Origin of the sequence: Kribbella sp. NBC_01245, from assembly GCF_036226525.1 — a bacterium.
Taxonomy (GTDB): Bacteria; Actinomycetota; Actinomycetes; order Propionibacteriales; family Kribbellaceae; genus Kribbella.
The window spans coordinates 7,662,867-7,772,513 of sequence record NZ_CP108487.1; the positions used below are offsets into that span (position 1 = coordinate 7,662,867).

Sequence of the window (109,647 nt, forward strand, 5' to 3'; positions counted from 1 at the left end):
CAGGGTGGCTGAGGGTGCGTTCGCGCCTGGTCATCTGGGCGAGTTGACCCAGTTCATTCCGTTCGAGATGGTCGATGAGGCTCTCGCCCAGACTGGCAGGACGCAGGCCCGGGTGCGTGATCTGCCGGCCCGGGTGGTGGTGTATCTGGTCTTGGCGGGGTGCCTGTTCAGCGATCGTGGCTATGGCCAGGTGTGGCACCGGCTGGTGGCCGGGCTGCACGGCCTGACCGTCGCGACACCCACCGCGGCCGCGTTGACCCATGCCCGGCGGCGACTCGGTGCTGCACCGTTGAAGGCCTTGTTCGACCTGCTCCGTGGCCCGTCCGCGCCGATCGCCGCTGCCGGGGTGCGGTGGCGGGGACTGCTGGTCACCGCGATCGACGGCACCACGATGACCGTGCCGGACACCGCCACCAATCTGGGCGTGTTCACCAAACAGACCGGCAGCCACGGCGGATCGGGCTATCCGCTGTTACGGCTGATGGTCGTAGTGTGTTGCGGCACCCGCACCATCATCGACGCGGCCTTCGGGTCAGCTCTGATCGGGGAAACCCGCTATGCGCCGCCGCTACTGGCCCGCAGCCTGCGCCGCGGGATGATCGTGCTGGCCGACCGGAACTTCGCCGCCCGGCAGGTCATCACCGCGATCACAGACGCCGGCGCCGACCTGCTGATCCGCTGCAAAGACAACCGCAAACTCCCTGTTCTGCAGCGCCACCGCGATGGCTCCTACCTGTCGATGTGGGATACGACTCCAGTCCGTGTGATCGAGGCCGAGGTCACCATCGCCACCAGCAACGGCCGACGCACCGGCACCTACCGGCTCGTCACCACCCTGCTCGACCCCGGCAACCACCCGGCCATCGACCTGGTCAAGCTCTACCACCAGCGCTGGGAAATCGAGTCGGCCTACCTGGCGATCAAATCGACCATCCTCGGCGGACACGTCCTGCGCGCCCGCACCCCTGAAGGCATCACCCAAGAGGTCTACGCACTCCTGATCACCTACCAGGTCCTGCGCCAAGCCATGACCGACGCCACCGACACCCAACCCGGCACCGACCCCGACCGGGCCAGCTTCACCATCGCCCTCAACGCCGCCCGCGACCAACTCATCCAAGCCACCGGCGTCATCGCCGGCACCGTAATCGACCTCGTCGGCCACATCGGCCGACTCGTCCTGGCCAACCTGCTACCCCCACGCCGAACCCGCCTCGGCCCCCGCACCGTCAAACGATCCACCTCCAAATACCCCGCCAAAGGACCCAACACCAACCGCACCACCTACCAAGCCACCATCAACATCGACATCCTCACTCCACCGCCCTGACAGCCCACCAACCCGCCTAACTAACCGGCCTTGGGGTCGACCCGGCAAGTTTGGCGAGTCCACCCCCTATTCCGCAGGTCGACCCTCGGAATAGGGCGGTAACCGGTCGCCTCGGCGGGAGCACTGGGTGCCGTCAGACAGCCCACTCCACTCGGAGGACCTCGCCTCGTCCAGCACCGACTCGCCGTCGTGTCGCGGTGTGAAGGGCGCGCGCCAACGCAGAGGGGGAGGGGCGCCGCGTCGTGGTGGGAAGGGGCGCGCCGCGATTGAGTGGGGTTAGAGGGGTTTGCAGAGGGTGCGGTCGGGGGTGGCGCGGTAGGAGTCGGTGAGGAGTTTGGCCAAGGGACCGGAGAGTGGTTTTACGCGGGGGTCTTCGAGGCGGGCGATGCCGCCGTGGGCGGAGACGGCGACGATCATGTCGTCGGGGTGTTCGACCGTTGGGGGCTTGGGGTTCAGCGATGACCAGTCGACTTTGGCGGCGGCCGTTTTGATGGTGGCGAGGAGGCCGGCTTCGACGCGGCAGCGGGATTTGCCGCGGCGGGTGGTTACGTCGGCGATGCCGTCCTGGCCGATCACGATGCGGTCCGCGAAGCCGGCGAATCCGCCATCCCGGGTGAGCACCAGCGGCAGCGCACCGCTCGTCGGCGATGGGCTGGTCGAGGTGGTCGGCGTGGGCGCCGAAGACGACGGACCAGGCGTCGTACCCGTCGACGGAATCCCCGTCGTGGGGCTACCCGTCGAGGTGGTCGGCGTGGGTGGCGTTGATGCTGATGGGCCGGCCGGGTCGGTCTCGTCGCCGCACGCGGTCAGGGTTAGGCCGGCGAGCAGGACCAAGGTGGTGAGGCGGTGGATCTTCACACCCCATGCATACCCGCTTTCGGGGCCCCGGCAGACTGCGCGGCATGGGCTGGTACACGAATGTCATCCGCAAGCTAGGACATACCCGCTGGTTCGCCGCGCTCGGCCGGGCCGTCGTACCGGTTGATCGCTGGGTGCAACGTCGTACGAAGGGACGCGTCACCATCGTCGGCATGTCCGCCCTGCCGCATTTGCTGCTCACCACGACCGGCCGGAAGACGGGCCAGCCGCGGACGATTCCGCTGCTCTATGCGCCCGACGGCGACAACTTCGTCGTGACCGCCTCGAACTGGGGACAAACCCACCACCCGGCCTGGTCCGGCAATCTCCTCGCCGATCCAGCAGCGGTCGTCGCCGCGCACGGCCGGGAGATCCCCGTGCACGCCACGCTCGCCGAAGGCGCCGAGCGGGAACGGGTGTGGGCCTTGGTGACCGGGGTCTGGCCCGCCTACGAGACGTACGTCGACCGCGCGGGCGACCGTACGATCCGCGTCTTCGTACTAACCCCAACCGAACGCTGACCCTGGCCGACCACGCTTATACGAGGGTGCGGGTTAGGTCGATTAGGGTGCGGGTTAGGCGGATTCGGTGGGCGAAGAGGCCTACCAGGGCGGCCGATTCGGGCTGGGCGAGGCATTCCAGTGGTAGTGCGGTGAAGGTGGCGCGGGCGAGCAACGAACCGAGGTAGCCGTACTCCACATCGCGAGCGGATACGGTCAGCCCCTCGTCGTCGAGGCCTTCGCAGAACGCGCGCAGGATGACGCGATGCACTGCAGGCAAGGCTTCCGGCGCGAGCTCACCCGCATGCGCCAGACCGACCAACAACTGGCCAAGGTCGAACCCAACAGCCTGCGGGCAGTCGAACCCCCAGTCGATCGCGACGAACTCGTCTGGCGCGTCCACCGGTACCAGCAGATTCTGCGGACTCGCATCCCCATGCTGGTAGCACTGCGGCAACCGGTCCAACCCGTCCATCACGGCAGGGAGCTGTTCGGCCAGCGCAAGCAGATCGGCCCGCATGGCGCTTTCGCCGCACGCCTCCACGGCCGCCTTGACGACCGGGTGCTGCCAAGTCGCGCCATCGGCGATGGCCGGAACGGTCCCGAACAACACGCGGCCGTTCACGTAATAGCGCAGACCAACGCCCGGCGTCGTCACAGCCTCGCGCGGCAACAGCGGTTCGACCAAGTGCATCTGGCGCCGGGCGGACAACCGGCCGAGCAGATTGGCCGCGTGTTCGAATCGCTCGAGCCCCCACGGACCGGGCGCCGGTTCGACGTACTCCATCCACAACGTCGCACGCTCATCGTCGTACTCGTCGATCCGGTACGACGTGGTCAGGCGCAGGCCGTCCGGTAGCAGCGCGGCGAGGGACGGGGAGGTCAGCACGGCGATCTCGAGCCGCCAGGGGATCTCCCGGATGAACTGCGCGCGCATCGGCGGCGGCAGCATCTCGATCCCGGTCCACCACTTGGCCGACTGGATCTGCTTCACGAAACAAGACCAGTCGCGCGTCTCGCCGCCGGGCAGCAGGGCCTTACCGCGCACCTGCAGAAGCGCTTCCGTGGTCGGAGTGCCGATCACGTAGGGCACGGGCTGGACCCGCGTGGCCTCGAAAACGGGCCGAGCGGCGGGGTCGCCGGTGATCGTGCGGACCAGTTCGCTGAAGGCCGCGTCGTCGAGCGCTGCCCGGCCCAGTGGCGCCAGCGCCTCGTTGGCGCTGGTCGGCGTCGTCATGGTCATGGTCCCCCCGGATCCACTGAAAGAAGTAAAGCAGACTTACTACCCAGATAGTAAAGTGGCCTTATGACTTCCGTCAATGGAGTGCCGGTGCTGCATCTGGCCGGGCTGCTCGGGTTGCTGATGAAACGGTTGCGGGCGGATATGGCCGAGACCACCGAGGCGGCCTTCCCGGATCTGCGCGTGTCGCATCTTCGACTGCTCGAGTTGATCCCGGTCGAGGGCGCGCGGATCACGGACCTGGCCGAGGTCGCGGGGATGACGAAGCAGGGGCTCGGGCAGCACGTGGACTACCTGGAAAGACACGGGTACGTCGTCTCGGAACGGCTTGCCGAGGACAAGCGCGTGCGCCTCGTCGTACGGACTGCGCGAGGTGACGAGGCGGTGCAAGTCAGCACGACGGCGATCGCGCGTGTGGAGGGGCGCTGGCGCGACGAGCTGGGCACCGAGCGGTTCGAGGAGTTCGTCGCGATCGCGAAAACGCTAGGTCTGAGTGACGCTGGCCTGACCGATCAGCCGGCGCGGTAGGTCGCGAGGCTGACCGCGATGTAGTGGCAGATGAAGGCGGCCACCGTGCAGGCGTGGAAGATCTCGTGGAAGCCGAACCAGCGCGGGCTCGGGTCGGGCTTCTTCAGGGCGTAGATGACGGCGCCGACCGAGTACAGTCCGCCGCCGACGGCGAGCAGGGCCACGACCGCGGCGCCGCCGTACGTGTAGAAGTCCTTCATCCAGAAGATCGCGACCCAGCCGAGCGCCAGGTAGATCGGCGTGTAGAGCCAGCGCGGGGCGCCGACCCAGAAGATCCGGAACAGGATGCCGATCAGCGCGCCGCCCCAGGCCAGGCTCAGCAGCAGGATCCGGTCGTTGCCCTCGAGCAGGACCACGCCGAGCGGGGTGTAGGTACCGGCGATCAGCAGGAAGATGTTGCTGTGGTCCAGCCGGCGCAGAATCGCCTCGCCGAGCGGGCTCCAGTAGAACCGGTGGTACAGCGCGGAGATGCCGAACAGCAGCATGGAGCCCAGCGTGTAGACCGCCGCGGCCCAGCGGGCGGAGGTGGTCGGCGCGAGGCAGATCAGCACGATGCCGGCGGCCGTCGCGAGCGGGAACGTGCCCGCATGCAACCAGCCGCGCAGCTTGGGCTTGAGCGGCGCCAATGCGCCGGACAGGCGCTCGCCGAGGTCGCGGTGCTCGGTGCCGGTCGGGCTGGTGGTCTTCGTCATCGATTGTCCGGCGCGGAAACCCCGTCCGTCATGGCGGGGAGGAAGCGCCGGTCCCTCCTTTCAGGGTTTGTCGGAGGCGGCGGGTACGTTTTGTGGTGCTGGCCTGCGATAACCAAGCGACCAGCATCATCACCACAGTTCGACCTTGTAGTGACTGCGGCCGGGCGGGCCGTGGCAGCGCGGTGAGCCTTCTTGCGCAGTAGGGCACGGCTGCGATCCGCGAACCTCATCTCGCTACCTCCGGGTGGCGGGCTGGAATCCCCCGCCTTCAGGCGGGTGGAGGACGTCAACGCATCCTCTCGGGGTTTCGCGCCGGGTCTGAGCAGTGGGCCGCAATACAGACCCTGAGCAGTTACCTACGCAACCGTAACCTACGCAACCGTAGGTTCCGGTTGCGTGCGTGTGAAATGTAGGCGATATCACCGCGACGCGCCCAACGCCGGCCGCCCAACGATCTGCGCTGATTGACAACTCAACAGCCCCTGCGTGCATCGAACATCTGGACTAGCCTCATCTCAACAAACGAGGAGAAGACTTCTGCCCATGCGGATCCCAGGCAAGCAGCAAGTGCGCAACGCGGTCTACGGCCTGTACGAGCGACGGGTGGCCCGGTCGTTCACCGCCGACCAGATCCCGCGGCACATCGGCGTGATCATCGACGGCAACCGGCGCTGGGCTCGCGCGGCCGGCGACCCGGTGTCCTCCGGGCACAAGGCCGGTGCCAGCAAGATCACCGACTTCCTGGAGTGGTGCGACGAGGTCGGCGTCAAGGTGGTCACGGTTTGGATGCTGTCGACCGACAACCTGACCCGCCCGGCCGAAGAGCTCGAGCCGCTGCTGCGCATCATCGAGCAGACGGTCGAGGAGCTGACCACTATCGGCCGCTGGCAGATCCACCCGGTCGGCGCGCTCGACCTGTTGCCGGCGCCGACAGCCGAGGCGCTCAAGGCCGCGGACGCCGCCACGCACAAGATCGACGGCATGCTCGTCAACGTCGCCGTGGGGTACGGCGGCCGCCGCGAGCTGGCCGACGCCGTCCGCTCTCTGCTGCTCGAAGAGGCAGCCAAGGGCATCTCGATCGAGGAGCTGGCCGAGCGGGTCGACGTCGAGCACATCGCCGAGCACCTCTACACCAAGGGTCAGCCGGATCCCGATCTCGTCATTCGTACGTCGGGGGAGCAGCGGCTGGGCGGTTTCCTGCTCTGGCAGAGCGCGCTGAGCGAGTTCTACTTCTGCGAGGCGCTATGGCCGGACTTCCGGCACGTCGATTTCCTCCGCGCAATTCGTAGCTACGCCCAACGTGAGCGCCGCTTCGGCACGTAGCACAGCCCGTCCGGCGTCGCAGGTGATAGGCGTACGTCGCGACGCCCAGCGCCAAACCCCACACGGTCCACAGCACGCCCGGGCCGTTCACGCCCCACAGGCCCGGCTCGAACGGCAGACGCAGGTTCATCAGGCCGGCCGGCACCAGCGCCACGGCGACGACCGCCGCCGGGATGATCGCCAGCCTCGGTGGCACCGGCCGCCCGGCCCGGAACCAGATCCACCGGGGATAGACCTCACCCCACCGCTGGACCAGGCCGTGCGTGAGCAAGCTGCCGCCGATGCTGGCGAGCGCCATCGCGAGGCCGATCTCGAGCATGCCCGGCGTGTCCACCATCATCTGGTGGAACTCGTCGGTGATCCCGAGCGGCCAGCCGAAGTACCAGGCCACGCGAGTCAGCTCGTACGGGATGGTCGACAGTACGGCGATCCCGACGGCCCATCGTCCCCAGCGCAAGGCCTTGGCCGGGTCGACCTGGTTCGAGCCACAGGTCAGGCACGCCCCGCGGGTCCTGCGCTGGTAGGCCAGGGTGGTGAAGGCCCAGAGCACGCCGCCGACGAAGACGATCAGCAGGTTCAGCCGATGCCAGTACAGGATGTCGCCGAGTTCCTGCGGTCCAGGCACACCCGTGAAGGCGAACACCAGGATCGCCGGGGAGAACGCGACCATCGCGAGCAGGGTGTAATCCGGGATGAGCAGGGCCAACGTGACGGCCAGACTCCAGCCGAACACCTGCAAAGCGCGCCGGCCCCGGCCTTGGAAGGTCATCAGGAGGGCGGCGGCGCTGCCGAGTACGCCGAGCCCGAAGAGGAAGGGCCCGACAACGTGAACGGGGCTGCCTTCGAGCAGGGACAGCGTGGCGCGGTCCTCGTCGACCACGGCGAAGGGATAGCCCGGCGCGCCGAGTGCCCAAGCGAGGCCGGCGGCGCCGTACAAGAGGGACCACAGGGCGGTCAGGATGCCGGTGACGACCGGCCAGCGGGGGCTCATGGCACCCAGTTTTCGGTCCGGCGAGGTGCTCCCGGATCACCCCGGCGACGGAGTTCGTTCACTCCTGGGGATGAACGTTTACATGGCGTTAACCGGGTGGGCTGGCGTGTCGACCTGCGCGACTTGAACGCCGGTTCTACATTCATAGTGACGGTCGGAGGGGAAGCCGGTCGTCCGGGAGGCCCGATCAGATGAGAAGAGTCGACCACCACCCGGTGGCCCCATGAGCGGCAGATCGGTCTGCCGGAGACCTCGTTCGTTCTCGCTGGTTTCTGCTGTTGCCCAGAGGGGGTCTGCACCAGATCCCCGGGCCCTGCCCCGGTCCATCACCTGACACTGGTGGGCCGGGCGTGGTGTGCGTCGCGGCCCGAGAGGACGAACGACATGGCTGCCACCGCCAGGACGTCTAGCACCTCATCCACTTCCACCGGCTCCGGCCAGCGCACTTTTGTGCTGGACACCTCGGTCCTGCTGTCCGACCCGCACGCGTTACTGCGGTTCGACGAGCATGAGGTCGTGATCCCCGTGGTTGTGATCACTGAACTGGAGGGCAAACGGCATCACCCCGAACTCGGATACTTCGCCCGGACCGCCTTGCGGCTGATGGACGAACTCCGGATCCAGCACGGCCGCCTCGACGCGCCGCTGCCGATAGGGGAGAACGGTGGCACGATCCGGGTGGAGCTCAACCACACCGACCCGGAAAGCCTGCCGGCCGGATTCCGGCTCGGCGACAACGACAGCCGCATCCTCGCGGTGGCCTGTAACTTCCAGGCCGAGGGGCGGCAGGTCACGCTGGTCTCCAAGGACCTCCCGATGCGGGTCAAGGCCTCTGCCTGCGGCCTGTACGCCGAGGAGTACCGGGCGGAACTCGCCCTGGAGTCCGGCTGGACCGGAATGAGTGAGCTGGAAGTCCCGACTGCCGATGTGGACTCGCTCTACGAGGACGGTGTGCTGGACATTCCCGAGGGCCGCGACTACCCGACCCACACGGGTCTGGTGCTGCTGTCGGAGCGGGGCAGTGCGCTCGGCCGGGTGATGCCGGACAAGCGCATCCGCCTGGTTCGCGGTGATCGGGAGGCCTTCGGTATCCGGGGTCGTTCCGCCGAGCAGCGGGTGGCACTGGATCTGCTGCTGGATCCGGATGTCGGCATCATCTCGCTGGGCGGCCGGGCCGGTACCGGTAAGTCGGCGCTGGCGTTGTGTGCGGGCCTGGAGGCGGTGATGGAGCGACGGCAGCACAAGAAGGTGGTCGTGTTCCGGCCGCTGTTCGCCGTCGGTGGTCAGGAACTGGGCTATCTCCCCGGCTCGGAGTCGGAGAAGATGCAGCCGTGGGCCCAGGCCGTCTACGACACGCTCGGCGCGCTGACCAGCAGTGATGTGATCGACGAGGTGATGGATCGCGGCATGCTCGAGGTGATGCCGCTGACGCACATCCGCGGCCGCTCGCTACACGACGCGTTCGTGATCGTGGATGAGGCGCAGTCGCTGGAACGCAATGTGCTGCTGACCGTGCTGTCCCGGGTCGGCGCCAACTCGCGGGTGGTGCTCACCCACGACGTGGCGCAGCGCGACAACCTGCGGGTCGGACGGCATGACGGCGTGGTCGCGGTGGTGGAGAAGCTCAAGGGCCATCCGCTGTTCGCCCACGTCACGCTGACCCGGTCGGAGCGTTCGCCGATCGCCGCCCTGGTGACCGAAATGCTGGAAGACGTACAGCTGTAGAACCAATTGACGACTGGTTCGAAGGCCCCGCCGAAGTTGGCGGGGCCTTTACCATGCCCGCCTTGTGATCACGCTAGGTTTACGCCAGAGTATGTTCTCGTTGCATCCGTCGGGGTCGTTTTCGGAAGGACAGATGAAGGCGAAGCGTTCCCTCGCGATGGCCGCAATCGGCAGCATCGCCGCAGTATCTGTTGTGGCCGGCGTCGACATGTTCCGCACTGACGACGGTGTCACCGCCTCCGATCCGGTCTCGGGTCGTGCCCAGATGGCGGTGAACAGCCAGCGCGCCAAGGACAAGACCAGCCGGACGCCGCTGACCCCCGAAGAGCAGGCGGCCGAGGTGACCCGGCTGCGCAACCAGATCACGGCGATCGAGGCGGCCAAGCGCCGCAGCCAGGACCTGGCCACCATTCGCGGCAAGGCCCGTCGCGCCGCCGTCAAGCGCTACGCCGCCCTCTCGAACGCGCAGGACGACTCCCGCCGCGAGCGCGCCAGCCGCGACGCCGAGCGCAGGAAGTACGAGGGCACTCCGAAGGAGGTCGCCCGCAACCTGCTCGCCGATCACGGCTGGGCGCTGTCGCAGTTCCGCTGCCTCGACAAGTTGTGGACCCGCGAGTCCCGCTGGCGCGTCGACGCCGACAACCCGACCTCCAGCGCGTACGGCATCCCGCAGGCGCTGCCGGGCCGCCGCATGGCCGAGTACGGCAGCGACTGGCGAACGAACCCCATCACCCAGATCAAGTGGGGCCTCGACTACATCCAGGACGCCCACGGCAGCCCCTGCGAGGCTTGGGCCCACTCCGAGCGCAAGGGCTGGTACTAACTCACCAGTTCCTCGGCTATGTAGGAGACCTCATAGCCGGTCGGAGCCGTCGGGATGCGCCAGGACGGATCCGGGCGCCAGGCGAGCCATTCGCCGTCGAAGGGTGCGCGCCAGCGGGCGATCTCGGCTTCCGCCTGCTCGGCCCAGGACTCGACCCGCGCGACGGCCTCAGCGTCGTACGTGCCGAGCTTGAGGGCGGCGGCCAGCTCGTCGGTGTCCTTGCGGGTGATCCGGTGGTCGGGGGTGACGACCAGATCGAGTACGGCGTCCTCGGTGGTGAGCGTATTGCCCGAACGCTCGTGCGGGTGTTCGAGATTGACGTACCAGTTCGCGAACGAGCCGTCCTCGTCCCAGAAATGCCAGATCGACCACGGCACACCCGTCGGGGCGTACTTGAGAATGCCCGCTCCGCGCCAGACGTCGAGTTTGGCCACGCGTTGTGAGCCGAAGGCCGGATCGCTGTCCCAGTCGCGGATGTCCCGGCCGTCCGGCAGCACTGGACGCAGTATCGGCGTACCGGGTGCCAACCAGGCCGCGAGGCCGTCGGCATCGTCGCGGACGACCGTCATCGGGCGCACGTACTGCACGCCGTGTTTGCGGCCGTGGCCATGGTAGATCCAGTTGATCGTCGAGCCGGGCTCCCAATAGCTCATGGGCGAGTCATGGAGAGTACGTCGAGCGCAGCGTCGAGTTGTTCCTCGGTGAGATCGCCGTTGGCGACGTGGCCGTTCTCGATCACGACCTCGCGAATGGTCTTGCCCTGCTTGAGCGCGGACTTCGCGACGGCGGCGGCGTTCTCGTAGCCGATGTACTTGTTCAGCGGGGTGACGATCGACGGGGACGACTCGGCGAGGGCGCGCGCGTGCTCGACGTTCGCGGTGATGCCGTCGACACAGCGGTCGGCCAGCAGACGGGAGGTGTTGCTGAGCAGCTGGATCGACTCGAGCAGGTTGCGCGCGATGACCGGCAGCATCACGTTGAGCTCGAAGTTGCCGCCGGCACCCGCGACGGTGATGGTGGTGTCGTTGCCGATCACCTGGGCCGCGACCATCAGCGTGGCCTCGCAAATCACCGGGTTGACCTTGCCCGGCATGATGCTCGACCCGGGTTGCAGATCGGGCAGCGCGATCTCGCCGAGGCCGGCGCGCGGGCCTGAACCCATCCAGCGCAGGTCGTTGCAGATCTTGGTGAGGCTGACCGCGACCGTCTTGAGCTGACCCGACAGCTCGACCAATCCGTCCCGCGCGCCCTGCGCCTCGAAGTGGTCCGCGGCCTCGGTGAGCTCCAGGCCGGTGCGGCTGTTCAGCTCGGTGATGACCTTGGCGGCGAATCCCGGTGGCGTGTTGATCCCGGTCCCGACGGCCGTGCCGCCGAGGGGCAGCTCCGAGACACGGGGGAGGGTGGCGGTGACTCGGTCGAGGCCGCGCCGGATCTGGGCCGCGTAGCCGGCGAACTCCTGGCCGAGGGTGACGGGCGTGGCGTCCATCAGGTGGGTGCGGCCCGACTTCACCACCTCGGCGAACTCGGTGGCCTTGCGCTCGAGCGACTCCGCGAGATGGGTCAAGGCCGGCAGCAGGTCCTGCGTGACGCCCGCGGTAGCCGCGACGTGGATGGCCGAGGGGAAGGTGTCGTTGCTGGACTGGCTGGCGTTGACGTGATCGTTCGGGTGGACCTCGGTGCCTGCGCGGGTGGCGATGGTGGCGAGGACCTCGTTGACGTTCATGTTCGTCGACGTACCGGAACCCGTCTGGAAGACGTCGATGGGGAACTCCGCGTCGAACTCGCCCTTGCTGACCCGATCCGCGGCGGCGACGATCGCGTCCGCCTTGGCCCTGTCGATCACGTCGAGCTCGGCGTTCACCAGCGCCGCCGAGGCCTTGATCTGGGCCAGCGCGTGGATCAGGGCCGGGCTGAGCGGCTGACCCGAGATCGGGAAGTTCTCCACCGCACGCTGGGTCTGGGCCCGCCACAAGGCGTCCCGCGGCACCTTGACCTCGCCCATCGTGTCGTGTTCGATCCGGAACTCTTCGCTGTCGGCCATATCTGCAGCGTACGTCGACTCGCATTGTCGGAGGGCCCTGATACAACCGTTGTGAGCAACAAGACGCGAGGAGATTCGATGCAGTTCACCCAGGCTTTCGAGATCAGCAAGTGGGACCAGTCGACGTATGACGAGAGCGACGACGTGGTCCTCGGGCGGGCCATCGTCGGCAAGATCTTCAGTGGCACGCTGGAGGGCACCAGCTCGGCCGAACTGCTCATGGTCAGTACGCCGGCAGGTCCCGCGGCGTACACCGCGGTAGAGCGCTTCGAGGGCTCCCTCGACGGCCGGTCCGGCTCGTTCGTGATGCTGCACGGCGCCACGGCCGAGCAGACCACGTCACCGGGCCAGGTCCTGGCGAACACCGGCACGGGCGAGCTGGCCGGAATGACCGGCACGGTGACCTACGAGCACGACGAGGAGGGGCCGCGGATCACGCTGGATTACGAGCTGCCCTGATAGACGTAGTAGGTCTCGTCCCGGCCCTGCAGTTCGACCGGGACGGGTCTCACCCTGCTCTCGTCGTACGTCGTTGCCATCGCCCGCGCGAGGTGGTCCGAGTGGGATGACGACCAGACGGTGAGTACGCCGCTGCTTGGCTTTAGCGCGCTCCGGCAGGTGGCGAGGAATTCGCTTTCGTAGATGGCCGAATTCCCTTCGTACACAAGGAAATCGGGTCCGTTGTCGACGTCGAGCAGGATGCCGTCGAGGCTCTGCCCAGGTTGTTGGCCGACGATGTCCCGCACGTCACCTGGTTGGACCTCGACGCGCTCGTCGTCCAGGACGGAGGGGATCAAGCCGTCGCGCATCCACTGCACCAGGTCCGGCTCGATCTCGGCGACGATGATCCGTTGAACGCGCGGGTCTTTCAGCAGTGCCCGCACGGTGTAGCCGAGGCCGAGACCACCTACGAGAACGGTCAGACCCGTCGCCGTGTACGCCTCGAGGGCAGCCGTGGCGAGTAGTTCCTCGCTGCGCGTCTCCCGGTCGTCCATCACGAAGACGCCGTTGACCCGCAGTTCCAGCGCGCCATCGGAGCGCCGCCCGAGCCAGATCTCTCCTCGGTCCGACGTGGACCGTGCGATCTCCACCATCCGGTCATTCTTGCGGACGTGCCACCCGCACCGACTCGATGGTCAGCCTCGTATCGCCCGGCGCCCAGGCGAACCGCACCAGGTCCGCGGCAGCGCCGACCTCCAGCTTTCCCCGGCCACCAACGAAGCGGCCGGGATTCACCGTCGCGAGGCGGAGTGCGTCGCCAAGGCTCAACCGGGCGGCGCGGATGGCCTGAGCGACGCCGTCGGCCAGACCGCGTGCGGCTCCTGCCAGGTACGGCGTACCGGTGCGGGCGAGTCGGCCGTCCGGAGTCAGATCGACGCTGCCGCCGACTGGTACGTCGTACCGGCCGGGCGGCATCCCCGCCAGCGACACCGCGTCGGAAACCAGCAGCGAACGGTCCAGACCTTTCGCCCGGATCATCGCGGTCAACGTGTCATCCGGCAGATGGTGACCGTCGGCAATGAACCCGGCGGTCAACCGGTCATCGGCCAACTGGGTCCACAGGTAGTTCGGATGCCTGGGCAGCACGGCGTGCGCGCCGTTGCCGAGGTGGGTGCACAACCGCGCACCCGCGTCGACCACGGCGGTGAGCTCGGCCGGCGCGGCATGCGTATGCCCGATCGCCACGTGCACGCCACGATCGGCCAGCCAGGCGGTGTAGGCGGGAGCCTCTGCGTAGTGCGGCGACAGCGTCACCATGCCGATCAGGTCATCGCAGGCTGCCTGCCAAGCCTTGAACTCGCGCTCCGAAGGCGGGCGGATGTGCTCAGGATCGTGTACGCCGCGCGGTCCTTCCGCTGGGGAGATGTGCGGGCCTTCGAGATGGACGTACGGAATGGCATGCCGGACCGCCGGGTCGAACCGTCGAGCCGCGGCGAGCTGGGCCAGGGCGTGCGCGATGCGATCGTGGGCGGCGGTGATGATCGTCGGCACGAAGGTGGTCACGCCGTGGGCCCGCAAGGCGTGCGTCAGGTCGATGACCGTGCGTGGGCTGACGTCGTCGGCGTTGAGGTCGTGCCCGCCGAAGCCGTTGACCTGCAGGTCGATCAGGCCGGGCGTCAGCCAGCAGGGATCTTCCGTTGCGGTGGCCGGGTCGATGGCGACGATGCGGCCGCCATCGATCGTGACCGTGATGGTTCGGCCGGTGCCCGGATCGCGGCCGGTGACGGTACTGCTCATGTGTCCTCCAGGCCGGCGGCCGATTCCTGGTCCAGGAAGAGTCTGCAGGATGGGTGCGTCCGCAGCGCGGTCGCCGGGCAGGCGGCGCTGATCGGATCGGTCAGGGCCCGGCGTACGCTCTCGCGCTTGCGGGCTCCGGGCGCCACGCAGAACAGCTGCTCCGCCGCCATCAGCCGCGGCACGGTGAGCGTGATCGCCCGCGTCGGTACCTCGGCCAGAGTGGCGAAACAACCGTCGTTCACCTGCTGTCGACGGCAGGCGTCGTCCAACTCGACCACCTTGACTTCCTGCGGGTCATTGAGATCCGCGACCGGTGGATCGTTGAAGGCCAGGTGGCCGTTGTCGCCGATACCCAGGCAGACGAGGTCGATCGGCGCGGTGGCCAGCTCGGCGGCGTACCTGCGGGCCGCTCGCCAAGGGTCCTCGCCGGGCTCGATGAGGTGAACCGCGCCGAACGGCAATTGGTCGAAGAGGGTCGCGCGGAGCCAGTTGCCGAAGCGTTGCGGCGAGTCCTCGGGCACGTCGAGGTACTCGTCCATGTGGAAGGCGGTGATCCGGCTCCAGTCCACTCCGGGTGTTGCCGCGAGCGCGGTCAGCGTCTCCAGTTGACTCGGCGCGGCCGCGAACACCATGCGCAGTTGGGATTGCAGCGCGAGGCGGGTCTGGATGGCGGTCGCGATGGCACCGGCGGCGGCGCGGCCCATCGCGCCACGATCGGCCTCGACCTGGACCCGCAACGGCAGCGTCGTCGTCATAGCGGCCATCCTCCGATGCAACCGGTTGCACGTCAATCGGATGAATTCCTTTTAGTGCCCTGCGCCGGGCACTAGGCTGCGGGCATGGCTACGCGTACGCCGGGAGACGGCGTTCCGACGATCGGCACGGTCGCGGCCGAGGCAGGCGTCTCCAGGGCGACCGTGTCCCGGGCTTTCAGCCAGCCGCACCGGTTGCGCCCGGAGACGGTCGAGCGAGTGCTCGAGGTGGCCCGGCGGCTCGGCTATGCGGTCAATCCGATGGCGAAAGCCCTGTCCACCGGGCGATCCGGCAACCTGGCGCTGGTGGTGCCCGATATCGCCAACCCGTTCTTTCCGCCGATGATCCGCGCGGTCGAACGCCGTGCCGACCAGGCCGGGTATGCGGTCTTCCTCGGGCACACGGACGAGGATCCGGCCCGCGAGGACCTGCTGCTGACGCGATTCGCCAAGCAGGTGGACGGATTTGTCATCGCCTCCAGCCGGATGACCGAGGCCGACATCCGTGCGCACGCGGAGCGCCATCCGGTGGTGCTGATCAATCGCGACGTCTCGCGCATCGCCCGCGTCCTGATTGACACCACTCAGGGCGTCACGCAGGCCGTCGAGCATTTGGCGGAGCTCGGGCATCGCCAGATCGCGTATCTCGGTGGGCCCGGCCGATCCTGGTCGAACGGCGAGCGCCGTCGTACGGTCAAACGAGTCGGGCAGAAGGCCGGGCTGTCCGTGGCGATGGTGCCGGCGCGCCGATCGTCGTACGAGCTGGGTCGCGAGGCGGTGCCGGCGATTCTCGCGACGGGGGTCACCGCGGTGATCGCGTTCGACGATCTGCTGGCGCATGGAGTCCTTACGGGGTTGGCCGAACGGGGGATCGACGTGCCGGGGGAGTTCAGCGTCATCGGGTGCGACGACGTGCTCGCGGCGCAGACGTATCCGCCGCTCACGACCGTCTCGTCCCGCGCGGCCGAGGCTGGTGCGGCAGCGGTGGAGATGCTGGCAGGCCGCCTCAGTAGTGACGTGGCCGGCGTGGACAACCGGCTTCTGCTGGACACCTCGCTGGTCGTCAGGGCCACCACCGCCTCTGCACTCTAGAAACCGGTTGCACTGGCCAGCGATGTCCTGATTCGGCCGGTCCATCGGGCGTCTTCGTTCCCCCTGTTGCTGTTGGGTCTGTTCAGGTGGCAGGGGAAGGAATTCATGTCTTGACGTGCAACCGGTTGCACGATTGACTGCTGGAATGCCGACTTTGCGGAAGTCCTGCCGGCTTGCCGTGATCGGCGCGGCCCACGCCCATGTGAGCTACGCGCTGGATGAGCTGGCGTATCGCGACGAGCTCGTCCTGGTCGGCATCGCTGATCCCGACTCGCAGATCGCCGAGCGATTCGGCGTAGCGGCGTACAGCGAGCACCGGCGTTTGCTCGATGAGCAGAAGCCGGATGTCGTCATGATCGCGGGCATCTATGCGGAGAGGGCCGCAGCGATCGTCGACGCGCTGTACGCCGGTGCGCACGTGCTGGCCGACAAGCCGCTCTGTACGACGTTGGCCGGGCTCGAGGCGATCGAGAATGCCCAGCGGGAGACCGGGCGGATCGTCTCGCTGCTGCTGGAGAAGCGGAACTACCCCGAAACCCTGGCGGCACGTGCACTCCTTGCGGATGGCGCCTTGGGCGAGTTGGTCCAGGTCGCGTCGAGTGGTCCGCACAAGCTCAACCGCGCCACCCGGCCGGACTGGTTCCTCCAGAGGCAGACGTACGGCGGGATCCTGGGTGATCTCGCCGTACACGACATCGATCTCGTCCTGCTGTTGTCGGGAGCGACCGAAGGAACCGTGACGGGGCTCAGCGACGCCACGGATTTCGCGCTTTACGGATCGCTCCTGCTCAGGGCAGGGCCGGTCGCGGCGTCGATCGAGGTCAACTGGCTCACGCCCGCCGCGGCGCCGTACCACGGTGACTATCGGATGCGCCTGAGCGGGACCGAGGGCACCGCCGAGTTGTTCTGGGCGCAGGGTCGCCTGATCGCGGCGACCAGCGAGCGTCCGCCTTGGGAGGTGGACCTTCCGCCCGGTCGCCGTCCGGCCGCTGACGCGCTGGAGGCGTTGGCGGCAGGTCGCGAGCCGGAGTGCGGTACGGCGGCCGCCTTCGCGGCAACGCGGATCGCCTTGCTCGCCCAGCAGAGTGCCGATGCTGGTGGCCCTGTTCTGCCGTGGACGATCGAGAAGGAGTGACGATGAGGTTCGCAGTGGTGGGCGCGGGAGTGATCGGGGAGGTCCATGCCCGATTGATCGCGTCCCTGCCCGACGAGGCCGAGCTGGTCGCCGTGGTCGACCTGGATCAGTCCCGGGCGGCAGCGATCGCCGCCACGTCCGGCGGCGAGGCGATGAACGAGCTGGAGAAGGCCTGTGCCCGGGAGGACGTCGACGCGGTCAGCATCTGCCTGCCCAGTGGTGCGCACGCCGCCGCGGCGATCACCGCGCTGCGGGCGGGCAAACACGTCGTGGTGGAGAAGCCGCTCGACGTGACCCTTGCGGCGGCCGACCGGCTCATCGACGTCGAGCGGGAGACCGGGCTGACCGTTGCGGTGATCAGCCAGCGCAGGTTCCAGCACGCCTCGGCCTTTGTGCATCAGGCCATCGCGGACGGCAAGCTCGGGCGGATCACCGCCGGCATCGCGGAGTCGGCCTTCTGGCGCTCCCAGGAGTACTACGACTCCGGCGGCTGGCGTGGCACTCGCGCCCTCGATGGCGGCGGTGCCCTGATGAACCAGGGCATCCACGTGGTTGACCTGCTGCTGTGGATGATGGGCGAACCCGTCGAGGTGCAGGCGTACGCCGATCGGCTGGCCCACGAGCGGATCGACGTCGAGGACACCGTGGCGGCGACCGTCCGGTTCCGTAGTGGCGCGATCGGGTCCATCCTCGCCACCACCTCGGCGTACCCGGGTCGACCGGTGCGGCTGTCCGTGTACGGCGATCGTGGCAGCGCGGTCATCGAACACGAGGACCTCGCGTACTTCCACACGGCGGACGGTGATCCGGCTTTCGGCCCTTCTGACTCGCTGTCGGTCGATGACGCACACCGCGAGCAGTACCTCGACTTCATCCACGCCGTCCGCGATGCCCGGCGGCCGCTGATCGGTACCCAGGACGCCCGCCGCGCTCTCGAAGTGGTGCTCGGCGTCTACGAATCCGCGCGGACCGGGCGTCCGGTCCAACTCACCGGGAGAGAGTGAAAGTGCGCATCGGGATCATCGGCACGGAGAACTCCCATGCCGACCACATCATCGATTACCTGAACGTCGAAGGCCGCTTTGGCGAGACTCGCGTGGTCGCGCTGAGCGGAGGCGAGAGCGAGCGCAACCAAAAGCTCCGCGCGTTGGGGCAGCTCGAGCGGCTTGTCGACGAGCCGACGGAGCTGCTGGATCTTGTCGACGCCGTCATCATCACGGATCGCCACGGCGCCCTGCACCGGGCGCACGCCGTACCGTTCCTGGCCGCCGGTCTGCCGGTGTTCGTGGACAAACCGCTGGCCTGCAACGAGACCGACGCGCGGGCGATCATCGCGGCGGCTCGCGAGTACGACGCGCCGTTGACGTCGTCCTCGGCCGTGCGCTGGGTGCCGGACACGGACTTCTTGGCGACGGCGTCGGTTGGGCCCGTTCAGGTGGTGACCACGACCGGCCCGGCGGATCCGGCCAGCGAGTACGCCGGGATCTACTTCTACGGCATCCACTCGGTCGACGTCGCCCTTCGGCTGGCACCCGGCGAGCTCGGCGACGTACGCGTCGAGCGGACCGCCGACACGATCGTGGCCACCGTCGAAGCCGGTCCGACTCGCGTCGTGGTGAACCTGGTGCTGCCCGGAGCCGACGGCCAGGTCCCGTTCCACGGAATGGTCGTCGGCCGGCACGGCATCGCCGCCCGCGAGCTCACCCTCGGCCCGTCGTACGTCGAACCGGGGCTGAGGGCGTTCCTCGAGATGGCCCACACGCGGCGCCCACCGATCTCGTACGACGATCTGGTCCGTCCCATCCAGCTGCTCGACGCCATCGCCGCGAATATCTAGCGCTCGCCGTAGAGACACGGGTCGGTCACAGCTGGTGGCGGCCCTGTTCCTATCGTCCGGACCGGATCTACATTCGAAGTATGTACACAATCGAACTTGATGATGAGGAGCTGCGGTTACTGCGATCCGCCGTTGGGTCGTACCTCCAGGCCTTTGGACATGACGAGGCCGACGTCCTGCGTGCCGCCAAGTCGCTCTTGGCCAAGATGCCCGACCCGATGAGCGCCGCCAGCTGACTCTTCGCTAGCTGCGTGGCCGGACCGTCAGCGGGACGGGCTTGGCGGTGGAGGTGAAGAAGTCGTTGCCCTTGTCGTCGACAACGACGAAGGCCGGGAAGTCCTCGACCTCGATCTTCCAGACGGCCTCCATGCCGAGCTCTGCGTACTCCAGCACGTCGACCGATTTGATGCAGTCCTGCGCCAGCCGGGCCGCGGGACCACCGATCGAGCCCAGGTAGAACCCGCCGTGTGCCTTGCAGGCCTGCGTGACCTGGGCCGAACGGTTGCCCTTGGCAAGCATCACCATCGAACCACCGGCCGCCTGGAACTGGTCGACGTACGCGTCCATCCGGCCGGCCGTGGTCGGCCCGAACGAGCCGGACGCGTAACCCTCCGGAGTCTTGGCCGGCCCCGCGTAATAGACCGCGTGGTCCTTCAGGTACGACGGCATCGGCTCGCCCGCGTCGAGGCGTTCCTTGATCTTGGCGTGCGCGATATCGCGAGCGACGACGAGTGGCCCGGTCAGGGACAGCCGGGTCTTGACCGGCAGCTTCGACAGCTCGGACCGGATCTCGCTCATCGGGCGGTTCAGGTCGATCCGGACCACCTCGTCGGACTCGGCCAGGTGCTCGTCGGTGGTGTCGGGCAGGAACCGGGCCGGATCGCGCTCGAGCTGTTCGAGGAAGACGCCTTCGGGCGTGATCTTCGCGAGCGCCTGGCGGTCGGCCGAGCAGGAGACTGCGATCGCGACGGGCAGCGATGCGCCGTGCCGGGGGAGACGGATGACGCGGACGTCGTGGCAGAAGTACTTGCCGCCGAACTGGGCCCCGATCCCGAACTGCTGAGTCAGCTCGAAGACCTGCTTCTCCAGCTCGTGGTCGCGGAACCCATGCCCGACGGGCGAGCCGGTCGACGGCAGCGCGTCCAGGTAGTGCGCCGACGCGTACTTGGCGGTCTTCAGCGCGAACTCCGCGGACGTCCCACCGACCACGATCGCCAGGTGGTACGGCGGGCACGCGGCCGTGCCGAGCGAGCGGATCTTCTCGTCGAGGAACTTCATCATCCCGGCCGGGTTGAGCACGGCCTTGGTCTCCTGGAAGAGGAACGACTTGTTCGCTGAACCGCCGCCCTTGGCCATGAAGAGCAGCTTGTACGCCGGGTCCTTAGTGCCTGGCGTCGAGTAGAGCTCGATCTGCGCGGGGAGGTTGGAGCCGGTGTTCTTCTCGTCCCACATGTTCAGCGGGGCCATCTGCGAGTAGCGCAGGTTCAACTTGGTGTACGCGTCGTACACACCGCGGCTGATCCACTCCTCGTCGACCGCGCCGGTGAGCACGCCCTCGGACTTCTTGCCCATCACGATCGCCGTACCGGTGTCCTGGCACATCGGCAGCACGCCACCGGCAGAGATGTTCGCGTTCTTCAGCAGGTCGAGCGCGACGAACCGGTCGTTACCGCTGGCTTCGGGGTCGTCGATGATCCGCCGCAGCTGAGCCAAGTGCGCCGAGCGGAGGTAGTGCGAGATGTCGTGCATCGCCTCGGCGGTGAGGTCCCGCAGCACCGACGGCTCCACCTGGAGGAACGTCCTGCCGTTGGCGGTGAACGTGCTGACGCCCTCGGTCGTGAGGAGCCGGTACTCCGTGTCATCGGCCCCCAATGGGAGCAGGTCGGAGTAGTTGAAGTCGGCGGACACCGGGCATACCTCCAGCAGACTGGTTCTCTCAGGGTTGCCACCAGGGTAGAGCCGGGGAGATATCTCATCCACGACGGGCCTGTTATGGACGTAAAGTCGTGCCGTGGACCCAGACAAGCTCCCGGAACCGACCGACGATCCCGCCCTGCGCCGCCGGGTGTCCGACCTCGAACGCGAAGAGGTCGCCGACGTCGTCCGCGAGGCCGCCAGTGAAGGCCGTCTGACCTTCACCGAGATGGAGGAGCGGCTCGAGTCGGTCTATGCGTCGCGAACGTACGGCGAGCTGGTCGAGGTGACGGCGGATCTGCCGGGCGGGCCGTCTGCATCTGTGTCGGCCTGGTCTGAGTCGCCCTCGTCGGGGGTGGTCGCGTCGGCGCCGTCGGGGTATGTCGAGCAGTCGAACCCGACCATCAACGTCTTCCTGTCCGACCATAAGCGCACCGGGAACTGGCTCGCGCCACAGCGCCAGGACGTGCACGCGGTGCTCGGTGACGTCACGCTCGACTACACCGAGGCCCAGGTGCCGTACGAGGAGATCTTCCTCGACATCAAGTCGATCCTCGCCGACGTGAAGATCCGCGTCCCGCAGAACGCGATCGTGCACCTCGACGGCCAGCCCATCCTCGGCTCGGTTACCGAACAAGGCAGCTACGACCCCAACGCCCAGACCGCCGGCAAGCCCAAGGTCTTCCACATCAAGGGCACCGCCATCCTCGGCGAGATCAAGGTCAAACGAGGCCCACGCCTCAGCAAACGCCTCGGCCTCACCTGACCCTGGCGCGCTCCAGCACCGTTTGCAACCACCATGCGAGCGCATGGGGGTCAGCGGTGTGCTCAGCGTCGATCCGCAATGGCCAGCGGTCGGTTCGCAGCCTGACCGGCCCACCGAGACGGTGATCGATTCGGCGGACCTGGCTCCAGCTGACACTCCGCCGACCCTTTTGGACACCGTGCCGGCTGATCGTGACGGCCGGGAGACGCCGGATCATCTTCCTGAGCGGAACCAGCGCGAATAACGGGGCCCAGACGAGAAGAAGAAACAGACAGCTGATCACCCAGAAGTTCCAGTGCCAGGTCCACGTCCACGTCGAGAAGTCGGTGACCTCGATGATGAGTAGGAACGCCTGCATTCCGGCCAAAAGGACAATCGAGGCGAGCGGCAAGATCTGGCTACGCGGTCGCAACGGCAGCACGACTTGTCCGTCGCGGTTGAACTCGGCTTCCCATACGTCGGGTGTCATCCCCAGCCCCCCATTCGCTCGGCCGCGATCGGCGGCGCGGATGCACGTAATCCCAGCCGTGGTCTCACTTGATCTTGTACCGCTCGACCAGCGATTGCAGCCAGTAGGCGAGCCCACTGGCGTTGTCCGTGTGCTTCCCGTCGATGCGCAGCGGCTTGTCGTCGGTGGTCAGCACCACCGCACCGCCCATCTTGAACTCGACAAGGCCAACCTGGTTCCAGGTGACATTCTGGTCGCCCTTGGCGATGCCGCGACGGTCGATCGTGACCACTGGCTTCCGCCGGACCAAGGTCGACACCACCACGATCAAGGACGACCCGAAGACCGCGAACAGGATGACATTCGCGTACTCCCAGAGACCCCAGTCGCGCCCATCGCGGATCGCAGCCAGGGTCCGCGAGCCGTTCGTGAAGGTCAGGAAGCCGGCGAGCAGCAGATGCACGACGTAAGCGCGTCGCCGAGGCAGTAGGACGACTCGGCTATCGCGTTCGAACTCGGCTTCCCAAACCTCGGGCGTCATTCCCGGACCTCCAGGTGTTGGGCAGCGGTCGATGGACCGGCGCGGTACAAGTGTCGCAGCGGCCTCACCTGATCCGCTTCCGCTCTACCAGTGACCGCAGCCAGGCAGTGAGCGCGTCCGGCTCCGCAACGTGCATCTTGCCGATCCGAATCGGCTTCCCGTCGGAGACCAGTGTCGCGCTGGCACCGAGTTGGCGCTCCACGGTGTGAACGTCGACCCAGCTGACGCTCCGCCGCCCGCTGCGCACACCAGTAGCGTCGATCGTCACCGCCGGCACGCGCCTAAAGACACACCAGCCCATCACAAGCAGCGCTGATCCGACGAGTATGAGCACCGCGATGTCGAAGGAGCCGCCCATTCCCCAGGCGCTTTCGCTGCGGATAGTGCTGATGAGGTCCATCGTCTTGGCGACGCAGAGAAGGCCAAGAATGCACAGGGGAAAGATGAAGGGGCGTCGCCTGAGTGGCAGCACCGCCTTGCCCTCCCGCTCCAACTCCGCCGCCCAGATCTCGGGCGTCATCCCCAAGTCTCCGTGTGCTCGGCCGCCGTCGGCGGGTCGGCGCCATGCCGGGTGCAAGTGATCGCGGCGGCCTTGACCGCGTAGTCGATCACTGCCGCCAGCGTCGTCTCGTCGAGCCCTTCGAGCCGCTGCTCGCCGAGCAGATCCTTCGCGTGCAGCCCGGCGATGAGCGCCGACATGAACGAGTCGCCCGCACCAACCGTGTCGACCACGTCGATCTTCGGCGCCTCCACCTGAACCCGAGCCGTCCGGCTCACCCCGATCGCGCCCGCGCCGCCAAGCGTGATCACCACACACCGCGTCCGATCAACGGCCAGCAGCTCGGCCGCCACTTCATCCGGCTTGAGGCCGGGCCGGAGGAACTCGCAGTCCTCATCACTCAACTTGACCAAATCAGCCTGCGCGGCGAGCGCTTTCACCGCCGCCCAGGTCTGGTCGGGATCGGGCGTGATCGTCGGACGCGCGTTTGGATCGAGGGTCACTGTGACGGGTTGATCCGCCAGCTCCGCGAGGAAGGCCCGGATCGCCGTGGCACCGGGCTCGAGCACGGTCGCGATCGACCCGGTGTGTACGGCCGGGCAGTCAACAGGCAAGACGAGGGCCGGAGGCTCCCAGTGGATGTCGAACTCGTACGACGCGACGCCCTCGGTATCGAGCGTGGCCGTCGCCGTGCTGGTCGGAAAGCCCGGCTCGACCGTATGCCCGGACAACCCGACGCCATTGCCGGTCAGATGGTCCGCCACCTGTACGCCGTACGGGTCGGTGCCAATGCGTGTGACCAGCTCGGTCGGCACGCCCAACCGGGCGAGGCCGACCGCGACGTTCGCGGGGGAGCCGCCGGGCGTGGCCTGACCTTGCACGATGTCGACCAGAGCCTCACCGACGACCAGCACAGGCGGGATCAGTGCTGCCATCAGCGCGCGTGCTCGAAGTCGATCGCGGAGTAGGCGCGCAGCTTGGACAGCTGGTGCTCGCTGTCGATGCTGCGGATCGTGCCGCTACGGGAGCGCATCACCAGCGAGTGGGTCCGGGCGATCGAGCCGCGGTAGCGCACGCCGCGCAGCAGCTCGCCATCGGTGATACCGGTGGCGACGAAGAAGCAGTCGTCACCGCTGACCAGGTCGTCGGTGGTGAGCACCCGGTCCAGGTCGTGCCCGGCGTCGATCGCCTTCTGCCGCTCGTCGTCGTCGCGCGGCCAGAGCCGGCCCTGGATCAAGCCGCCCATGCACTTCATCGCGCAGGCCGAGATGATGCCCTCCGGCGTACCCCCGATGCCGATCAGCATGTCGATACCGGTATCCGGCCGGGCCGCCTCGACCGCACCCGCGACATCGCCGTCACTGATGAACTTGATCCGCGCGCCGGTGGCCCGGATCTGGGCGGCCAGGTCGTCGTGCCGCGGGCGGTCGAGCAGGACCACGGTGACGTCGTCGACGGACGAGTTCTTCGCCTTGGCGACGCGCTTGATGTTCTCCGCGACGGGCAGGCGGATGTCCACCACGTCGGCCGCCTCGGGACCGACGGCCAGCTTCTCCATGTAGAAGACGGCAGACGGGTCGTACATCGTGTGGCGCGGCGCGACCGCCATCACCGCGATGCCATTGGCCATGCCTTTCGCCACCAGCGTCGTACCGTCGACGGGGTCGACCGCGACGTCACACTCGGCGCCGTCGCCCGAGCCGACCTCTTCGCCGTTGTAGAGCATCGGGGCGTTGTCCTTCTCGCCCTCGCCGATCACGACGACGCCGCGCATCCCGACGGTGCCGATCAGGGTTCGCATCGCGTTGACCGCGGCGCCGTCGGCGCCGTTCTTGTCGCCGCGGCCGACCCAGCGGCCGGCCGCCATCGCGGCGGCCTCGGTGACCCGGACCAACTCGAGGGCCAGGTTGCGGTCGGGGGCATGCTCATCGACCTCGAGATGGGCAGGAGGCGTGGTGGGGTCGCTCATGCCGGGATCGTAACGAACGCCACCGACAGCCCCCGCGCTTTGGCCAAACGGGGACGAGAGAGACTTGTCTCATGACCAGTACCGACAACGAAGCCGCGCGGGTCCGGGCCGAGGCCCTCGCCGCGCGAGCGCAGTCCAAGGCGGACCGGGCGAAGTTCCGCACGGTCCGGAACATGGTCTGGTCCCTGCTGGCCTGTCTTGCCGTCGTCGGCTTCATCGCCGCGGTGACCTGGCGTCCGCACGAAGAGAAGATCACGGCGGTCGACTACAGCAACCACGTCGCCGAAGGCCGCAAACTCGCGACCTGGCTGAAGGCGCCCGAGCCGATGCCCGCCGGCTGGACGGCGACGAGTGCCCAGCTGCGCGCCCCCGAGAACAGCCCGATCACCTGGCACCTCGGCATCATCACGGACGGCAAGAGGTACGTCGGGCTCGAGCAGTCGGACATGGCCGCGCGCAAATTCCTCAGCGACGAGCTCGGCAAAACCACTGACGATGGCACCTCGACCATCAACGGTGTGACCTGGCAGCGCAAGGCCCTCACCGAGCGGGAGAACGAGCACGCCCTCGTCCTGGCCGGCGCCGGCGTCACCACCATCGTCGTCGGCAACGCCGGCTATCCCGCCCTGGAAACCCTCGCCACCACTCTCCGCTGACGCTCGCCCTTTGTCGGCTTGCTCAGTCGGCGCCGGCCAGGCGGAGGCCGACGACGCCCGCGACGATCAGGCCTACGCAGAGCACGCGGGTGAGCGTGATCGGCTCGTTGAAGTAGACGATGCCGAGGGTGACGACGCCGAGTGAGCCGAGGCCGGTCCAGACGGCGTACGCCGTACCGACGGGCAGGCGATCCAGCGTTTTCGAGAGCAGCACCACCGAGATCACGCCGAAGACCAGGACGCCGGCCGTCGGCCAGAGCCGCGTGAATCCCTCACTGGGCTTGAGGCTCAAGGCGAACGCGATCTCGAACGCGGCCGCCGCGAGCAACATCAACCACGCCATTCGCTAGGCCGCGTCGCTCTCGACTCGAGGTGCTGTCGCGCCGCGAAGATGGCGAAGCGTGACCGTGGCGACTCGCGCGCCAAGGGCCTCCGCCGTACGCAGATCGGTCGCGGGCGGAGCCTGCTCGGCGGACAGATCCGAGTCGGACTGCGCCATCGCGCCGAGCCAGCTGCCCAGGCGGTTCAGGTCCTCGATACTCGCGGTCGACGAGGACCAGCCGGGATAGAGGTCGAGGCCGACCCAGATCATGCCGTGCTGGGCCGCCAGCATGGTGAAGTCGACCAGGCTGTTCAGCTTGTCGCCGGACATCGCCTTCGAATTGGTGAAGCCGGCGGCGATCTTGTCGCGCCAGCCCAGGTCGTCGGCCCAGACCTTGGCGCTGGCCTCCGCGAACGTCTTGAAGACGGCACTCGGACTGCCCATGTACGTCGGTGCGCCGAAGACGATCGCGTCGGCCGCATCGAGTTCTGCCCAGACGTCATCGGTCAGCTCGTCCAGCGGGACCAGCCTGGCCTCGACTTCCAAGCCGGCCTCGACGTTCGAGACGGCGGCGGCGCCACGGGCGACGGCCTGCGCCTGCTTCGCGGTGTGGCCGTAGCCGGAGTGATAGGCGACCGCGATTCGGGCGGTGGTACTGCTCATGTCGGGTTCCTCCTGAGGTCTTAACGGACTACAGTCCGTCTTGTGAACGACCGTACCGGACCACAGTCCGTTTCTCAACGCCCTTCACAGGACCCCTCACAGCGCCCTCCGCAGGGCCCTTCGCAGCGCCGGGATCTGCCGTTGGTCGATGAGGCACGTCCCGAACGCGCCGACGCGCGCCGAAACCGCCTCAAGGTCCTCGAAGCCGCCGACCGCCTCTTCACCCAGTACGGCGTGAAAAACGTGTCGCTGGACGCCATCGCCGCCGAGGCCGGAGTCGGCAAGGGAACGGTCTTCCGCCGCTTCGGCGACCGAGCCGGGCTAGCCGTCGCGCTACTAGACGAACGCGAGCAGGAACTCCAAGCCAAAATGCTGACCGGCCCGCCTCCACTAGGCCCGGGCGCTCCGCCGGCCGAACGCGCCGTCGCCTTCCTGGAGGCCTACCTGGACCTGCTCGACCGCCACGCAGAGCTATTCGCAGACAGCGAAAACGCCTCCGAAGGCGCCCGCTACCGCATCGGCTCCTACCACCTCTGGCACCGCCACCTAGTCCTCCTCATCGAGGAAGCCAAGCCGTCCCTCGACGCCGCCTACACCGCCCACGCCCTCCTGGCCCCCCTGGCCGCCGACCTCCACCAGGCCCTCCGCTCAGACGCCTACGACCTGAACCGCCTAAAAGCCGGCCTCCGCACCCTCACCACAACCGTCCTCACCTAGCCCGTGTGAGTGCGCGTCTGGACCTAGCCCGGACGGTATGAGCGCGCGTCTAGACCTAGCCCGGACGGGTGAGGGTGCCCCTCGGTCGAACCGGCCGACTTGGGCAGGGCAATCGTGGTTCGGTAGGCGCTAGTTGCTGGGTTTTTCGTGGGCGGCTTGGGCCTCGGCGAGGCGTTTGCGGGCGCCGTCGAGCCACTGCTGGCAGGTGGCGGCCAGCTCTTCGCCGCGTTCCCAGAGGGCAAGGGATTCCTCCAGCGTCGTACCCCCTGCTTCGAGCCTGCGCACAACGTCGACCAGCTCCTCGCGGGCCTGCTCGTACGAGAGCTCAGGCCGCGCCGGAGTGCCCGCCGCCGAGCCCGCACCGCTCGCCTTCGAGTCCGCACCGCCTGCCTTCGGGCCAGTGCTGGCTGATCCGGCCTCGGCCGCTGCGTCCGCGCCTGCCTGCTTGCTCACTTGCTCTCCTCGATCGAACTCACCTGGACGTCGAACCGTCCGTCACTGACCCGTGCCTGCAGCGTCTCGCCCGCGCTGACCTGTCCGACCTCCCGAACGGCACTTCCGTCCGCACGCTGAAGCACCGAGTACCCCCGGTCCAACGTGGCCTTCGGCGACAGGGCTCGCACGCTGGCCAACCTGTGGGACAGATCGTCTCCGGCTCGGTCCAGCCGATGTGTCAACGTACGACGGCTCCGCTCCACCAGCGCGACAACCTCATCGGAACGCCGTTGCAGGTCGGACGTCGGCGCCGCGAGCGAAGGTCTGCTCCGGATCGCCGCCAACGCGTGCGCCTCGCGATCCAGCCAGGCGCGGATGGCCCGGTTACCGCGGTCCCGCAGCTGCCGTACGCCATCGAGCTCCTCGCGCACGTCCGGCACGATCCGCTTGGCCGCGTCTGTCGGGGTGGAGGCGCGTAGGTCCGCCACCAGGTCCAGCAGGGGCGAATCCGGCTCGTGCCCGATCGCGCTCACCACCGGCTTCTTGCAGGCCGACACGGCGCGGATCAGGCCCTCGTCCGAGAACGGCAGCAGGTCTTCCAGCGAACCACCGCCGCGCGCGATCACGATCACCTCGACCGAGGCGTCCGCCTCCAGCCGGCGCAACGCGAGCATCACCTCGCCCGCAGCGGACGGCCCCTGAACCGACGCGTACTCCACCCGGAAAGCGACCGCCGGCCATCGGCGCTTCGCGTTCTCCAGGACGTCGCGCTCGGCCGCGGAATCGCGTCCACAAACCAGACCGATCGTGTGCGGCAGGAACGGCAGGGCGCGTTTGCGATGAGCCGCGAACAGGCCCTCCGCCGCGAGCAGCTGTTTGAGCCGCTCGATCCGGGCCAGCAGCTCGCCGATGCCGACATGCCGGATCTCGCTCACGGCCAGCGCGAGAGTGCCACGCCGGGCGAAGAAGTTGGGCTTGGCGTTGACCAGCACCCGCGACCCGTCGGTCACCGGTGGATCGACCGCCTCGAAGATCCGCCGGTTGCAGGTGAAGCGCAGCGAGATATCGGCGTCGGTATCCCGCAGCGTGCCGAACACGGTGCTGGTGCCACGCCCGATCGACACGTCGGTCAGCTGCCCCTCGACCCAGACCGCGCCGAGCTGGTTGATCCAGCTGGCAATACCGTTCGCAATCGTGCGAACGGCTGCTGGTGCGTCCGGTGAGGTCTCCAATGCCACGCCGAGACTCTACGGCGCCCCACCGACATTCCCCGACCACGCCACGACCCCGCCCCCGCCGCGCCCCTCCTCCACCCCGAACCGGCACCCAATCAAGGGACGCGCAATCAAAGGAACACCCGGCCGTCGCCGAGGCGACCGTGGTGCCGTCGCCCGACCCGACCCGATCCGACCCGGTCCGTGGCCACATATACCCGCTACGAGCGGACACGCGCCGTGAGGCGCCGCGTCCGCAGACGACTCGGCCGGGAACTGGGGGGTGGTGGTGGCGATGATCCACAAGGGTTTCCGGGCAGTGCTGGTTGTGTTGATCCTGCTCGGGCCGCCGGCCTGTAGTGGATCTGGAAGCGGGCCGGTATGCGAGGCAACCACGCTGGGTGCCGCAACACCGGCGCCGACCAGTGACGCTGACTGCTGACCTGCGACGCGATCACGACCGCTCCTCCGGGGGCGACCCCGCCCCTGGAGACTGCCCCGCCTGAGACCGCCCCGCCGCCGGGGTCCGTTCCGCTGCCGGGGTCCGGTCTGACGGGTTGGTGGAGTCTGACTGGCCGATGACGTGGCGCACGACGGTTCCGATCAGTTCGTCGATCGGCTCATCGTCGAGGACGTCGGGCAGGGTGAGGTGCTCGACCATCAAGCCGCCGATGGCCAGGTAGAGGACCAGGGCGGTGGTGCGGTCGCCGGGTAGGCCGGCTGCTTGGTGGAGATCGAGATTCTCCTGCAGGTTGGCCCGGACCCGGCGGGTCAATGACTGTTGCAGCTCGGGTCTTCGGGTCGCCTCCAAGCGCAGCTCGAGCAGGGCGAGATAGCCGGTGCGATCCTCGGTCAGGCGGCGCCGCAGGAACCGAATCAGCTTGGTCAGGAACTCCCGGGAAGGCGGCTGGTCCAGATGGGCCGGATCGGGCCCGAGGCGATCGTGGATCCGCAAACTCGCCTGGCCGAGCAGGTCGTCCCGATTCGCGAAGTAGTTCGTCGCCGTTCCGATCGGCACCCCGGCCGCCTCATCGACGGCGCGATACGTCAGACCGCGAGCGCCGTCGCGGGCCAGCACCTCGATCGCCGCGTCCACCAGGGCGACGCGTCGTTCGGGATTGCTCCTCATCGGAACCTCCTTGGGTAACCACTGAGCTCAGAGTACTCTGCTCGTAGTGGTTTACTAAGGAGGCGAGCTTCATGCGAGAACTGACTTACTTCACCGCGTCGACACTCGACGGTTTCGTGGCCGATCCCTCGGGCGGGGATCCAACCGATACGAGCCCGGGCGGGTTCTTCCTCAGTCAGGGTGATCACTCCGAGCCGCTGATCACCGCCTACCCGGAGACGTTGCCGGGCGTCGTCCGGGAGCATCTCGGTCTCGACGCGGAGAACAAGGTTTTCGACACGGTCCTGATGGGCCGCAAGACCTGGGAGCTCGGCGTGCGGATGGGCTCGGCGAATCCCTATCCCCGGTTGCGAACCGTCGTTTTCTCCCGGCAGGGCAGGCAAAGTCCGGAGGTCGAGTTCGTTGCGCGCGATCCAGTGGAGGCCGTGCGAGAGCTCAAGCAGGGCAGCGGTCTGGGCATCTGGTTATGCGGCGGCGGCGGTTTGGCTGAGTCACTGTGGTCCGAGATCGACGTGCTGGTGGTGAAAGTGAATCCGGTGCTGATCGGTGCCGGGATCAAGCTTTTCGATGGCGGCGGGTTCGACATTCGCCGGCTGCACTTGATCGACCATCAGGTGTACGACAGCGGAGTGGCGGTGATGACCTATCGCAAGGCGTGAAAACCCTTTGTCGACAAGGGAATCGGCCTGTCACTCTGGGGTTGTGATCACCTCCTGAGAGGTCGCTCGGACAGGGCGGGCGACCTCTCGTCCATGCCACGGAGTGCTCGGCGGGCGTGACCTCGCTCACGCCTGCCGAGCGTGCTCGCAGCTTGGTCAGCAGCGCAGACCGCAATGTGGGAACGACGCGGACCGCAGTCTGGCAACAGCGTGGACCGCAGTGTGGCAACAGCGTGGACCGCAGTGGCAACAGCGTGGACTGCAGTGCGGCAACAGGGTGGAGTGCAGCGTGGACGACGGATGCGGCGCGGGTTTCACCGCCACGTAGGATGGGGGTCGTGACTGCCCAGCCTGAGACCACCGTTTCGACGACGACCGCGCCTACGGGGAAGCGGGTTCTGCTCGCGGCTCCGCGTGGATACTGCGCCGGCGTCGACCGGGCCGTGGTGGCGGTCGAGAAGGCCCTGGATCTGTACGGTCCGCCGGTCTACGTGCGCAAGGAGATCGTGCACAACAAGCATGTCGTGCAGACACTCGAGCGTCGCGGCGCGATCTTCGTCGAGGAGACCGACGAGGTGCCCGAGGGCGAGACCGTGATCTTCTCCGCCCATGGTGTCGCCCCGGTGGTGCACCAGGAGGCGGCGGCCCGGCAGCTCAAGACGATCGACGCGACCTGCCCGCTGGTGACCAAGGTTCACATCGAGGCGAAGCGGTTCGCGGCCGACGACTTCGACATCCTGCTGATCGGTCACGACGGCCACGAAGAGGTCATCGGGACCAGCGGCGAGGCCCCGGAGCACGTCACGCTCGTCGACGGCCCGGCCGACGTGCCGAATGTGGTGGTGCGCGATCCGGAGAAGGTCGTCTGGCTGTCGCAGACCACCCTGTCGGTCGACGAGACGATGGAGACGGTGCGACGCCTGCGCGAGCGCTTCCCGTCGCTGCAGGACCCGCCCAGCGACGACATCTGCTACGCCACCCAGAACCGGCAGGTCGCAGTCAAGAAGCTCGCGCCGGAGGTCGAGCTGATGCTCGTCGTCGGCTCGCGCAACTCGTCGAACTCGGTCCGCCTGGTCGAGGTCGCCATCGAGCACGGCGCGAACGCCGGCTACCTGGTCGACTACGCCGACGAGATCGACGAAGCCTGGCTCGAGGGCGTTCAGTCGGTCGGCCTGACCAGTGGCGCGAGCGTTCCCGAGGTGCTGGTCCGCGACGTGCTGAGCTGGCTGGCCGAGCGCGGCTACGGCGAGGTGCAAGAGGTCACCACCGCCGAGGAGAGCCTGGTCTTCTCCCTCCCTCGCGAACTCCGCTCCGAACTCAAAGCCCGCGGCCTAGCCACCACCGGCGTCTCCGACCGCGCCTAACCCCAACCGCGCCTGACGGCCTCCACCCTGGGCCGCCTGACGGACCTGACCCAGCCCGCCTGCGGGCGTAAGCGGCACCGCCCAACCCGGGCCGGCCGGCCGCCTCAGGGACCTGCCCCGGCTGCCCGCGGGTGTAATGAGGCGGCCTGAGGGGCCCAACCCGCCCGCCTGATGTACCGAACCCGGGTTTGCCTGCGCGGTCCAATCCGGCCGCCCGATGGACCTGACGCGGCTGTCTGCGTGGGTGAGTCCGCAGCCCGCCGGGCTTAACCCGGCAGCCCGACCGGCCAATCCGGCGGTCTGACGGGCCAATCCGGCGGTCTGACGGGCCAAACCTGGCTGTCCGACGGGTCGACCCGGTTGTCTGTTGGCATTGGGTGGCCGCATGGCGGGGGTGTCCGGTCTAGGGGGCGTGCACGGTGGTTGTTTGGGTTGCGGTGACGGGGTTGTCGTTTGGGCCGCAGAAGGTTGCCTTGTAGGTGATCGTGTAGGTCCCGGGCCTGGCGTAGGTGTGGGCGGGCAGGCTGTAGGTCTGCGATCCGGTGATCTGTTGCTTGGCGCCTTTGCAGATGATGGCGCCGGCGTCCGAGCCGCTGTCCTCTTCGATCTTGTCGCCGAAGTGGTACTCCGTGCCGCCGGTGGCGAAGTTCAGGAATTCGTCCTTCCTGGACAAGGGATTCCCCACCTCGTCCAACGGCAGCATCACCGTGCCGGCCACCTTGATCGTCAGGGTCATCGTGCGCCCGGTCAGCTTTGGCGTCAGTGTCGCGGTCACCCCGATCTTGGGCGGTGCCGGCGTCGGCGTCGAACTCTGTACGGAACTAGGCGGTGGTCCGATCAACGGCGGCTCCGAGCGGATGTCGGTAACGTTGCTTAGGGCAACCACTGCCGCGACCGCGACGGCGGCCGCCACTGCGGACACTCCCGCCGTACGGCGTCGCTTGGCCTTCCGGATTCGGCCGAAGACCGCGTCCCGGGGCGTCGTACTCGGGGGCGGCGGGTCCGCGATCAGCTGCTGGAACCGGTGCTTCAGCTCGTCGGTCATCGGTCAGCCCTCCTGTCGGCGGTCAGTGGCAACGGCTCATCGGTGAGCAGATCGAGTTCGCGCAGTTTCGCCAGACCGCGCGAGATCGTGCTCTTCACCGTGCTGGCCGAACAGCCCATCACCGCGGCGATTTCGGCATCCGGCAGATCCTCGAAGTAGCGCAACACGAGCGCGGCGCGGGTCCGCCGTGGCAGGGTCGCGAGCGCCCGCAGCAGGCGGTCTCGCTCATCCACCGAGCTGTACGCCGAGGAGGTACTCGCCTCCGGGAGCGTCTCGGTCGGAGTCTCGCCCTTCCACTTGCGGCGCCACCATTGCGTACTGGTGTTGACCATCACAGTGCGGGTATAGCTCTCCAGCGCGTTCCCGTCGCGCAGAGATCGCCGGTGGAACCACACCTTGGTCAACGAGGTCTGCACCAGGTCCTCGGCCAGATGCCATTCGCCGGTCAGCAGATAGCCGAACCGCTGCAACGCGCCGAACCGCCCATCCACGAACTCGGCGAACTCCTCATCCAGCCCCGGGTCCATTCCGCTCCCTCTCGGTCACCACACGCTCCTGCCCACAAGCACTCGCTCGGCAATGTTCAGCAGTGTGATGACCCAGAGGGCCCAAAAGGTTGAGCGTGATCCACCCGAAACTCAACCGAGCCACTCACCCACAAGTCGACGACTCCCGCGCGGCCAGCGCGTGAAGCGGTTGGGCCGACGTCCCAGCCCTGGTCGTGTCCGGGGGCCAGCCGTCGCAGTACGTCATCGCTGGGCCGGGAGAGGACCCACCGCGTGGTGAGCGAACTCCACCTGTACTCCGGTCGACGCGTCAGGCTGACCGAACCGGGCGAGACCGGGTACGTGGTGCCGTGACGGTGAGGTCCGCCGAGTACCCGCGTCAGGTCCGTACGTCGTCGCCGACGGCCTCACGGTGCTGCAGGTCGACCACTCAGCAGACACCGGCACGTGCCAAGAACCCAACAGCGAACAGTCGACGGGAGTACGACAACCCGCCGCATTGGATGGTGCTGGATGCGCCACAGATGGCCGTCTTGGGTCTGTGTGCCGGCTGCGCTGGGTGGCCGTACCAGTACTCGAATGGTCTTGTATCACTAGCGATTCCCGTGCACAGTCCTTCAGTAAGGGTCGCGGGCAATGGTGCCCGCGAGGGGGAGGGGAAACACCATGAACGGTTTGCTTCGCCGTGCGCTCGTGACAGGAGTCGGCTCGATCGCGATCGTGGGAGTCGCCGCGCTACCGGCCAACGCGCACTTCTGCTTCAAGACTCACCTGAACGCCATGGCGGCACAGGGAATGGCCGGTTCGTCGAACTGGGTGTCGTTCGGTGATCTGGCAGCTCAGTTCATGCCGGATCTGTGTTCGGCGGGAATCGAGCACCTCGCCACGGCAGCCGGCGTGACGACGTCCACGCTGATCAACACCCACGGCACGATGGCCGGAGGCACGTTGAAGAAGGGCGCGGACGCGGGTACGAAGTCGATCTCGTACCTCAACTTCGAAGCACTCGACGCCGCGGTCCCGGCCGCGGAAGCACTCTGCGCCGGCTGATCTCCAGCAATACGCACGCAGCCCCGGCCCGTTGTCCACGAGCCGGGGCTTTCGTGGCTCAGAACAGAGGGCGAAGACTGGCAGAGCGACGTCCCGGCCGTGGTCGTGTCGGCGCGTGAAGCGGCCGAGATGGCATCGCGGGCGGAGTGTTGGGGAGAACGGCGGAGACGGGCGGCGTGGGTGGGTGGTCTTACGGGGTGAAGCGGGCAAGGACCATGTCCCAGCCGCGGTCGTAGCCCTTACGCGCGCGAGGTCCGTCGGGGCGGCGTTCCCAGCCGGTGTGGGTGAGCTCGACCTCGGTGCCATCGTCGACCTTGGAGAAGCGGACGGTGACCTGGGTCGCCTGGGTCGGATCGCTGCCGGGGTGCCAGGTGAAGCTGACCAGCGACGGCGGGTCCCAATCGGAGACGGTGCCCCAAGTGGCGATCGGACCGTCCTCGCCGTACTCGACGATCTTGCCGCCGACGGCGCCCTCGAACCGCACCTCGCGGGCCGCTTCGGCACCGACCGAGTGCGTGTCGAGCGGCCACCACACGGACATCTCGTCGGTGAATGCCCGAAAGGCCCAATCCGGCGCCGCCGCGACGACTACGGTCTTCACGAGCGGCGCGAGCTGCTGGTTGACGGTCATGGCTGCTCTCCTTCACGAACCCGGCCGGTTTCCGGCCCGGGGGAGGTGCGGCGGACGTGGTCGGCGAACGCGTCCAGGGCGTCGGTCCAGAACTGGTCGAGCCACAACCGCAGACTCTCCAGACCGTCCTGGTCGACGCGGTAGATGTTGCGGGTGCCCTGCGGTTCGTGGTCCACCAGGCCCGCGGCGCCGAGCACCTTCAGGTGTTGCGAGATGGCAGGGCGGCTGACAGCGACGTACTCGGTCAGGTCGGTGACCGAACGAGGTCCACGGCGCAGCGTCTCGAGGATCGCCCGCCGGGTCGGATCCCCGAGCGCGTCCAGCACTGCTTCGTAAGTGGCCACGAACGGTAAGTTGCCACTAACCAATCTGCGTGTCAAGGCCTGGCCAGCCGGTTTCGGGCTCCTCGGCGTCACCCCCAGCCCCTGAATCCGCGTCAGTGAGCGACTGGTTGAGCCAACGGCGGGTGTCGACCTCGCCTTCGGCCGCGAGCAGCTCGGCCGCGGTGATCGGACGGACGGACGCCTCGATCACCTCCATCGCGGCCAGCTCGGACTCCGTGACGTGCAGATCGCGCAGTTTGCGGGCGGTGACGAAGACCCGGCTCTCCAGCGAACCGACGGACCGGTTGTACGCGTCGACGGCCGACGTGAGCGAACGGCCGACCCGGTCGAAGTGCTCGCCCATCACCCCGAGCCGCTCGTACAGCTCGCGGCCGAGTTGGAAGACCTGCTGGGCCGATTCGGTCAGGGCCGACTGGTTCCACGCGTAGGCGGCCGCGCGCAGCGTCGCGATCAACGTCGTCGGGGTGGCGAGGATGACCCGGCGCTCAGCGGCGTACTCCAGAAGGGTGGGCTCGACGTCGAGCGCGGCCGACAGGAACGACTCGCCCGGCACGAACAGGATCACGAACTCGGGTGTCGAGGGCAGCCGGGACCAGTAGGCCTTTGCGGAGAGCTGGTCGACGTGCGTCCGCAAGTGGCGCGCGTGGGCGCGGAGGCGCTCGGCCTGGAACTCCTCATCCTGGCTCTCGGCCGCTTCGAGGAAGGCGGCGAGTGGCACCTTCGAGTCGACGATCAGGCTCTTGCCCTCCGCGAGGCGGACCACCATGTCCGGCCGGAGCAGGCCGTCATCGGTCACGGTCGAGGTCTGCTCGGTGAAATCGCAATGCGCGACCATGCCGGCCAGCTCGACCGTACGGCGCAGGTGCATCTCGCCCCAGCGGCCACGGACCTGGGGTTTTCGCAGCGCCATCGACAGCGAGGCGGTCTCCCGGCGCAGCGCCTCGCCGCTCAGACGCACCTCGTTGACCTGTTGGTGGAGCTGGCTCTGCCAGGCGGCCCGGCTCTGCTCCAGCTGCCGGAGCTGGGCGTGCAGCCGGTCCAGGCTCTCCTTGACGACGGCCTGGCCACCAGCCTGCTCGTTCATCGAGCGTTTCTCCTGGGTGATCTCGAGCAGCCGGTCCTCGGCCGAGTCACGCTCGGCGGTGGTCCGGGCCAGCTCGGCCCCATCCCGCCCGCGAGCCCACAGCACGCCGACTCCCGCCCCGAGCGCGAGCCCGATCAGGAGCACCACGAGCAACATCAGAAACGTCGTACCGGTCATGACACGAATGGTGACGGACGCCACCGACAGTTTCCGGCAACCGGGACAAAACGAGCGAAAACAGGAGTGACCCCGAGCCGGGCTCCCCTCCGGCCGGGGTCACTCGATTCCTCGCCGATAGTTGCCACCAACAACTTTTGGTCGGTCAGCAGTTCATGGCGAGGAAGCCGTAGCCCTTGGCCTTGAGCTTCTGCAGCATCGTGTCCAAGGCGGCGACGGTCTCGCTCCGGTTGCCGCCACCGTCGTGCATCAGGATGACCGCGCCCGGGTGGACGTTGTTCATCACGTTCTGCACGATGGCCGACTTGCCTGGCTTGGCCCAGTCGCGGGGGTCGATGTCCCAGAGGATCTGCTTCATACCCGCGGCCCGGATGTCGGCGCGCACCTTCGAATTCGTCGCGCCGTACGGCGGGCGGAAGCAGCGGGACTTCGGTCCGTCGAAGATCTCGTGGTGCCGTTTCTGCGCCCCGACCGCGGTCAGTTGAGCGTGCGAGATCGAGTGGTTGCCGATCGCGTGGCCCGCCGCGCGGATCTGCTCCTGCAGACCCGGGTGCTGCGCGACCATGCTGCCGAGCTGGAAGAAGGTTGCCTTGGCGTCGTATTTCGCCAACGTGGCAAGGACTTCCGGCGTCCAGGTCGGGTCCGGTCCGTCGTCGAAGGTGAGATACACGACCTTGCCGGCACCGGCAATGGTGCCCGCGGCACCGATCGGCGTACTCGGGGTGTTCGATGGTGTCGGTTCCGTCGGCGGCGGCGTTCCGACCGGGGTCGTGGCCGAGGCGGAGGTGGTGCGGGGCGATTTCGCACTCGACTGATGCACCAGGGCGAACGCGCCGATCGCGCCGACGACAAGTATGGCGGCGACAGCCGTGGTGATGAGTGTGACCAACTTGCGGGGCATGATGCTCCCTTGCGGATCGGGCGGTTTGTCCTCGGTAGATTGACGCGGCGCAACCGGATTGGGTTGGCGGCGGAGCATTGCGGGCACGTTGCAGATCTGCCTCGGCCTTGCGTACAAGGCTTTGGCGGCTCAGCGAAGAGGTGTCAGCAGCTCAGCGAACGGAAGACGTAGCCGCGGGCCTTCAGCGTGCGGATGACCTTGTCGAGCGCGATGACGGTCTGGGCGCGGTTACCGCCGGCGTCGTGCATGAGGACGACGGCGCCGGGCCGCACGTTCGCCAGCACGCGCTGGGCGATCTTGGTGGCACCCGGCCGGGCCCAGTCCTGCGGGTCGACCGACCACAGCACCTGACGCATCCCGGCGGCCTTGATCTCGGCACGGACTCGCGCGTTCGTCGCGCCGTACGGCGGGCGGAAGCACTTCGAGCGGACGCCACCGCGGATCTCCTGGCGCAACCGCGTGCGGGAGAGCCTGGTGAGGTTCGGATGCGAGACGGAGTGGTTGCCGATGGTGTGACCGGCGGCCCGCTCCTTGCGCAACAACGTGGGCTGCGCCTTCGCGTTGCGCCCGAGCACGAAGAACGTGCCCTTCACCTTGTGCTTGGCGAGCACGCCGAGGATCTTCGGCGTCCAGGTCTTGTCCGGCCCGTCGTCGAAGGTCAGATAAACCACCTTTGGCGCGGACGCGGACGCCGGTGCTGCAACGGGTGGCGGAGCTGCGGTCGCCTTGGTCTTCGACGCCGAATCGGCGGCCGCGGTAAGTCCCCCGAAGGCAACGGCGGCCGTGGCGGTCAGTGCGATCAGACCGACTAGTGCTTTCCTCATACTGCTCTCCCCCAAGAGTTTGCGTTCTACTCAGTGGTGGACGCCGTCCGGGCGGACTTTGTTGGTGGGCAGCGATGACGAATCGATCACGGTGGCAGCCGGAGTCGTGACCGACGCCGCCGTACCACGATGGTAGAGCTTTCCCTCCAGGGCCTTGACGCTCGCGACGAGCACGAAACTCATGCTCACCAGCAGGGCCCACGCGCCGAACTTCGCCGGGTGCACGAGCCGCCAGACGTTGACCTGGTCCGGGTAGTTCCAGGCGTCCAGGAAGGTGCCCGCGTTCTCCGCGATCCAGAGGAAGAACCCGATCAGCACGAACGACAGCGCCAGCGGCATCCGGTAGCGCTTCGGCCCGACCGTGTAGAAGACCCAGGCCTTACGCAGTACGACGAGCAGCAGTACGGCGATGGGGATGCGTAGATCCACGATCCAGTGGTGGGTGAAGAAGTTCGCGTAGATCGCCACCGCGAGCAGCGTCGTCGCTATCGGCCGGTAACCGCTGACGCGCAGGTCGAACCGCCGCCAGGCCTGACAGATATAGCTGCCGACAGCGGCGTACATGAAGCCGGCGAACAACGGCACGCCCGCCACCTTCGTGTACGCATCCCCCGGGTACGTCCACGAGCCGACTTTCACCTTGTACAACTCGAGGCCCAGACCGACCAGGTGGAACCCGAAGATGACGGCGACCTCGCGCCACGTCTCCAGCCCGATCGCCCAGAAACCGAGGGTCAGCGCGATACAGAAGACCAGCAGCGCGTCGTACCGGGGGATGGGCAACGGCGCCACCTGGGACAGTGCGAGCGCCGCGAACAACAGGATCGGGAACAGGCACGCGACCGCCTCGTTCCACCCGAACCGCAGCAGCTGCCTCATCGAAAGCACCCTAATCGGCAGGACAGATCATCGGCGTACCGGCGTGGAAATCCCGTCCTTCTGGGCGGGGAGGAAACGCCGGTCCCTCCCTTCAGGAAAGTGTCGGTGGCAGCCGCCACCATTGGTGGGGTGTCCCGGTACCGGCTTGTCCCAACCCCCGCGCAGGAGACCGCGCTGCTGGGACACTGCGGCCACGCCCGGTACGTGTGGAACCTCGGACTCGAACAACGGCTGATGTGGCGACCCGGACGGCCACCCACGCCAGGCCGACGTGGCGCAGGGCCGGCCAGCATGAGGGGTTCCGGATCGTCGGGCCACAAGCCCAACGGGTCGAGCGGCTGAACCGCAAGTGGGGCCGGGTGCTGGTGCCGAAAGCCGGCTGGATCAAATTCCGCTGGTCGCGCAAGATACCCGACGCCAAGTCGTACCGGATCACCCGCGACTCGGCGGCGCGGTGGCACATCGCCTTCGCCGCCATCCCCGACCCGATCCCGGCGCCCGGGACCGGTGAGGTGGTCGGGATTGACCGGGGTGTTGCCGTATCGGCGGCACTGTCCACGGGCGTGCTGCTCGCGTGTCCCGGGCTGCGTGCCAACGAACAGGCCCGGCTGAAGCGCCTCCAACGCCAACTCGCGCGGTGCCGACCAGGGTCGAACCGGCGCACCCGGATCAAGACAGCCATCGCCCGACTGAAGGCCCGGGAGACGGCTCGGCGCAAGGACTGGATCGAAAAGATCAGCACCTACATCGCTGAACGGTTCGATGTGATCCGGGTCGAGGCCCTCCGCATTCGGAACATGACCCGCTCGGCGCGCGGCACAAGCGAACTACCCGGCCGCAACGTGCGGCAGAAGGCCGGGTTGAACCGGGGCATCCTCGCTCAGGGCTGGGGACTGCTCGTCACTCGGTTGGAGCAGAAAGCACCCGGCAGGGTCGAGAAGGTCAACCCGGCTACACGAGTCAGACGTGCGCAGAATGCGGGCATTGCGCGTCGGAGAACCGCGAGAACCAAGCGGTGTTCCGATGCCACGCCTGCGGCCACACCGCAAACGCCGACGTCAACGCAGCACGCAACATCGCGGCCGGACGGGCCGTGACCGCACGCCGAGGCACGAGGTCTGTGCCGCTGAAGCGTGAACCACATCTCGCTACCTCCGCGTAGTGGGCTGGAATCCCCGTCGTTCACGGCGGGGAGGACGTCAACACAGGTTGGCCGAATCGCTTGCCCCGGGGTGATTCGGGCGGATAGACATCGTGCAGGGAGGAACGTGTGATGGTGGCGAAGGTGATGTACGAGACAGAGCGGCTGGTCGTTCGTGACTGGCTGGAATCCGACGGTGACCGGGTGTTCGACATCTACCGGCGCTGGGAGGTGTCACGCTGGCTCGGCGCCGAACCGCGCGTGATGACCGACCGCGAAAGCGCCTCCCGCTCGATCGAACGCTGGAACCAGCGCAACACCGATCCGACGTACGGCGTCTGGGCCGTCGAGGAACAGGCGAGTGGTGTGGTCGCCGGGACCGTACTGCTGGTGCCGTTGCCGGGGGAGTCGGGCGAGATCGAGGTCGGCTGGCACTTCCACCCGGACGCCTGGGGCCGCGGCCTGGCCACCGAGGCAGCATTCGGGGCGATCGTGCACGGCCGCAAGGCGGGTCTGGCCGATATCTACGCGGTGGTCCGGCCGGACAACACCGCCTCGATCGCGGTCTGCGGCCGGCTCGGGATGAAACCGCTCGGACTGACCAATCGCTGGTACGACGCGGAGCTGGAGCACTTCGTCATTTAGGGTCTGGCGGGGTGGCCGCGTAGGCTTGTCGCCCGTGGCACTCACCATCGGAATCGTCGGGCTCCCCAATGCGGGCAAGTCCACGCTCTTCAACGCGCTGACCAAGAACAACGTGCTCGCGGCGAACTACCCGTTCGCGACGATCGAGCCCAACGTCGGCGTGGTCGGTGTGCCCGATGCCCGGCTCGGGAAGCTGGCCGAGTTGTTCGGCTCCCAGAAGCAGCTGCCGGCGACGGTCCAGTTCGTCGACATCGCCGGCATCGTCCGCGGCGCCTCGGAGGGTGAGGGCCTCGGCAACAAGTTCCTCAGCCACATCCGCGAGTCCGACGCGATCTGCCAGGTCACCCGGGTCTTTGTGGACGACGACGTCACGCACGTCGACGGCAAGGTCTCGCCCGCCGACGACATCTCCACGATCCAGACCGAGCTGATCCTGGCCGACCTGCAGACCGTCGAGAAGGCGATCCCGCGGCTGGAGAAGGAGGCGCGGCTGAAGAAGGAGAACGCCGTCATCCTCGAAGCCACCCGCGAGGCGCAGAAGCACCTCGAGGCCGGTACGCCGATCATCGCCACCTCGGTCGACCGGGACGCGATCCGCGAGCTGATGCTGATGACGGCCAAGCCGTACATCTTCGTCTTCAACTGCGACGCCGACGAGCTGGCCGACGACGACCTCAAGAACCGGATGCGCGAGCTGGTCGCACCGGCCGAGGCGATCTTCCTGGACGCCAAGTTCGAGGCGGAGCTGGTCGAGCTCGGCGACGAGGACGAGGCCCGCGAGATGCTCGCCGAGATGGGTGTCACCGAGCCCGGCCTGGACGTACTGGCCCGCGTCGGTTTCGAGACCCTCGGCCTGCAGACCTACCTCACGGCCGGCCCGAAGGAATCCCGCGCCTGGACGATCAAGAAGGGCGCCACCGCCCCCGAGGCCGCCGGCGTCATCCACACCGACTTCCAGCGCGGCTTCATCAAGGCCGAGATCGTCTCCTTCGACGACCTGGTCGAAGCCGGCTCCATGAACGCCGCCAAATCCGCCGGCAAGGTCCGCATGGAAGGCAAGGACTACATCATGACCGACGGCGACGTAGTCGAATTCCGCTTCAATGTGTAGCCGATTCCCATCGAACCTCTAGGCCTCTCTGTATGCGCTGAGTGGTGGAGGGGTGGGCAGCGCTGGGACCATGTCAGGCGTGGACGACATCTACCCCTGCCCCTGTTGTGGATACCTCGTGTTCTTAGAGCCCACCGGGTCGCACGAGATCTGCTCGATCTGCCACTGGGAAGACGACGCAGTACAACTTCGCTGGCCTGACTGGGCCGGCGGCGCCAATCGCCCGTCCCTCCGAGAATCTCAGCGAAACTTCGTGCGGTTCGGAGCGAAGGAGGAGCGCTGCGTTAGCCACATGCGTAGTCCTGAGGTTGGCGTTCGTGTCGACGAGGGTTGGCGTCCGATCGACATGGAACGGGATCACTTCGAATCGCGAGGTGTTCAGGAGCGCCCATGGCCGGACGACCGCACGGTCCTCTATTGGTGGCGATCAACGTTCTGGAGACACAAATAACCGCCTGAGGCGAGGCCGCGCGGACGCGCCGGTCGGGCCGACCACACGCCGACACGACGGTCGCGAGGCGTTCATACGTTGTTCCAGCGCGCAACCTGGTCGAGTTCCGCTTCAACGTCTGACGGCGGCCGCCCTGCTTATCTCGTCGCTGGACCGTGGGGCTCGGAGGCGGGAGGATGAGCCGGGGAGACGAGGCGCTAGGAGAGGCGGATGCTCAACGGGGACAAGATCGTTTTGCGTCCGGTCCGAGAGCGCGACCTCACGGCCTTCATCGACGCTCATGTGGAAGTTGCCAACCGGGGAGAGTTCTTCCCGCTAGGGGTCCTGCCTGAGCCGGTTCTTCGGCGGCGGTACGCCGAGAATGGTTTCTGGGAGCGCGACGAGGGCACCCTCCTGATCTGGAGCCGGGACGACGCCATGGTCGGGCACATCGAGTTCTTCCGGCCGATCAACTACTGGGACGCCTACGAGCTCTCTTACCAGTTGTACGACCAAACGCACGCCGGCCACGGCTACACGACCGAAGCGGTCTGCCTGCTAGTGGACTACCTGTTCGGCGCGAAGAAGGTCAACCGCATTCAGCTGGTGATCGTGCCTGAGAACACCGCGAGCCTGCGAGTCGCCGATAAGTGTGGATTCCAACTCGAGGGCACAGCGCGCGGCGCGTTCTTCAATGGCGGCCGCAGCGTCGACGTACACATCTACTCACTGCTCCGCGACGACCCCCGCCCTTGGCACAGCCCCGCCTGACACGCCGATCCAGGGGGCTCGACCATTCTCCTCGTGATCACCCGCCAGTCGTTGCTTGGCTCCTCGAGTTCAGCTTCAACGTCTGACGGCTGGCCCTGCCAAGTTGCTGTGGCGGAGAGATGTCTCAGGCAGGCATGTCGACGGTCAGTCCGGCTGCCTGGGCGGCATCGGCTAGTCGTTTGTCGTAGGTGACGAATGAGGTGAGCTGCGAGCGGATGCGGAGAGCCGTTGCCAGGTGAATGGCGTCCAGGCTCCGCACGGTCGCTGGTTTCACGGTCTGGGCCAGAATGCGAATGCCGGCATCCAGTTCCACCAACTCGATCAGGTCGAGGACTGGGTGAAGTCGGGCAATGGCTTCTGGGGCGTGACGTGCCAGCGCCCGCGATGACTCGATCTCCGCCAGAACCGAACTCGTCCACCCGGTCTCCGCGCGTTCGTCGAGCCAGTCGCGCAATGCCTGCGTCTCGGCCTCGGCGTGGACGAGTTTCACCACGGCGGCCGATTCGAGATAGATCATCGGCCGTCGTCCTCGCGGTTGCGGGCGATCTCAGCGGCGATGTCGATGCCATCCGGTTCGCCGAGCGGCATCCGCAGAACAGCGCGACGCATCGCCGCGGCCCGCTCCTTGCGCAGTGCGGCTTCAAGTACGGCTTGGCGGATGGCCGCCGAGCGGGAGCTGCCGTCCTGGGTCAGAACATCCAGGGCGTGCTCGGTCTCCGCATCGCTGCGGATCGTGATGGTGTCAGCCATGCAGCCAACGTAAGACGTTGTGTCTTACGCGACAAGTCCTGCGGCAGGCACGATGGAGGCATTGGGCCACCATCCACGTCGGAGGCGGACTGTCGGTGTTGATCGACCACCTCATTTACGCGCAACCTGACCTCGACGCTGCAGTCGCCGAGATCGAGGACAGCTTCGGCGTGCGGGCTGCCGGGGGTGGCCAGCATCCAGGCAGAGGTACCCACAACAAGGTGCTCGGGCTGGGGCCGCGCACTTACCTCGAAATCATCGCGCCCGATCCACGGCAACCCGAGCCCTCGGGGCCACGTCCGTATGGCGTTGAGGGCATCACTCGTGGGCAGCTGGTGGGCTGGGCAGTCGCCTGTGACGACATCGAGGGTGCGGTGGAACGCGCCCGCTCCATGGGATTCGACCCCGGAGAGGTCGTGGACGGCCAGAGAGTCAGCGCCACGGGGACGTTGTTGCGCTGGCGGGTGACCCGCAATGCGAATACCGCCGGCCTGGTTCCGTTCCTGATCAACTGGGGCGACACCCCTCACCCTGCGGTCGATGCAACTCCCGGCCTCGTCCTGTCCTCCGTGCACGTGGAGCATCCTGAACCACGATCGCTCGCCACAGCCCTGGCCGCCGTGGGCGCGGATGTCGAGGTGCGCCAGGCACCGGAACCCGCGCTGGTTGCCCGCATCAATGGACCGCACGGCGAGCAGGAACTGCGGTAACTGGCCGGCATGTCGCCTGTCGACCACCCAGTGTCCGCAGCCACCTGCTCGACCAGTCGGATCCCGGGCGACGTTGAGGGCTTTGGAGGTGGTTAGGTGGTGAGTTGGCGCATTAGGGAGGCGTCGTCGCGGACGGCCCAGTGTTCTACGCCTTTGCCGTCGTCGAGGCGGATCATGTGCATCTGGTTGTACGAGAACGGACGTCCCGTGGCCGGCAGGCCGAAGAAGGTGCCGGTGTGGCGGCCGCTGTGGGTGCATCGCAGGGCGACCATGTCGCCATCGGCGACCACGTCGTGGATCTCCCACCTCTGGTCGCTGAACGCCTCGTTGAGAAGCCGCATGAACATCGTGATCCCGCCGAGACCAGGAGGCGTGCCGGGAGGAGCCTCGTGGTTGACGAACTGGTCGCTGACCACCTCGCGCAAGGCGGCCTCGTCGTTCGCCGGAAAGATCTCCTCCAGCACTTTGCGAGCGATCGCCTCGTTGTCGGTTCCAGTCATGGTCTCCACTCCTTCCGGCGTGTTATCCCGCTCTCACATATTGATGGTAGTAGCATTCTACTTAATGTCTGAGAGCGCAAGACCCCGACGCAAGTACGACGGAGCGAGGCGACGCCAGCAAGCGCAGGAGACGCGAGCGCGGATCGTCGCGGCAGCGACGCGGGTGTTCCTCGAGCACGGCTACACCGGCGCGACCATCCCGCTGATCGCGACCGAGGCCGGAGTCGCGCTGCAGACCGTCTACCGCGCGGCTCCGAGCAAGGCCGACCTACTCCAAGCAGCCGTCCTCGCGGCCGTCGCCGGTGGCTCGGGTCGGTCGGAGGTGCCTGTGGAGGACCGGCCTGCCGTCCGTGCGGTCATCGACGAGCCGGACCCACGTCGCCAACTCGCGCTCTACGCTCGTACGCAGCCCGGCATCTGGTCTCGCGTGGGGGCGCTGATGCGGGTGCTCGACGCGGCGGCTTCCTCCGAGCCCGCGCTCGCGCAGTTCAGGGACGCCCAAGACGAGCAGCGACTCGCCGGTCTAAGCCGGTTCGCCGGCCTGCTGGAGGAGCGCGGCGTCCTGAAGGAGGGACTAACGCCGCACCATGCGGCCGACATCATCTGGACGGTCTGCTCGCGCGGGACCTACGACAGCCTTGTCCTGGCTCGCGGATGGTCGCACGAGGAGTACGAACGGTGGGTGCGGGAGACGCTCCAGGCGGCGCTGCTCCCGTGACAAGTTCAGGTGGTTAGATGCCGGCGGCAAGGCGGGCGGTGTAGCCGACCATGACGGCCCAGAAGAGGCCGGTGTAGCCGCGTTCGCCGATGAGTCGGTTGAGTCGTCGGCCGAGCATCGTGGCGGCGAACATCAGTGGGACGCAGACAAGCGCGAGCAGGTATCCGTCCGAGGAGATGAGCGAGGCCTCGGTCCAGATCGCTGTTTTCGTGGCGTCGCCGACCAGTGAGATCAGCGCGAGCGCGCCGACGAGGTGGAGACGGTCGAGCTCGAGGTTCCGTACCGCGAGTCCTTTGAGTGGTCCCGAAGTGCCGCTGAAACCCGAGGTGCCGCCGGCTCCGAGCGCAAGTACGGGCGCACCGACTCGACGCAATCGGCTGAGGTCGAACCGTTCGGCGAGGAATGCGGCCACGAAGCTGACGATGACGGCGATAGCGACAACCTTTTCGGAGGCGGCGACGAAGAAGATCGCGCCAATCGCCGTACCAATCGCCACCAAGACGATGACCAGTGCAGCCTTCTTGAACGGCAGCGTCTTACGGTAGGCCCAGACCTTGAAGATGTTGTTCCCAGCCAGGATGAGAGCGGCCAGCGCCGTACCGGTCTTCGCGCCAAGCAACAACGCCAGCGCTGGTACCAGGATGAGACTGCCGCCATACCCCGCAGACGCCGACACCAGGCACGCCACGGCAACGGCGATGAGCACAAGCGGCACAACAGCTGGATCCATGGACTTCCCCCCACTACTTGTGAAGCAGGGCCCGGCTCGGAACACTGCGACATCGCCCCTGCCCCCAAACCAGCCCGGACCTGCCACTGTGCCACCGCCAGTAAGAACCGGCCACACGAAGGCGTGGCCGGACGTTGTGGGCACAGAGTTGTTCGGGAGGTGCGAGCACGCGCCCTGGACTGCGGGGAAGGCATGTCTACAGTCGTCGAATGGATGCATTGAGGGGCGCTATCAGCCTGCGGCTGGCGATGAGTCTGGACGGCTATATCGCTGACGATAAGGGTGGCTACGACTGGATCGAGCCGGTGCCGAGCCCGAGCTTGGACACAGCTCACCAGTTGCCTTTCGACGAGTTCCTCGATGATGTCGATGTCGTCGTCATGGGTCGACGCTGCTACGACCAGGGGCAGCACCGCGACTACGGTCCACTCGGCAAACGGGTCATCGTTGCTACGTCGAGGCCACCGCTAAGCGTGGATGGTGAGGAGTACGTCGAGTTCAGCCGAGACGTGGTCGGTGTGGTGCGAGCCGCGCGGGACCAGGGGCAGCACTGCTTCCTGTTCGGAGGCGGCCTTCTCGTCAGGTCCTTCCTCGAGGCGGACGCTGTTGACCGGCTCACCGTCGGAGTCGTGCCCATCTTGCTGGGCGGCGGCCGACGGTTGTTCGACGGCCGGCACCCCCGGCTGGGCCTCCGGCTCGTCGACTACGCCGTCCTGGATGGCAAGGCCCGCCTCGTCTACGAACGCCGCTGAAGCTAGATTCCGTGCGTGAGTGATCTAGGCATGGCAGTGGCTTGCCGGCGGTGTGGGCGAGAGGTCGCCAATCAGGCGGATTTCGAGATGTTCGAGCGGATGCACTACGTGTGTTTCCACTACGAGTTCGAGCATCAGGCTGACGCCGATGTCACTTGTGGTCTGGGCGGCTGCCCGTCGGCCGCGGCCGAGACGCATCGGGACCAATTGGTGGCGGTGATTCGAGAACTCGCCGTCGACTGGCAGGTCGGTACGCCCGCCAACTGGGGAAACACCGACCTCGGTGACTATCTGAGCGCGGTTGCCGAGCATCTTGAGCGAGGTGTTGGCGAGTTCGGTCTAGGCGACGGACGACCATGGAGCAGTTGGCAGCAGATGGCCGACGCCCTTCGACGCGCCGCAGCCGTACAGTTCTGAACTGGAATCCGAAAGAGTCGACGCTGACGGGGTGCTACTTCGGGTTCGTGAGGTACTTCTCGCACTTCTTGACCCGGGCTAACACCAGGTCAGTCATGCGCCCCGGAAGTGAGCTCTCGAGACTCTGTACCGCTGGATCTGCGGCGGCGGTCGCAAATGCGTCGGGCGTGGCGGCGAGGACGCCGGCCGCGCGAGATCGGACTTCGTCTTCAGGCAGATCCAGATCGGCTGCGAGGCGCTGCCAGGGGCTGCTGCCTGGATTGCTCCTGTAGTCGCTCCCGAATTTCATCGCGAGGCGCATCTTCTGCTGTGGAATGCCGTACGGCAGCGCGGATGCGACGTCATAGAAGGGCGCGAGCCTGACCTGTCTGTCCAGTAGCAGCAGTGAATAGTTCTTGGCGTGTGCGTCGGTGCCGGCGATCGCCCAGTTCCAGACGAGTGCATCCAGGAAGGCGCAAATGGCATCGTGCGATGCGGCGCGAGACATCGCCAGGCGGAACAAGCCGGCGACATCGGACGGCCCAGGACCACCTTCATTCTGGTACTTCCGCGCTGGGTGGATCCCGAGCGCCTGGCACAGGTCCTCCTGGTGCAGGCGACGCTGGTGTCCATCCCGCAGAGCACGGTCATAGCGGGCGACCACGATCGCGGTCTGGTCCTCGAACCGTTCGATGCTGGTGTGTACAGCCCGCAGTCCGGCGGCACGCATCGCCGACAGGCATAGGTGTTCATTCAAGTCGTGGTTGTCGAAGCCCTCGATGGCCGGCTTCAGAATGTGCGAGGTGGCCGCGCTCCCGTGCGGTTCACCCCACCGATCGCCGTCGCGCAGAAGCGCGGTCTTCGCCTGAGCTCCGGCCAGACTGAAGCGCCCGCTGTGGTTTGCCCCTAGCCATGCGGTGCTGTCCTCTTTGAGGTCGCGCAGGCGCTGCGCCACCATGGCCTCGGTTAGCCACTCGACCCCGGCCGGATCGGAGGTTGTCTTGATGGCTGCTGCGCGATCTGGTGAAAGGAGCCGAACGGCGCCTGGGCAGTCTTCGCCCAGGGGGGTGGATAGCAGTGAGAACGGCGATCCGGGGGAGACGTGGAAATCTCGTGACCATCGACTCAACACGGCATCGTTGTCCGGGAGAAGTCCCCACAGCCACGGTGTGATCTGAGCGTCGGCGTGCTGGCGGATCTGAGTCGGCATGGACACCGACACCGGTGTTGCCGAGTAGGCCGAGTCATATTCGAAGGCCAGTTTTCCGCCAGCCAGCCGAGTCACTGTCCCGGCGATGTCATCGCCCATCAGCAGGATGAGTTCCTTCGTGCTCATGGCTGTCCCCGGTCGTACTCCTCGATCAGAGCATCCAGGTCGACGACTGGCCCTGTGTCAGGTTTGGGACTCGGCGCCGATCCCGTGTCGGGAGATGCCAGGTCCAGGACGAGGCCGAGGGCTTCGAGGACAGACAGGACGCGCCCCACCTCAACCGTGGGTTTGCCTGCTTCGAAGTCGGCGAGCCACTGTCGGGAAACGCCTGCCCTTTTGCCGACGGAGGTCTGCGACAGTTTGAGCCTCTGGCGGCGGCCACGCGCTGTCGCACCTAGATCATGCGTGGTGTGGATCTGCATCTGCGTCCGCCCTCCATGTCGCCGTACGGCAACATTTGTCACATGTAAGCGTACGCGTACAAATGACGATTGTCACCGTACGTTTACATATGGCGGATGTAACCGTACGGCGACATTCGGAGGGCTAGGGGAGGGCGGTGGCGCGGGTGCGGTCGGTGGCTAGTTTTAGGGCGAAGGTGGTTAGGGCGGTGGCGGTTAGGTAGCGGTGGATGCGGGACCAGGTGGGGCGGGCGGCTAGGAAGGTGGCGAGGGAGCCGGCGGTGAGGACGAAGACGGCGTTCATGGTGATGCCGACGGCGATCTGGGCCAGGCCGAGGAGGAAGCTCTGCAGGCCGACGTGTCCGCGGGGCGGGTCGACGAACTGGGGGAGTAGCGAGACGTAGAGGATCGCGATCTTCGGGTTGAGCAGGCAGGTCAACAGGCCCATTCCGAACAGCTTGCGCGGGCCGTCTGGCGCCATCGGCAGTGGGGTGAAGAGGGTCGAGCCCGGGCGGAGGGCGGTCCAGGCGAGCCAGAGCAGGTACGCCGCCCCCGCGAGCTTCAGGGCGAGGTAGATCTGGGGGACCAGCGCGAAGACTGTGGCGATTCCGGCGGCCGCTGCCAGCAGGTAGATGAGGAAGCCGACGCTGACGCCCATGAGCGAGATGAGGCCGGCGCGGCGGCCCTGGGAGATCGAGCGGCTGACCAGGTAGATCATGTTCGGCCCAGGGGTGACCACCATGCCGAAGGCGATGATGGCGATCGCCGCAAGGGCACTGAAGCTGACCAGCACGTTTGCTCCTCAAGTCGGTGTCGTCGACGCTAGGCGGTCTACGGCTGGGCAGTCGGCATTTATCTAGGAGTGAGACAGCATGGTCGAGCGAGTGGTGGTGATCGGCAACAGTGGCGCCGGGAAGACTCGGTTCAGCCGACTACTGGCGCAGAGGTTCGACCTGCCGGTTGTGCATCTGGATACGCACTTCTGGCGCCCAGGATGGGTGCAGCCGGGTAGAGACGAGTGGCGGGCTCAGGTCGCGGAACTCGTCAAGAGTGACCGATGGATCCTGGACGGGAACTACACCAGCAGTCTGGATCTCAGGCTCCCACGGGCCGATCTGGTCGTGTGGTTGGACCTAGACCGCGTCACGTGCGAGTACCAGGCTGTACGACGTTGGTGGACCAATAGAGGCAAGGAGCGGGTCGACCGCGCCGAAGGTTGTCATGAGGCCATTGACTGGGAGTTCCTGACGTATGTGTGGCGCTTCCGGCGAGACGTGGTGCCGCGGATTGAGGTGGCTCTTGGCGACTTCCGGCCGGTGGTGCGGCTTAGGAGCCGCAGGGAGGTTCGGCAGTACCTGGCTAGGCTGTGAGTACCCCGGGGATATTGGCTGGCGCTAGGCCGGTCACACTTGGTTAAGTAGACCCGAGTTTTCGTACGCCGAGCGGTTTGTGAAGGAGACGGTATGAGCGACAAGCCCAGCAAGCCGGCAGCGGAAGACGATCTGCAGAAGAAGTTCCGCGAGGCCCTCGCCAAGAAGAACGCGCACCACGAGTCGCGACCCGGCAACGGGCCCCGGCACGAGGGTGTCGGCGAGGCGCACAACGACAAGCAGACCCGTCAGTTCCGGCGCAAGTCCGGCGGCTGATCCGCCACCTCGCCCACGAGCCCCGGGCCGCCCGCACCACGGCGGCCTCGGGGCTCGCTTATTGTCGGCGGGTGACTATTGTCGGCGAGTGACCGAAAAGCCCGGGCCCGCCGCCGTACCGCTGCACTTCGTGGTCAAGACGCGGCTGATCGAACTGCTGGACCGCCTCGGCGAGGGTGCCGCGCTGCCGCCCGAGCGGTCGCTGGCCAAGGACTTCGGCGTATCCCGCTGGACCATGCGCCAGGCCATCCGCGAACTCACCGCCGACGGCCGCCTGCGCGCGCGGCAGGGGCAGGGCACGTTCGTCGCGACGCCGAAGCTGATCCAGCCGCTCGCGCTGGTGAGTTATACCGAGGCGCTGCGGGCGCAGGGGCATGAGCCGAGCCGCGAGGTGGTCGGTTTCGACCAGATCCCCGCGGACGCCGTACTCGCGAGCCAACTCGGTATCGCCGAGGGTGACGCCATCCACCGGCTCGAGCGCGTTCTGCTCGCCGATGGCCAGCCGATCGGGTTGGAGACGACGTACCTGGCGGTGGCGCGATTCCCCACGCTCAAGCAGGTGCTGCGGCCGACGGGATCGCTGTACCGGTGCCTGACGGATGACCTGGGCGTGCGGTTCGGGGAGGGGGAGGAGGTCGTGGAGACGGTCATCGCGACACCCCGCGAGGCCGAGTTGCTCAAGGCCACTCAGTCGCTGCCGATGCTGTTGCTCAACCGGATCAGCCGCGATACCGACGGCCAGACGATCGAGGCGGTCCGCTCCCTCTTCCGCGGCGACCGCGTCGGCTTCAGGGCCACGCTCCGACCCTGAAGGCAGCCGCGCTTCGACCGTTAGCAGCCACGCTCCGACCGCAAAGTTCGGCCGCCATTCACCCGTACGTCACGCGCCGACCCGCAGAATGACATTGGTCCGGACCAATCTGAGGTCCAGAGCGATGGGAGATGCGGATGCGGGTGGTTGTGGTCGGCGGCGGCGTGCTCGGCACGTGGCATGCCTGGGAGGCGGTACGGCGCGGCCATCAGGTGGTCCAGCTGGAACGCGAACAAGAAGGCCGAGGCGCCAGCGTGCGCAACTTCGGCCTCGTCTGGGTCAGCGGCCGTTCATCCGGCCCTGAGCTGGACGCCGCGCTGAGAGCACGCCAACGATGGGGCCAACTCGACGTCCCTGGTATCGGCTTCCGCCCGGACGGCTCGCTCACGGTCTGCCGTACCGACGAGGAGCTCGCCGTCGCCAAAGAGGCGGCCAACCACGCAGACGCCACGAAGCGCGGTTTCGAGCTCCTCGACGCCGAGCAGACGCGACAGAAAAACCCTGCCCTGCAAGGCGATCTCCTCGGTTCGCTATGGTGCGAGCGCGACGCGATCGTCGAACCGCGCAAGGTCCTGCCAGCGCTCCGAGCCCAACTAGACCAGGCCAACTACCGCTTCCTCAGCGGCCGTGAAGTACGAGAAGTTGCCGAGGGCAAGGTTCGCGACGACCACGGTGATACGCACGAGGCCGACGCCGTCTTCGTCTGCACCGGCGCCTGGCACAGCGGCTTGATCCGCGAGCTCGTGCCGAACCTGCCCGCCCGCCGCGTTCGCCTGCAGATGATGCAGACGGCCCCACTCGACTTACGCCTCACAACGGCCGTCGCGGACGCCGACAGCTTCCGCTACTACCCGGCCTACCAGGGCTGGCAGTGGCAAACCCCGCAGGCCGCAACAGCGCGGGACCACGCGATGCAGCTGCTGATGGTCCAGCGCGAGGATGGCGGTCTGACCATCGGGGACACCCACGAGTACGTCGAGCCGTTCGGATTCGACGTGCAGACCGAGCCGTACGACTACCTCCGGCAGGTCGTCGAGCAACTACTGGGCCGTCCGATGCCTCCAGTGGTACGACGCTGGGCCGGCGTCTACTCGCAGGCCGCCAACCCCGACGACCTGGTCGTACGACGTGAGGTGCTGCCCGGCGTGCGAGTGGTGACCGGTCCTGGTGGTCGGGGGATGACGTTGTCGCCCGCCATCGCGGAGACGAGTATCGAGGAGGCGGGCCTGTGAGGATCCAGCTGGCGGTACTCGACATGGCGGGTACAACCGTCGCGGATGACGGCCTGGTCGAGAAGGCCTTCACGTCGGCGATTGTTGCCCAAGGCATGGACGCAGAACCAATGCTCGATCACGTTCGCAAGACCATGGGCGAGTCGAAGATCACCGTCTTCCGGCATTTGCTGCCCAGCGAAACCCAAGCCCAGCAAGCGAATCAGGCCTTCGAGGTGGCGTACGCGCGGCTTGTCGACGAGGGGCATTGCCGGCCGATCGACGGCGCCGAGAAGGCGATTCGCCGGCTGAAGGACGAAGGCGTCAAGGTGTGCCTCACCACTGGGTTCGCCGAGATCACCCAGCGCCGGATCCTCGACGCGCTGGGGTGGGGCGACCTCGCGAATCTCACCCTCTGCCCGGCGCAGGCGGGGCGCGGCCGACCGTACCCGGATCTGGTTCTGACCGCGTTGTTGCGGCTCGGCGCCGATGACGTCCGGGCCGTGGCCGTCGCGGGTGACACCGCGTCCGATATCGCCGCGGGGACGAGTGCCGGTGCGGCCATCGTGGCCGGCGTCCTGACCGGTGCCCATAGCAACGATCAACTCGTCGCCGCCGGAGCGACGCACGTTCTCTCCTCGGTCCGGGATCTGCCGGACCTGGTCCTCAACCAGGAGTAATGATGTTCCGAAAGCTCGTTCTGCCCGTCGTTCTGCTTGCGATTCTGGCCGCCTGTGGCGGTACCAGTGCCGCCTCGCCGACCACCGTCACCGTCTACAGCGCGGACGGCCTGGCCGATTGGTATCAGGCCCGCTTCGAGGCCTTCACGAAACAGACCGGGATCAAGGTCCAGCTGGTCGAGGCCGGCTCGGGTGAGGTGGTCTCCCGCTTGCAGAAGGAGAAGTCGAACCCGCAGGCCGATGTCGTCGTCACCCTGCCGCCGTTCATCCAGAAGGCGGCCGCGGAGGGGCTGCTCACGCCGTACCAGGTGGCCGGGCGGGATCAGGTCAAGGGGCTCAAGGATGCCGAGGGCAACTATGTCGCGGTGGTCGAGAACTACCTCAGCTTCATCGTGAATCCGGCCCGTGCCGGGCAGGTGCCGAAGAGCTTCGACGATCTGCTCGACCCGCGCTACAAGGGCAAGATCCAGTACTCGACCCCGGGGCAGGCCGGCGACGGCACCGCCGTACTCCTCCTGCTGCAACTCCAACGAGGCAAGCAAGGCGCGCTGGACTACCTGAGCAAGCTGGAGGCGAACAACGTCGGCCCGTCGGCGTCGACTGGGAAGCTCCAGCCGAAGGTGAGCAAGGGCGAGATCTGGGTCGCGAATGGCGATGTCCAGATGAACCTGGCCTCGATCGCGAACGACAAGTCGGCCTTCCGCCTGTTCTTCCCGGCGCAGCCCGACGGCAAGCGCTCGACCCTGTCGATCCCGTACACGATGGGCCTTGGCGCCGACGCTCCGAACTCCGAGGGCGGTCGTAAGTTGATGGACTATCTGCTTTCGAACGAAGCCCAGCAGACCGTCTCGGCCGAGGCGTTCGGGCTGCCGGCAAGGGCTGACGTCACCCCGAGCGACGCGAACTTCACAGCGGTGCGCGAGGCCACCAAGGGTGTCGAGGTGATCCAGGCCGACTGGACCAAGGTGCTCGCGGACCTCGACGCGGACGTCGAGGCGTATAACAAAGCGGTCGCCGGATGACAGTCGAGCTCGAGGGCGTCACTGTCGACTTCGGTCGGACCCGCGCGCTGGACGCGTTCGACCTGACCGTGGCCGCGGGGGAGACCGTCGCGCTGCTCGGGCCGTCCGGCTCGGGCAAGTCGACCGCGCTGAAGGCCGTCGCCGGGTTCGTCCGGCCGAGCGCCGGCCGGATCCGGTTGGCGGGCAAGGACGTGACCGACGTACCGCCGAGCCGCCGGGGGATCGGCGTCGTCGTCCAGCAGTACGCGCTGTTCCCGCACATGCGCGTCGAGGACAACGTCGCCTTCGGCCTCAAAGCCCAGAAGAGCAAAAACGTCCGCGAGCGAGTCCAAGAGATGCTGACGATGGTCGGCATGACGGCGTACGCCAGGCGCTACCCACGCGAGTTGTCCGGCGGTCAGCAGCAGCGCGTCGCGATCGCGCGAGCACTGGCGATCCGGCCGCCAGTACTCCTATTGGACGAACCACTCGCGGCCCTCGACGCGCAACTGCGGGCAGACATGCTCGGCGAACTCCAGCGGCTGCGCCGGGAGGTGCCCGACGTCGCGATCCTGTACGTCACGCACGACCAATCCGAGGCCCTCGCCCTGGCCGACCGGATCGCCGTCATGCGAGATGCGCGACTTGTCGACATTGCCGCCGCGACCGAGTTGTACGCCGCGCCGCCGTCGGCCTTCACCGCGTCATTCCTGGGTGGCGCGAACCTGCTGCCGGTCTCGATGGTCGATGGCCGAGTCGAACTGGCGGGCCACACCCTGCCAGGCGTCGCCGCGGTTGCCCAGGGCAACCAGTTGCTCTGTATCAGACCGCACACGGTGAGGCTGGCGAGCGACGGCGGGTTGCCGGCGAGGCTGGTCGCGGCGCAGTGGAGAGGCGCGTCGAGTCGGTTGACGTGCGCCCTCGACGGCCTGGACGACGTACCGCTGCAGGTGGATGTGCCCGCGGACGGGGTCCTGCCGGAGGTTGGATCGCGGGTATCGGTGCTGTTCCCGCCCGAGGCCTGCAGGTTGGTGCCCGCCGATGGCCGCTGAGGTGCTGATCAGACCTGTTGCCCTCAGCACGCCAGCGCGCTCCAAAAGAGGCTGGCTTACCGTCCCACTGCTGGTCTTGGCCGGCCTGGTCGTCTACCCACTGTTGCTAGTGGCAACGGAGTCGTTCAGCGACGGCCTGACCACTTGGCGGGAGGTCGTCGGGTCGGTCGAGTTCCGCGACGCGCTGCTGCGGACGATCCAGATCGCGGTGTGCTCGACGATCGGCTGCCTGGTGGTCGGAACGTTCCTGGCCGTCGTGATCAGCTTCGTCCCGTTCCCCGGCGCGCGCTTCGTCTCGGGACTCGTCGACGCGATGCTGGCGTTGCCGTCGTTCCTCGTCGCGTTGTCGTTCACCTTCCTGTACGGCTCCGCCGGCGTGGTCGGGTCGTTGCTCGGGACAACGGGATTTCTAACCGCGCCTTGGGCCGTAGTACTTGCCGAAATCACCTTCTACACGCCGTTCGTGATGCGACCGTTGCTGGGGGCAATGGCCCAGATCCCGCGCGCACAACTCGACATCGCCGCGAGCCTCGGCGCCGGACCCTGGCGAGTGCTTCGGCAGGTGCTGTTGCCCGAGGTCCGACCAGCGCTGGTCGCCGGCGGCAGTCTCACGTTGCTGCTCACGCTGAACGAGTTCGGCATCGTGCTGTTCCTCGGCGCCCGCGATACGACCACCCTGCCGATGCTGGTGCACGCCAAAGGCATCGTCATGTTCGACTACCCGGCCGCGTGCGTGATCGCGATGGTCCAGGTGATGCTGTCGATCGGCCTGCACGTCGTACTGCGCGGGCTGTTCGCGAAAGGCGAGACGAAAGGGGAGAGCCGTGCTCGTCTGGACTAGGCCCGGGCGGTTCGTCGTCTGGTCGATCTTCGCCGTCGTCTTCGCAGTGCTGGTACTCGCGCCCTTCGTGGTCATCGCCGCGGCCGCATTCGCCAGCAGTTGGAACGGCGTACTGCCATCGGATCCGACCGCGGGCCACTTGCGCGAGGCGCTGTCCGGCGACCAACTGGCGAGCCTCGCGGTGAGCCTGCAGACGGCCTTCGTGGGCGGGCTGCTCGCGGTGGGGCTCGGCTCCTGGGCCGCGATCGCCCGGCAGACCGCGCCCGCGCCGCTCGGGCGGTTGGCCGACGCGCTGCACCACCTGCCGATCGCCGTACCGTCGGTGGTGATCGGGCTCGGTCTGCTGGTCGCGTTCAGCCGGCCGCCGCTGGTGCTCAACGGCACCCGATGGATCGTGGTGATCGCGCACTTGGTGCTGATGATCGCCTTCAGCTATGGCACGGTCTCGGCCGCGCTGTCGCGGATCGACGGTTCGTTCGCGCAGGTCGCCGCCTCGCTCGGCGCTTCGCCCGCCCGGGTGCTGCTGAGGGTCCGGCTGCCGATGCTGCTGCCCTCGATCATCTCGGCGGCGAGCCTGTCCATCGCGCTCTCGATGGGTGAGGTCGGCGCGACGATCATGGTCTACCCCGCGTCGTGGCGCACCCTGCCGGTGAGCGTTTTCGCCCTGACCGACCGGGGGCAAACCTTTGTCGCAGCAGCCGAATCGTTTGTCCTGCTGGTCGTGACCGTGGCCCTGGTCGTTGGTCTGGACCGGTCGCGCGGCCGCTCGGTCGAACGCTGAGGGTTGTGGTTCGATCAACAGAGAGTATGGTCACGCGGAGGTAACGATAGACGGGTGGTTCTGAGGTCTCGCGTGTCCCACCCGAACTCGAACCGGCGCCCGTGCGTCAGTAGGTAGGTGGTGGGGCTGATCAGCAAACGCAAAGCAGTGGCCGGTGTCGTTGTCGCGGCCGCGCTGCTGGCCGGGTGCAGTGACGTTGATCCCGACAGCGCGGGTGATCCATCGGCGAAGACGCCGGGCCAGCCGACCGCTGATCCGTCGACCACGCTCACGCCGTCCCAGAAGCCGCCCGCCGCCGCTCCGGTGACGAGGACCTTCCCGGCCCGGCTGAAGAACGGCAAACCGCCGCTGTTCATCGTCGTCTCGTTCGACGGCGCGGGCGATCTGCCGCTATGGACGCACTGGCGCAGCGTGGCCAAGGAGGTCAACGCGCGGATGACGTTCTTCCTGTCCGGGCCGTTCCTCTATCCCGAGTCGCGCCGCAAGGACTACAAGCCGCCGTACAAGAAACTCGGTGCGTCCGACGTAGGCTTCGGCGACGCCGCGAAAGTGGTGCCGCGCGCGGTGGCGCTACGGCAGGCGATCGGCGAGGGCCACGAGATCGGCACGCACGCGAATGGGCACTTCTGCGGGCCCAAGGGCATCAACAAGTGGACCGCGCAGATGTGGGACTACGAGCTGCGCGCGTTCGACCTGATGGTGCGGAACGGGCCGGGCATCGCCGCCGGCAAGCGACTGGCCGCGCCTTTCGATCCGACCACCGTCAAGGGCATGCGAACCCCTTGTCTGGAAGGCAATCGCGCCGCGTACCGCCAGGTGATGCGCAAACGCGGCATGCTGTACGACGCGTCCGACGCCGGGCTGATCGCGTGGCCGAAGCGCGAGGACGGCCTGTGGGACTTCCCGCTGCAGTCGGTCCACCTCGCGGGGACGGGCCGCAATACGCTGACGATGGACTACAACCTGTGGTTCACGCAGAGCAAGGCGAAGCCCGTGCCGATCGCGCACGCGCCGCGGCTCAAGGGCCAGGTCCTCGCGACCTACCGCAACGCGCTGGCCCGGTCGCGAGGCGCGGGGAATCCGCCGCTGTTCCTCGGCAACCACTTCAACCGGTGGAACAACAGCGTGTACTCCGAGGCGCTCACGACGTTCGTCAAGGAGACGTGCAAGCAGCCCGACGTGCGGTGTGTCAGCAACGTCGAGCTGATCCGATGGCTGGAGAAGAACGGCATCCCTAAACCGAAGGCCTAGTGTCCTGAGTCAGAAGTTCGTGCCTCATCTCCGGCGCCCAGGCACGCACCTCGCTGCGTTGTCGTCGGGTCACAATCGAAAAAGATTGCTCCCCTCCTCCGCCTTGCGATGCACGCACCTGGACACCGGAGCTAAGGCACGAACTTCTGACTCAGGACACTAGAGCTTGAGGTAGCCGAGGGCGTTCTGCCAGGTGCCGCCGGCGGCGATGCGGTCGAGGATCAGCCGCTGCAGGGCCGTGTCGCGGGGCAGCTTGTCCAGGTGGTCGAGATCGCGCGTGCGGAAGGTGAAGTACACCGCCGACTCCTGGTTGTCGCGCGGTTCGCCGTACGGCGTGAAGCGGCGGCCGAAGCGGACCATGTTCGACTCGGGCGGCAGCTGATCCAGCAGGTACGGGTCGAGCAGCCAGGAACTGAGGTTCGCCGTACGCACCGGGCGCTCGGGGAAGTGCTTCGCGAAGAACGCCCGGGCCAGGTCGAGGCTCTCGTCGATCGCGGCAGGCATCAGCGGGCCGGACTCCGGGATGTGCACGCCGATGATCCACTCGCCGGGCTCGACACCCGGTACGTCGTGGTCCGGCTGGTGCAGCAGGTACTGCAGGCGTCCGAGCTGGTAGAGCACGCCCGTCCACGAGGTGGTGATCCACCAGTGCGTCTCCAGGCCGAACTCGCCATGGGTCCGGCGGTGGACGTCGAGCTGCCTGCCGAGATCGGCCAGTGATGCCCAGCTCACCTCGTCGCTGATACCCCGGCTGCGGTGGAACGCGCGCACATCGTCGACCGTCGCCAGGTAGGCGGCGATCGAGATGTGCGGGTCGTCGGGCAGCGTCAGCTCGTCGTCGCCCGGGAACGTGCCGATCACCCGGCGCAGATCCGCCGCGAGGGCCTCGACCGCGGCCGGATCCGGATCAAGTCCTTCGATGGCCTCGCGGTCGGCGTCGGTGATGCCCAGCAGGCGGTATTCAGTCACTGCCTCACGTTAGCCGACCGGTCCTGTGCCCCAAGAACGGTTTTAACCCGCCGCGGTGTCGATGTGGCGGGCGAGCACCAGGTCGTTGTCGGTGATTCCGCCGGCCACGTGCGTCCAGACCCGGAAGGTGATCGTGGTCCAGCGGATGTCGATATCCGGGTGGTGATCCATCGACTCAGCGAGCTGGGCGACGGTCGCGACCAGGCGGATGCCGTCCATGAAGGTCGCCTTCTTGACGCTCCGCACCAGCGCCTTGTCCTCGACCTTCCACTGGGGGAGGTGGTCGCGCAGGGCAAGATCGATCTGGTCGTCCGTCAGCAGCTCAGGCATGCTCCCAGCTTAGGCCCTGCCGGACCGCTCGGCTGTGCTCGGCCGCCTAGTTCACCGCAAGGCCGCCTGGTTCACCGCAAGGGGATGGTCGTCGGGCGGAAGATGAGGACCAGGACCCGGAGGGCCAGGACGCCGCAGATGATGAGCAGGTTGTAGCCGAGCAGTTGGAAGAGGCTGACCTGAGGTGTGACGGTCGGCCCGCCGTCGATCCCGATCAGGAGGACCGCCATCACCCCCGCCGTGGCCGCGAGGATGGTGAGCAGGACCTGGTGCAGGAGGGCCGTCACGTGGCGGCGGTCGCGCTCGTCGGCCAAGAGGCGCACGTTCAGACCGAGACGGCCAGTCTCAGCCGCGGCGGCGATGCGGTCGATGCGCCGAGGGAGTCGCCGCAGCATCGGGAGCAACGTCGCGAGCTCCTCGGTCGCCGTACGGCGTAGTGCGTCCGGGGCGAGCCGATCGGTCACATGGGCGGACGCGTACGCCCGCGACGCCGCGACCAGGTCGAACCCGGGGGAGATGCGCGAGATGGTCCCCTCGATCGTGGCCAGTGCGCGGAACACCGCCGCGACCTCAGGTGGTACGCCGAGATCGTGCTGGGTGATGATCCGGAACAAGTCGTTGAACATCGCCGGCCCGAGTGCGGCGCCCGCGCCGAGATGACGCGCCATGAACTGTCCGACAGCGCGTTCGAGAGCCTGCTCGTCGACCGCATCCGGGCGATACACGATCTCGAGCAGCGCGTCGGTCGCCGCCACCGGATCGCCGTGGTCGATGGCCAGCAGGAATCGCTGCAGGGCCTCGCGCGTACTCGGATCGAGGCGCCCGACCGAGCCGAGGTCGAGCATGCCGATCCGGCCGTCGGTCAGCAACAGGAAATTGCCGGGATGCGGGTCCGCGTGGAAGACCCCGTCGATCGCGACCTGCCCGAGCAGGCAATCGAACAACGTTGACGCCAACTCACCGGCGTCCAGCCCTCGCTCGGCGATGGCGCTCGCGGCGCCGCCGAGTGGGATGCCGTCCAGCCTCTCCATCGTCAGGACGCGCCGGGTGCAGAGCTCCTTGTACAGCCGAGGTACGACGACGCTGCCCGCCGCGACCGCTTGCCCGGCCGATACCGCGGTCATGTTGCCGGCCTCGACGGTGAAGTCGAGCTCCTCGCGCATGGCGTCGGAGAAGCCCTCGGCCAAGGCGCTCAGGCCCATCGAACGACCCCAGTCGGTGTTGCGTTCGAGCATCCGGGCGAAGCGCCGCACGATGTCCAGATCGCGCTCGACGATCGGGGCGATACCGGGGCGCTGGACCTTGACGACGACTTCACCGCCTTCGGCCAGCGTGGCGACGTACACCTGGGCGATCGAGGCGGCGGCGAGCGGTTCGGTGGCGATATCGGCAAAGGCGAGAGCACCGAGCTCGTCCGAGAGCACTGCTCTCACTTCGTCCCAGGGCGCCGGGGTGACCTGGTCCTGGAGGCGGCTCAACTCCTCCGCGACGGAGGCCGGAATGACGTCGGATCGCGTCGAGAGGACCTGGCCGAGTTTGACAAAGGTCACACCCGCTTCGTCCAGAGCGAGCCGGAAGGACCGGGCCAGCTCGGCCTGGCTGGCGGCATCCTCCCGGCCCGGGCGACGCCGTCCGCGCAGATAAGGCCCGAGGCCGCGGCGGATGACGATGCGCAGGATCTGCAGATAGCGCCGCGTCCGCGCAATCCGGCCGCCGATGTCCCGGCGAAGATCGCGCACGCGCGGCAACGAACCGGTAGGCACCAGCGCCTCGGACAAGACCAGGAAGACCAGCCCGGCCAGGACCGACAACAACGTGGAGAGGGCAAGGAACCAGAAGGCCGTCGCGTTGCTGTACGGCCAGGGCGGTTCACCGGCAATCGCGCGCAGGATCGGGCTGAAGACGGCCAGCGTGATGATCGTCGCGATCGCGAGCCGGAGCAGCCCGAAGCGCACGCCGAGCAGACGTTGCGAGACCGGGACGAAAAGGACCATGAACAGGGCGAGATTGATCAGCCCCGTGATTCCCACCAACATGCGAACGACCCTAGACGTACCACCGGCCCGATTCGTCCCTCTGCAGGGTGAACCGGGCCGGTGAAAACGGAATCAGGCGCGGCGGCGGATCTTGTTGCCGAGCCAGACGACCGGGTCGTACTTGCGGTCGGCCACGCGCTCCTTCATCGGAATCAGCGCGTTGTCGGTGATCTTGATGTGCTCAGGGCACACCTCGGTGCAGCACTTGGTGATGTTGCAGAAACCGAGGCCGTGCTGGTCCTGGGCCTCCATCTGCCGGTCGGCCGCGTCGAGCGGGTGCATGTCCAGCTCGGCGATGCGCATCAGGAAGCGGGGACCGGAGAACGACTCCTTGTTCTCCTCGTGGTCCCGGATCACGTGACAGGTGTCCTGGCACAGGAAGCACTCGATGCACTTGCGGAACTCCTGCGAGCGCTCCACGTCGATCTGCTGCATCCGGTACTCGCCCGGCTTGAGGTCCACCGGCGGTGCGAAGGCCGGCACCTCCCGCGCCTTCTGGTAGTTGTACGACACGTCGGTGACCAGGTCGCGCATCACCGGGAACGCGCGCAGCGGCGTCACCGAGATGACCTCGTCCTCGGTGAACGTGCTCATCCGGGTCATGCACAGCAGCTTCGGCTTGCCGTTGATCTCGGCGCTGCATGAGCCGCACTTGCCGGCTTTGCAGTTCCACCGGACGGCCAGGTCCGGGGCCTGCGTCGCCTGCAGCCGGTGGATGATGTCCAGCACGACCTCGCCCTCGTTCACCTCGATGGTGAAGTCGTGCAGCTCGCCACCCTCGTCATCCCCACGCCAAACCCGGAACTTCCCTTGATAGGTCATCAGCAACCACGCTTCGCTCTGGTAGCCGATGACGTGACGTCGCTGTATTTATTGGTTTCCACGCTACGCGCGATCACGCCGGCAGCTCCTCTTCCGTGAGGTACTTCTTCAGCTCGTCGACCTCGAACAGCTCGAGCAGGTCCTCGCGCATCGAGGGCTGCTCCTTGCGCTCCACGGTGACCCGGCTCTCAGCGGTATCCAGCGAGCAGACCAGCAGCAGCTTGCGCCACTCCGAGTCCATGCCCGGGTGGTCGTCGCGGGTGTGGCCGCCACGCGACTCGGTCCGCTCCAGCGCCGCCTTGGCCACGCACTCCGACACGGTCAGCATGTTGCGCAGGTCCAGCGCGAGGTGCCAACCCGGGTTGAACTGCCGGTGCCCCTCGACCGTCATCTTCGCGATCCGGGCCCGGAAGTCGGCCAGCCGGCTGAGCGCCTGCTCCATCTCCTCGGCCTTGCGGATGATGCCGACCAGGTCGTTCATCGACTGCTGCAGTTCCTGGTGGATGGTGTACGGGTTCTCACCACCCTCCAGCTCGAACGGCGCCAGCGCCTCGGCGGCCGCGCGGGTCACGTCGGCCTCGTCGATCTTCGGCCGGTTGTTGCCCAGGGCATCGATGTACGACGCGGCGCCCGCGCCCGACCGTCGTCCGAAGACCAGCAGGTCGGACAGCGAGTTACCACCCAGCCGGTTCGAACCGTGCATACCGCCGGCCACCTCGCCGGCGGCGAAGAGACCCGGCACCCGCGACTGCGCGGAGTCCGGATCGACCTCGACACCACCCATCACGTAGTGACAGGTCGGGCCGACCTCCATCGGCTCGGCCGTGATGTCGACATCCGCCAGCTCCTTGAACTGGTGGTACATCGACGGCAGCCGGCGCCTGATCTCCTCGGCGGGCAGCCGGGAGGAGACGTCCAGGAAGACCCCGCCATGCGGCGTACCGCGGCCGGCCTTGACCTCGGAGTTGATCGCGCGGGCGACCTCGTCACGCGGCAGCAGCTCCGGTGGACGCCGGTTGTTGTCCGCGTCCTTGTACCAGCGGTCGGCCTCTTCCTCGGTGTCCGCGTACTGCGCGCGGAACACGTCCGGCACGTAGTCGAACATGAACCGCTTGCCCTCGGAGTTCTTCAGCACACCACCGTCACCACGGACCGACTCGGTGACGAGAATGCCCTTCACCGACGGCGGCCAGACCATACCGGTCGGGTGGAACTGGATGAACTCCATGTTGATCAAAGTCGCGCCGGCCCGCATCGCGAGGGCGTGCCCGTCACCCGTGTACTCCCACGAGTTCGAGGTGACCTTGAACGACTTGCCGACCCCACCGGTGGCCAGGATGACCGCGGGCGCGTCGAACAGGATGAACCGGCCCGACTCACGCCAGTAGCCGAAGGCGCCGGAGATCGCGTCGCCATCTTTCAGCAACTCGGTCACCGTGCACTCGGCGTACACCTTGAGGTTGGCCTCGTAGTCGCCGGTCTCCTTGAAGTCCTCCTGCTGCAGCGAAACGATCTTCTGCTGCAGGGTCCGGATCAGCTCGAGGCCGGTGCGGTCACCGACGTGCGCGAGCCGCGGATAGCTGTGACCGCCGAAGTTGCGCTGGCTGATCCGGCCGTCGGGCGTGCGGTCGAACAGCGCGCCGTACGTCTCCAGCTCCCAAACCCGGTCGGGGGCTTCCTGCGCGTGCAGTTCGGCCATCCGCCAGTTGTTCAGGAACTTGCCGCCGCGCATCGTGTCGCGGAAGTGGACCTGCCAGTTGTCGTTGGAGTTCGCGTTGCCCATGGCCGCGGCGCAACCGCCCTCGGCCATCACGGTGTGCGCCTTGCCGAACAGGGACTTGCACACGATCGCCGTGCGCTTGCCCTGCTCGCGGGCCTCGATCGCCGCGCGCAGACCGGCGCCGCCGGCCCCGATCACGACGACGTCGTAGGAGTGTCGTTCCAGCTCAGTCATTTGAGGTGCGAGTCCTGATTCAGTTGAAGAAGCGCAGATCGGAGAACCAGCCGGCCGAGACCGACATGATGTAGGCGTCGGTCAGGATCACGGTGAACAACGAGATCATCGCGAAGGTGCCGTGCTTGGGATTCAGCTTCGATACGAAAGTCCAGTACCGGTAGCGCAACGGGTGCTTGGAGAAGTTCTTCAGCCGCCCGCCGACGATGTGCCGGCACGCGTGGCAGGACAGCGTGTACAGCCAGAGCATCACCAGGTTGATCCAGATGATCAACGTGCCCAGCCCGATACCGAAGCCGCCGTCCTTGCCGTGGAAGGCCAGCACGCCGTCGTACACGTTGAGCAGACCGAAGACCAGCGCACCGTAGAAGAAGTAGCGGTGCAGGTTCAGCGCGACCAGCGGGAACTTCCGCTCACCGGTGTAGCTCTTGTGCGGCTCCGGCACGGCGCAGGCGGCCGGTGCGAAGAACAGCGAGCGGTAGCCGGCCTTGCGGTAGTAGTAGCAAGTGCCCCGGAAGCCGGCCAGCACCGCGAACGTGATGATGCTCAGCGGCAGGAAGACCGGGAACTTCGGGAACCACGTCCCGAGGTGGCTCGAACCCTCCACACAACTAGCGCTCACACAAGGCGAGTACAGCGGCGTCAGGTATTCGTACTCGTTGACCCAGTACCACTTGTTCATGAAGATCCGGACCGTCGCGTAGACGACGAAGAAGGCCAGGATCACACCGATCCGCAGCGGCGCGAGCCACCAGCGATCCGTGCGCAGCGTTTTCTGCCCGATCGAAGCGCGACCGGGTGCGTCAATACCTGTCGTCATCAGGGTGCGTGCCGGTCCGGTGCGCCGAAGCCTTCATGCTCCGCGTCGGTCCACATGGACGCGTCGTATTCCACGTCGGGGATCTCCTCGAGTTCCTCCGGAACAGGTCCGGGTCTGCGGCGGGGGTCGGGTGGGCCGAGTTCGGCCAAGTCATCGCTCAGCCGGGCCACGTCCGAGACCAGCCGGCGTACGCCGAGGGTGTCGCCGTACTCCTGGCTGAGTTTTCCGACGCTGGTGTGCAGGGCCTCGAGAGCGCGCTGCACAGCTGCCACGGTGGTGTTGCCGTCGCCCATGCCGACTCCAGTAAGGAAAGTGTTGCTGTGAGTATCTGGACACTCTGCCGTGGCCAGGCGTCTTTCGGAAGACTTCTCGGCACGGCGTGTTTCTAGTTAGGTAGACCTAATTTGCGCCATTGCAGTTGGGTGGAGTAATGGCACATATCCAGCCTGTAATACGGCCCGATTAGCGGCCGGCGTCAGTACGTCGACCAGGGTCCCCGCCGCGATCGCCCGAGCCGGGCCGTATCCCTGCCAGGACCAGTCGAGCAGTTCGCCGCCGAGCACCAGCGCGGGCCTGCCGTCGTACCGGACCATAGCCCCGTCCGGAAGTTCACCGACGGTCCCGGTCGTGATGCGCTGCCGCCGGGTACGCCGGTCGACGCGCTCGTCGTGCAGCCGGGCGTCCATCGCGGCGGCCCGTGGTCGCTCGGGAAGACCGGCAGCGGCGGCCCAGCAAGCGCCGTACCGGTTGAAATCGGCGCGCCGGCAGTACGCGCACGGGCGGTGTCCGGCGGCGAGCGCGGTCGCCTCGTCGAGGAAGAACAACGCGGTCCATCGCCCGGGCGGCATGGGGTCTCGCTGGACACCTTTCCATTTCAGGACACAGGTGATCCACGCTTTCGACCGCCAACGCGTCACGCCGAGGGTTCGATCCGGGCCATGCAAGGTGCCGCGATTACCCATCAACAGGCCCCGGCCGGTATCGGCGACGATGTCCTGAGTAGGCAGTACGCGATTCTGCAGCGGCATAGGCGCATTCTGGGCCACGGGGCATTCTGGTGCCACTGACACTTTTCGACCGGGGAAAATCGTGGCGGGAGGCAACTATTTCGTATTCGTCTGGCAGAGTTGCCTTTCGTGAATTCGTCGTACGGCGACCGCGAGGTCGTGGTGGGTGTCGCGCTGTTCCGCGACGGAAGGGTGCTCGCGGCCCATCGCCCGGGCAGTGCCGGTCGCGATGGCGGCTGGGAGTTCCCCGGTGGCAAGGTCGAGAGTGGCGAGAGTGACCAGGCGGCTGCGGTGCGTGAGATCCGCGAGGAGCTCGGAATCGACATCGAGGTAGGTGATCCGCTCGGTGCGGAAGAGCCGATCGATGACCGTTTCGTGCTGCGGATTTATTCCGCCCGGGTGGTGGCCGGGGAACCCGTTTCGACGGAGCATACTGAATTGCGCTGGCTGGCTCCGGAAGAGCTCGATCAGGTGCCTTGGTTACTGCCTGACCAGCCCTTCTTACCGCCCGTGCGCGGAGTGATACTGACTGAAATCTGATCCGTCACGATTCGGCTTCGACAAGGCCGCGAAGTGGCGTCCACAGTGCGAGATACGTAAGGTGCCCGATGGTCCGCTGCGACGAGGCAGAGGCCATTCGAACTGATCCGGAAGGACTGGCGAATCACATGACCTTGGGGGCAACTGAAGCCCAGTCGCCAGATGGTGGTCTGCCGTCTGATCACATCGCGGAGACCGCTGAGGCCAAGCAGATCGAGGGCCGCTCACTCGGCCAGATCGCCTGGGCCCGGCTGAAGAAGGACAAGCTCGCGGTCATCAGCGCGATCATCATCATCGTGGTGATCGCGGTGGCCATCTTCGCGGGCCTGATCGTCAAGCTCAGTGGTTACGGGCCGAACGAGTTCAACCAGTTGGACGCGAACGGCAAGTCACTGCTTGACACCAGGAACGGTGGCATCCCGAACAGCGGCCTCTTCGGCAGCGGGATGAGCCGCGAGCACTGGCTCGGCATCGAGCCGCAGACCGGTCGCGACATCTTCGCCCGGCTGGTCTATGGCACCCGGACCTCGCTGCTGGTGGCCCTCGGTGGCACCGTTCTGGCGGTCCTGATCGGCACCATCATCGGCATGGTCGCCGGTTACTTCCGCGGCTGGGTCGACACCCTGCTCGGCCGGCTGATGGACATCATGCTGAGCTTCCCGTCGCTGCTGCTGATCATGGCGCTGACGCCGGTGGTCGCCGATCGCGCGAAGGAGACGTTCGGCGTCGAGGACACGAACACGCTGCGCATGGGCGTGCTGATGTTCGTGCTCGGATTCTTCGGCTGGGCTTATCTCGCCCGAATCGTCCGAGGGCAGACGCTGTCGATCCGCGAGCGCGAGTTCGTCGATGCGGCGCGCTCGCTCGGTGCGGGCCCTGGGTATGTGATCTTCAAACAGATCCTCCCGAACCTGCTGCCGACGCTGCTGGTCTACACGACGCTGCTCATCCCGTCGTACATCACCGCTGAAGCGGCGCTGTCGTTCCTCGGTGTCGGCGTCAAGGAGCCCACTGCCTCCTGGGGCAAGATGATCGCCGACGCGTCCAACTGGTACGAGCCGGATCCGCTCTACCTCTTCTTCCCCGGCCTGGCGCTGTTCATCGTCGTGCTGGCCTTCAACCTCCTGGGCGACTCGGTTCGTGACGCCCTCGACCCGCGTGCAGGGAGAAGCTGACCGATGTTCCGGTACACCGTTCGGCGGTTACTGCAGATGGTGCTCATCCTCTGGGTGATCAGCGTCATCACGTTCTTCCTCTTCTGGGCCACGCCGGCCAACCCCGCTCTGCTGATCTGTGGCAAGGACTGCACGGTCGAGCGGATCGCCCAGGTCAACAAGGACTACGGCTTCGAAGACCCGCTGGTCGTCCAGTACGGCCGGTACATGGGTGGTCTGGTCAACCCCAACGGCCGCGAGCTCGGTAACGAGGGCTCGCAGATCCACTGCGCGTGGCCGTGCTTCGACCGCTCGCTGCAGAACAGCCTGCCGGTCTGGGATTCCATGAAGCAGTCGCTGGCTCCCACCGTGTGGCTCGCCACCGGGGCCGCCGTCCTGTGGTTGTTCTTCGGCGTGCTGCTCGGACTGATGGCGGCATTACGCAAGGGCAAGTGGCTGGACAAGTTCAGCGTCGGGTTGGCCTTGTTCGGGGTCTCGTTCCCGTCCCTGGTCTTCGGCTATCTGCTCATCTTCATCTTCATCGTGAAGCTGCAGGTCGTGCCGTTCCCCGATAATGCGAACTCCAGCCTGCTGCAGTCGAACCCGATCGACTTCCTGAAGTTCTACATCCTGCCCTGGTGCACGCTGGCGCTGGTTTTCGCGGCGCTGTACACCCGGCTGACGCGGGCGAACATGATCGACACGATGAACGAGGACTTCATCCGCACGGCGCGGGCCAAGGGCCTGACCGAGCGCAAGGTCGTCTTCAAGCACGGCCTGCGCGCGGCGCTGACGCCGATCGTCACCATCTTCGGTCTGGACCTCGGTGGTCTGCTGGGTGGTGCGGTCATCACGGAGCAGATCTTCAGCATCGAGGGACTCGGCAAATTGTCGATCAACGCCGTCCTGGGTAATGACCTGCCGGTGATCATGGGGGTCGTCATGCTCGCCGCCTTCTTCGTCGTCTTCGCCAACATCATCGTCGACCTTCTCTATGCCCTGATCGATCCTCGTGTCCGGCTGTCCTGACCGAGCTCGTCGATATTTCCGTACGGACGGAGCAGAACCACAGTGAGCAACACGGCAGTCGAAGCGGTCCCGCCGAACAAGGCGACCGGGCGCGCGTTCCTGGAGGTGGACAACCTTCAGGTCCGCTTCCCTACCGATGACGGAGTGGTCCGCGCGGTCAACGGGCTGAGCTTCAAGCTCGAGCGCGGTAAGACGATGGGCATCGTGGGTGAGTCGGGCTCGGGTAAGAGCGTGACCAGCCTGGCGATCATGGGCCTGCACAAGGGCACCCGCGCGCAGATCGAGGGCGAGATCTGGCTGGACGGCAACGAGCTGGTCTCGATGCGGGCCGAGGAGATGCGGCGCCTGCGTGGCTCCGAGGTCTCGATGATCTTCCAGGACCCGTTGTCCGCGATGCACCCGTTCTACCGGATCGGCGACCAGCTGGTCGAGGCGTACCTGGTGCACAACGACGTGTCCAAGGCAGTCGCGCGCAAGCGGGCCGTGGACATGCTGGACCGGGTCGGAATTCCCTCGCCGGACAAGCGCTACAGCGATTACCCGCACCAGTTCTCCGGCGGTATGCGCCAGCGCGCGATGATCGCGATGTCGCTGATGTGTGACCCCAAGCTGCTGATCGCCGACGAGCCGACCACGGCCCTCGACGTCACGGTGCAGGCGCAGATCCTGGACCTGATGAACGATCTGCAGAAGGAGTTCAACTCCGCGATCATCATCATCACGCACGACCTCGGCGTGGTGGCCCAGATGGCCGAGGATCTGGTCGTGATGTACGGCGGCCGAGTGGTCGAGTCCGGATCGGTGCGGGACATCTTCTACCGGCCTGAGCACCCCTACACCTGGGGTCTGCTGGGCTCGATCCCGCGGATCACCGGTGGCGGTGGCCGGCTGAAGTCGATCAAGGGGGCGCCGCCCTCACTGATCAACCTGCCGACCGGCTGCTCGTTCCACCCGCGGTGCGACTACCGGGAGTTCGCCACCAACGGCTCCTGCACCGCGGATGTGCCCGAATTGCTCCAGATCGGAGCCGAGGCGCACAGCTCTCGCTGTCACATCGACAGCGAGAAGCGCAAGCAGTTGTTCACCGAGCAGATCAAGCCGAACCTGTGACCTCCGGATCGGAAGCACGAGGAGATGTTGTGAGCACTTCCACGACGGTGGCGACTGAGCGGACCGGGCCCGTCAGGGGCGACGTCCTGCTCGAGGTGAAGGACCTGAAGCGGCACTTCCCGGTGACGCAGGGCATCATCTTCCAGCGCCAGACCGGTGCGGTGAAGGCGGTCGACGGGATCGACTTCACCGTCAACGTCGGTGAGACCCTCGGCCTGGTTGGCGAGTCCGGCTGTGGCAAGTCCACCACCGGACGTTTGGTGACCCGGCTGGACGAGCCCACAGCCGGCACGATCACCTTCCAGGGCACGGATATCACCCACCTGAGCCGGCAGAAGATGCGCCCGTTCCGGCGGGACGTGCAGATCATCTTCCAGGACCCGTTCTCCTCGCTGAACCCGCGTCAGACGATCGGTACGATCATCGCCGCGCCGTTCGACATCCAGGGCATCAAGACCGAGGGCGGCACCAAGAAAGCCGTCCAGGAACTGATGGCCCGCGTCGGTCTGAACCCGGAGCACTACAACCGTTACCCGCACGAGTTCTCCGGCGGTCAGCGGCAGCGCATCGGTATCGCCCGGGCACTCGCGCTCCGGCCGAAGCTGATCATCTGCGACGAGCCGGTATCCGCGCTGGACGTGTCGATCCAGGCCCAGGTGGTGAACCTGCTGGACGACCTGCAGGACGACTTCAACCTGGCCTACCTGTTCGTAGCGCACGACCTCTCGGTGATCCGGCACATCTCGGACCGCGTGGCCGTGATGTACCTCGGCAAGATCGTGGAGATCGCCGAGCGGGACGAGCTGTACAACCATGCCCGGCATCCCTACACGCATGCGCTGCTCTCAGCCGTGCCCGAGCCGGACCCGGACGCGGTCAAGCACCGCGAGCGGATCCGCCTCACCGGGGACGTGCCGAGCCCCCTGAACCCGCCCAGTGGGTGCCGTTTCCGCACCCGTTGCTGGAAAGCGGAGGACATCTGCGCAGAGCAGGAGCCACCGCTGTTGCAGATCGGCGCGCCGGGCCATTTGGCGGCGTGTCATTTCCCGGAAGAACGCGATGTCATCTGACCGCAACAGCGTGTAGCTGCTGAGGTGTAGATGTGACAAGGAAGCGATCACGATCCGGTCACTGGAACCGTACAGTCGTTGATCTGGCTCCCTGAACCGTGAGTAGATGACGGGCGTTCCACTCTCAGGCCGCCGTAATCCGGCGCCCGACGTACCAAGAAAGAAGGACAGGCATGGCTCACGCCAAGCGAGTCGGACCGGCAATTGCCGCTGGTCTCGCGCTTACCCTCACGCTGGCGGCATGCGGCGGGGGAGATAACAACGGTGGCGGTGGCACTGACCCCGGCGCTGCAGGTTTCAAGGGTGGCACGCTGACGATCTACCACGTCAACGACGTCGAACACCTCGACCCGGTCCGCAACTTCGTCACCGACTCGAACGCCATCGGCAAGCTGCTGACCCGCACGCTGACCGAGTTCAAGTACGACGGCAAGGCCAAGAAGACCGTCCTGGTGCCGGACCTGGCCAAGGAGTGGAAGTCGAACGACGCTCTTGACGAGTGGACGTTCACGCTCAAGGACGACCTGAAGTACGAGGACGGCACACCGGTCAAGGCCGCCGACATCAAGTACAACGTCGAGCGCGGTTTCTCCCCGGACCTGTCCGAGGGCTCGCCGTACCCGAAGGAAATGGTTGCCTGCCAGAAGGGCTACGCCGGCCCCTACACGGGCGGCAACAACGGCGGCAAGGGTTGTGAGGCCATCACGGCTCCCGACGACAAGACCATCGTCTTCAAGCTGCAGCGCCCGGTCGCCGAGTTCGACATGGTCGCCTCGATGAAGAACTTCTCGCCGGTGCCGCAGGCCAAGGACACCAAGACCCAGTACGACGCCCACCCGCTTGCGACGGGCCCGTACAAGATCCAGACCTACACCCGTAAGAAGGAACTGGTCCTGGTTCGCAACGACCAGTGGAAGCAGGAGAGCGACGAGCTCCGCACCGCGCGTCCGGACAAGTTCGTCTTCAAGTTCGGTGGCGACGAGTCCGTCGTCGACCAGCGCCTGATCGCGAACGGTGTCGCTGACCAGAGCTCCTTCAGCTTCAGCGGCATTCAGCCGCAGAACCTGCCGAAGACGAACTCGGCCAACGTGAAGGACCGCGTTATCGAGGGTGAAGACATTTGCCGTCGCTACATCGCCTTCAACCAGCAGAAGCCGCTGTTGAAGAACCAGAAGCTGCGTGAGGCTCTCTACTACGGCCTCAACCGTGTCGAGTACCAGACCGCCCGTGGTGGCGAGCGTCTCGCGGCTGTTGTCGACTCGATCGTCCCGGAGACCCTTGACGGCTACGAGGCCGACACCGTCTTCCAGGCCCCGCCGACCGGTGATGCCGCCAAGGCGACGGCTCTCCTGAAGGAGGCCGGCTACAAGGGTGAGAAGCTGACCCTTGGTACCGCAGACTCGGGTCTGGCCACCAAGGCCGCCGAGGCCGCGCAGGCGTCGTGGAAGAAGATCGGCATCAACGTCGACATCCGGAAGATCCCGGGCGACAACTACTACTCGACGCAGCAGAACGACGCGTCGGCGACCGACCTGATCACCGCCGGCTGGTGCTTCGACTACCCGAGCATCGCCTCGGTCGTCGCGCCGGTCCTCGGCCCGGACACCACGTCCGCCACGCCGAAGGCAGCGCAGAACAACTACGGTCGTTCGCTGGTCGCCTACGACAAGTTCAAGGCCAACTCCCTGATCAAGGACAAGGGTGAGGCGACCAAGGCGTGGTCTGCGCTGTACAAGGAGCTCATGCAGACCGCTCCGCTGGTTCCGACCGTGAAGGACCTGAACGTGTACGTCATCGGCGGCAACGTCGACAACGCGATTCCGGACCCGAACACCGGTGGTATCCCGGACCTCACCCAGATCGGCCTTAAGAAGGCCAACTGATCCGAGGTTCTAGCCACTAGCTAGACAAGCAAAGGGCGGTACCGGTTCTCCGGTACCGCCCTTCGCCGTTAGATCGAGGTCGGTAGCTTCTCCAGCTCTTCGGTCTGTGTGTATCCATGGTCGCCGAGTGCGGCACTGAGGTCATGCCAGAGCAGACTGGCGGCCCGCTGATCTGTGCCGATTGGCGCGAGCTCGATGGTCATCGACGTCAGACTGGCCCAGTCGATCCACAGCCGTCGGCGGACGCAATGGCCATTGACGCCAACCACGATCCGGATCGCGAAGTATCGCTCGGACTCCGGGCCGGTGAGGATCTGGCGGATGGTCGACGTGATCGCGAGCGGCTCGGCGTCCAGCCACTCGTGGACGTCCTCCTCGGTCGTCAGATCGGCAGCCTGGTGGTACCAGGCGGGATCCAGCCAGGCTTCGCGAGTCGGGTCCATGAACCCAGTAGCGATCGTTGAGCCGACTTGCCGGGCGGTGAGCTCGGGAAGTTCCAGCAGGCCGAGTAGCGCGAAAGCCTTGGCGGCGAGAACATCCAGGGCGTTGTCGCTCTCGGCCAGTTGGTCGATCGATAGGCCGAGGGAGGCGCGTACGCCGAGATGGCCGAGTTCGAGTCCGTCGAGACGACGATGTACGTCGGCTAGGCGCTCGGCCAGATGGCTGACAGGCCATTGGGGTCGGGAGGCGAGCCTGGCGCCGGCGATGCGGATGGCGAGCGGGAGGCCGCCGCAATAGGTCACGACATCCGACCAGGCGGGATCCGTCGTCAGCGGACGCCTCGAGAGCTGGGCGAGCAGGTCGAGTGACTCGTCGACGGGTGGTACATCGAGCTGGAGTTGCTCCGCGCCGGGGATCGACGTCAGGACCGAACGGCTGGTCAGGATGACCGCGCAGGTGGACGATCCGGGCAGCAACGGAGCGACTTGCGGTGCGTCGGCTCAGTTGTCGAGCAGGACCAACATGTTGCGCTTGGCAAGGATTGACCGATACAGGCCGGTGGCGGCGTCCACCTCATCCGGAAGGCTGGTGTCGGGAATGCCCAAGCTCGTCAGCAACTGCCGCAACCCGTCGAGCGGTTCGGTGGGCTTGGCCGGTCCGTGTCCGCGCAGGTCGACGTACAGCTGGCCATCTGGGAACTGGTCGAGCACCTGATCGGCGCCCTGGATCGCGAGTGCGGTCTTGCCGATTCCGCCCATGCCGGTGATGGCCAGCAAGGTGAGCCCAGGCCTGGCCGCCGATATGGTGAGCCGATCCACTAGCAGCGCCAGCTCGTCTTCGCGGCCGACGAAGTCGCTCGTTGCCAACGGCAACTGCCGAGGTCGCGACGGCCTCGCTCGAGCCCGCTGATCGCCTGCGCACTCATCCCAGCCCGCTCCGCAAGCTCGACCTGCGATAAACCCGCCGCGGTTCGGTATCGGCGTAGCAGGTCGGCGAAGATCATACTTCCGCCATCCCGAGCAGACCTTCGATGCTGCCCGTATCCGTGCCGTGTTCCTGACGGATGGCCAAGGCGGTCCGCCAATGACGCCTCGCCTCGGCGGCGTTGCCTGCCGCGTGGAGTGCATGACCGATATCGACCTCGACCGCCGCCTGGCGAAGCCTGTCGTCCTCGCGCTCAGCCAACTCCAGTGCGCGGCCGAGGCGTTCGCCTGCCTCGCCGAGTCGCCCTTGTTCGATGGCGACGCGGCCAAGCTCGTGCCATGCCTCGCTCTCAAGCAGCACCCGGTCGTAGGTCCGGGAAAGGTCCGCACAAGCTGCCAGGGCGGATTCGGCCGCCTCGTAGTCGCCGATCTCGCGGCTTGCCAGGCCGTGGGTCATATGAATGATGCACCGATACCACCCGTGCTCGGGATCTGCGAGGTGTGCAAGGCCCTCTTCGAATGCCGCTGAACCCAGGTCTTTGCGGCCGGTCTTCAGATGGAGCATGCCCAAGGCCATACACGCGAAGGCGGCCCTGCGAGGGAGCTGAAGTTGGATGGCCATCTCGCGCGCCTTGGCCGCGTAGGGGATTGCCTCTTCGTAGCGGCCGAGCCGTTCCAGCAAATGTCCCAGCGTCAGTAGGCAAAGGGCTTGCATGCCGCCGACACCAGTGATGTCCGCACGGGTGAGTGCTTGCTGCATTGGCGAAACGGCTTCCTCGTACCGTTCGAGTTCGCCTAATGCCGCACCGAGATCGTGCAACACCATTCCCGCTCCGAGGTGGTCTCCCGAAGCGATGGCTATCTCCCTCACTGCAGTCATCGCAAACATCCAGTCGAGCCATCGGCGCCGCCGGGTGTAATAGGCGTTCAGGCCGACGGCCAACCGGATGGCCAGCTGTTGCTCAAAGGCGGTCCCGGTGGCACCCCGCCGCAGCGTCGGCACGATGAGGTCGCGCGCGTCATCGAGCCACTCCATCGCCTCTGGGAGGTTCAACTCCATTGCAGAAGCCCACCAGTCGGGACTCAGCCATGCCTCGCGGCTGTCGCCATGGCCAGCGTGGTCGGAAACCCTCCATGTGACGGCCGACAGGCGTTCTAGCCATCGCACCCGTGCCGCGACTTGCTCGTCTGGGGTCAGGACTTCGTGGACGTGTTCGGCCGCTGCGACCCGGAGGAGGTCATGCAGTCGGTAGCGCTCGGGCGCTGGGCTAGCGAGCAGGTGTACGTCGACCAGTCGTTCCAACGCGGCGGCCGCATCACGCTCTGACCAGTCGGCAAAGGCGGCGATTTGGCGCGCACTGATCACTGGCGATTCGGCCAAGCCCAGCAGGGCGAACGCCTCTGCCGCCCGTACGTCGATCGGGTCGTCGCTCTCGCGGAGGTGGTCGATGGAGAGGTTGAGCGTCGCCCGGACGCCGATGCCGGCATCGACTTCCAGCTCGTCGAGACGGCGGCGTTCGTCCGCCAGCCGGCCGGCGAGGTGCGAGACGGGCCAGTTCGGGCGGGAGGCGAGTCTCGCGCCCGCGATCCGGATCGCCAACGGCAGACCGCCACAGTGCTCGACCACCTGCGTCCAGGCCGGGTCGTCCGACAGCGGCCGGCCGGCGACCGTGGCAAGGAGGCGAAGGGACTCGGCCAGTGGCGGCACTTCGAGAGGGACCCGGATGGTGCCGGCGATGGCGGGCAGATCCAGCCGGCTGGTCACGATGACCGCGCACCTGGCCGAACCGGGCAGCAGCGGCAGCACCTGCTGCGCGTCCGCCGCGTTGTCGAGGATGACCAGCATGCGCCGCTCGGCCAGCAGCGTCCGGTACTTCGCGACCGCCTGGGTCTCGTCGGAGGCCAACTCGTCCGGCTGGACCCCGAAGACCGACAGCACTTCGCGGAGGGCGTCGATCGGAGCCGTAGCCGTACCAGGGCCGAAGCCGCGCAGGTCGACGTACAGCTGGCCATCGGGGAACTGCGCCACCGACTCGTGCGCGGCCTGAACGGCAAGGGCGGTCTTGCCGACGCCGCCCATCCCGGTGATGGTCAGTACGCTCAGCGCGGTCGCCTCAGCGGCACCGACCAGCGCCTGGCGAAGGGTGGCGAGCTCCGACTCTCGACCGATGAAGTCCCGCGTGGCCAAGGGGAGTTGCCGGGGGATCGTCCGTTCCGGGGCAGGCGTTGAGACGGTGCCGGCCGTACGCGCGGACGTGGTGAGCAGGGTCGCCTGGTCGGCGGCGTTGAGGTCGAGCGCGTCGGCCAGGGCCAGCACGGTATCCCGGCGCGGATGACGACGAATGCCCCGCTCCAGTCCGCTGATGGCGGCAACGCTGAGACCCGCCCGCTCGGCGAGTTCGGCCTGTGACAAGCCTGCCGTGGTCCGGTAGCGGCGGAGGAGGTCGGCGAAGGTCATGTGGCGGCCATTCCGAGGAGGGCTTCGATGGTGGTTGTGGGTGCGCCGTTCTCCTGGTGGATGGCCAAGGCGGTGCGCCAGTGGCGGCGGGCTTCGGTGGGCTGGTCGGTGGCATGCAGGGTATGGCCGATGTCGACCTCGATCGCCGCTTGCTGGAGCCAGTTCTTCTCGCGCTCGGCCACGGTCAGGGCGAGGCGGAAGTGATCGAGTGCGGCCGGGTAACGCTCTTGCGCGAGGGCAACGCGGCCCAACTCGTGCTGCGCCTCGCTCGCGATCAGGGCGAGGTCGGTGCCTTCGCAAACCGCGATGCAGGATTCGAGGGCGGTGATCGCCTCGGCGTGGTCGCCGAGCTCGCGGCTGGTCACCGCGAGGTTCAGCAGGATCGAGGCCCGGAACCGCTGGTGTTCGGGATCCGCGAGCCACGCCAGGGCCTGGTCGAACTCCGCCAACCCCAGCTCCTTGCTGCCGACCTTCAGCTGCAAGATGCCCAGGCTCATACAGGCATAGGCGATTCGGCGGGGGAGTTGAAGCCGGAGATTCAGGTCTCGCGCTCTGATCGCATACGGGATCGCCTCTTGGTAGCGACCGACACGTTCCAGCAGGTGCCCCAGCATCAGCAGGCACAGACCCTGCAGACTTTCCTCCTCGCTCAGGTCAGCCTCATCCGCGCCTTGGACTACGAATGGGACGGCTTCCTCATAGCGTTCTTGTTCGCCGAGAGCCGCGCCGAGGTCATGCAGGACCAAGCCGGCCGCGATGTGATCACCGGAGGCGATGGCGATGTCCTTGACCTCGTTCATCGCGAGCGCCCAGTCGAACCAGCGGCGACGCTGCGTGTAATAAGAGTTGAGGCCGACGGCCAGGCGAATCGCCAACTCCTGCTCGAATGCCGTACCGGCGGCGCCTTGGTGGAGAGCCGGCACGATCAACTCCCGCTCATCGTCGAGCCATTCCAACGACTCCTCGTGGCCGAGGTTCATCGCGGAGGCCCACCAGTCGGGGCTCAGCCACGCCTCGCGGGTGGCGCCGTGACCCGCATGCTGAAGGGCTCGCCAAGCCACGGCCGACAGACGTTCCAGCCAACGCACCCGGGCGGCGGTCCGCTCGTCCGGGGTCAGGACGCGGTTGGCGTGTTCGACCGCCGCGACCCGGAGGAGGTCATGCATCCGATAGCGCTCGGGTGCTGGGCTGGCGAGCAGATGCACGTCGACCAGTCGTTCCAACGCGGTGGCGGCGTCCCGCTCCGAGCAGCCGGCGAGGGCCGCGACCTGCCGTGCACTGGCGTCCGGCGATTCCACCAGGCCCAGAAATGCGAACACCGCTGCCGCCCGTACGTCGATCGGGTCGTCGCTTTCGCGGAGATGGTCGATGGACAGATTGAGGGTCGTCCGCACCCCCGTACCGGCGTCGATCTCCAACTCGTCGAGCCGCCGACGTTCATCCGCCAGGCGTTCGGCCAGATGGGAGACCGGCCAGTTCGGCCGCGCGGCGAGCCTCGCGCCAGCGATCCGGATGGCCAGCGGCAGACCGCCACAGTGCTCGACCACCTGCGTCCAGGCGGGGTCGTCCGTCAGCGTTCGGCGGGCCACCGTTGCCAGCAGGCGAAGCGATTCGGCGAGCGGCGGCACTTCCAGCGGCACCCGGATGGTGCCGGCGATCGCGGGCAGGTCCAGCCGGCTGGTCACGATGACCGCGCACCTGGCCGAACCGGGCAGCAGCGGCAGCACCTGCTGCGCATCGGCCGCGTTGTCCAGCACGACCAGCATGCGCCGATCGGCGAGCAGCGTGCGGTACTTGGCCACCGCCTGTGCCTCGTCCGCGGCCAGCTCGTCCGGCTGGATGCCGAAGACCGACAACACCTCACGCAACGCGTCGAGCGGTGCCGTCGCCGTCCCCGGGCCGAAGCCGCGCAGGTCGACGTACACCTGACCGTCGGGGAACTGCGCCACCGACTCATGCGCGGCCTGGATCGCGAGCGCGGTCTTCCCGACCCCACCCATGCCCGTAATGGTCAGCACTCTCAGCGCTTCAGCTGTGCCGGCCAACGCCTGCCGCAGCGTGCCCAGCTCGGCCTCCCGACCGATGAAGTCGCCCGCTGCCAATGGGAGCTGCCGGGGGACTACCGCCGCGGGGAACACCGCGACCTGTGCGCGCCTTTTCGCCGCAGTGAGCAGCTCTGCCTGGTCAGGAGCGTTGAGGTCGAGGACATCGGCCAAGGCCAGCACAGTCTCCCGACGCGGATAACGGCGAACGCCACGCTCCAACCCACTGACAGCGTCCACACTGAGCCCTGCGCGCTCCGCCAAACCAGCTTGCGAAAGGCTGGCAGCACGCCGGTGTTGACGAAGAAGATTCGCGAAGGAAGACGGCATGGGTCAGTGCTCTTCCAGGAGGGCCTTGAGGGTGGGGGTGGGGATGGCGTGGGAGTGGAGGATGGTCTGGGCCAGGCGCCATTCGCGGCGGGCGTCGGACTCGTGGCCTTGGGTCTGGTGGGCGTCGCCGAGGTGGCGGCGGATCGTTGCTTCGCGCAACCAGTCGCCGTGTTGGCCGGCGATGGCGAGGGCTTCGCTGTAGTGCAAGACGGCTTCGGAGTGGTTGCCGAGGGCAAACGCGAGTAGGCCGAGCTCGTCCAGGGCCTCGGCTTCGGCGAGGCTGCCGCCCTCCGCGCGGAAGAGCGCCAGGCTCTGCTCGAGGGCCTCGGCGGCGGTCTGGTATTCGCCGGCCTCGCGATAGGCCACGCCGACGTTCATGGCGATCATGCCCTGGCCGCCACGAGGTCCGGCGGCGGCGCCGAGTGCCAGGGCCTCGTTGAACCGGTCCCGCGCGCGGCCGTTGTCCCCGGTCTTCAGGTAGAGCATGCCGAGTGCGAGACAGGCGTAGGCGGTCCGGCCGGGGTGCCCGACGTGGAGGCCGAGGCGGCGCGCGCGTTCGGCGTACGGGATGCCTTCGGCGTACTGGCCGTTGCGTTCGAGGGCGTGGCTGAGGCTGCTCAGGCAGAGCACCTGGAGGATGCGGTCGTCGGTCCGCTCGGCAGCGGCCACAGCCTGGTGCAGGCGCTCGGCGGCGTGTGCGTACTGCCCGAGCTCGGCCTGGGCAGCGCCGAGATCATGCAGTACGACGGCCTCGGCGATCGGGTCGTCGCCCTTGGCCACGAGGTCGACGACTGCCTGGTTGACGTGGAGCCAGTCGAGCCAGAGCTTCTGCTGCGCGTAGTACGCGTTGAGCCCGATAGCGAGCCGTATCGCGACCGCTGGAGCCGTCGAGGCCGTACGTCGTACCGTCGGGACCAGGGTCTGCCGCTCGGCGTCGAGCCATGCCACTACCTCGGCCTCGGTAGTGAGGTCCTCCGAGGGCTTGAGCCAGGCCGGATCCAGCCAGGCCTGCCGGGTGGCTCCGTGGGTGGCGAACTCGCTTGCGCGCCATACGACGGCCAGTAGTCGCTCTAGCCACCTGTCGCGGGCTGCGGCCTGCTCGGATGGCGTGAGCACTTGCTCGGCGTACTCCATCGCAGAGACACGCAGTAGGTCGTGCAGACGGTACTGGTCGTTGCCCTGGCTAGTGAGCAGGTGTACGTCCACTAGCCGCTCAAGCCCGGTGACGGCCTCACCCTCGCTGGAGTCGGCCAGAGCCGCCACCAACCGCACACTTAGGTCAGTGCCGTCGGCTAGCCCCAGGAGTGCGAAATACGCCGCAGCCTGTACGTCGAGGGGGTCGTCGCTACTGGCGAGCTGCTCGATCGACAGGGTCAGCGTGGCCCGCACGCCCGCGTGGTCGATCTCCAGCTCGTCTAGGCGCCGGCGCTCGTCAGCCAGGCGGTCTGCGAGGTGACTGACCGGCCAGTTCGGGCGGGAGGCCAACCGAGCCCCGGCCATCCGGACCGCGAGCGGCAGGCCACCGCACTGGTCGACCACGTCGGCCGCGGCCGGGTCATCGCCCAGCTTCCGGCCCGCCACCGTGCCGAGGAGCTCGATCGACTCCGCGACCGGCGGTACGCCGAGCTCAAGATGACTGGCGGTGAGACCGGTCAGGGAACGCCTGCTCGTCGCGATCACGGCACAACCCGGCGCCTGCGGCAGCAGCGGGAGGACCTGGTCGGCGTCTACAGCGTTGTCCACGAGCAGCAGGAGCCGTCGGCCCTCGACGAGGCTGCGGAAGCGCGAGGCGGCCGTTGGGAGGTCGGACGGGAGACCGTCTGTGGGCACACCGAGGGTGCTGAGGATGCTGGTCAGCGCGTCGAGCGGCTCCAGCGGGGGTCCGGGGCCGAATCCGCGCAGGTCGAGGTAGAGCTGGCCGTCGGCGAACAACCCGGCCACCTGGTGTGCCGCGTGGACTGCCAGCGTGGTCTTGCCGATCCCGCCCATCCCGGTCATGGCGATGACCGGCGCCCGCTCCGGCGTCTTGAGCTCCGAGGGCGCGTGCTCCGGCGTCGTACGGCTTAGGTGGTCGACCAGCTGGCGTAGCTCTGCGTCACGCCCGGTGAAGTCGCCGGCCGCGAGCGGGAGCTGCCGAGGCGGCACGAAGGCCGTCGGCGCGGTCGTGGCGGCTGGACGGCCGCGGCGGGAGGCGGCGGCTTCGAGGGCTGCGCGCTGGTCGGCGTCCAGGCCGAGGGCGTCGGCGAGGGCCGTCAAGGTGCTGCGCTGGGGGTAACGGCGGAAGCCGCGCTCGAGGGTGCTGATGGCCTCTGGGCTCAAACCGGAGCGCGTTGCCAGCTCGTCCTGGGTGAGGCCGCCGGCCTGCCGATGACGCCGCAACAGGGCCGCGAACTGGGAATCCATCCGCTCCCCTCCGCAAAAGCCGCAATTGTATGGGTGAACTGTACGAGTTGTACCTGTTACATCCCCTCCCGCTCTTCGAGACTTGTCCAGTCTGCTGACCGACTGGGGAGGAGAAGCGGATGACACTGCACCAGATCGAGGTGCTCGACCGGCATCAGGGGAAGCAGCATCAGGCGAGACCGGCGGAGGACGGCATGCTCACGATGACGCCACGGGTTGCGACGGACGATCTGCTCGGGCTGGTCCGTCCGACCGCGGGGGAGCCGGTCAACGGCATCCGCTGGCTGGATGGACGGGCCGAGATCCGGGCCGAGCTGGACCTGCTGGACGCGGGTTGTGGCATCGAGCGGATGGCGATGGTCGCCGACCTGCCGCCGGTTCGGTCACACTCCGTGGTCGCCTGGCGGACCCGGGGTGTCCGGGCCCGGACGATCCACCAAGTCGCGCCGCTGTCCGGCCGCGTGCTCGGGACGGATCCGGCCGAGGAGGAGGCCCGGGCGTTCCTGGCCGTCTCGGCGACGATGGTGATCGCGGACCGTTCGGCCGCGCTGGTCATCCAGCCGCCGGTGGAGACCGACGGCGCGCTGGCCTGGCGCGGGCTGATGATCCATGACGTCCGGCTGGTCGACCTGCTCTGCGAGATGTACGACGGAGTCTGGGAGTGCAGCCTGCCGATCGGGCTGGACGAGGGTGCCGAGCCGCGGTCGGAGGAGCTGACCGAGCGGCAGGAGTGCATCGGCCGCCTGCTCGCCACCGGCGCCAAGGACGAGGCGATCGCCCGCCGAATGGGGCTCTCGCTGCGGACGGTCCGCTCGGAGATCAGCAGGCTGACCGAGGCGCTGGGCGCGCGCTCGCGGTTCCAGGCGGGTGTGCAGCTGGCCCGTCGCTACGGCTGAAAAATACTGTCGGAGCAGGGACGTACGCTGGCGATATGACTGCACTCCCTGACCGCAGGCTCCTGCTGGTACATGCCCATCCGGACGACGAGACCATCAACAACGGTGTGACGATGGCGCGCTACGTGGCCGAAGGCGCGCACGTCACGCTGGTCACCTGCACCCTCGGCGAGGAGGGCGAGGTGCTGGTGCCGGAGCTGGCGCACCTCGCCGCCGACCAGACCGATGGCCTCGGGCAGCACCGGATCGGCGAGCTGGACGCCGCGATGAAGGAGCTGGGCGTCACCGACCACCGGTTCCTCGGCGGGCCCGGCCGCTACCGCGACACCGGGATGATCTACGACGACGAGGGCAACGCGGCCGTGCCGCTCGAGACCCGCGAGGACAGCTTCTGGCGGGCCGATCTGCTGACCGCGGCCGATGACCTGGTGAAGGTCATCCGGGAGGTCCAGCCGCAGGTTCTGCTGGCGTACGACGAATTCGGTGGTTACGGCCATCCCGACCACGTCCAGGCACACCGCGTCGCCATGTACGCCGCGGCGCTGGCCGCTGTCCCGTCGTACCGCGAGGATCTCGGGCCCGCCTGGGACATCGCGAAGATCTACTGGAACGCGATGGGTGAGAGCGGTCTGCGCGAGAGCCTGCGCAAGCTGCGCGAGTCCGGCGACACCACCACCTTCGAGGGTATGGATCCGGACGGGCCGCTGCCGCGTTTCGTCACGCCGGACCGGTTCATCTCCTGCGTGATCTCCGGCGGGGCGTACGTCGACCAGAAGATGAGCGCGATGAAGGCGCACGCCACGCAGATCACGCTGGACGGGCCATTCTTCGCGTTGTCCAACAACAACGGCAACGAGGTCTGGGGCGACGAGGCGTATGTGCTGGCCAAGGGCACCGCGTCTCCCGGGCCGGACGGTTTGGAGCGTGACCTCTTCGCGGGCCTCTAAACTGCTTGGGTGACGGCACCCGGAGGTCTCGACCCCAAGGCATTCAAGTCGGTGCTTGGGCGATTCGCCACCGGGATCACGATCATGAGCACGCTGCAGGACGGTGTCGCGCATGCGATGACGGCCAACGCCTTCACGTCGGTATCGCTGGATCCGCCGTTGGTGCTGGTGTGCGTCGACAAAGGTGTGCGGATGCACGACGCCGTACTGGCCTGCGGTTCCTGGGCCGTCTCGATGCTCAGCGTAGGCCAATGCGAGCTGGCCGAGCGGTTCGCGCACTCAGGGCGCGATCTGTACAGCCAGTTCGATGGTGTGCCGACTGTGCCCGGGCCGGCGACGGGCTGCCCGCTGATCGAAGGCGCGCTGTCCTGGCTCGAGTGCCGGACCTGGGCGACATATGAGGGCGGCGACCATACGATCGTGGTCGGCGAGGTGATCGCGCTGGGCGAGGGTGCTCAAGAGAGCGCGCTCACCTACTTCTCGGGCAAGTACCGGTCGGTGACCTGAGCAGACCCCTCGCTACCGTACGATGGGGCGTTGCATCTATCACGTTCGAGCAGGAGGACTCTGTCCGGTGGGGAGAAAGCAGCTCGCGGGCATTATCGCCGCGGCGGGGCTGGGAGTTCTTGCGGTCGGCTATGGGGCGGCCTTCGCCTTCACCGGAGACAAGGTGCCAGGGGACACAACCGTTCTCGGTGTGTCTCTGGGTGGCCTGTCCGAGGCTGAGGCCAAGGCCAAGCTGACCGAAGCAGTCAAGGACAAACTGGACACGCCTCTCAAACTCAAGGCAGGCGAGAAGACGGTCACACTCAAACCGTCCGACGCAGGCTTACATCTAGACGTCGACGCCACGGTCGAGGCGGCCGGCGCGGGCCGCAGCGCGAACCCGGCACGAATGTGGCAGGTGATGACCGGCGGTGAGGCGGTCGCGCCAGTGGTCACCGCCGACAAGGCCAAGCTCGACGCCGCCGTCGCCCGGGTCGCCAAGCTGATCGACCAGCCGGCCACGGAGGGGTCGATCACGTTCGACGACCTCAAGCCGGTGCAGCACGAGCCGGCGCCTGGCATCACGGTCGACCGCGAAGGCGCCGGTGACGCGATCACGAAGGGTTACCCGTTCGCGGGCGAGCCCGTCGCGCTGCCCGCCGACGTGACCGAGCCGGGCGCGGGGAACCCGGCCATCGCCAAGGCCCTCAAGGAGTACGCCGAGCCCGCCATGTCGGGCCCGATCCGGCTCACTGTCGGGGACAAGTTCGTCGACCTGAAGCCGGCCGAGTTGGCGCCCGCGCTGAAGCTCACCGGGACCAAGGACGGCCAGGTCACGCCCACGCTGGATGCGGCCAAGCTCGAGCCGTTGTTCAAGGAGCGCTTCAAGAACCTCGAGACCGAGGCGAAGGACGCGACCTTCAAGATCGTCGGCGGCAAGCCTCAGGTGGAGCCCGCGGTCGACGGCCAGATCGTTGCCCGGGACAAGGTTGTGCCGGCCATCCTGGCGACGCTGCCGAAGCCGCCGGGTGAGCGCAAGGTCTCGATCGGCCTGGGCAAGAGCAAGGCCAAGCTCACCACCGAGCAGGCCGAGGCGCTGGGTGTGAAGGAAGTGATGGGTGCTTTCACCACCTATTTCCCGTACGCCGAGTACCGCAACGTCAACATCGGCACGGCTGCCCGCAAGATCAACGGCACCCTGCTCAAGCCGAACGAGATGTTCAGCCTGAACAAGATCGTTGGTGAGCGCACCCGGGAGAACGGCTTCACCGAGGGCAACATCATCAACGGCGGCAAGTTCGTGCTCGACCTCGGTGGCGGTGTCTCGCAGTCGGCCACGACGACCTTCAACGCGGCGTTCTTCGCCGGTCTGAAGGACGTCGAGCACAAGGCCCACAGCGTCTACATCAGCCGCTACCCGGTCGGCCGCGAGGCGACCGTGGCCTGGCCGTCGGTGGACCTGCGCTTCCTGAACGACTCCGGTAACGGCATCTTCGTGGAGACGATCTTCAGGAAGTCGACGCCCGGCAACCAGGGCATGCTGACGGTGAAGATCTGGGGCACCAAGGTCTGGGACATCACCGCCGGCGCCTCCGAGCGGTACAACGGCCGTGCGCCCAAGACCGTCTACAACACCGAGCCGGGCTGCCGTCCGCAGGCGCCGACGGCCGGTTTCGACATCAAGATCTACCGCTACTTCGCGAAGAACGGCGCCCGGGTCAAGACCGAGTCGTTCACCACGAACTACAACGCGGCAGACCTGATCAAGTGCGAGCCGAAACCGACTCCGACGAAGCCGCCGACAACACCCGGCCCACCGAACAACCGCAAGCCGGGCGGTTCGGACCGCTAGACAGCACTGAGGCCGTAGTCCCTGGGACTACGGCCTCAGTCGGTTCGCGTGCGGTCCGCTAGTGGGGCGGCCGCAGGGCCTGCAGGCCTTCGGCCACTGCCCCGTACGTCGCCTCGTCGATGACCGCGCCTTCGCGACGGACGTCGTTCGCGTCGATCCGTAGCACCCGGTCCAGGCGCACCTCGCTCGGCCGGCCCTCCCGATCCCAGGCACCACTGCCGATGTCCTGCCAGACGCGCCCATGGCGGGCCTCGTCGGCGGCATCCCGGTCGTGGTCCTGACTGGTGAGGATCAGCGCGAGCAGCCAGTGACCGTCATGCCCGACCACCAGCACCGGCCGATCCTTACCCCGGCTGTGGTCATCCTCGAATGGCACCCAGGTCCAAACCACCTCACCCGGATCCGCCACCCCGTCATCCGGATGCGGCGCATACTCGAGCTTGACCCGACCCTCGAAATCCCCCACATACGAATCCGTCATACGCCCGACCCTAACGGCGGCGTCCGCTTTTCCTTTGCATTCATTCGTCGGAAACCGTCCTCTTGGCCCTAGCCGGATCAGCACAGGTCGGCGGCGGGAGAGGACGGCTTCCGACGAATGAATGCAAAGGAGGGTCAGGGGAGCGTGCGGTAGCGGTAGCGGTAGGCCTCGGTGAAGCTCAGGGTGGTGTAGGTGGTTAGGGCGGGGGTGTTTTCCTCGACCACCTCCAGGTAGGTGCGGCGTGCGCCCAGCGAACCGGCCCAGCGGGCGAGGCCGCGGAGTACGGCGGTGCCGAGGCCGCGGCGGCGGTAGGCGTCGCGGACGTGGACGGTGTCGATGCCGAGCCAGTGCCCGGTCATGGCACCACGCCCAACGGCAGCGATCTGGCCGTCGATGCGGATCGAGGCGAACCCCACCGGCCCGGTAGGACCTTCGAGCATCTGGCGACCGATAGCGGGCACCACCTCGGCGGTCGCGTCGTACCACTCGTCGTCGGGTCTGTCGGTCACCTGGACCTCATAGCCCGGATCGGCGTTCACCAGGTCTATCGAGGTGTGCAGGATCAGTACGTCGGACTGGTGCGGACGCGCGTCCACCCAGCCCTCGTCGCGTAGTACCTCCTCCAACGGGCTCCCGAGCACGGTCAGCGCCAAGGGCGGCAGCCGCCGGGTGCGGTAGAAGTCGGCCACCTCCGCGAGGGCTTTCTCCACCGGCATACCTGGATCGCCGTACGGCAGCAGGGAGTTCCCTCGGCCGGTCCAGCCGCCGGAGGCGCGGAGTAGCCAGTCACCGAGCTGGATCGTCTCGGCCGCTGGACGGTTCAGGCCCGTCGCGAGCAGGAGCTGGTCCCGGTCGACCCGGCGCAGGGGGATGGCCTGGATGGGCTTGGCCGCTTCCACCCGGTCGAGCGGAACGGCCTCCAGCGAGGCGTCAGCGCGCCGTACGACCAAGCCCTGACCGTCAAGCGCCTGCAGTACGCCGAGGACGTCCGTGCGGGTGTGGCCGTCTACGGGCTCCGGCAGGCGGTACCGGACCACGACACGGTGGCCGATATCACGGGCGGACAAGCCTGACACGATGCGGACTCCTGGCAGAGTGGGGCGAGTATTACCGTGATACTAAGACTGTCAGCACCACCCCAGTGACAGCTGTACCTGCGATCGCCGCCCGAACCCCGTGCGATCGCCGGCCATAGGAGGAGTACCAGTGACCTACGTCATCGCGCAGCCGTGTGTTGACCTCAAGGACCTCGCCTGCGTCGAGGAGTGTCCTGTCGACTGCATCTACGAAGGCAACCGGATGCTCTACATCCACCCGGACGAGTGTGTCGACTGCGGTGCGTGCGAGCCGGTCTGTCCGGTGGAGGCCATCTACTACGAGGACGACACCCCGGAGCAGTGGAAGGACTTCTACACCGCGAACGTCGATTTCTTCAACGATCTCGGCAGCCCGGGCGGCGCGTCCAAGATGGGCAAGATCGACAAGGACCACCCGTTCGTCGCGGCCCTGCCCCCGCAGGAGCACGACGAGTAAGCAGTCCTCAGTCTTCGGCCACGTCCACATGGACGTGGTCCAAATGCCGCAGCGTGTCGTTGTTTCCGGCACGCTGCGGCGCTTTGTATTCCCGCCAGCCGGAGCTCGAGCGCGTGCCCGACGTCCAGATCTTGTCGCTGAAGATCACCGTGGTGATGCCCAGCTTCTCGGCATGCGCGACCAGGTAGTTCGCATAGACCCAGCCCTTGCGGGTGTTCGCCTTCGAGATCGGCCGCACGAACACGTCCACCGCCCGGCCGTCGTAATGCGCCGAGCCCTCCATGTGCCCGGACCGCACGCCACCGGCCGCATAACCACCGGTCGGCAGCTTGCCGAAGGTCTCGATCAGGTTCTTCCGCACGGCGTCCGCGCGCGGCGTCAGTCCGTTGGCGCCGAGCTGCTCCGGGGCGTAACCGCCATGCCGGACCACACACGTGAACGCCGCTGCCACCTGCCCGGTCAGCGATGACGCGATCACGGCCGCGTCGTCCGCATGATCGGCATACGCGTCCGGGAAGGCACTGCGCTGGACCTTGTCCGCCGCGACCGTGACGGCCAGCTTCTCGTAGCCCTTGATCTTCACGAGCGCGTCGTAGAACTTGCCCGCGGCGTAATGCGGATCGCGGACCTGCGTCGCCGTACCCCAGCCCTGCGAAGGCCGTTGCTGGAACAGGCCGAGCGAATCCCGGTCGCCGTGGTTGAGGTTGCGCAGATCGGATTCCTGGTACGCCGTGGCGAGTGCGACCGTGACGGCCCGGACCGGCAGCCCGCGCCGGGTCGCGACGCCCGCGATGATCGCCGCGTTCTCGGCCTGGTCCAGGTCGAGCTCCACCTCGGTCGGACCGGCCTTGGCCAGGCACTGCTCGCGCAGCGGCACGGGCCCGATGCCCTCGCTGCCGAGCCACGCCATCGCTCCCGCGGCGGCGACGGCCGTCACGGTGAGCAATCCGGTGACCACGAGGAAGTGGCGTCCGTTCATCGGCATACCTCGCTCAACGCGCGGACGCCGTACCAGGGTTCCGGGTTCATGCGTTGGCGTGCAGCGCCTCGTTCAGGGTGATGCCCTGACCCTTGCGCGGCCGGGCCTCCACAGCACCACTGACCGAGTTGCGGATGAACAGCAGGCCTGGCTGACCGGACAGCTCGCGCGCCTTCACGACCTTGCCGTCCGGGAGGGTGACCTTGGTGCCGGCGGTGACGTAGAGCCCTGCCTCGACTACGCAGTCGTCGCCGAGGGAGATACCGGTACCACCGTTGGCGCCGAGCAGGCAGCGCTCGCCGATCGAGACGACCTGAGTGCCGCCGCCCGACAGCGTGCCCATGATCGAGGCGCCCGCGCCGATATCGCTACCGTCACCGACCACGACGCCGGCCACGATCCGCCCTTCCACCATCGACGTACCGAGGGTGCCGGCGTTGAAGTTCACGAAGCCCTCGTGCATCACGGTGGTGCCCTCGGCCAGGTGTGCGCCGAGCCGGACCCGGTCCGCGTCGCCGATCCGCACGCCACTCGGCACGACGTAATCGGTCATCCGGGGGAACTTGTCCACGCTCGTGACCGACAGGTGCAACCCGGCGGCCCGCGCGCGCAGCCGGACCTGCTCCAGCTCGTCGACGGGAACGGGCCCGTGCGACGTCCAGGCGTTGTTCGGCAGGGCGCCGAAGATGCCGTCCAGGTTCAGCCCGTGCGGGCGGACCAGGCGGTGCGACAGCAGGTGCAGTCGCAGATAGGCGTCAGCCACATCCGCCGGGGCCTCGCCGAGGGTGATGACCGTCTGCACGACCTCACGCCGGACCTGGCGCAGCTCGTCCTTGCCCTCGGCGGCGACCAGTTCGGCCGGGGCCTTCGCGTCCGCGGGCGCCTCGCCGAGTTCGGGCGCCGGGTACCAGACGTCGAGAACGCTGCCGTTCTGGGTGACGGTGGCGAGGCCGAAGCCCCACGCGCGGGAGTGGAGGTTGTCAGTCATACCGAAAGCCTGCCAGATGTATGGGCAACAGTAGAATCCCGGTGGAGGCTACCTGATGGCTCAATCGCTCGTGCTGGATACAGACCTGGGTACCGACGTCGACGATGTGCTTGCGCTGGCGGTGTTGCTGGGCTCGCCGGAGCTCAAGCTGGAGGGCATCACCACGGTGTACGGCGATGTCCTGTTGCGGGCGCGGATGGCCAGCCGGGTGGCGGCCATCGCGGGTCGTTCGGTCGGACCGATCGTGCCCGGGATAGGCGAACCACGGTCCGGCCGCGAGGTGTATTGGCCCGGTCACGAAGGCGCGCTGATGAACGGCCTCGACCGCGAGCAGGTCAATACGTCGTACGACGCCGCGCAAGTCCTCGCCTCGGCGACCACCGTGCTGGCCATCGGCCCGCTGACGAATCTGGCCGCCGCGCTGGAGCGCGAGGATTCCGTGCCCAAGCAGTTGGTGCTGATGGGTGGCGAGTTCGTCGACGGCCAGGTCGAGCACAACATCCACTGCGACGTCGACGCGGCCGTGGTCGTGTTCGGTTCGGAGCAGCCGGTGACGATCATCGGGCTGGACCAGACCCGGCGGCTGCAGTTCGGCCTGCCGGTGGTGGAGCAGCTCGCCGCCGCCGGTGAGCTCGGCGCGCTGCTGGCCGCCGAGATGCGCCAGTACTGGGGATTCCGCGGTGAGAACCACAACGTCCCGCACGATCCGGCCGCCGCGTTGATGCTGGTCGAGCCCGACCTCTTCAGCTTCGAACGCGGCCGCATCGACGTCGTACCGAAAGGCCCCGACGCCGGCCTGACCCGCTTCACGCCCGACCCGAACGGCCCCCACCGCATCTGCACCGACCTGGACCCCCTCCGCGTCAACCGCGGCCTCATCACCCGAATCCACACCGCCTGCACGGTCTGAAAAACCAAGCGCGTCCATCGGCGCGAAGTGGTCTACTTGGCGGCCGGTACCGCGACCCCAAGGAGAGTTCACCATGCGCCCCGCCTGGCTGGACCCGGTCGAACCCGACGTGCTCGCGGCGACCGGAGCGACAACGGTCGACGAGTTGACCGGGGAAACCCTGCGGCAGTGGGGTTCTTCCGAGGTCTGGCGCCTGACGTCCGCGAACGGCCGCAGCGTCATCGTCAAGCGCGGAACCGACAGCCAGACCGCGGAAGCGAATGCGTACGAACAGCTCGTCATCCCGCTTGGTCTTCCTGCCCCGACGTTGTTCCGCCTGCACCGGGATGCTGACGCGATCATCCTGGTCCTCGCGGACGCGGGTGCGGCAACGCTGGAGCAACGGCCGAGCCGCGAGGGATACCTGGCCGCCGCGGAGTTACTCGTCACGATCGGGAGCGTCGCGGCTTCGCAGGCTCGGTCGCAGCGGCTCGACGGTCTCATCGGCCAGATTCCCGACGGCGAGCTGCGGGCGAAGACGCTTGCGCTCGCCGTACCTGCGCTGCGCGAGCTGGGGCAGACCTCTCCACACCGGGTCGTACACGGCGACTTCGTGCCAAAGAACCTGGTGTCCGACGGCGTCACTTGGACCGCGATCGACTGGCCCGCGGCGTACGTCGCTCCGCACCTGGCCGACCTCTACACGCTGACCCGGGAGGCCCGGAAGGACGGCGTCGATCCGGCCGAAGTGGTTGCCCACTACAACGTTGTCAGCGGCAACGACCCGGAGTTGACGCAAAAGCAGCTGGCGGTCGGGGGAATCAGCTTCACCCTGCAAGCACTGACCTGGATCGTCACCGAGGGACGCCGTACGGTGCCCGAGTCGCTGACCTGGATCGACGGCCTGCTCGCCGACCTGCGCGAGCTCACCACGACGCTGGAGAATGGGGTCATCCAATGAGGCTGCTCGTGCTCGGCGGCACGAAGTACCTCGGCCGCCACCTGGTCGAGGCCGCGCTCCGGGATGGGCACGACGTCACCCTGTTCAACCGCGGCCAGACCGGCCAGGGGTTGTTCCCGACAGCGAGCCAGCTGCGAGGCGACCGAAGCCGGCCCGACGCGCTGGCCGAGGGCGAGTGGGACGGCGTCGTCGACTTCTCCGGGTTCGTCGGCACGGACGTTCGACGTACTGCGGAATTGCTCGCGGACCGGGTCGGCCAGTACACGTTCATGTCGACCATCGGCGTCTACGCGGACAAGGTCACGCCGTACCAAACCGAGGCGGCGCCGCTGGTCGGTTGGCCCGACGGTACGGCGGATGACGCCTTCAGCATGGACGTCTACGGCGCACAAAAGGTGCGCTGCGAGCAGATCCTCACGGACGTACTGGGCGAGCGGGCGACGTACGTGCGATCCGGGTTCATCGTCGGGCGGTATGGCCCGGACTTCGGTCCGTGGGGCCAGCCACTGGCGGAGGGGCGGCAGTTGGATTGCGCCGCGCGTCCAGACCAGCCGCTCCAGTATCTCGACGCCCGGGACCTCGCGGACTTTCTGCTCAAAGTCACGGCCGAGCGCCGGCCCGGTCCGTTCAACGCGGTCAGCCCGACGCTGACGATCGAGGCATTTCTCGACGCCTGGCAGCGGGTGGCGCGCAAGCCGGTGCCGGTGGACTGGAACCCGGCGACCGACTATCTCGGCCTGCCGCATGACGGCAGTAACGACGGAACCTTCCAGCTGGACAACACCCGCGCTCTTAAGGCCGGCCTACGTGTGCGGGCTGCCGGGGAGACCGCCGCCGACTACATCGCGTGGATCCGCGAGGGCAACACCCCGCCACCACCGCCGCATTAACGCGGGACGGAACTGGCGCGGATGTGGAGCTGGGTCGGGAGGGTGACCGTCGACGGCGGACGGCCGGGTTCGGCGATGCGTTCCTTGAGTAGTAGGCCGGCGCGGCGGCCGAGCTCGTACGTTGGCTGGGCGACCGTGGTGAGCGACGGTACGACCAGCTTGGCCCACGGGATGTCGTCGAAGCCGACGATGGCGATGTCGTCGGGAGCGCGTAGACCTCGTTTGGCCAGGCACTCGAGCGCGCCGACGGTCATCAGGTTGTTCGCCACGAAGAGCGCCTCGGGCGGTTCGGGCAGGTCGAGCAGACTCTCCATCGCCTCGAACCCGCCGGCCTCGCGGAAATCGGCGTGCCGGACGAGGTCCTTGTTGGACCGGATCCCCGCACCGCGCAGGGCCGCGCGATAACCCGCCAGCCGGTCCATTGCCGTACTGACCTTGCGCGGTCCGGTGATGCACGCGATCCGGCGATAGCCGCCATCGATCAAATGGCGTACGCCCTCGGCCGCGCCGTGTTCGTTGTCGACCAGCACGGTGTCGGCGTCGACCCCGTCCACCTTGCGGTCGATCAGCACCATCGGCGTCTTGGCCTCGTGCAACTGCCGCACCCCGTCCGCCGTACTGGTCGGGGAGATCACCACGCCGGCCATCTGCTCGGTCAATACGGCCGACGCGTACGCCGATTCCTTGGCCGGGTCCTCGTCGCTGTTGCAGAGCACGACGTGGTAGCCCTCGGTCTGGGCGATGTCCTCCAGGCCGCGGACGAGTGAGGTGAAGAACGGGTTCTCGATATCGGAGATGACCACGGCCCACAGGTTGGTGCTGGCTCGGCGCAGGTTCCGCGCGACGCCGTTCGGGCGGTAGCCGAGTTTCGCCACGGCGGCCTGGACCTTCTCGGCCAGCACCGGGTCGACGTTGCGCCGGCCGCTCAGCACCCGGGAGACCGTGGCAGGGGAGACACCCGAGCTACGCGCCACGTCGTAGATCGTCGTCGTCATGCTCACTCCCGCGCTCGATCCCAGATCCGTCAGGACCAAGAATCTCACGGTCGCGTCGTTCAGGCGGGGAAGGCGGCCCTGGTGAGGAGCGCGAGCGCGTCGGTCCGGGCCGGGGCCGATGCGGCCGCGCCGCTGACCGTGGTGGAGAGCGCTCCGGCGGCGTTGGCCAGTTCCACGGCCTCGAGCAGTGAGGCGCCGGCCGCGATGGAGGCGGCGAGCGAACCGCAGAAGGCGTCGCCCGCGCCGACGGTGTCGATGGTCGCGACGTCGTGGCCGCCGATCCGGTGCTCTTGGCCGGCGGATCGGTCGAGCAGGTAGACGCCGCGGGAGCCGAGGGTGATCACGCAGCCTTGCAGGTCCCACTCGTCGGCAAGCCGGCGGGCGATCCGCGGCAAGGCATCCTCGTCGTCGCAGCTCTGGCCGGTGAGTTCGGCGGCCTCGACCTCGTTCGGCACCAGGATGTCGACCACGTCGGCCAGGCCGGCATCGACCGGTCCCGCCGGTGCCGGGTTGAAAATCGTGGTCGCGCCCGCGGCCTTGGCCATCCGGAGAGCGGTACGACTGGCCTCGACCGGGAGCTCGAGTTGGACGCTGAGCACGCGGCACCTGGTCAGTACGTCGGCCGCGGCCTCGACCTGAGCGGTACTGATCGCGGCGTTCGCCCGGGACACGATGATGATCGAGTTGCTGCCATCGGGGAGAACCACCGGCAGGCCGACACCGGTACCGAGCCGGGGATGCCGGAGCACCCGGCCGGTGTGCACCCCGTGATCGGCCAGCAGTGCGAGGAACTCGTCGCCATACCGATCGGCGCCGACCGTGCCGACGATCGCCGTACTCGCACCCATCCGGGCCGCCGCGACCGCCTGGTTCACGCCTTTGCCGCCGAGGAACTCCGCGAATCCCGTGCCGTGCAAGGTCTCACCGGGCAGCGGCCGCCGTTCCGCGCTCGCCACCAGGTCCTTCATGAAACTGCCCAGCACCGCGACGTCGTACGCCGTCATCAGTCATCCCCCAGTTCTTCGCCGTCTTCGTCGCCCAACTCGTCGCCCAGTTCGTCGCCGAGGAGCCGCCGGCCGAGCGCGCCGGATGGATGGAACCGGGCGAAGTCGGTCTGCGTGAAGTCCCGCCAGGCCACCAGCGCGCAGGCCAGGGCGTCACCCATCACCAGGGCGGCGGTGGTGGACGCGGTCGGCGCCAGGTTCAGCGGATCGGCCTCGCGCAGCACCATCGTGTCCAGCGTGTACGTCGCGAGCCGGGCGAGCGTGGACTTCTCCCCGCCGGTCATCGCGATCACCGGGATGTCCCGCTCGGCCAGCATCCGGGCGAAGGCGCACACCTCGGCCGTCTCGCCGGATGCGGACAAGGCGAGCACGATGTCCCGGCGCGTGACGGCACCGGAGTCGCCGTGCAACGCGTCGGCCGCGTGGATGAAGGTGGCGGGTGTGCCGGTACTCGCCAGCGTGGCGGCGATCTTCCGCCCGACCAGGCCGGACTTGCCGAGACCGGTGACGACGAGGTGGCCTTCGCACTGCGCGACGGCGGCCAGTACGTCGAGGAAGACGCCGTCGATTCGTCCGGCCAAGGCGAGCACCGCGGCCGCCTCGGTCTCGATCGCGGTCCGCGCGGCCGCCAGCCCCCGGGCGGTGCCGGCGGTGTGATCGGGCATTCGTTTGGCCTCGCTATCGACGGGTGATGAGAAATCGATTTCCCGCACCGTAGGCAAGGGGGTGGCTCTGTGTCAACGCAGCCACGACCTTGCCTGCAAGGGGAATCCGGGTCGCGCTGGAATCGGCGGTGGTTGGGTCTTGACCCGACTGGGGCTCGATCGTAGATTGCGGAGAAATCGATTGCCCATCCTGGAGGGCTTGATGTCAGTCACTCGCCGAACCGTGTTGCAGGGCGCCCTGGGTGCGTTCGCGGCCGGTTCTCTGCTCAGCGCCTGCGGTAACGATGCCGGTGGCAACGGCAAGGATCTCTCGTTCTGGAACTTCTACGGCCCGGCTGATGACAAGAATCCGCAGAGCACCTGGTTCGGCGAGATCACCCAGCGGTGGAACGCGAACAACGACGTGAAGGTCAACCTGCGCTACATCCCCGGCAAGGAGTACTTGAACGGCTCCGCGCTGCAGACCGCCTTCCAGTCCGGGCAGGGGCCGGACATCTTCCTGATCAGTCCGGGCGACTTCCTGCGCTACTACAACGGTGGTGTGCTGCAGGACCTCACGCCGCATCTCTCGGAAGAGGCCAAGGCCGACTACATCCCGGGAGTGCTCGACACCCGCATGGTCGACGGCAAGATCTTCGGCCTGCCGATGGAGGTCGAGCCACTCGCCTTGTACTACGGGCATGCGGCGTTCGAGAAGGCCGGTCTGTCCGAGGCGGATGTGCCGAAGACGTGGGACCAGCTACTCGCCGTTGCGGACAAACTGACGGGCACCAACAAGTACGGCGTACTGTTCGAGACTCTGCCCGGCTACTACCAGAACTTCACCTGGTACCCGTTCATGTGGATGGGTGACGGGGAAGCGGTCAAGGACGGCAAGGTCGCATTCGACTCGGCCGCGGCGGTGCAAGCGCTCAAGTTCTGGCAGGACACGGTCAAGGGCAAGATGGCGCCGCGCAAGCCGTTGGGGGATGGCGGTGGTGACATCGGCGCCAACCTCTGCTCGGGGGCCGTCGCGATGCAGCAGAGCGGGATCTGGTCTGTCTCCGACCTCAACGCCAAGTTCAAGAAGTTCGAGTACGGCCTGACGCCGCTTCCGTTGCCGGCCGGCGGTAAGGCCGTCACGGATATGGGTGGTTGGGCCTTCGTGGCTAACGCCAAGGGCAAGAACCCGGAGGCCGCCGCAAAGTTCTGCGCCTGGGCATTGGCCTCGACCGATGCCGAAGGAGTCGAGCGGCAACGCCAGTGGAACACCGTGGTGAAGACGAACCTGCCGCCGCGCAAGTCGGTCCAGGCTGCCGCGGACAAGGCCGGCTCGTTCGCGCAAGGCGCTTTGTCGACGTTCGCGAAGGACATCGTGCCGACCGGTAAGAGCGAGCCGCGGTACCCACCGGAGGTCTACAAGGCCGTGTCGGACGCGATCCAGGCCTGCCAGCTCGACTCGGCGGACCCGGGCAAGGCGGCGGCCGATGCCGCACAGCGGATCGACGCGTACCTGAAGACGTACCAAGGCGCGCCGATCATCTGATGACCACGCTTACTCGATCTCCATCCACTTCCAGTCGCGTCCATGCTCCTGCGTCGAAGACTCCGATGACGCGCAAGCGGCGGGAGGCGCTCGCGGCGTACGCGTTCCTGGCGCCGGACGTGCTCGGGCTGCTGGTCTTCGTCGCGTTGCCGATGCTGCTCGCGTTCGCGGTCGCCTTCTACAAGGTGGACGGTTTCGGCGGCTACCAGTTCGTTGGCCTGGGCAACTATCGGCTGATGGCGGACGATGCGCAGTTGCTGGACAGTCTGCGGATCACCGGGATTTACGTGCTGGCCTTTGTGCCGTTGGCCTTTCTGGTCAGTCTCGGCTTGGCCCTGCTGGTGCGGGATCACTTCCGCGGGATCGGCTGGGTTCGGGCTTCGTTCTTCCTGCCCAACGTGATCAGCCTGGTCGTGGTCGGACTGGTCTGGCAGTTCCTCCTGGTCGACAAGCAGGGCGCTGTTTCGGGTCTGCTTCGGCCGTTCGGGTTGGAGGATGTCTCGCTGCTGGGCACGCCTCAGCTGGCGCTCGCGACGTACATCTTGATCAGTGTCTGGTTTGTGATGGGCTACCAGATGCTCGTCTTTCTCGCCGGGTTGAAGGACATCCCGGCCGATTTGGAGGACGCCGCTCGCGTTGACGGTGCGGGCCGATGGCAACGATTCCGGTACGTCGTCTGGCCGTTGCTCCGGCCAACGAGTTTCTTCGTACTGGTCAACTCGACCATCGGCGCGGTGACGGGGTTGCAGGCGTTCGACCTGGTCTTCGTGCTGACCCGGGGTGGTCCGGCGCGATCGACTTCGACGGTGGTGTTCTACATCTACGAACAGGCCTTCACCTTCAACAACGTGGGCTATGCAGCCGCGTTGACGACGTTGGTGGTCGGGTTGCTGGTGCTCTGCACGGGACTGATGTTCGGTCTGACCCGGGGAGGTCGGTTCAGTGAGGACTAAGCGGGCTTGGTTGTTGCCGGTCGCCGCGCATCTGCTGGCGTTGATCACGGTGGCGCCGTTGCTGTGGGTCTTGTTCAGCGTGCTCAAACCGCCCGACGAGATGTTCTCGATGGGATGGCCGTCGAATCTGACGCTGGACAACCTCCAGTACGTCCTGCTGCGCATCCCGTTGCCGCGCTTCCTCTGGAACAGCGCGTTGGTATCGGTCGTGGTGACCGTGATCGCGTTGTTCTTCCATTCGATGGCGGCGTACGCGCTGGCCCGGTTGCGCTTTCCCGGCCGGGGGTTGATCTTCAGCGGCATCCTCTCGACGTTGCTGGTGTCGTTGCCGGTGATCCTGGTACCGCTGTTCCTGGTGGTGAAACAGCTCGGCATGCTCGACAGTTATGCCGGGCTGATCGTGCCGGCGATCTTCCATGCGTTCGGGATCTTCCTGTTGCGGCAGTACTACCTGAACATCCCGCGCGAACTGGAGGAGGCGGCCGACCTCGATGGCTGCGGCTATTGGCGTCGCTACTGGAGCGTCATCCTGCCGATCAGCCGGCCGGTGCTCGCCTCGCTCTCGGTGCTGTTCTTCCTGGCCAACTGGAACGCTTTCCTTTGGCCGCTCACCATCACCCGCAACCCGGACCTGCGGGTCATCCAGCTCGGGATCTCGGGAATGCAGGGCCAATACGCCTCAGCCTGGAACCTCATCCTCGCCGCGTCGGTGGTAGCCGCCCTCCCCACCGTTGCCATCTTCCTAGCCGGCCAACGTCGCCTGGTCGAAGCCATGAAAACCACCGGCCTCAAATGACGCCGCCTTCTTCTTGACCTCCCCGCGAGTGGTGCCAGGTTCGTGCACGCCTTCCCCTTCCCCCGCGAGTGGTGCCAGGTTCGTGCACGCCTTCCCCTTCCCCCGCGAGTGGTGCCAGGTTCGTGCTGGCCTTCCCTTCTCCCGCGAGTGGTCAGCTCTGACCCCTCTCTCGCGAGTGGTCGCCTCTGTTCGGTGGGCGGTTCGCCAGGAGGCGCCGCCGTGGGCGCAGATGTGACTACTCGCGGCTGGGAAGGGGTGGCGATCACGGCCAGGGGAGTAGGTCGGGATAGCCCGGTCGTCCGGCTGTGCGCCCGGCTAGCCAGGCGGCGTCTGTTGGTTTGAGTTCGAGCGGTACGTCGTTGGGCAGGCGCGGGCTGAGGAAGTCGAGTAGGTGAAGGCAGAACTCCGTCGACCACTCGTCGGTGGACGGCCCGAGATCCAGATCGGTCATATGGATCTCGAACTCCCGCCACGCGCAGTACGCCGTACCCAGGAGGTCGCCGTTCCGGTAGGTGACGGGCCGAGCCCAGTCCTCCGGCCCAGCCTTCTCCCAGACGCGCAGCAGCCCGGCCGTGTCGTCGAGCACGGCCTGCGCGAGTACGTCGGCTGGGCGTCCCGCGCCGGCCTCGATCCCGGCATCACGCCCGGGCCTGCCGCCGTCGTACACCTCGATCGTCTTGCCGGCGAGCGCGTACTCCGCTTGCCGCGTCATCGCGCGGCTGAAGTCCGAGATGTGCGTGAGCACATGCCCTCGTGACCACCCGGGCAACGCGGACGGCCCTCGCGCGGCCTCTTCGTCCAGCCCGGTGACGACCTCGGCCAGGCGATCAGCCGCACGGCGTACCTCATCGATCGGGATCACGAATCTCCTAATGGTAGTGGGCGGAACTGCCATTAGAAGATAGTCGAGGAGTTCTAACGGCAGCAAGCGGGTTTGCCATTAGGATCAGTTCTTGTGATTACAGGCATGGGAGTACGGGGCGTGTGAGTACAGGGCAGGTGAGTGCAGGGCTGCTGGCGTTCAACCTGGCGGCGACCATCCGGAATGACGGCCAGGGTGGCGTTGCGGACGGGCTGGATTCGCCTGCGAAGGTCGACGCTTGGGTGCTTGATAACGCAGACCTCGCGGGTCGGCTCGTCGGGGAGCTCGCGGGGGCGTTGAACCGCTTCGAGGCCGATGCGGAGGGCGTCGAGCGGATCGTCGGGGTGCGGCGGGCGGTTCGGTCCTTGTTCGCGCAGGTCGTCGGTCTGGAGGCGGCGAGCAAGGCGGACGCACAGCGACTCCTCGAGCCCGGAGTTGCGATCGCCCAACTCAACGACGCGGCGAAGGATCTACGCGGACCGCTATTGGAGTGGGCGTCGGACGGTCCGGTCCCGCGATGGGAGCCGGTCGAAGGTCTGGCCGAGCCGATCGACCTGTTGATCGCGGCCCTCGGCCGTTCGGGAGTCGGGTTCCTGGTCGGCCCGGACCGGGACCGACTGCGGGCCTGCCCGGCAGCCCGCTGCGTGAAGTACTTCCTCCAAGACGACCCCCGCCAAACCTGGTGCACCCCAACCTGCGGCAACCGCGAACGCGTAAACCGCCACTACCGCAAACACACCACCCCCTAAACCACCCACTCCGGCCCCGGGCCTGCCCTCCCGGCCAACGCCCCGCGCACGACGGCAGGTGGTGCGCGGCGAATGGCTATCGGGTGGGTGCCGAAGACTGCGACCGGTGAATGCCGCGCACGCGGTAGGTGGTCACGACGACTGGCGTTCGGGTGGTGCACAAGACTGCGACGATCGGTCCCAATTTGCCGCTCTTCTGCTACCTGTCAGGTGCAGGCGAGCTTGCAGCGGCAAATTGGGACCGATCGTCGCAGTCTTGAGGAGGCGTGCGTCCTTGGTCTTGAGGGGGCGTGTGCCCTCGGCGTGGGGAGGTGGCGCCGTTGCGTGGTGCGACCGCTCGCGGGAGGGGGCGTAGTGGCGGGTCAGATGTGACCGCTCGCGGGAGGGTAGGGGAGGGAGTGGGTCGGATGTGACCGCTCGCGGGGGAAATGAGGGGAAGGCTTAGCCTGAGGTTATGACGGTGGCGCGGTTCAAGGATCTGTGTATCGACGTGAACTGTCCGCGGGCGATGACGGATTTCTGGGGGCATCTGCTCGGGCTGACGTCGCCTGCGGACAATCCCGAGGTGCTGGTTGGGGATCGGCCGGAGAAGACGATCTGGATCAACCGGGTGGCTGAGCCGCGTACCGTGAAGCAGCGGGTTCATCTCGATGTCACTGCCGCGTCGATCGAGGCGCTGGAGAAGCTCGGCGCGAAGATGCTCAGCCCGATTACGGACGAGCAGCACTGGGCGGTGATGGCCGATCCGGAGGGCGGGGAGTTCTGCGGGTTCGTTCGCGAGCACGTTCCGTCGTACAAGTTGATGGAGCTGGTCGTGGACTCCGCCGATCCGGAGGCGCAAGCGCGTTGGTGGGCCGGGGTTGTCGGTGGTGACGTCAAGACCGAGCCGAACGTGCCGTGGTACTGGCTCGAGAACGTGCCGGGTTTGCCGTTCAGTTATTGGGTTTTCGTGCCGGTGCCCGAGCCCAAGACGGTCAAGAACCGGATCCACTGGGACGTCTCCGCCGACGAATTGCAGCCGGTCCTCGACGCCGGCGCCACCCTGCTGCGGGCCAGGGACGAGGAAATCAGCTGGAACGTCTGCGCCGATCCCGAGGGCAACGAGTTCTGCGTGTTCCTGCCCCGCCCGGCCGAGGGCGAAGGCGTCGCCTAACCGCTAACGGTAGGCCGGGCCGAAGAGACCGTCGACGTACGTCGAAAGGTCTTGCCCGGGCTCTGCTGCCACCTTAGGCTCGTATATCAGGAAATGTTTTCGAAATACCGAAGATAGAGTCCGCCCACTTTTGGAGTTTCGATGCCGGAGATCGCCCGCAGGCACTTCCTCTCGCTGTCCGGTGGTGTGGTGGCCACCGACTCGCGGATCCGGATCGACTCCGCGTCGGCGGCCGAGCTGCAGGTCACCGGCGACGTGCTGACCGACGACTTCCGCAGCCTCGGGTACGGCGTACCGGTCGTCGTCGAGGCCCAGCCGGTCGTGAACCCAGGCGACATCCGCCTCAAGCTCGCCACGATCCCCGACCTAGGCGCCGAGGGCTACGAGATCCAGGTCGGCTCGTCGATCGAGATCCGCGGCACGCGCAAAGGCATCTTCAACGGAACCCGCACGCTGCTGCAGTGGATCCGGCAGAACCGGCAGGTCCCGGCCGGCCTCGCCCGGGACTGGCCGCGGTTCGCCGAGCGGGGATTCCTGGTCGCCAACGCGCCGAAGACGTACACCCGCGCTTGGTGGTCGGGCCAGATCCGCGAGATGTCGTACCTGAAGCTGAACATGCTCTGGCTGTACGTCGGCTACGACACCACCCCGCTCGCCCTGATGAAGGACATCGCCGCCGAGGCCGCCCGCTACAACATCACGGTCATCCCGCAGTCGAACATGCCCGGCCATATGACCAAACTCCTGGTCGGCCACGAGGACTACGCGCTGCCGAATCGCGGGAACACGCTGGACCTCTCGAACCAGGCCGCCTGGGATTACGCCAAGGGCATCGTCACCGGTCTCACCCCCGAGTTCGATACGCCGTACTGGCATCTCGGGGCCGACGAGTACCTGGTCGACTTCACCCCGCCCGCGTTCCCCGTGCGGTACGACCTCTACCCGCAGCTCGGTCAACGGGCGAAGGCGTTGTACGGCTCGTCGGCGGTCGCGCCGGATCTCTTCTACGGCTTCATCAACGACGTCAACCAGGCGGTGCGCGCCGACGGCAAGACGATGCGGGTCTGGAACGACGGACTCCTCACCACCGGAACCCGGCCGGTCGACACCAACGTGATCGTCGAGCACTGGATTCACTGGCCCGGCCGGAAGACGCCCCAGGAGTTGGTGGATTCCGGCTACAAGCTTTCTAACTCCAACGGCGATTATCTTTACTACGACCCGAACGTGCGCCGGCCCGAGCCAAAGCCGATCTACGAGAACTTCCGGGTCGGACTATTCTCCGGCGGTCACACCGTGCCGGAGGACAGCGACAAGTTGCTCGGCGCGAAGATCAGCCTCTGGACGTTGCCCGACGTCGAGGAAGAGGAGTACCAGTCGTACCGGCTGGTCGAGCCGTTCCGCGCGTTGGCCCAAGTGCTCTGGGGATCGCCGAAACCCGCGCCGACGTACGACGGCTTCGCGCCGCTGATCCGGCAGCTCGGTCGTGCGCCTGGGTTCCCGCGACTGCAGAACACCATTTCGCCGGTCAACGGTCAGACCAGTGTCTGGCCGCATCGGGTGATCAGTGTGCGGTTCTACGACGACGAGATCGACCCGGCCACGATCCACATCGGCGTGGGCGGCAGCGAGGCGCCCACGCCCGGCACGACCCGGTACGACGCGGCGACGATGACGGCCACCTTTACGCCGGATCATCCCTGGACGTACGGATCGCTGGTCAGCGTGCAGTTGACCGGTAGGAACCTGTCGGGTCTAGCGATGACGCCGCGCTTCTGGAGCTTCCGGGCGGCCAAGAAGCCCACTACGGACTACCCGCGGTCTATCTGGAATGACGAGGATGGGCCGGGCGTAGAGACCTACTCCCAGGCCGGGCCGATTGAGCTGGGTGTGAAGTTCCGTACCGACCGGGACGGCGTAGTGCTCGGCATTCGCTTCTTCAAAGGGCCGAAGGACGTTGCGACCCACACGGGCACTCTGTGGGGGCCGAACGGCGCCAAGCTCGCCACTGGCACCTTTACGCACGAGAGTCCCGCCGGATGGCAGGAGTTGCGTTTCGGCACCCCTGTTCGCATCAGCGCCAATACGTCGTACACGGCCTCACGGAATTCTCCGGATGGCGTTTACGGCTACAACCACTACTACTTCGACGGTCGCGAGGCGCACAACGGCGTACTGCACGGAACGCTTGGTGTCTTCGGCAACGGCAGTAGTGTGCCCACAGAGTCGTACCGGGCTAGTAACTACTGGACCGACGTGGTGTTCGAGCCGGACGTCCAGTCGGTGTGGGACATCACCGACGTACCTGCCAACCGGTACGACGAGGTCGGCTCGCTAGAACTGGGTATGAAGTTCCAGGCCATCTCTGCCGGATCAGTCGTTGGCCTGAGGTTCTACAAGGCCGAAGGGGATACCGGAACGCACATTGGCAAGCTCTGGTCGGCTACGGGCGAACTACTCGCTCAAGCGACGTTTACCGGCGAGAGGGCCTACGGGTGGCATGAGGTACGTCTGGCCACTCCTGTCCGGATAACCCCGGGTACGACGTACGTTGCCTCGTACAACTCGCCAAACGCCATCTACGGCGCCACGTCAGGCGTCTTCACCAAGGCCAAGGAGAACGGGGCACTGCGTGGACTCGCGTCGGACGACTTCAACAACAACGGCAACGGCGTCTTCCACGTTGGCCAAGGCGGTTTCCCGACCGAGTCGTACAACCAGACCAACTACTTCGCGGACGTGCTCTTCGACAAGGACTAGCGAATGACCGTGATCACCAACGTCGAGGCGCTCGTGCTGGACGGCCGAGTGGAGTACGGTAAGCGCCTCGACGACGGGGAGATGGCCGGGCCGCGTTATGCCAGCCTGATCAAGGTCAGCACCGACGCGGGGATCACCGGCTACGCGGACGTCGACTCGCATCCGTGGATCGTGCAGGCCTTGGTCAACGCGCCGACGCAGATCCCGGAGTTCTGTGCGGGGCTGCGCGACGCCGTTGTCGGGCAGAGCGTGTGGAACCGGACGGCCTTGTGGGAAAGGATGTACCGGCATTCCTGGTATCACGGCCGCCGCGGCCCGGCGTTGCACGCGATGAGCGGGATCGACCTCGCCGTCTGGGATATCGCGGGCCGGCTCGCGGGACGCCCGATCCACGACCTGCTCGGTGGTGCCCGTCGCGACCGCGTGCTCGCGTACGCCAGCACGTTGTTCCGGGAGACGCCGGAGGAGATGCGCAAGGCCGCCCGGTCTTACCTGGACCGGGGATTCCGCGCGATCAAGTTCGGTTGGGGCGCGTGGGGTGCGGATCCGGCGCGCGATCGGTCGTTGCTCGCGGCGGTTCGCGATGAGGTCGGGCCCGACGTACACCTGATGGTCGACGGGCATCTCCCGGGCGACCTCTCCGCCGTACGACGGATTCTCGACGGGCTGGCGGAATTCGGCCTGCAATGGGTGGAAGAGCCGTTGCCCGCTGACCGCCCCGGCGACCTGGCCGCGCTCGGCCGGACGACCAACGTGCGGGTGGCGACGGGCGAACAACTCGGCGGGGTAGGGGAGTTCGAGGAGTTGCTCGCGACCGAAGGCGTCTCCGTCGTGCAGCCGGACTTGTCGAGGTGTGGAGGCTTCACGGCGATCCAGACAATCGCCCCGCTCGCGCTTGCCCGTGGTGCTTTGGTCGTTCCGCATGCGTGGACGTCTCAGCTTCTGACGGCCGCCTCGTTGCACGTCAACGCCTGGCTGCCAGGCCCGGTCTTCCAGGAATACAACGCCTCCTCGGCCCCCCTCGCCTCAACCCTCGCCACCGGCCTCGAGCTGGTCGACGGCCACGTCCTGCTACCGCCTGGCCCGGGCCTCGGCATCACCGTCGACGAGAACGTCGTCGAGGCCCACCGCATTCTCTAAAGGCGCGCGAGGGCCTCCACTCTCATCCGTTCATTCGTCGGAATGCGGCCTCCATGCACGTTGAATACAGGCCGTATTCCGACGAATGAACGGATGAGAGTGGTTATAGGCGGCCGGGGAGGTCGGAGGGCCAGGGGATTCGGCGTTCGGCTAGGCAGGGGCGGAAGGCTTCGGTTGGGCCGGCCATCAGGCGGTTGCCGGTGAGTCGGTCGAGGTCGGCGAGTTGGTCGGCGTAGTCGGTCCCGCTGAGTTGGCGGATGACGTCCATCTGGCTGCGGTGATACCGGATCAGCTCCGCCTTGCGCGAGGCATGACCCGGGCTCAGCTCGACGAAATGCGTCGCCTCGAAGCCATAGCCGGCGCCGGGATCGACGTACCAAATCCGCGGTACCGCGCCCAGTGGCGCAGCATCCATGGCGATTTCCGCCGAGGCGGCCGTGGCGAAAGCTGTCGTGGGGTCCGTTGGGAAGGACGCGAGGTTGGCGAACAACGCGGCGTCGGTGACGGCCTTCGCGGTGACGACGTGGTCCGCGTTGTAGTCGGTGGTCCAGTGCGTGATCAGTACGTCGGCCCGGGTGGACCGAATCGCGGCGAGCAGGTCACGCCGCAGCCCCGGATCGTCGTACGTGTAGCCGTCCTCCCGACCCAGGCAGACGTATTCCGCATCGAAGGCGGCCGCCACGCTCCGCATCTCCTCGTCGCGCACCCCGACGGCGTCCGCTTCCAAGACGTACGGCAGGCCTTTATCGCCCTTCGTCACGGTCACGAACGCGATCTCGTGCCCAGCCTCGCGAAGGCGCAAAAGCGTGCCGAGACAACGCATCTCGTCATCCTGATGAGCGAAAACGCACACGTACTTCATCACGCCTCACCCGGCAGCCGCGCCAGCGACACCGACAACCCGCCGTCGACGGTCACGAACGACCCCGACATGTACGACGCGCTCGCGACGAAGGCGACCGCTTCCGCGATCTGCGCGGCCGTACCCATCGCGCCGAAGGGCAGACCGGCCGAGGCCATTGCGAGGTGGTCCGCGCCGTACAGCTCGCGCTCACCCGGGGTCTCGATCCAGCCGGGTACGACGGCGTTGACGCGGATCCGGCGTGGCGCCCACTCGTGCGCGAGCGTCCGTACGACCTGGCCGAGTGCGCCGTGTGCCGCGTTATAGCCGACGCAATTCCGGAAGGGCTGCGTCTCGTGCAAGGACCCGATCGCGATGAGTGCGGCACCGTCTGACGCGCAGGCCTGGAAGAGGGAGAAGGCGGCGACCGGGCCGAGCGCGAGGCTTCGCAGCATCGACTCGCGGGTGAGGTCGGCGGCGGGCGCGTGCTCCTCATAGGCGAGGGCGTGTACGACGACGGCGGTTCGGCCGTGTTTGGCGATCTCCGCCGCGACCGTTTGGCCGAAGTCCGGGTCTTCGGCGTCTGCCTGCAAAACAAGCCCGCCGATTGCCTCGGCGGTGGCGGTCGCTCTCGCGAGATCCCGGTCCACGCACAGCGTCGCGTCGTACTGGCCGGCGAGCGCGATCGCGCACGCGGCGCCGATGCCACCACCCGCACCGGTGACGACGGCGATCCTGGATTGTTCTCCCATATCGGAGATAGTTTCAGAATCCCAGGTATAAGGCGAGGGCCGTTAGGGTTCGGGCTATGACTCTCGACCTCACTGTGTCCGGGCCGGATCTGGCCGTCGCGTTGATCGATCTCGAGTCGGTCAGCAAGAACGAGAAGGCCCTCGCGGACGCGGTCGAGACTGCCCTCTCGGCGTACGGACATCTCCAGGTGTCGCGGTTCGGCAACACCGTCGTCGCGCGGACGGACCTCGGCCGGGACGAGCGGATCGTGGTCGCGGGCCACCTCGACACGGTTCCGCTGAACGACAACCTGCCGGCCCGGCGCGCGGACGGCCTGATCCACGGGCTCGGCGCCTGCGACATGAAGGGTGGTGTCGCCGTCGGCCTGCGCCTCGCCGCGAACCTGCCCGCGCCGAACCGGGACATCACCTACGTCTTCTACGACTGCGAGGAGATCGCCTCCGAGTACAACGGCCTCGGCAAGCTCGTCGCGAATCGGCCGGACCTGCTCGAGGGCGTGTTCGCCGTCGTGATGGAGCCGTCGAACGCAGTCGTCGAGGCCGGTTGCCAGGGCACGTTGCGGGCCGAGATCACCCTGACCGGCGAGCGGGCGCACACCGCGCGTTCGTGGATGGGCGTCAACGCCGTGCACGCCGCCGGGGACGTGCTCGCGCTGCTCAAGGCGTACGAGCCACGCCGGGTGATTATCGACGGCCTGGAATACCGCGAAGGCCTGAACGCCGTCGCCATCACCGGTGGCGTGGCCGGCAACGTCGTACCGGATGTGTGCACGATTTCGGTGAACTACCGGTTCGCGCCGAACCGGTCGGAGGCCGAGGCCGAGGCGCATGTGCGCGAGGTGTTCGAGGGCTTCGACCTGGTCATCAGCGACTCGGCCGCGGGCGGCATGCCCGGGCTGGACCGTCCCGCCGCGGCCGCGTTCGTCGAGCTCGTCGGCGGCAAGCCCAGCCCGAAGTTCGGCTGGACCGACGTGGCCCGCTTCACCCAACTCGGCGTACCGGCGGTCAACTACGGCCCCGGCGATCCGTTGCTCGCGCACACGCAGAAGGAGTTCGTCCCCGAGGCCGAGATCGTCCAGTGCGAGGAGATCCTCACGGCCTGGCTCACCCTCGGCTGAACACCTTGGTCAATGAGGTGGCGAAGGCGTCCGCGTGGGCGCCGAAGCCGCCGTGGTCGCCGGGCAGGATGAGCGGCTCGGTTCCGAGCTCCCCGGCAAGCGCTAGCGCGGCGTGGTGCGGCGCCTCGCCCGCGGACGTCGTACCGGCCGCCAGGACGATCCGCGGGTGCCGCCGCAACGCGTCGAGGTCGGGGGAGTACCGGCTGAACGGCGCCACCTCGTAGCCGATGAACTGCGGGATGTTCGCCATCATCCGGCCCATCGCCTCCGGGCTCGGCTCGGCCTGCTGCTCTTGCTGGGTCATCCCGAGCGCAGCCGCGAACACGCCCATCGCCGCCTCCGGGCCGTCGCTTGCGAACGCCTGCTCGACGTCCTTCGCCATAGCCTCGTAGTACGCCGCATCGGGCAGTACGGCGAACGCTGGCGGCTCATGCGCTACCACGGCCTTGACGTGGTCCGGGTGGCTTGTGGCGAGCTCTAGCGCGATTAGGGCGCCTGAGCTGTTTCCGAAGACGTACGCCGGGCCTACGGCCTGCAAGAGCCTGTACGCGTCGTCTGCGTGCTCCTGGATCGTCTGAGGCGTCGGAGCGGCGTCTAGCGGGCTACGGGAGTTGCCGCGCCTGTCGTACGTAATGACCGTGTAGCGATCAGCAAGCGCTGTCGCGAGGGCGTCGTACCCCTCGGCGTCGTAGATGCCACCACAGATCAGTAGCAGCGCAGGACCTTCGCC

General features: G+C 67.2%; 118 protein-coding genes and 2 pseudogenes (1 of these 120 cut by a window edge). 61 read left to right on the forward strand and 59 right to left on the reverse strand.

Annotation, left to right across the window (positions count from 1 at the left end; all coding sequences use genetic code 11):
* The first annotated feature begins 4 nt into the window (after positions 1-4).
* Positions 5-1,330 (forward strand): IS4 family transposase, encoded by a 1,326-nt coding sequence (locus OG394_RS35160; protein WP_328988392.1) that lies wholly within the window; start codon positions 5-7, stop codon positions 1,328-1,330.
* Between the two features lie 276 nt (positions 1,331-1,606).
* Here the strand turns inward: OG394_RS35160 and OG394_RS35165 are convergent, their stop codons facing one another.
* Positions 1,607-2,188 (reverse strand): hypothetical protein, encoded by a 582-nt coding sequence (locus OG394_RS35165; RefSeq protein WP_328991535.1) that lies wholly within the window; start codon positions 2,186-2,188, stop codon positions 1,607-1,609.
* A gap of 44 nt (positions 2,189-2,232) precedes the next feature.
* On the opposite strand from OG394_RS35165, the gene OG394_RS35170 reads away from it, so the two are divergent.
* Positions 2,233-2,709, forward strand: coding sequence for a nitroreductase/quinone reductase family protein (locus OG394_RS35170; RefSeq protein ID WP_328991536.1), 477 nt, complete (start codon positions 2,233-2,235; stop codon positions 2,707-2,709).
* A 16-nt stretch (positions 2,710-2,725) separates the two neighbouring features.
* Here the strand turns inward: OG394_RS35170 and OG394_RS35175 are convergent, their stop codons facing one another.
* Positions 2,726-3,931 (reverse strand): phosphotransferase, encoded by a 1,206-nt coding sequence (locus OG394_RS35175; protein ID WP_328991537.1) that lies wholly within the window; start codon positions 3,929-3,931, stop codon positions 2,726-2,728.
* 63 nt (positions 3,932-3,994) lie between these two features.
* Between OG394_RS35175 and OG394_RS35180 the strand changes: the two genes are divergently transcribed.
* On the forward strand, positions 3,995-4,456 hold the full coding sequence (locus OG394_RS35180) for a MarR family winged helix-turn-helix transcriptional regulator (RefSeq protein ID WP_328991538.1): 462 nt from the start codon (positions 3,995-3,997) through the stop codon (positions 4,454-4,456).
* On the opposite strand, the gene trhA is transcribed toward OG394_RS35180, so the two are convergent.
* Entirely contained in the window at positions 4,441-5,148 is a 708-nt protein-coding gene (gene trhA / locus OG394_RS35185; RefSeq protein WP_328991539.1) for a PAQR family membrane homeostasis protein TrhA, read from the reverse strand. The two genes, OG394_RS35180 and trhA, sit on opposite strands and share 16 nt — an antisense overlap.
* 543 nt (positions 5,149-5,691) lie before the next feature.
* Between trhA and OG394_RS35190 the strand changes: the two genes are divergently transcribed.
* The 3 genes from OG394_RS35190 (at position 5,692) to OG394_RS35200 (ending at position 10,010) form a co-directional block, all read left to right on the forward strand.
* Positions 5,692-6,471: an isoprenyl transferase gene (locus tag OG394_RS35190; RefSeq protein WP_328991540.1), complete on the forward strand. Its 780-nt coding sequence runs from the start codon at positions 5,692-5,694 to the stop codon at positions 6,469-6,471.
* Between the two features lie 1,375 nt (positions 6,472-7,846).
* Positions 7,847-9,187, forward strand: coding sequence for a PhoH family protein (locus OG394_RS35195; RefSeq protein ID WP_328991541.1), 1,341 nt, complete (start codon positions 7,847-7,849; stop codon positions 9,185-9,187).
* 133 nt (positions 9,188-9,320) lie between these two features.
* Complete coding sequence (locus tag OG394_RS35200) at positions 9,321-10,010, forward strand: hypothetical protein (protein ID WP_328991542.1); 690 nt, start codon at positions 9,321-9,323, stop codon at positions 10,008-10,010.
* Here the strand turns inward: OG394_RS35200 and OG394_RS35205 are convergent.
* Entirely contained in the window at positions 10,007-10,663 is a 657-nt protein-coding gene (locus tag OG394_RS35205; protein ID WP_328991543.1) for a DUF402 domain-containing protein, read from the reverse strand. The genes OG394_RS35200 and OG394_RS35205 overlap by 4 nt on opposite strands.
* Positions 10,660-12,051, reverse strand: coding sequence for a class II fumarate hydratase (locus OG394_RS35210; protein ID WP_328991544.1), 1,392 nt, complete (start codon positions 12,049-12,051; stop codon positions 10,660-10,662). The genes OG394_RS35205 and OG394_RS35210 overlap by 4 nt, the downstream gene beginning before the upstream one ends.
* A 78-nt stretch (positions 12,052-12,129) precedes the next feature.
* Here OG394_RS35210 and OG394_RS35215 point away from each other — a divergent pair, with 78 nt between their 5' ends.
* Positions 12,130-12,510 carry a DUF3224 domain-containing protein gene (locus OG394_RS35215; protein WP_328991546.1) on the forward strand — a complete coding sequence of 127 codons (381 nt, stop codon included), beginning with the start codon at positions 12,130-12,132 and terminating at the stop codon, positions 12,508-12,510.
* Here OG394_RS35215 and OG394_RS35220 read toward each other — a convergent pair.
* From OG394_RS35220 to OG394_RS35230, 3 genes are read right to left on the reverse strand one after another with little or no spacing between them, the layout of a single operon-like run.
* Positions 12,495-13,145, reverse strand: coding sequence for a spermidine synthase (locus tag OG394_RS35220; RefSeq protein ID WP_328991547.1), 651 nt, complete (start codon positions 13,143-13,145; stop codon positions 12,495-12,497). The genes OG394_RS35215 and OG394_RS35220 overlap by 16 nt on opposite strands.
* A 4-nt stretch (positions 13,146-13,149) precedes the next feature.
* A complete protein-coding gene (locus OG394_RS35225; protein ID WP_328991548.1) occupies positions 13,150-14,289 on the reverse strand; it encodes an N-acetylglucosamine-6-phosphate deacetylase in 1,140 nt (379 codons plus the stop codon).
* A complete protein-coding gene (locus OG394_RS35230; protein WP_328991549.1) occupies positions 14,286-15,044 on the reverse strand; it encodes a glucosamine-6-phosphate deaminase in 759 nt (252 codons plus the stop codon). The genes OG394_RS35225 and OG394_RS35230 overlap by 4 nt, the downstream gene beginning before the upstream one ends.
* 84 nt (positions 15,045-15,128) lie before the next feature.
* Here OG394_RS35230 and OG394_RS35235 point away from each other — a divergent pair, with 84 nt between their 5' ends.
* From OG394_RS35235 to OG394_RS35255, 5 genes are all read left to right on the forward strand, one after another.
* Positions 15,129-16,133 (forward strand): LacI family DNA-binding transcriptional regulator, encoded by a 1,005-nt coding sequence (locus tag OG394_RS35235; RefSeq protein WP_328991550.1) that lies wholly within the window; start codon positions 15,129-15,131, stop codon positions 16,131-16,133.
* Between the two features lie 145 nt (positions 16,134-16,278).
* The gene (locus OG394_RS35240; protein WP_328991552.1) at positions 16,279-17,268 is read left to right on the forward strand and encodes a Gfo/Idh/MocA family protein; all 990 of its coding nucleotides are present in this window, start codon (positions 16,279-16,281) and stop codon (positions 17,266-17,268) included.
* A gap of 2 nt (positions 17,269-17,270) precedes the next feature.
* A complete protein-coding gene (locus tag OG394_RS35245; RefSeq protein WP_328991554.1) occupies positions 17,271-18,272 on the forward strand; it encodes a Gfo/Idh/MocA family protein in 1,002 nt (333 codons plus the stop codon).
* A gap of 2 nt (positions 18,273-18,274) precedes the next feature.
* Positions 18,275-19,105, forward strand: a complete 831-nt coding sequence (locus OG394_RS35250; RefSeq protein ID WP_328991555.1) for a Gfo/Idh/MocA family oxidoreductase — start codon at positions 18,275-18,277, stop codon at positions 19,103-19,105.
* Between the two features lie 80 nt (positions 19,106-19,185).
* A complete protein-coding gene (locus OG394_RS35255; protein ID WP_328991556.1) occupies positions 19,186-19,341 on the forward strand; it encodes a hypothetical protein in 156 nt (51 codons plus the stop codon).
* A gap of 7 nt (positions 19,342-19,348) precedes the next feature.
* Here the strand turns inward: OG394_RS35255 and OG394_RS35260 are convergent, their stop codons facing one another.
* The gene (locus tag OG394_RS35260; protein ID WP_328991557.1) at positions 19,349-21,013 is read right to left on the reverse strand and encodes a fumarate hydratase; all 1,665 of its coding nucleotides are present in this window, start codon (positions 21,011-21,013) and stop codon (positions 19,349-19,351) included.
* Between the two features lie 103 nt (positions 21,014-21,116).
* Between OG394_RS35260 and OG394_RS35265 the strand changes: the two genes are divergently transcribed.
* Positions 21,117-21,785, forward strand: coding sequence for a DUF1707 SHOCT-like domain-containing protein (locus OG394_RS35265; protein WP_328991558.1), 669 nt, complete (start codon positions 21,117-21,119; stop codon positions 21,783-21,785).
* On the opposite strand, the gene OG394_RS35270 is transcribed toward OG394_RS35265, so the two are convergent.
* From OG394_RS35270 to glpX, 5 genes are all read right to left on the reverse strand, one after another.
* Positions 21,778-22,254 carry a hypothetical protein gene (locus OG394_RS35270; RefSeq protein ID WP_328991559.1) on the reverse strand — a complete coding sequence of 159 codons (477 nt, stop codon included), beginning with the start codon at positions 22,252-22,254 and terminating at the stop codon, positions 21,778-21,780. The two genes, OG394_RS35265 and OG394_RS35270, sit on opposite strands and share 8 nt — an antisense overlap.
* Positions 22,255-22,318: 64 nt before the next feature.
* On the reverse strand, positions 22,319-22,774 hold the full coding sequence (locus OG394_RS35275; RefSeq protein ID WP_328991560.1) for a hypothetical protein: 456 nt from the start codon (positions 22,772-22,774) through the stop codon (positions 22,319-22,321).
* 64 nt (positions 22,775-22,838) lie between these two features.
* Positions 22,839-23,294: a hypothetical protein gene (locus tag OG394_RS35280; protein ID WP_328991561.1), complete on the reverse strand. Its 456-nt coding sequence runs from the start codon at positions 23,292-23,294 to the stop codon at positions 22,839-22,841.
* A complete protein-coding gene (locus OG394_RS35285) occupies positions 23,291-24,208 on the reverse strand; it encodes a carbohydrate kinase family protein (RefSeq protein WP_328991562.1) in 918 nt (305 codons plus the stop codon). The genes OG394_RS35280 and OG394_RS35285 overlap by 4 nt, the downstream gene beginning before the upstream one ends.
* Complete coding sequence (gene glpX / locus OG394_RS35290) at positions 24,208-25,242, reverse strand: class II fructose-bisphosphatase (RefSeq protein ID WP_328991563.1); 1,035 nt, start codon at positions 25,240-25,242, stop codon at positions 24,208-24,210. The genes OG394_RS35285 and glpX overlap by 1 nt, the downstream gene beginning before the upstream one ends.
* Before the next feature lie 71 nt (positions 25,243-25,313).
* Between glpX and OG394_RS35295 the strand changes: the two genes are divergently transcribed.
* On the forward strand, positions 25,314-25,898 hold the full coding sequence (locus OG394_RS35295) for a DUF4245 domain-containing protein (protein ID WP_328991564.1): 585 nt from the start codon (positions 25,314-25,316) through the stop codon (positions 25,896-25,898).
* A 22-nt stretch (positions 25,899-25,920) separates the two neighbouring features.
* Here the strand turns inward: OG394_RS35295 and OG394_RS35300 are convergent, their stop codons facing one another.
* Both OG394_RS35300 and OG394_RS35305 read right to left on the reverse strand, forming a co-directional pair.
* Positions 25,921-26,229, reverse strand: coding sequence for a DMT family transporter (locus OG394_RS35300; protein ID WP_328991565.1), 309 nt, complete (start codon positions 26,227-26,229; stop codon positions 25,921-25,923).
* 15 nt (positions 26,230-26,244) lie between these two features.
* On the reverse strand, positions 26,245-26,883 hold the full coding sequence (locus OG394_RS35305; protein WP_328991566.1) for a flavodoxin family protein: 639 nt from the start codon (positions 26,881-26,883) through the stop codon (positions 26,245-26,247).
* Between the two features lie 141 nt (positions 26,884-27,024).
* On the opposite strand from OG394_RS35305, the gene OG394_RS35310 reads away from it, so the two are divergent.
* Positions 27,025-27,600, forward strand: a complete 576-nt coding sequence (locus OG394_RS35310) for a TetR/AcrR family transcriptional regulator (RefSeq protein WP_328991567.1) — start codon at positions 27,025-27,027, stop codon at positions 27,598-27,600.
* Positions 27,601-27,729: 129 nt separating this feature from the next.
* On the opposite strand, the pseudogene OG394_RS35315 reads toward OG394_RS35310, so the two are convergent.
* From OG394_RS35315 to OG394_RS35325, 3 genes and pseudogenes are all read right to left on the reverse strand, one after another.
* A pseudogene (locus OG394_RS35315) lies at positions 27,730-27,930 on the reverse strand (exodeoxyribonuclease VII small subunit); the annotation flags it as partial.
* Positions 27,931-28,049: 119 nt separating this feature from the next.
* Complete coding sequence (xseA, locus tag OG394_RS35320) at positions 28,050-29,273, reverse strand: exodeoxyribonuclease VII large subunit (RefSeq protein ID WP_328991568.1); 1,224 nt, start codon at positions 29,271-29,273, stop codon at positions 28,050-28,052.
* A 430-nt stretch (positions 29,274-29,703) separates the two neighbouring features.
* The gene (locus tag OG394_RS35325; protein WP_328991569.1) at positions 29,704-30,378 is read right to left on the reverse strand and encodes a TetR/AcrR family transcriptional regulator; all 675 of its coding nucleotides are present in this window, start codon (positions 30,376-30,378) and stop codon (positions 29,704-29,706) included.
* Between the two features lie 71 nt (positions 30,379-30,449).
* Between OG394_RS35325 and OG394_RS35330 the strand changes: the two genes are divergently transcribed.
* Both OG394_RS35330 and OG394_RS35335 read left to right on the forward strand, forming a co-directional pair.
* Positions 30,450-31,037 (forward strand): dihydrofolate reductase family protein, encoded by a 588-nt coding sequence (locus OG394_RS35330; RefSeq protein ID WP_328991570.1) that lies wholly within the window; start codon positions 30,450-30,452, stop codon positions 31,035-31,037.
* 329 nt (positions 31,038-31,366) lie between these two features.
* Entirely contained in the window at positions 31,367-32,401 is a 1,035-nt protein-coding gene (locus OG394_RS35335) for a 4-hydroxy-3-methylbut-2-enyl diphosphate reductase (protein ID WP_328991571.1), read from the forward strand.
* 403 nt (positions 32,402-32,804) lie between these two features.
* Here the strand turns inward: OG394_RS35335 and OG394_RS35340 are convergent, their stop codons facing one another.
* A complete protein-coding gene (locus OG394_RS35340; RefSeq protein ID WP_328991572.1) occupies positions 32,805-33,446 on the reverse strand; it encodes a hypothetical protein in 642 nt (213 codons plus the stop codon).
* Positions 33,443-33,973 (reverse strand): SigE family RNA polymerase sigma factor, encoded by a 531-nt coding sequence (locus OG394_RS35345; RefSeq protein WP_328991574.1) that lies wholly within the window; start codon positions 33,971-33,973, stop codon positions 33,443-33,445. Before OG394_RS35345 ends, OG394_RS35340 begins: the two co-directional genes overlap by 4 nt.
* Before the next feature lie 645 nt (positions 33,974-34,618).
* On the opposite strand from OG394_RS35345, the gene OG394_RS35350 reads away from it, so the two are divergent.
* Positions 34,619-35,002, forward strand: a complete 384-nt coding sequence (locus tag OG394_RS35350) for a hypothetical protein (protein ID WP_328991575.1) — start codon at positions 34,619-34,621, stop codon at positions 35,000-35,002.
* A gap of 190 nt (positions 35,003-35,192) precedes the next feature.
* Here OG394_RS35350 and OG394_RS35355 read toward each other — a convergent pair whose 3' ends face one another.
* The 6 genes from OG394_RS35355 to OG394_RS35380 all read right to left on the reverse strand — a co-directional run bounded on the left by OG394_RS35355 (position 35,193) and on the right by OG394_RS35380 (position 39,842).
* Complete coding sequence (locus OG394_RS35355; RefSeq protein WP_328991576.1) at positions 35,193-35,633, reverse strand: SRPBCC domain-containing protein; 441 nt, start codon at positions 35,631-35,633, stop codon at positions 35,193-35,195.
* On the reverse strand, positions 35,630-35,977 hold the full coding sequence (locus OG394_RS35360) for an ArsR/SmtB family transcription factor (protein WP_328991578.1): 348 nt from the start codon (positions 35,975-35,977) through the stop codon (positions 35,630-35,632). Before OG394_RS35360 ends, OG394_RS35355 begins: the two co-directional genes overlap by 4 nt.
* Before the next feature lie 16 nt (positions 35,978-35,993).
* A complete protein-coding gene (gene rmuC / locus OG394_RS35365; protein ID WP_328991579.1) occupies positions 35,994-37,238 on the reverse strand; it encodes a DNA recombination protein RmuC in 1,245 nt (414 codons plus the stop codon).
* A gap of 145 nt (positions 37,239-37,383) precedes the next feature.
* Positions 37,384-38,139 (reverse strand): polysaccharide deacetylase family protein, encoded by a 756-nt coding sequence (locus OG394_RS35370; protein WP_328991580.1) that lies wholly within the window; start codon positions 38,137-38,139, stop codon positions 37,384-37,386.
* 143 nt (positions 38,140-38,282) lie between these two features.
* Complete coding sequence (locus tag OG394_RS35375; protein WP_328991581.1) at positions 38,283-38,963, reverse strand: polysaccharide deacetylase family protein; 681 nt, start codon at positions 38,961-38,963, stop codon at positions 38,283-38,285.
* Between the two features lie 30 nt (positions 38,964-38,993).
* On the reverse strand, positions 38,994-39,842 hold the full coding sequence (locus OG394_RS35380; RefSeq protein ID WP_328991582.1) for a DUF817 domain-containing protein: 849 nt from the start codon (positions 39,840-39,842) through the stop codon (positions 38,994-38,996).
* Between the two features lie 105 nt (positions 39,843-39,947).
* On the opposite strand from OG394_RS35380, the gene OG394_RS35385 reads away from it, so the two are divergent.
* The 7 genes and pseudogenes from OG394_RS35385 to OG394_RS35410 all read left to right on the forward strand — a co-directional run bounded on the left by OG394_RS35385 (position 39,948) and on the right by OG394_RS35410 (position 43,940).
* Positions 39,948-40,184: a helix-turn-helix domain-containing protein gene (locus tag OG394_RS35385; protein ID WP_328991583.1), complete on the forward strand. Its 237-nt coding sequence runs from the start codon at positions 39,948-39,950 to the stop codon at positions 40,182-40,184.
* Positions 40,079-40,735 (forward strand): annotated as a pseudogene (locus tag OG394_RS35390) (RNA-guided endonuclease InsQ/TnpB family protein); the annotation flags it as partial. The gene OG394_RS35385 and the pseudogene OG394_RS35390, both read left to right, overlap by 106 nt.
* Positions 40,729-41,004 carry a zinc ribbon domain-containing protein gene (locus tag OG394_RS35395; RefSeq protein WP_328996900.1) on the forward strand — a complete coding sequence of 92 codons (276 nt, stop codon included), beginning with the start codon at positions 40,729-40,731 and terminating at the stop codon, positions 41,002-41,004. The pseudogene OG394_RS35390 and the gene OG394_RS35395, both read left to right, overlap by 7 nt.
* Before the next feature lie 111 nt (positions 41,005-41,115).
* Positions 41,116-41,628 carry a GNAT family N-acetyltransferase gene (locus OG394_RS35400; RefSeq protein WP_328991585.1) on the forward strand — a complete coding sequence of 171 codons (513 nt, stop codon included), beginning with the start codon at positions 41,116-41,118 and terminating at the stop codon, positions 41,626-41,628.
* 34 nt (positions 41,629-41,662) lie between these two features.
* Positions 41,663-42,739, forward strand: coding sequence for a redox-regulated ATPase YchF (ychF, locus tag OG394_RS35405; protein WP_328991586.1), 1,077 nt, complete (start codon positions 41,663-41,665; stop codon positions 42,737-42,739).
* 70 nt (positions 42,740-42,809) lie between these two features.
* Positions 42,810-43,190 (forward strand): CPCC family cysteine-rich protein, encoded by a 381-nt coding sequence (locus OG394_RS40170; protein ID WP_442914250.1) that lies wholly within the window; start codon positions 42,810-42,812, stop codon positions 43,188-43,190.
* Between the two features lie 210 nt (positions 43,191-43,400).
* The gene (locus tag OG394_RS35410; RefSeq protein ID WP_328991588.1) at positions 43,401-43,940 is read left to right on the forward strand and encodes a GNAT family N-acetyltransferase; all 540 of its coding nucleotides are present in this window, start codon (positions 43,401-43,403) and stop codon (positions 43,938-43,940) included.
* Positions 43,941-44,064: 124 nt separating this feature from the next.
* On the opposite strand, the gene OG394_RS35415 is transcribed toward OG394_RS35410, so the two are convergent.
* A complete protein-coding gene (locus OG394_RS35415; RefSeq protein ID WP_328991589.1) occupies positions 44,065-44,457 on the reverse strand; it encodes a type II toxin-antitoxin system VapC family toxin in 393 nt (130 codons plus the stop codon).
* The gene (locus OG394_RS35420) at positions 44,454-44,690 is read right to left on the reverse strand and encodes a hypothetical protein (RefSeq protein WP_328991590.1); all 237 of its coding nucleotides are present in this window, start codon (positions 44,688-44,690) and stop codon (positions 44,454-44,456) included. The genes OG394_RS35415 and OG394_RS35420 overlap by 4 nt, the downstream gene beginning before the upstream one ends.
* A 95-nt stretch (positions 44,691-44,785) precedes the next feature.
* On the opposite strand from OG394_RS35420, the gene OG394_RS35425 reads away from it, so the two are divergent.
* Positions 44,786-45,400, forward strand: coding sequence for a VOC family protein (locus tag OG394_RS35425; RefSeq protein ID WP_328991591.1), 615 nt, complete (start codon positions 44,786-44,788; stop codon positions 45,398-45,400).
* 92 nt (positions 45,401-45,492) lie between these two features.
* On the opposite strand, the gene OG394_RS35430 is transcribed toward OG394_RS35425, so the two are convergent.
* Positions 45,493-45,900 carry an ester cyclase gene (locus tag OG394_RS35430; RefSeq protein WP_328991592.1) on the reverse strand — a complete coding sequence of 136 codons (408 nt, stop codon included), beginning with the start codon at positions 45,898-45,900 and terminating at the stop codon, positions 45,493-45,495.
* Between the two features lie 64 nt (positions 45,901-45,964).
* On the opposite strand from OG394_RS35430, the gene OG394_RS35435 reads away from it, so the two are divergent.
* Positions 45,965-46,618, forward strand: coding sequence for a TetR/AcrR family transcriptional regulator (locus tag OG394_RS35435; protein ID WP_328991594.1), 654 nt, complete (start codon positions 45,965-45,967; stop codon positions 46,616-46,618).
* 13 nt (positions 46,619-46,631) lie between these two features.
* Here OG394_RS35435 and OG394_RS35440 read toward each other — a convergent pair whose 3' ends face one another.
* Entirely contained in the window at positions 46,632-47,348 is a 717-nt protein-coding gene (locus OG394_RS35440; RefSeq protein WP_328991595.1) for a sulfite exporter TauE/SafE family protein, read from the reverse strand.
* A 209-nt stretch (positions 47,349-47,557) separates the two neighbouring features.
* Between OG394_RS35440 and OG394_RS35445 the strand changes: the two genes are divergently transcribed.
* Both OG394_RS35445 and OG394_RS35450 read left to right on the forward strand, forming a co-directional pair.
* Positions 47,558-48,100 (forward strand): dihydrofolate reductase family protein, encoded by a 543-nt coding sequence (locus OG394_RS35445; protein WP_328991596.1) that lies wholly within the window; start codon positions 47,558-47,560, stop codon positions 48,098-48,100.
* A gap of 15 nt (positions 48,101-48,115) precedes the next feature.
* The gene (locus OG394_RS35450; protein ID WP_328991597.1) at positions 48,116-48,517 is read left to right on the forward strand and encodes a hypothetical protein; all 402 of its coding nucleotides are present in this window, start codon (positions 48,116-48,118) and stop codon (positions 48,515-48,517) included.
* Between the two features lie 34 nt (positions 48,518-48,551).
* On the opposite strand, the gene OG394_RS35455 is transcribed toward OG394_RS35450, so the two are convergent.
* From OG394_RS35455 to OG394_RS35465, 3 genes are all read right to left on the reverse strand, one after another.
* Positions 48,552-49,832, reverse strand: coding sequence for a type II toxin-antitoxin system HipA family toxin (locus tag OG394_RS35455; RefSeq protein WP_328991598.1), 1,281 nt, complete (start codon positions 49,830-49,832; stop codon positions 48,552-48,554).
* Positions 49,829-50,128 (reverse strand): helix-turn-helix domain-containing protein, encoded by a 300-nt coding sequence (locus tag OG394_RS35460; protein WP_328991599.1) that lies wholly within the window; start codon positions 50,126-50,128, stop codon positions 49,829-49,831. The genes OG394_RS35455 and OG394_RS35460 overlap by 4 nt, the downstream gene beginning before the upstream one ends.
* Positions 50,129-50,252: 124 nt before the next feature.
* Positions 50,253-50,900: a LysE family translocator gene (locus OG394_RS35465; protein WP_328991600.1), complete on the reverse strand. Its 648-nt coding sequence runs from the start codon at positions 50,898-50,900 to the stop codon at positions 50,253-50,255.
* A 79-nt stretch (positions 50,901-50,979) separates the two neighbouring features.
* Between OG394_RS35465 and OG394_RS35470 the strand changes: the two genes are divergently transcribed.
* The 10 genes from OG394_RS35470 (at position 50,980) to OG394_RS35515 (ending at position 59,381) form a co-directional block, all read left to right on the forward strand.
* Positions 50,980-51,477, forward strand: coding sequence for a hypothetical protein (locus tag OG394_RS35470; protein ID WP_328991601.1), 498 nt, complete (start codon positions 50,980-50,982; stop codon positions 51,475-51,477).
* Positions 51,478-51,570: 93 nt separating this feature from the next.
* Positions 51,571-51,753 carry a DUF5302 domain-containing protein gene (locus tag OG394_RS35475; RefSeq protein ID WP_328991602.1) on the forward strand — a complete coding sequence of 61 codons (183 nt, stop codon included), beginning with the start codon at positions 51,571-51,573 and terminating at the stop codon, positions 51,751-51,753.
* A gap of 88 nt (positions 51,754-51,841) precedes the next feature.
* Positions 51,842-52,564, forward strand: coding sequence for a GntR family transcriptional regulator (locus tag OG394_RS35480; RefSeq protein ID WP_328991603.1), 723 nt, complete (start codon positions 51,842-51,844; stop codon positions 52,562-52,564).
* A gap of 137 nt (positions 52,565-52,701) precedes the next feature.
* Positions 52,702-53,796 (forward strand): TIGR03364 family FAD-dependent oxidoreductase, encoded by a 1,095-nt coding sequence (locus OG394_RS35485; RefSeq protein ID WP_328991604.1) that lies wholly within the window; start codon positions 52,702-52,704, stop codon positions 53,794-53,796.
* Positions 53,793-54,455, forward strand: a complete 663-nt coding sequence (locus tag OG394_RS35490) for a phosphonatase-like hydrolase (RefSeq protein ID WP_328991606.1) — start codon at positions 53,793-53,795, stop codon at positions 54,453-54,455. Before OG394_RS35485 ends, OG394_RS35490 begins: the two co-directional genes overlap by 4 nt.
* 2 nt (positions 54,456-54,457) lie before the next feature.
* The gene (locus tag OG394_RS35495; RefSeq protein WP_328991607.1) at positions 54,458-55,477 is read left to right on the forward strand and encodes a 2-aminoethylphosphonate ABC transporter substrate-binding protein; all 1,020 of its coding nucleotides are present in this window, start codon (positions 54,458-54,460) and stop codon (positions 55,475-55,477) included.
* Positions 55,474-56,508, forward strand: a complete 1,035-nt coding sequence (locus OG394_RS35500; protein WP_328991608.1) for an ABC transporter ATP-binding protein — start codon at positions 55,474-55,476, stop codon at positions 56,506-56,508. The genes OG394_RS35495 and OG394_RS35500 overlap by 4 nt, the downstream gene beginning before the upstream one ends.
* Positions 56,498-57,349: a 2-aminoethylphosphonate ABC transporter permease subunit gene (locus OG394_RS35505; protein WP_328991609.1), complete on the forward strand. Its 852-nt coding sequence runs from the start codon at positions 56,498-56,500 to the stop codon at positions 57,347-57,349. The genes OG394_RS35500 and OG394_RS35505 overlap by 11 nt, the downstream gene beginning before the upstream one ends.
* Positions 57,333-58,130 (forward strand): ABC transporter permease, encoded by a 798-nt coding sequence (locus tag OG394_RS35510; RefSeq protein ID WP_328991610.1) that lies wholly within the window; start codon positions 57,333-57,335, stop codon positions 58,128-58,130. Before OG394_RS35505 ends, OG394_RS35510 begins: the two co-directional genes overlap by 17 nt.
* 120 nt (positions 58,131-58,250) lie before the next feature.
* Positions 58,251-59,381 carry a hypothetical protein gene (locus OG394_RS35515; protein WP_328991611.1) on the forward strand — a complete coding sequence of 377 codons (1,131 nt, stop codon included), beginning with the start codon at positions 58,251-58,253 and terminating at the stop codon, positions 59,379-59,381.
* 159 nt (positions 59,382-59,540) lie between these two features.
* Here OG394_RS35515 and OG394_RS35520 read toward each other — a convergent pair whose 3' ends face one another.
* The 8 genes from OG394_RS35520 to OG394_RS35555 form a co-directional block, all read right to left on the reverse strand.
* The gene (locus OG394_RS35520) at positions 59,541-60,350 is read right to left on the reverse strand and encodes an acyltransferase domain-containing protein (RefSeq protein ID WP_328991612.1); all 810 of its coding nucleotides are present in this window, start codon (positions 60,348-60,350) and stop codon (positions 59,541-59,543) included.
* Between the two features lie 42 nt (positions 60,351-60,392).
* Positions 60,393-60,680 carry a 4a-hydroxytetrahydrobiopterin dehydratase gene (locus OG394_RS35525; RefSeq protein WP_328991614.1) on the reverse strand — a complete coding sequence of 96 codons (288 nt, stop codon included), beginning with the start codon at positions 60,678-60,680 and terminating at the stop codon, positions 60,393-60,395.
* Positions 60,681-60,751: 71 nt separating this feature from the next.
* Complete coding sequence (locus tag OG394_RS35530) at positions 60,752-62,716, reverse strand: ABC1 kinase family protein (protein ID WP_328991615.1); 1,965 nt, start codon at positions 62,714-62,716, stop codon at positions 60,752-60,754.
* Between the two features lie 72 nt (positions 62,717-62,788).
* Positions 62,789-63,538 (reverse strand): succinate dehydrogenase/fumarate reductase iron-sulfur subunit, encoded by a 750-nt coding sequence (locus tag OG394_RS35535; protein ID WP_328991616.1) that lies wholly within the window; start codon positions 63,536-63,538, stop codon positions 62,789-62,791.
* Between the two features lie 73 nt (positions 63,539-63,611).
* A complete protein-coding gene (locus OG394_RS35540) occupies positions 63,612-65,492 on the reverse strand; it encodes a fumarate reductase/succinate dehydrogenase flavoprotein subunit (RefSeq protein WP_328991617.1) in 1,881 nt (626 codons plus the stop codon).
* Positions 65,493-65,511: 19 nt separating this feature from the next.
* Positions 65,512-66,312: a hypothetical protein gene (locus tag OG394_RS35545; RefSeq protein ID WP_328991618.1), complete on the reverse strand. Its 801-nt coding sequence runs from the start codon at positions 66,310-66,312 to the stop codon at positions 65,512-65,514.
* Positions 66,312-66,605 (reverse strand): hypothetical protein, encoded by a 294-nt coding sequence (locus OG394_RS35550; protein WP_328991619.1) that lies wholly within the window; start codon positions 66,603-66,605, stop codon positions 66,312-66,314. The genes OG394_RS35545 and OG394_RS35550 overlap by 1 nt, the downstream gene beginning before the upstream one ends.
* A gap of 96 nt (positions 66,606-66,701) precedes the next feature.
* Complete coding sequence (locus OG394_RS35555; RefSeq protein ID WP_328991620.1) at positions 66,702-67,340, reverse strand: hypothetical protein; 639 nt, start codon at positions 67,338-67,340, stop codon at positions 66,702-66,704.
* A gap of 108 nt (positions 67,341-67,448) precedes the next feature.
* Between OG394_RS35555 and OG394_RS35560 the strand changes: the two genes are divergently transcribed.
* The 6 genes from OG394_RS35560 (at position 67,449) to OG394_RS35585 (ending at position 74,105) form a co-directional block, all read left to right on the forward strand.
* A complete protein-coding gene (locus OG394_RS35560; protein ID WP_328991621.1) occupies positions 67,449-67,859 on the forward strand; it encodes a (deoxy)nucleoside triphosphate pyrophosphohydrolase in 411 nt (136 codons plus the stop codon).
* 128 nt (positions 67,860-67,987) lie between these two features.
* Positions 67,988-69,034 (forward strand): ABC transporter permease, encoded by a 1,047-nt coding sequence (locus OG394_RS35565; RefSeq protein ID WP_328991622.1) that lies wholly within the window; start codon positions 67,988-67,990, stop codon positions 69,032-69,034.
* A 3-nt stretch (positions 69,035-69,037) separates the two neighbouring features.
* On the forward strand, positions 69,038-70,042 hold the full coding sequence (locus OG394_RS35570; protein WP_328991623.1) for an ABC transporter permease: 1,005 nt from the start codon (positions 69,038-69,040) through the stop codon (positions 70,040-70,042).
* Positions 70,043-70,084: 42 nt separating this feature from the next.
* Positions 70,085-71,152 (forward strand): ABC transporter ATP-binding protein, encoded by a 1,068-nt coding sequence (locus OG394_RS35575; protein ID WP_328991624.1) that lies wholly within the window; start codon positions 70,085-70,087, stop codon positions 71,150-71,152.
* A 29-nt stretch (positions 71,153-71,181) separates the two neighbouring features.
* Positions 71,182-72,222 (forward strand): ABC transporter ATP-binding protein, encoded by a 1,041-nt coding sequence (locus OG394_RS35580; RefSeq protein ID WP_328991625.1) that lies wholly within the window; start codon positions 71,182-71,184, stop codon positions 72,220-72,222.
* 173 nt (positions 72,223-72,395) lie between these two features.
* Positions 72,396-74,105 (forward strand): ABC transporter substrate-binding protein, encoded by a 1,710-nt coding sequence (locus OG394_RS35585; protein WP_328991626.1) that lies wholly within the window; start codon positions 72,396-72,398, stop codon positions 74,103-74,105.
* Between the two features lie 68 nt (positions 74,106-74,173).
* Here OG394_RS35585 and OG394_RS35590 read toward each other — a convergent pair whose 3' ends face one another.
* The 6 genes from OG394_RS35590 to OG394_RS35610 are packed head-to-tail and all read right to left on the reverse strand — an operon-like array spanning position 74,174 to position 82,702.
* Positions 74,174-75,022, reverse strand: coding sequence for a hypothetical protein (locus OG394_RS35590; RefSeq protein WP_328991627.1), 849 nt, complete (start codon positions 75,020-75,022; stop codon positions 74,174-74,176).
* 24 nt (positions 75,023-75,046) lie between these two features.
* On the reverse strand, positions 75,047-75,418 hold the full coding sequence (locus tag OG394_RS35595) for a hypothetical protein (RefSeq protein WP_328991629.1): 372 nt from the start codon (positions 75,416-75,418) through the stop codon (positions 75,047-75,049).
* The gene (locus tag OG394_RS40175) at positions 75,364-75,549 is read right to left on the reverse strand and encodes a helix-turn-helix domain-containing protein (RefSeq protein ID WP_442914251.1); all 186 of its coding nucleotides are present in this window, start codon (positions 75,547-75,549) and stop codon (positions 75,364-75,366) included. The genes OG394_RS35595 and OG394_RS40175 overlap by 55 nt, the downstream gene beginning before the upstream one ends.
* Positions 75,546-77,927 (reverse strand): ATP-binding protein, encoded by a 2,382-nt coding sequence (locus tag OG394_RS35600; RefSeq protein ID WP_328991630.1) that lies wholly within the window; start codon positions 77,925-77,927, stop codon positions 75,546-75,548. Before OG394_RS35600 ends, OG394_RS40175 begins: the two co-directional genes overlap by 4 nt.
* On the reverse strand, positions 77,924-80,299 hold the full coding sequence (locus OG394_RS35605; RefSeq protein WP_328991631.1) for an ATP-binding protein: 2,376 nt from the start codon (positions 80,297-80,299) through the stop codon (positions 77,924-77,926). The genes OG394_RS35600 and OG394_RS35605 overlap by 4 nt, the downstream gene beginning before the upstream one ends.
* Before the next feature lie 3 nt (positions 80,300-80,302).
* A complete protein-coding gene (locus OG394_RS35610; RefSeq protein ID WP_328991632.1) occupies positions 80,303-82,702 on the reverse strand; it encodes an ATP-binding protein in 2,400 nt (799 codons plus the stop codon).
* Positions 82,703-82,821: 119 nt separating this feature from the next.
* Between OG394_RS35610 and OG394_RS35615 the strand changes: the two genes are divergently transcribed.
* The 4 genes from OG394_RS35615 (at position 82,822) to OG394_RS35630 (ending at position 86,883) form a co-directional block, all read left to right on the forward strand.
* Positions 82,822-83,598 carry a helix-turn-helix transcriptional regulator gene (locus tag OG394_RS35615; protein WP_328991633.1) on the forward strand — a complete coding sequence of 259 codons (777 nt, stop codon included), beginning with the start codon at positions 82,822-82,824 and terminating at the stop codon, positions 83,596-83,598.
* A gap of 35 nt (positions 83,599-83,633) precedes the next feature.
* The gene (mshB, locus tag OG394_RS35620) at positions 83,634-84,545 is read left to right on the forward strand and encodes an N-acetyl-1-D-myo-inositol-2-amino-2-deoxy-alpha-D-glucopyranoside deacetylase (RefSeq protein ID WP_328991634.1); all 912 of its coding nucleotides are present in this window, start codon (positions 83,634-83,636) and stop codon (positions 84,543-84,545) included.
* 9 nt (positions 84,546-84,554) lie between these two features.
* Positions 84,555-85,052, forward strand: a complete 498-nt coding sequence (locus OG394_RS35625; RefSeq protein WP_328991635.1) for a flavin reductase family protein — start codon at positions 84,555-84,557, stop codon at positions 85,050-85,052.
* A 67-nt stretch (positions 85,053-85,119) separates the two neighbouring features.
* The gene (locus OG394_RS35630; protein WP_328991636.1) at positions 85,120-86,883 is read left to right on the forward strand and encodes a VanW family protein; all 1,764 of its coding nucleotides are present in this window, start codon (positions 85,120-85,122) and stop codon (positions 86,881-86,883) included.
* A gap of 58 nt (positions 86,884-86,941) precedes the next feature.
* Here OG394_RS35630 and OG394_RS35635 read toward each other — a convergent pair whose 3' ends face one another.
* Entirely contained in the window at positions 86,942-87,364 is a 423-nt protein-coding gene (locus OG394_RS35635; RefSeq protein WP_328991638.1) for a type II toxin-antitoxin system PemK/MazF family toxin, read from the reverse strand.
* A gap of 134 nt (positions 87,365-87,498) precedes the next feature.
* Positions 87,499-88,440 (reverse strand): GNAT family N-acetyltransferase, encoded by a 942-nt coding sequence (locus OG394_RS35640; RefSeq protein WP_328991639.1) that lies wholly within the window; start codon positions 88,438-88,440, stop codon positions 87,499-87,501.
* A gap of 130 nt (positions 88,441-88,570) precedes the next feature.
* Here OG394_RS35640 and fdxA point away from each other — a divergent pair, with 130 nt between their 5' ends.
* Positions 88,571-88,897 (forward strand): ferredoxin, encoded by a 327-nt coding sequence (fdxA, locus tag OG394_RS35645; protein ID WP_328991640.1) that lies wholly within the window; start codon positions 88,571-88,573, stop codon positions 88,895-88,897.
* 7 nt (positions 88,898-88,904) lie between these two features.
* On the opposite strand, the gene OG394_RS35650 is transcribed toward fdxA, so the two are convergent.
* Positions 88,905-89,876, reverse strand: a complete 972-nt coding sequence (locus OG394_RS35650) for a hypothetical protein (RefSeq protein ID WP_328991641.1) — start codon at positions 89,874-89,876, stop codon at positions 88,905-88,907.
* A 46-nt stretch (positions 89,877-89,922) separates the two neighbouring features.
* Positions 89,923-90,864, reverse strand: a complete 942-nt coding sequence (gene dapD / locus OG394_RS35655; RefSeq protein ID WP_328991642.1) for a 2,3,4,5-tetrahydropyridine-2,6-dicarboxylate N-succinyltransferase — start codon at positions 90,862-90,864, stop codon at positions 89,923-89,925.
* A 55-nt stretch (positions 90,865-90,919) separates the two neighbouring features.
* Here dapD and OG394_RS35660 point away from each other — a divergent pair, with 55 nt between their 5' ends.
* The 3 genes from OG394_RS35660 to OG394_RS35670 all read left to right on the forward strand — a co-directional run bounded on the left by OG394_RS35660 (position 90,920) and on the right by OG394_RS35670 (position 93,604).
* Positions 90,920-91,774 carry a nucleoside hydrolase gene (locus tag OG394_RS35660; RefSeq protein ID WP_328991643.1) on the forward strand — a complete coding sequence of 285 codons (855 nt, stop codon included), beginning with the start codon at positions 90,920-90,922 and terminating at the stop codon, positions 91,772-91,774.
* Between the two features lie 73 nt (positions 91,775-91,847).
* The gene (locus OG394_RS35665; protein WP_328991644.1) at positions 91,848-92,714 is read left to right on the forward strand and encodes a phosphotransferase; all 867 of its coding nucleotides are present in this window, start codon (positions 91,848-91,850) and stop codon (positions 92,712-92,714) included.
* A complete protein-coding gene (locus OG394_RS35670) occupies positions 92,711-93,604 on the forward strand; it encodes an NAD-dependent epimerase/dehydratase family protein (protein ID WP_328991646.1) in 894 nt (297 codons plus the stop codon). The genes OG394_RS35665 and OG394_RS35670 overlap by 4 nt, the downstream gene beginning before the upstream one ends.
* Here the strand turns inward: OG394_RS35670 and OG394_RS35675 are convergent.
* The 3 genes from OG394_RS35675 to OG394_RS35685 are packed head-to-tail and all read right to left on the reverse strand — an operon-like array spanning position 93,601 to position 96,268.
* Positions 93,601-94,599: a LacI family DNA-binding transcriptional regulator gene (locus OG394_RS35675; protein ID WP_328991647.1), complete on the reverse strand. Its 999-nt coding sequence runs from the start codon at positions 94,597-94,599 to the stop codon at positions 93,601-93,603. The two genes, OG394_RS35670 and OG394_RS35675, sit on opposite strands and share 4 nt — an antisense overlap.
* 59 nt (positions 94,600-94,658) lie before the next feature.
* Entirely contained in the window at positions 94,659-95,603 is a 945-nt protein-coding gene (locus OG394_RS35680; RefSeq protein ID WP_328991648.1) for a ribokinase, read from the reverse strand.
* On the reverse strand, positions 95,603-96,268 hold the full coding sequence (locus OG394_RS35685) for a KpsF/GutQ family sugar-phosphate isomerase (protein ID WP_328991649.1): 666 nt from the start codon (positions 96,266-96,268) through the stop codon (positions 95,603-95,605). Before OG394_RS35685 ends, OG394_RS35680 begins: the two co-directional genes overlap by 1 nt.
* A gap of 202 nt (positions 96,269-96,470) precedes the next feature.
* Here OG394_RS35685 and OG394_RS35690 point away from each other — a divergent pair, with 202 nt between their 5' ends.
* The 3 genes from OG394_RS35690 (at position 96,471) to OG394_RS35700 (ending at position 99,542) form a co-directional block, all read left to right on the forward strand.
* Positions 96,471-97,793 carry an ABC transporter substrate-binding protein gene (locus tag OG394_RS35690; RefSeq protein ID WP_328991650.1) on the forward strand — a complete coding sequence of 441 codons (1,323 nt, stop codon included), beginning with the start codon at positions 96,471-96,473 and terminating at the stop codon, positions 97,791-97,793.
* 65 nt (positions 97,794-97,858) lie between these two features.
* A complete protein-coding gene (locus tag OG394_RS35695) occupies positions 97,859-98,746 on the forward strand; it encodes a carbohydrate ABC transporter permease (RefSeq protein ID WP_328991652.1) in 888 nt (295 codons plus the stop codon).
* Positions 98,736-99,542, forward strand: coding sequence for a carbohydrate ABC transporter permease (locus OG394_RS35700; RefSeq protein WP_328991654.1), 807 nt, complete (start codon positions 98,736-98,738; stop codon positions 99,540-99,542). The genes OG394_RS35695 and OG394_RS35700 overlap by 11 nt, the downstream gene beginning before the upstream one ends.
* A 262-nt stretch (positions 99,543-99,804) precedes the next feature.
* Here the strand turns inward: OG394_RS35700 and OG394_RS35705 are convergent, their stop codons facing one another.
* Positions 99,805-100,404 (reverse strand): maleylpyruvate isomerase family mycothiol-dependent enzyme, encoded by a 600-nt coding sequence (locus OG394_RS35705; protein WP_328991656.1) that lies wholly within the window; start codon positions 100,402-100,404, stop codon positions 99,805-99,807.
* A 122-nt stretch (positions 100,405-100,526) separates the two neighbouring features.
* Between OG394_RS35705 and OG394_RS35710 the strand changes: the two genes are divergently transcribed.
* From OG394_RS35710 to OG394_RS35725, 4 genes are all read left to right on the forward strand, one after another.
* A complete protein-coding gene (locus tag OG394_RS35710; RefSeq protein WP_328991657.1) occupies positions 100,527-101,153 on the forward strand; it encodes a CGNR zinc finger domain-containing protein in 627 nt (208 codons plus the stop codon).
* Between the two features lie 454 nt (positions 101,154-101,607).
* On the forward strand, positions 101,608-102,306 hold the full coding sequence (locus tag OG394_RS35715) for a VOC family protein (protein WP_328991658.1): 699 nt from the start codon (positions 101,608-101,610) through the stop codon (positions 102,304-102,306).
* 141 nt (positions 102,307-102,447) lie between these two features.
* Complete coding sequence (locus tag OG394_RS35720; protein WP_328991659.1) at positions 102,448-105,066, forward strand: DUF4082 domain-containing protein; 2,619 nt, start codon at positions 102,448-102,450, stop codon at positions 105,064-105,066.
* A gap of 3 nt (positions 105,067-105,069) precedes the next feature.
* Positions 105,070-106,206 (forward strand): mandelate racemase/muconate lactonizing enzyme family protein, encoded by a 1,137-nt coding sequence (locus tag OG394_RS35725; protein ID WP_328991660.1) that lies wholly within the window; start codon positions 105,070-105,072, stop codon positions 106,204-106,206.
* A gap of 103 nt (positions 106,207-106,309) precedes the next feature.
* Here the strand turns inward: OG394_RS35725 and OG394_RS35730 are convergent, their stop codons facing one another.
* Positions 106,310-107,068 (reverse strand): PIG-L deacetylase family protein, encoded by a 759-nt coding sequence (locus OG394_RS35730; RefSeq protein ID WP_328991661.1) that lies wholly within the window; start codon positions 107,066-107,068, stop codon positions 106,310-106,312.
* Positions 107,068-107,799 carry an SDR family oxidoreductase gene (locus tag OG394_RS35735; RefSeq protein ID WP_328991662.1) on the reverse strand — a complete coding sequence of 244 codons (732 nt, stop codon included), beginning with the start codon at positions 107,797-107,799 and terminating at the stop codon, positions 107,068-107,070. Before OG394_RS35735 ends, OG394_RS35730 begins: the two co-directional genes overlap by 1 nt.
* A gap of 56 nt (positions 107,800-107,855) precedes the next feature.
* On the opposite strand from OG394_RS35735, the gene dapE reads away from it, so the two are divergent.
* Positions 107,856-108,917, forward strand: a complete 1,062-nt coding sequence (gene dapE / locus OG394_RS35740; RefSeq protein WP_328991663.1) for a succinyl-diaminopimelate desuccinylase — start codon at positions 107,856-107,858, stop codon at positions 108,915-108,917.
* Here the strand turns inward: dapE and OG394_RS35745 are convergent.
* Positions 108,904-109,647: the 3' portion of an alpha/beta fold hydrolase gene (locus OG394_RS35745; protein WP_328991664.1), read on the reverse strand. The gene runs 48 nt beyond the window's last position; only the last 744 of its 792 coding nucleotides appear in the window; its start codon lies beyond the right edge, outside the window; it ends in the stop codon at positions 108,904-108,906. The genes dapE and OG394_RS35745 overlap by 14 nt on opposite strands.

Coding starts and splice junctions, on each gene's coding strand:
- OG394_RS35170 (WP_328991536.1), top strand. CDS start 2,233: ATGGGCTGGTACACGAATGTCATCCGCAAGCTAGGACATACCCGCTGG.
- OG394_RS35175 (WP_328991537.1), bottom strand. CDS start 3,931: ATGACCATGACGACGCCGACCAGCGCCAACGAGGCGCTGGCGCCACTG.
- OG394_RS35180 (WP_328991538.1), top strand. CDS start 3,995: ATGACTTCCGTCAATGGAGTGCCGGTGCTGCATCTGGCCGGGCTGCTC.
- trhA (WP_328991539.1), bottom strand. CDS start 5,148: ATGACGAAGACCACCAGCCCGACCGGCACCGAGCACCGCGACCTCGGC.
- OG394_RS35190 (WP_328991540.1), top strand. CDS start 5,692: ATGCGGATCCCAGGCAAGCAGCAAGTGCGCAACGCGGTCTACGGCCTG.
- OG394_RS35195 (WP_328991541.1), top strand. CDS start 7,847: ATGGCTGCCACCGCCAGGACGTCTAGCACCTCATCCACTTCCACCGGC.
- OG394_RS35200 (WP_328991542.1), top strand. CDS start 9,321: ATGAAGGCGAAGCGTTCCCTCGCGATGGCCGCAATCGGCAGCATCGCC.
- OG394_RS35205 (WP_328991543.1), bottom strand. CDS start 10,663: ATGAGCTATTGGGAGCCCGGCTCGACGATCAACTGGATCTACCATGGC.
- OG394_RS35210 (WP_328991544.1), bottom strand. CDS start 12,051: ATGGCCGACAGCGAAGAGTTCCGGATCGAACACGACACGATGGGCGAG.
- OG394_RS35215 (WP_328991546.1), top strand. CDS start 12,130: ATGCAGTTCACCCAGGCTTTCGAGATCAGCAAGTGGGACCAGTCGACG.
- OG394_RS35220 (WP_328991547.1), bottom strand. CDS start 13,145: ATGGTGGAGATCGCACGGTCCACGTCGGACCGAGGAGAGATCTGGCTC.
- OG394_RS35225 (WP_328991548.1), bottom strand. CDS start 14,289: ATGAGCAGTACCGTCACCGGCCGCGATCCGGGCACCGGCCGAACCATC.
- OG394_RS35230 (WP_328991549.1), bottom strand. CDS start 15,044: ATGACGACGACGCTGCCGTTGCGGGTCCAGGTCGAGGCCGATCGTGGC.
- OG394_RS35235 (WP_328991550.1), top strand. CDS start 15,129: ATGGCTACGCGTACGCCGGGAGACGGCGTTCCGACGATCGGCACGGTC.
- OG394_RS35240 (WP_328991552.1), top strand. CDS start 16,279: ATGCCGACTTTGCGGAAGTCCTGCCGGCTTGCCGTGATCGGCGCGGCC.
- OG394_RS35245 (WP_328991554.1), top strand. CDS start 17,271: ATGAGGTTCGCAGTGGTGGGCGCGGGAGTGATCGGGGAGGTCCATGCC.
- OG394_RS35255 (WP_328991556.1), top strand. CDS start 19,186: ATGTACACAATCGAACTTGATGATGAGGAGCTGCGGTTACTGCGATCC.
- OG394_RS35270 (WP_328991559.1), bottom strand. CDS start 22,254: ATGACACCCGACGTATGGGAAGCCGAGTTCAACCGCGACGGACAAGTC.
- OG394_RS35275 (WP_328991560.1), bottom strand. CDS start 22,774: ATGACGCCCGAGGTTTGGGAAGCCGAGTTCGAACGCGATAGCCGAGTC.
- OG394_RS35280 (WP_328991561.1), bottom strand. CDS start 23,294: ATGACGCCCGAGATCTGGGCGGCGGAGTTGGAGCGGGAGGGCAAGGCG.
- OG394_RS35285 (WP_328991562.1), bottom strand. CDS start 24,208: ATGGCAGCACTGATCCCGCCTGTGCTGGTCGTCGGTGAGGCTCTGGTC.
- glpX (WP_328991563.1), bottom strand. CDS start 25,242: ATGAGCGACCCCACCACGCCTCCTGCCCATCTCGAGGTCGATGAGCAT.
- OG394_RS35295 (WP_328991564.1), top strand. CDS start 25,314: ATGACCAGTACCGACAACGAAGCCGCGCGGGTCCGGGCCGAGGCCCTC.
- OG394_RS35300 (WP_328991565.1), bottom strand. CDS start 26,229: ATGTTGCTCGCGGCGGCCGCGTTCGAGATCGCGTTCGCCTTGAGCCTC.
- OG394_RS35305 (WP_328991566.1), bottom strand. CDS start 26,883: ATGAGCAGTACCACCGCCCGAATCGCGGTCGCCTATCACTCCGGCTAC.
- OG394_RS35325 (WP_328991569.1), bottom strand. CDS start 30,378: ATGAGGAGCAATCCCGAACGACGCGTCGCCCTGGTGGACGCGGCGATC.
- OG394_RS35330 (WP_328991570.1), top strand. CDS start 30,450: ATGCGAGAACTGACTTACTTCACCGCGTCGACACTCGACGGTTTCGTG.
- OG394_RS35335 (WP_328991571.1), top strand. CDS start 31,367: ATGGGGGTCGTGACTGCCCAGCCTGAGACCACCGTTTCGACGACGACC.
- OG394_RS35340 (WP_328991572.1), bottom strand. CDS start 33,446: ATGACCGACGAGCTGAAGCACCGGTTCCAGCAGCTGATCGCGGACCCG.
- OG394_RS35345 (WP_328991574.1), bottom strand. CDS start 33,973: ATGGACCCGGGGCTGGATGAGGAGTTCGCCGAGTTCGTGGATGGGCGG.
- OG394_RS35350 (WP_328991575.1), top strand. CDS start 34,619: ATGAACGGTTTGCTTCGCCGTGCGCTCGTGACAGGAGTCGGCTCGATC.
- OG394_RS35355 (WP_328991576.1), bottom strand. CDS start 35,633: ATGACCGTCAACCAGCAGCTCGCGCCGCTCGTGAAGACCGTAGTCGTC.
- rmuC (WP_328991579.1), bottom strand. CDS start 37,238: ATGACCGGTACGACGTTTCTGATGTTGCTCGTGGTGCTCCTGATCGGG.
- OG394_RS35370 (WP_328991580.1), bottom strand. CDS start 38,139: ATGCCCCGCAAGTTGGTCACACTCATCACCACGGCTGTCGCCGCCATA.
- OG394_RS35375 (WP_328991581.1), bottom strand. CDS start 38,963: ATGAGGAAAGCACTAGTCGGTCTGATCGCACTGACCGCCACGGCCGCC.
- OG394_RS35380 (WP_328991582.1), bottom strand. CDS start 39,842: ATGAGGCAGCTGCTGCGGTTCGGGTGGAACGAGGCGGTCGCGTGCCTG.
- OG394_RS35400 (WP_328991585.1), top strand. CDS start 41,116: ATGGTGGCGAAGGTGATGTACGAGACAGAGCGGCTGGTCGTTCGTGAC.
- OG394_RS40170 (WP_442914250.1), top strand. CDS start 42,810: ATGTCAGGCGTGGACGACATCTACCCCTGCCCCTGTTGTGGATACCTC.
- OG394_RS35410 (WP_328991588.1), top strand. CDS start 43,401: ATGCTCAACGGGGACAAGATCGTTTTGCGTCCGGTCCGAGAGCGCGAC.
- OG394_RS35415 (WP_328991589.1), bottom strand. CDS start 44,457: ATGATCTATCTCGAATCGGCCGCCGTGGTGAAACTCGTCCACGCCGAG.
- OG394_RS35420 (WP_328991590.1), bottom strand. CDS start 44,690: ATGGCTGACACCATCACGATCCGCAGCGATGCGGAGACCGAGCACGCC.
- OG394_RS35430 (WP_328991592.1), bottom strand. CDS start 45,900: ATGACTGGAACCGACAACGAGGCGATCGCTCGCAAAGTGCTGGAGGAG.
- OG394_RS35435 (WP_328991594.1), top strand. CDS start 45,965: ATGTCTGAGAGCGCAAGACCCCGACGCAAGTACGACGGAGCGAGGCGA.
- OG394_RS35440 (WP_328991595.1), bottom strand. CDS start 47,348: ATGGATCCAGCTGTTGTGCCGCTTGTGCTCATCGCCGTTGCCGTGGCG.
- OG394_RS35445 (WP_328991596.1), top strand. CDS start 47,558: ATGGATGCATTGAGGGGCGCTATCAGCCTGCGGCTGGCGATGAGTCTG.
- OG394_RS35455 (WP_328991598.1), bottom strand. CDS start 49,832: ATGAGCACGAAGGAACTCATCCTGCTGATGGGCGATGACATCGCCGGG.
- OG394_RS35460 (WP_328991599.1), bottom strand. CDS start 50,128: ATGCAGATCCACACCACGCATGATCTAGGTGCGACAGCGCGTGGCCGC.
- OG394_RS35470 (WP_328991601.1), top strand. CDS start 50,980: ATGGTCGAGCGAGTGGTGGTGATCGGCAACAGTGGCGCCGGGAAGACT.
- OG394_RS35475 (WP_328991602.1), top strand. CDS start 51,571: ATGAGCGACAAGCCCAGCAAGCCGGCAGCGGAAGACGATCTGCAGAAG.
- OG394_RS35485 (WP_328991604.1), top strand. CDS start 52,702: ATGCGGGTGGTTGTGGTCGGCGGCGGCGTGCTCGGCACGTGGCATGCC.
- OG394_RS35495 (WP_328991607.1), top strand. CDS start 54,458: ATGTTCCGAAAGCTCGTTCTGCCCGTCGTTCTGCTTGCGATTCTGGCC.
- OG394_RS35500 (WP_328991608.1), top strand. CDS start 55,474: ATGACAGTCGAGCTCGAGGGCGTCACTGTCGACTTCGGTCGGACCCGC.
- OG394_RS35505 (WP_328991609.1), top strand. CDS start 56,498: ATGGCCGCTGAGGTGCTGATCAGACCTGTTGCCCTCAGCACGCCAGCG.
- OG394_RS35525 (WP_328991614.1), bottom strand. CDS start 60,680: ATGCCTGAGCTGCTGACGGACGACCAGATCGATCTTGCCCTGCGCGAC.
- OG394_RS35530 (WP_328991615.1), bottom strand. CDS start 62,716: ATGTTGGTGGGAATCACGGGGCTGATCAATCTCGCCCTGTTCATGGTC.
- OG394_RS35535 (WP_328991616.1), bottom strand. CDS start 63,538: ATGACCTATCAAGGGAAGTTCCGGGTTTGGCGTGGGGATGACGAGGGT.
- OG394_RS35540 (WP_328991617.1), bottom strand. CDS start 65,492: ATGACTGAGCTGGAACGACACTCCTACGACGTCGTCGTGATCGGGGCC.
- OG394_RS35545 (WP_328991618.1), bottom strand. CDS start 66,312: ATGACGACAGGTATTGACGCACCCGGTCGCGCTTCGATCGGGCAGAAA.
- OG394_RS35550 (WP_328991619.1), bottom strand. CDS start 66,605: ATGGGCGACGGCAACACCACCGTGGCAGCTGTGCAGCGCGCTCTCGAG.
- OG394_RS35555 (WP_328991620.1), bottom strand. CDS start 67,340: ATGCCGCTGCAGAATCGCGTACTGCCTACTCAGGACATCGTCGCCGAT.
- OG394_RS35565 (WP_328991622.1), top strand. CDS start 67,988: ATGACCTTGGGGGCAACTGAAGCCCAGTCGCCAGATGGTGGTCTGCCG.
- OG394_RS35570 (WP_328991623.1), top strand. CDS start 69,038: ATGTTCCGGTACACCGTTCGGCGGTTACTGCAGATGGTGCTCATCCTC.
- OG394_RS35585 (WP_328991626.1), top strand. CDS start 72,396: ATGGCTCACGCCAAGCGAGTCGGACCGGCAATTGCCGCTGGTCTCGCG.
- OG394_RS40175 (WP_442914251.1), bottom strand. CDS start 75,549: ATGATCTTCGCCGACCTGCTACGCCGATACCGAACCGCGGCGGGTTTA.
- OG394_RS35600 (WP_328991630.1), bottom strand. CDS start 77,927: ATGACCTTCGCCGACCTCCTCCGCCGCTACCGGACCACGGCAGGCTTG.
- OG394_RS35605 (WP_328991631.1), bottom strand. CDS start 80,299: ATGCCGTCTTCCTTCGCGAATCTTCTTCGTCAACACCGGCGTGCTGCC.
- OG394_RS35610 (WP_328991632.1), bottom strand. CDS start 82,702: ATGGATTCCCAGTTCGCGGCCCTGTTGCGGCGTCATCGGCAGGCCGGC.
- OG394_RS35615 (WP_328991633.1), top strand. CDS start 82,822: ATGACACTGCACCAGATCGAGGTGCTCGACCGGCATCAGGGGAAGCAG.
- mshB (WP_328991634.1), top strand. CDS start 83,634: ATGACTGCACTCCCTGACCGCAGGCTCCTGCTGGTACATGCCCATCCG.
- OG394_RS35635 (WP_328991638.1), bottom strand. CDS start 87,364: ATGACGGATTCGTATGTGGGGGATTTCGAGGGTCGGGTCAAGCTCGAG.
- OG394_RS35650 (WP_328991641.1), bottom strand. CDS start 89,876: ATGAACGGACGCCACTTCCTCGTGGTCACCGGATTGCTCACCGTGACG.
- dapD (WP_328991642.1), bottom strand. CDS start 90,864: ATGACTGACAACCTCCACTCCCGCGCGTGGGGCTTCGGCCTCGCCACC.
- OG394_RS35660 (WP_328991643.1), top strand. CDS start 90,920: ATGGCTCAATCGCTCGTGCTGGATACAGACCTGGGTACCGACGTCGAC.
- OG394_RS35665 (WP_328991644.1), top strand. CDS start 91,848: ATGCGCCCCGCCTGGCTGGACCCGGTCGAACCCGACGTGCTCGCGGCG.
- OG394_RS35670 (WP_328991646.1), top strand. CDS start 92,711: ATGAGGCTGCTCGTGCTCGGCGGCACGAAGTACCTCGGCCGCCACCTG.
- OG394_RS35675 (WP_328991647.1), bottom strand. CDS start 94,599: ATGACGACGACGATCTACGACGTGGCGCGTAGCTCGGGTGTCTCCCCT.
- OG394_RS35680 (WP_328991648.1), bottom strand. CDS start 95,603: ATGACGGCGTACGACGTCGCGGTGCTGGGCAGTTTCATGAAGGACCTG.
- OG394_RS35685 (WP_328991649.1), bottom strand. CDS start 96,268: ATGCCCGATCACACCGCCGGCACCGCCCGGGGGCTGGCGGCCGCGCGG.
- OG394_RS35690 (WP_328991650.1), top strand. CDS start 96,471: ATGTCAGTCACTCGCCGAACCGTGTTGCAGGGCGCCCTGGGTGCGTTC.
- OG394_RS35695 (WP_328991652.1), top strand. CDS start 97,859: ATGACGCGCAAGCGGCGGGAGGCGCTCGCGGCGTACGCGTTCCTGGCG.
- OG394_RS35715 (WP_328991658.1), top strand. CDS start 101,608: ATGACGGTGGCGCGGTTCAAGGATCTGTGTATCGACGTGAACTGTCCG.
- OG394_RS35720 (WP_328991659.1), top strand. CDS start 102,448: ATGCCGGAGATCGCCCGCAGGCACTTCCTCTCGCTGTCCGGTGGTGTG.
- OG394_RS35725 (WP_328991660.1), top strand. CDS start 105,070: ATGACCGTGATCACCAACGTCGAGGCGCTCGTGCTGGACGGCCGAGTG.
- OG394_RS35730 (WP_328991661.1), bottom strand. CDS start 107,068: ATGAAGTACGTGTGCGTTTTCGCTCATCAGGATGACGAGATGCGTTGT.
- OG394_RS35735 (WP_328991662.1), bottom strand. CDS start 107,799: ATGGGAGAACAATCCAGGATCGCCGTCGTCACCGGTGCGGGTGGTGGC.
- dapE (WP_328991663.1), top strand. CDS start 107,856: ATGACTCTCGACCTCACTGTGTCCGGGCCGGATCTGGCCGTCGCGTTG.